This window comes from Streptomyces sp. SID8374 (genome assembly GCF_009865135.1).
Classification (GTDB): Bacteria; Actinomycetota; Actinomycetes; order Streptomycetales; family Streptomycetaceae; genus Streptomyces.
In genome coordinates this window covers 4,003,230-4,118,572 of sequence record NZ_WWGH01000001.1, presented here as the reverse complement: position 1 = coordinate 4,118,572, position 115,343 = coordinate 4,003,230, and the positions used below count along the sequence as shown (strand labels likewise).

Annotated in this window: 99 protein-coding genes, 1 tRNA gene and 1 pseudogene (2 of these 101 cut by a window edge); 41 read left to right on the top strand and 60 right to left on the bottom strand. The window is 71.7% G+C overall.

Going from position 1 to position 115,343, the window contains the following annotated elements; all coding sequences use genetic code 11:
- Positions 1-789, top strand: the 3' end of a protein-coding gene (locus GTY67_RS18055; RefSeq protein ID WP_161279338.1) for an Ig-like domain repeat protein. It extends 1,206 nt beyond the left edge of the window; only the last 789 of its 1,995 coding nucleotides appear in the window; the start codon falls outside the window, past its left edge; the stop codon is at positions 787-789.
- On the opposite strand, the gene GTY67_RS18050 is transcribed toward GTY67_RS18055, so the two are convergent.
- Positions 779-2,401, bottom strand: coding sequence for a helix-turn-helix domain-containing protein (locus GTY67_RS18050; RefSeq protein ID WP_161280149.1), 1,623 nt, complete (start codon positions 2,399-2,401; stop codon positions 779-781). The genes GTY67_RS18055 and GTY67_RS18050 overlap by 11 nt on opposite strands.
- Positions 2,402-2,872: 471 nt before the next feature.
- On the opposite strand from GTY67_RS18050, the gene dnaN reads away from it, so the two are divergent.
- On the top strand, positions 2,873-3,991 hold the full coding sequence (dnaN, locus tag GTY67_RS18045; protein ID WP_161279337.1) for a DNA polymerase III subunit beta: 1,119 nt from the start codon (positions 2,873-2,875) through the stop codon (positions 3,989-3,991).
- 147 nt (positions 3,992-4,138) lie between these two features.
- Here dnaN and GTY67_RS18040 read toward each other — a convergent pair whose 3' ends face one another.
- From GTY67_RS18040 to GTY67_RS18030, 3 genes are all read right to left on the bottom strand, one after another.
- Entirely contained in the window at positions 4,139-5,221 is a 1,083-nt protein-coding gene (locus tag GTY67_RS18040) for a CU044_5270 family protein (protein WP_161279336.1), read from the bottom strand.
- Positions 5,218-5,838 (bottom strand): RNA polymerase sigma factor, encoded by a 621-nt coding sequence (locus GTY67_RS18035; protein WP_161280148.1) that lies wholly within the window; start codon positions 5,836-5,838, stop codon positions 5,218-5,220. Before GTY67_RS18035 ends, GTY67_RS18040 begins: the two co-directional genes overlap by 4 nt.
- A gap of 260 nt (positions 5,839-6,098) precedes the next feature.
- Entirely contained in the window at positions 6,099-6,986 is an 888-nt protein-coding gene (locus tag GTY67_RS18030) for a glycoside hydrolase family 19 protein (protein WP_093690081.1), read from the bottom strand.
- A 463-nt stretch (positions 6,987-7,449) separates the two neighbouring features.
- Between GTY67_RS18030 and GTY67_RS18025 the strand changes: the two genes are divergently transcribed.
- The 4 genes from GTY67_RS18025 to GTY67_RS18010 all read left to right on the top strand — a co-directional run bounded on the left by GTY67_RS18025 (position 7,450) and on the right by GTY67_RS18010 (position 11,725).
- On the top strand, positions 7,450-7,737 hold the full coding sequence (locus tag GTY67_RS18025; protein WP_161279335.1) for a hypothetical protein: 288 nt from the start codon (positions 7,450-7,452) through the stop codon (positions 7,735-7,737).
- Positions 7,730-8,809, top strand: a complete 1,080-nt coding sequence (locus GTY67_RS18020) for a polyprenyl synthetase family protein (RefSeq protein WP_161279334.1) — start codon at positions 7,730-7,732, stop codon at positions 8,807-8,809. Before GTY67_RS18025 ends, GTY67_RS18020 begins: the two co-directional genes overlap by 8 nt.
- 44 nt (positions 8,810-8,853) lie before the next feature.
- The gene (locus GTY67_RS18015) at positions 8,854-10,023 is read left to right on the top strand and encodes an oxygenase MpaB family protein (protein ID WP_161279333.1); all 1,170 of its coding nucleotides are present in this window, start codon (positions 8,854-8,856) and stop codon (positions 10,021-10,023) included.
- Between the two features lie 172 nt (positions 10,024-10,195).
- Positions 10,196-11,725 (top strand): substrate-binding domain-containing protein, encoded by a 1,530-nt coding sequence (locus GTY67_RS18010; protein WP_161279332.1) that lies wholly within the window; start codon positions 10,196-10,198, stop codon positions 11,723-11,725.
- An 81-nt stretch (positions 11,726-11,806) separates the two neighbouring features.
- Here GTY67_RS18010 and GTY67_RS18005 read toward each other — a convergent pair whose 3' ends face one another.
- Entirely contained in the window at positions 11,807-13,090 is a 1,284-nt protein-coding gene (locus tag GTY67_RS18005) for an adenylosuccinate synthase (RefSeq protein ID WP_161279331.1), read from the bottom strand.
- A gap of 186 nt (positions 13,091-13,276) precedes the next feature.
- Here GTY67_RS18005 and GTY67_RS18000 point away from each other — a divergent pair, with 186 nt between their 5' ends.
- Both GTY67_RS18000 and GTY67_RS17995 read left to right on the top strand, forming a co-directional pair.
- Entirely contained in the window at positions 13,277-14,152 is an 876-nt protein-coding gene (locus GTY67_RS18000) for a diacylglycerol kinase (RefSeq protein WP_161279330.1), read from the top strand.
- 77 nt (positions 14,153-14,229) lie between these two features.
- Positions 14,230-14,502 carry a DUF1876 domain-containing protein gene (locus GTY67_RS17995; RefSeq protein WP_093690439.1) on the top strand — a complete coding sequence of 91 codons (273 nt, stop codon included), beginning with the start codon at positions 14,230-14,232 and terminating at the stop codon, positions 14,500-14,502.
- A 68-nt stretch (positions 14,503-14,570) separates the two neighbouring features.
- Here the strand turns inward: GTY67_RS17995 and GTY67_RS17990 are convergent, their stop codons facing one another.
- The 17 genes from GTY67_RS17990 to GTY67_RS17910 all read right to left on the bottom strand — a co-directional run bounded on the left by GTY67_RS17990 (position 14,571) and on the right by GTY67_RS17910 (position 32,214).
- Positions 14,571-15,776, bottom strand: coding sequence for a cytochrome P450 (locus GTY67_RS17990; RefSeq protein WP_161279329.1), 1,206 nt, complete (start codon positions 15,774-15,776; stop codon positions 14,571-14,573).
- 59 nt (positions 15,777-15,835) lie between these two features.
- Positions 15,836-16,498: a response regulator transcription factor gene (locus GTY67_RS17985; RefSeq protein WP_093690065.1), complete on the bottom strand. Its 663-nt coding sequence runs from the start codon at positions 16,496-16,498 to the stop codon at positions 15,836-15,838.
- Positions 16,495-17,847 (bottom strand): histidine kinase, encoded by a 1,353-nt coding sequence (locus GTY67_RS17980; RefSeq protein ID WP_161279328.1) that lies wholly within the window; start codon positions 17,845-17,847, stop codon positions 16,495-16,497. The genes GTY67_RS17985 and GTY67_RS17980 overlap by 4 nt, the downstream gene beginning before the upstream one ends.
- A gap of 138 nt (positions 17,848-17,985) precedes the next feature.
- Positions 17,986-18,807 carry an NAD(P)H-binding protein gene (locus GTY67_RS17975; RefSeq protein WP_161279327.1) on the bottom strand — a complete coding sequence of 274 codons (822 nt, stop codon included), beginning with the start codon at positions 18,805-18,807 and terminating at the stop codon, positions 17,986-17,988.
- 91 nt (positions 18,808-18,898) lie between these two features.
- A complete protein-coding gene (locus tag GTY67_RS17970; protein WP_161279326.1) occupies positions 18,899-19,774 on the bottom strand; it encodes an alpha/beta hydrolase in 876 nt (291 codons plus the stop codon).
- 136 nt (positions 19,775-19,910) lie between these two features.
- Positions 19,911-21,122, bottom strand: a complete 1,212-nt coding sequence (gene kynU, locus GTY67_RS17965) for a kynureninase (RefSeq protein WP_161279325.1) — start codon at positions 21,120-21,122, stop codon at positions 19,911-19,913.
- The gene (locus GTY67_RS17960) at positions 21,115-21,963 is read right to left on the bottom strand and encodes a tryptophan 2,3-dioxygenase family protein (protein ID WP_093690055.1); all 849 of its coding nucleotides are present in this window, start codon (positions 21,961-21,963) and stop codon (positions 21,115-21,117) included. Before GTY67_RS17960 ends, kynU begins: the two co-directional genes overlap by 8 nt.
- A gap of 139 nt (positions 21,964-22,102) precedes the next feature.
- Positions 22,103-22,516: a DUF3151 domain-containing protein gene (locus GTY67_RS17955; RefSeq protein ID WP_093690053.1), complete on the bottom strand. Its 414-nt coding sequence runs from the start codon at positions 22,514-22,516 to the stop codon at positions 22,103-22,105.
- A 138-nt stretch (positions 22,517-22,654) separates the two neighbouring features.
- Positions 22,655-24,175 (bottom strand): DHA2 family efflux MFS transporter permease subunit, encoded by a 1,521-nt coding sequence (locus tag GTY67_RS17950; RefSeq protein WP_161279324.1) that lies wholly within the window; start codon positions 24,173-24,175, stop codon positions 22,655-22,657.
- Positions 24,176-24,249: 74 nt separating this feature from the next.
- Positions 24,250-25,422 carry a MalY/PatB family protein gene (locus tag GTY67_RS17945; protein ID WP_161279323.1) on the bottom strand — a complete coding sequence of 391 codons (1,173 nt, stop codon included), beginning with the start codon at positions 25,420-25,422 and terminating at the stop codon, positions 24,250-24,252.
- A gap of 91 nt (positions 25,423-25,513) precedes the next feature.
- On the bottom strand, positions 25,514-26,545 hold the full coding sequence (gene fbaA, locus GTY67_RS17940; protein WP_093690047.1) for a class II fructose-bisphosphate aldolase: 1,032 nt from the start codon (positions 26,543-26,545) through the stop codon (positions 25,514-25,516).
- Between the two features lie 152 nt (positions 26,546-26,697).
- The gene (gene pyrE, locus GTY67_RS17935) at positions 26,698-27,237 is read right to left on the bottom strand and encodes an orotate phosphoribosyltransferase (RefSeq protein ID WP_161279322.1); all 540 of its coding nucleotides are present in this window, start codon (positions 27,235-27,237) and stop codon (positions 26,698-26,700) included.
- A 45-nt stretch (positions 27,238-27,282) separates the two neighbouring features.
- A complete protein-coding gene (locus GTY67_RS17930) occupies positions 27,283-28,029 on the bottom strand; it encodes an aldose epimerase (protein WP_093690435.1) in 747 nt (248 codons plus the stop codon).
- A 130-nt stretch (positions 28,030-28,159) separates the two neighbouring features.
- Positions 28,160-29,266, bottom strand: coding sequence for an SRPBCC domain-containing protein (locus tag GTY67_RS17925; RefSeq protein WP_161279321.1), 1,107 nt, complete (start codon positions 29,264-29,266; stop codon positions 28,160-28,162).
- Positions 29,267-29,362: 96 nt separating this feature from the next.
- Positions 29,363-30,961: a polyamine aminopropyltransferase gene (locus GTY67_RS17920; protein ID WP_161279320.1), complete on the bottom strand. Its 1,599-nt coding sequence runs from the start codon at positions 30,959-30,961 to the stop codon at positions 29,363-29,365.
- A 93-nt stretch (positions 30,962-31,054) separates the two neighbouring features.
- Positions 31,055-31,576 carry a DUF2617 family protein gene (locus GTY67_RS17915; RefSeq protein WP_093690042.1) on the bottom strand — a complete coding sequence of 174 codons (522 nt, stop codon included), beginning with the start codon at positions 31,574-31,576 and terminating at the stop codon, positions 31,055-31,057.
- A 374-nt stretch (positions 31,577-31,950) separates the two neighbouring features.
- Entirely contained in the window at positions 31,951-32,214 is a 264-nt protein-coding gene (locus GTY67_RS17910) for a hypothetical protein (protein WP_161279319.1), read from the bottom strand.
- A 204-nt stretch (positions 32,215-32,418) separates the two neighbouring features.
- Here GTY67_RS17910 and GTY67_RS17900 point away from each other — a divergent pair, with 204 nt between their 5' ends.
- The gene (locus tag GTY67_RS17900) at positions 32,419-33,582 is read left to right on the top strand and encodes a pyridoxal phosphate-dependent aminotransferase (protein WP_093690038.1); all 1,164 of its coding nucleotides are present in this window, start codon (positions 32,419-32,421) and stop codon (positions 33,580-33,582) included.
- A 108-nt stretch (positions 33,583-33,690) separates the two neighbouring features.
- Here the strand turns inward: GTY67_RS17900 and GTY67_RS17895 are convergent, their stop codons facing one another.
- Positions 33,691-34,242, bottom strand: a complete 552-nt coding sequence (locus tag GTY67_RS17895) for a YbjN domain-containing protein (protein ID WP_093690036.1) — start codon at positions 34,240-34,242, stop codon at positions 33,691-33,693.
- Between the two features lie 235 nt (positions 34,243-34,477).
- On the bottom strand, positions 34,478-37,063 hold the full coding sequence (gene clpB, locus GTY67_RS17890) for an ATP-dependent chaperone ClpB (protein ID WP_093690034.1): 2,586 nt from the start codon (positions 37,061-37,063) through the stop codon (positions 34,478-34,480).
- A 200-nt stretch (positions 37,064-37,263) separates the two neighbouring features.
- On the opposite strand from clpB, the gene GTY67_RS17885 reads away from it, so the two are divergent.
- Positions 37,264-37,665 carry a TIGR03618 family F420-dependent PPOX class oxidoreductase gene (locus GTY67_RS17885; protein ID WP_093690032.1) on the top strand — a complete coding sequence of 134 codons (402 nt, stop codon included), beginning with the start codon at positions 37,264-37,266 and terminating at the stop codon, positions 37,663-37,665.
- Positions 37,666-37,772: 107 nt separating this feature from the next.
- On the opposite strand, the gene GTY67_RS17880 is transcribed toward GTY67_RS17885, so the two are convergent.
- A complete protein-coding gene (locus GTY67_RS17880; protein ID WP_015609572.1) occupies positions 37,773-38,093 on the bottom strand; it encodes a hypothetical protein in 321 nt (106 codons plus the stop codon).
- Positions 38,090-38,350: a hypothetical protein gene (locus GTY67_RS17875; RefSeq protein ID WP_107439766.1), complete on the bottom strand. Its 261-nt coding sequence runs from the start codon at positions 38,348-38,350 to the stop codon at positions 38,090-38,092. Before GTY67_RS17875 ends, GTY67_RS17880 begins: the two co-directional genes overlap by 4 nt.
- Before the next feature lie 101 nt (positions 38,351-38,451).
- Here GTY67_RS17875 and GTY67_RS17870 point away from each other — a divergent pair, with 101 nt between their 5' ends.
- The 3 genes and pseudogenes from GTY67_RS17870 (at position 38,452) to GTY67_RS17860 (ending at position 41,698) form a co-directional block, all read left to right on the top strand.
- A complete protein-coding gene (locus tag GTY67_RS17870; protein WP_093690028.1) occupies positions 38,452-39,462 on the top strand; it encodes a helix-turn-helix transcriptional regulator in 1,011 nt (336 codons plus the stop codon).
- Between the two features lie 183 nt (positions 39,463-39,645).
- A pseudogene (locus GTY67_RS17865) lies at positions 39,646-40,672 on the top strand (helix-turn-helix transcriptional regulator).
- 42 nt (positions 40,673-40,714) lie between these two features.
- Positions 40,715-41,698: a LuxR C-terminal-related transcriptional regulator gene (locus tag GTY67_RS17860; RefSeq protein WP_161279318.1), complete on the top strand. Its 984-nt coding sequence runs from the start codon at positions 40,715-40,717 to the stop codon at positions 41,696-41,698.
- Positions 41,699-41,785: 87 nt separating this feature from the next.
- Here the strand turns inward: GTY67_RS17860 and GTY67_RS17855 are convergent, their stop codons facing one another.
- The 4 genes from GTY67_RS17855 to dnaK all read right to left on the bottom strand — a co-directional run bounded on the left by GTY67_RS17855 (position 41,786) and on the right by dnaK (position 46,036).
- On the bottom strand, positions 41,786-42,244 hold the full coding sequence (locus GTY67_RS17855; protein ID WP_093690022.1) for a helix-turn-helix domain-containing protein: 459 nt from the start codon (positions 42,242-42,244) through the stop codon (positions 41,786-41,788).
- Position 42,245: 1 nt separating this feature from the next.
- The gene (dnaJ, locus tag GTY67_RS17850; RefSeq protein WP_093690020.1) at positions 42,246-43,439 is read right to left on the bottom strand and encodes a molecular chaperone DnaJ; all 1,194 of its coding nucleotides are present in this window, start codon (positions 43,437-43,439) and stop codon (positions 42,246-42,248) included.
- A 96-nt stretch (positions 43,440-43,535) separates the two neighbouring features.
- A complete protein-coding gene (grpE, locus tag GTY67_RS17845) occupies positions 43,536-44,186 on the bottom strand; it encodes a nucleotide exchange factor GrpE (RefSeq protein WP_093690018.1) in 651 nt (216 codons plus the stop codon).
- Complete coding sequence (dnaK, locus tag GTY67_RS17840) at positions 44,183-46,036, bottom strand: molecular chaperone DnaK (protein WP_161279317.1); 1,854 nt, start codon at positions 46,034-46,036, stop codon at positions 44,183-44,185. The genes grpE and dnaK overlap by 4 nt, the downstream gene beginning before the upstream one ends.
- Positions 46,037-46,649: 613 nt before the next feature.
- Here dnaK and GTY67_RS17835 point away from each other — a divergent pair.
- From GTY67_RS17835 to GTY67_RS17820, 4 genes are all read left to right on the top strand, one after another.
- Positions 46,650-47,255, top strand: a complete 606-nt coding sequence (locus GTY67_RS17835) for a sugar transferase (protein WP_161280147.1) — start codon at positions 46,650-46,652, stop codon at positions 47,253-47,255.
- Between the two features lie 95 nt (positions 47,256-47,350).
- The gene (locus GTY67_RS17830; protein ID WP_161279316.1) at positions 47,351-49,633 is read left to right on the top strand and encodes a (Fe-S)-binding protein; all 2,283 of its coding nucleotides are present in this window, start codon (positions 47,351-47,353) and stop codon (positions 49,631-49,633) included.
- A 318-nt stretch (positions 49,634-49,951) separates the two neighbouring features.
- A complete protein-coding gene (locus GTY67_RS17825) occupies positions 49,952-51,085 on the top strand; it encodes a VCBS repeat-containing protein (protein WP_161279315.1) in 1,134 nt (377 codons plus the stop codon).
- 128 nt (positions 51,086-51,213) lie between these two features.
- The gene (locus GTY67_RS17820; RefSeq protein WP_093690010.1) at positions 51,214-52,188 is read left to right on the top strand and encodes a Yip1 family protein; all 975 of its coding nucleotides are present in this window, start codon (positions 51,214-51,216) and stop codon (positions 52,186-52,188) included.
- Positions 52,189-52,340: 152 nt separating this feature from the next.
- On the opposite strand, the gene GTY67_RS17815 is transcribed toward GTY67_RS17820, so the two are convergent.
- Both GTY67_RS17815 and dcd read right to left on the bottom strand, forming a co-directional pair.
- Positions 52,341-52,841, bottom strand: a complete 501-nt coding sequence (locus GTY67_RS17815; RefSeq protein ID WP_093690008.1) for a phosphoribosyltransferase — start codon at positions 52,839-52,841, stop codon at positions 52,341-52,343.
- Positions 52,842-52,847: 6 nt separating this feature from the next.
- Complete coding sequence (dcd, locus tag GTY67_RS17810; RefSeq protein ID WP_093690006.1) at positions 52,848-53,423, bottom strand: dCTP deaminase; 576 nt, start codon at positions 53,421-53,423, stop codon at positions 52,848-52,850.
- 524 nt (positions 53,424-53,947) lie between these two features.
- On the opposite strand from dcd, the gene GTY67_RS17805 reads away from it, so the two are divergent.
- From GTY67_RS17805 to GTY67_RS34600, 4 genes are all read left to right on the top strand, one after another.
- Positions 53,948-54,021: transfer RNA gene (locus tag GTY67_RS17805), tRNA-Gly, on the top strand.
- A gap of 233 nt (positions 54,022-54,254) precedes the next feature.
- Positions 54,255-54,731: a hypothetical protein gene (locus tag GTY67_RS17800; protein WP_161279314.1), complete on the top strand. Its 477-nt coding sequence runs from the start codon at positions 54,255-54,257 to the stop codon at positions 54,729-54,731.
- The gene (locus GTY67_RS17795) at positions 54,728-55,012 is read left to right on the top strand and encodes a hypothetical protein (protein WP_202461480.1); all 285 of its coding nucleotides are present in this window, start codon (positions 54,728-54,730) and stop codon (positions 55,010-55,012) included. Before GTY67_RS17800 ends, GTY67_RS17795 begins: the two co-directional genes overlap by 4 nt.
- The gene (locus GTY67_RS34600) at positions 54,973-55,461 is read left to right on the top strand and encodes a hypothetical protein (protein WP_202461479.1); all 489 of its coding nucleotides are present in this window, start codon (positions 54,973-54,975) and stop codon (positions 55,459-55,461) included. The genes GTY67_RS17795 and GTY67_RS34600 overlap by 40 nt, the downstream gene beginning before the upstream one ends.
- A gap of 278 nt (positions 55,462-55,739) precedes the next feature.
- On the opposite strand, the gene GTY67_RS17790 is transcribed toward GTY67_RS34600, so the two are convergent.
- The 10 genes from GTY67_RS17790 to GTY67_RS35540 all read right to left on the bottom strand — a co-directional run bounded on the left by GTY67_RS17790 (position 55,740) and on the right by GTY67_RS35540 (position 66,398).
- Positions 55,740-56,795: a hypothetical protein gene (locus tag GTY67_RS17790; RefSeq protein ID WP_161279313.1), complete on the bottom strand. Its 1,056-nt coding sequence runs from the start codon at positions 56,793-56,795 to the stop codon at positions 55,740-55,742.
- Positions 56,796-56,878: 83 nt separating this feature from the next.
- Entirely contained in the window at positions 56,879-57,151 is a 273-nt protein-coding gene (locus GTY67_RS17785; protein WP_161279312.1) for a DNA-binding protein, read from the bottom strand.
- Complete coding sequence (locus GTY67_RS17780) at positions 57,148-57,876, bottom strand: hypothetical protein (protein WP_161279311.1); 729 nt, start codon at positions 57,874-57,876, stop codon at positions 57,148-57,150. The genes GTY67_RS17785 and GTY67_RS17780 overlap by 4 nt, the downstream gene beginning before the upstream one ends.
- Positions 57,877-57,888: 12 nt before the next feature.
- The gene (locus tag GTY67_RS17775) at positions 57,889-59,919 is read right to left on the bottom strand and encodes a hypothetical protein (RefSeq protein WP_161279310.1); all 2,031 of its coding nucleotides are present in this window, start codon (positions 59,917-59,919) and stop codon (positions 57,889-57,891) included.
- Entirely contained in the window at positions 59,906-60,151 is a 246-nt protein-coding gene (locus tag GTY67_RS17770) for an S-type pyocin domain-containing protein (protein WP_202461478.1), read from the bottom strand. Before GTY67_RS17770 ends, GTY67_RS17775 begins: the two co-directional genes overlap by 14 nt.
- 229 nt (positions 60,152-60,380) lie before the next feature.
- Positions 60,381-61,268, bottom strand: coding sequence for a hypothetical protein (locus tag GTY67_RS17765; RefSeq protein ID WP_161279309.1), 888 nt, complete (start codon positions 61,266-61,268; stop codon positions 60,381-60,383).
- Positions 61,265-63,442 carry a hypothetical protein gene (locus GTY67_RS17760; protein WP_161279308.1) on the bottom strand — a complete coding sequence of 726 codons (2,178 nt, stop codon included), beginning with the start codon at positions 63,440-63,442 and terminating at the stop codon, positions 61,265-61,267. The genes GTY67_RS17765 and GTY67_RS17760 overlap by 4 nt, the downstream gene beginning before the upstream one ends.
- The gene (locus GTY67_RS17755) at positions 63,439-64,362 is read right to left on the bottom strand and encodes a hypothetical protein (protein WP_161279307.1); all 924 of its coding nucleotides are present in this window, start codon (positions 64,360-64,362) and stop codon (positions 63,439-63,441) included. The genes GTY67_RS17760 and GTY67_RS17755 overlap by 4 nt, the downstream gene beginning before the upstream one ends.
- A 1-nt stretch (position 64,363) precedes the next feature.
- Positions 64,364-65,158, bottom strand: a complete 795-nt coding sequence (locus GTY67_RS17750) for a Crp/Fnr family transcriptional regulator (RefSeq protein WP_161279306.1) — start codon at positions 65,156-65,158, stop codon at positions 64,364-64,366.
- A gap of 622 nt (positions 65,159-65,780) precedes the next feature.
- On the bottom strand, positions 65,781-66,398 hold the full coding sequence (locus tag GTY67_RS35540) for a tetratricopeptide repeat protein (RefSeq protein ID WP_343238699.1): 618 nt from the start codon (positions 66,396-66,398) through the stop codon (positions 65,781-65,783).
- A gap of 40 nt (positions 66,399-66,438) precedes the next feature.
- Here GTY67_RS35540 and GTY67_RS35535 point away from each other — a divergent pair, with 40 nt between their 5' ends.
- Entirely contained in the window at positions 66,439-66,579 is a 141-nt protein-coding gene (locus GTY67_RS35535; protein ID WP_343238698.1) for a hypothetical protein, read from the top strand.
- 1,064 nt (positions 66,580-67,643) lie between these two features.
- Here GTY67_RS35535 and GTY67_RS17740 read toward each other — a convergent pair.
- Positions 67,644-68,054, bottom strand: a complete 411-nt coding sequence (locus GTY67_RS17740) for a hypothetical protein (RefSeq protein WP_161279305.1) — start codon at positions 68,052-68,054, stop codon at positions 67,644-67,646.
- Between the two features lie 290 nt (positions 68,055-68,344).
- A complete protein-coding gene (locus GTY67_RS17735) occupies positions 68,345-69,892 on the bottom strand; it encodes a cryptochrome/photolyase family protein (RefSeq protein ID WP_202461477.1) in 1,548 nt (515 codons plus the stop codon).
- Between the two features lie 214 nt (positions 69,893-70,106).
- On the opposite strand from GTY67_RS17735, the gene GTY67_RS17730 reads away from it, so the two are divergent.
- The gene (locus GTY67_RS17730) at positions 70,107-71,216 is read left to right on the top strand and encodes a spore photoproduct lyase family protein (RefSeq protein WP_202462124.1); all 1,110 of its coding nucleotides are present in this window, start codon (positions 70,107-70,109) and stop codon (positions 71,214-71,216) included.
- A 180-nt stretch (positions 71,217-71,396) separates the two neighbouring features.
- Here the strand turns inward: GTY67_RS17730 and GTY67_RS17725 are convergent, their stop codons facing one another.
- Entirely contained in the window at positions 71,397-71,609 is a 213-nt protein-coding gene (locus tag GTY67_RS17725) for a DUF4287 domain-containing protein (RefSeq protein WP_161279303.1), read from the bottom strand.
- Positions 71,610-71,748: 139 nt separating this feature from the next.
- Positions 71,749-72,192, bottom strand: coding sequence for a GNAT family N-acetyltransferase (locus tag GTY67_RS17720; protein WP_161279302.1), 444 nt, complete (start codon positions 72,190-72,192; stop codon positions 71,749-71,751).
- A gap of 235 nt (positions 72,193-72,427) precedes the next feature.
- On the opposite strand from GTY67_RS17720, the gene GTY67_RS17715 reads away from it, so the two are divergent.
- From GTY67_RS17715 to pcaB, 5 genes are all read left to right on the top strand, one after another.
- Positions 72,428-73,402, top strand: a complete 975-nt coding sequence (locus tag GTY67_RS17715; protein WP_161279301.1) for an NADPH:quinone reductase — start codon at positions 72,428-72,430, stop codon at positions 73,400-73,402.
- A gap of 76 nt (positions 73,403-73,478) precedes the next feature.
- Complete coding sequence (locus tag GTY67_RS17710; RefSeq protein ID WP_161279300.1) at positions 73,479-74,021, top strand: SRPBCC family protein; 543 nt, start codon at positions 73,479-73,481, stop codon at positions 74,019-74,021.
- Between the two features lie 68 nt (positions 74,022-74,089).
- Positions 74,090-75,745: an AMP-binding protein gene (locus GTY67_RS17705; protein ID WP_237502647.1), complete on the top strand. Its 1,656-nt coding sequence runs from the start codon at positions 74,090-74,092 to the stop codon at positions 75,743-75,745.
- Entirely contained in the window at positions 75,742-77,730 is a 1,989-nt protein-coding gene (locus GTY67_RS17700; protein WP_093689948.1) for an FAD/NAD(P)-binding protein, read from the top strand. The genes GTY67_RS17705 and GTY67_RS17700 overlap by 4 nt, the downstream gene beginning before the upstream one ends.
- A gap of 368 nt (positions 77,731-78,098) precedes the next feature.
- Positions 78,099-79,499 (top strand): 3-carboxy-cis,cis-muconate cycloisomerase, encoded by a 1,401-nt coding sequence (gene pcaB / locus GTY67_RS17695; protein ID WP_161280144.1) that lies wholly within the window; start codon positions 78,099-78,101, stop codon positions 79,497-79,499.
- Positions 79,500-79,567: 68 nt separating this feature from the next.
- Here the strand turns inward: pcaB and GTY67_RS17690 are convergent, their stop codons facing one another.
- The 5 genes from GTY67_RS17690 to GTY67_RS17670 all read right to left on the bottom strand — a co-directional run bounded on the left by GTY67_RS17690 (position 79,568) and on the right by GTY67_RS17670 (position 84,913).
- Positions 79,568-80,287 (bottom strand): DsbA family protein, encoded by a 720-nt coding sequence (locus tag GTY67_RS17690; RefSeq protein ID WP_161279299.1) that lies wholly within the window; start codon positions 80,285-80,287, stop codon positions 79,568-79,570.
- The gene (locus tag GTY67_RS17685; RefSeq protein ID WP_093689944.1) at positions 80,284-82,200 is read right to left on the bottom strand and encodes an anthranilate synthase family protein; all 1,917 of its coding nucleotides are present in this window, start codon (positions 82,198-82,200) and stop codon (positions 80,284-80,286) included. Before GTY67_RS17685 ends, GTY67_RS17690 begins: the two co-directional genes overlap by 4 nt.
- Positions 82,200-82,823 carry an isochorismatase family protein gene (locus GTY67_RS17680; protein ID WP_093689942.1) on the bottom strand — a complete coding sequence of 208 codons (624 nt, stop codon included), beginning with the start codon at positions 82,821-82,823 and terminating at the stop codon, positions 82,200-82,202. The genes GTY67_RS17685 and GTY67_RS17680 overlap by 1 nt, the downstream gene beginning before the upstream one ends.
- Before the next feature lie 74 nt (positions 82,824-82,897).
- A complete protein-coding gene (locus GTY67_RS17675; RefSeq protein ID WP_093689940.1) occupies positions 82,898-83,668 on the bottom strand; it encodes a 2,3-dihydro-2,3-dihydroxybenzoate dehydrogenase in 771 nt (256 codons plus the stop codon).
- 66 nt (positions 83,669-83,734) lie between these two features.
- Complete coding sequence (locus tag GTY67_RS17670) at positions 83,735-84,913, bottom strand: 3-deoxy-7-phosphoheptulonate synthase (RefSeq protein WP_093689938.1); 1,179 nt, start codon at positions 84,911-84,913, stop codon at positions 83,735-83,737.
- A gap of 515 nt (positions 84,914-85,428) precedes the next feature.
- Here GTY67_RS17670 and GTY67_RS17665 point away from each other — a divergent pair.
- From GTY67_RS17665 to GTY67_RS17655, 3 genes are all read left to right on the top strand, one after another.
- Positions 85,429-87,117, top strand: coding sequence for a carboxylesterase family protein (locus GTY67_RS17665; RefSeq protein ID WP_161279298.1), 1,689 nt, complete (start codon positions 85,429-85,431; stop codon positions 87,115-87,117).
- A 68-nt stretch (positions 87,118-87,185) separates the two neighbouring features.
- Positions 87,186-89,042, top strand: coding sequence for an asparagine synthase (glutamine-hydrolyzing) (gene asnB / locus GTY67_RS17660; RefSeq protein WP_093689934.1), 1,857 nt, complete (start codon positions 87,186-87,188; stop codon positions 89,040-89,042).
- A gap of 54 nt (positions 89,043-89,096) precedes the next feature.
- Entirely contained in the window at positions 89,097-89,981 is an 885-nt protein-coding gene (locus tag GTY67_RS17655; RefSeq protein ID WP_093689932.1) for an arylamine N-acetyltransferase, read from the top strand.
- Positions 89,982-90,043: 62 nt separating this feature from the next.
- Here the strand turns inward: GTY67_RS17655 and GTY67_RS17650 are convergent, their stop codons facing one another.
- Both GTY67_RS17650 and GTY67_RS17645 read right to left on the bottom strand, forming a co-directional pair.
- Positions 90,044-91,267, bottom strand: coding sequence for an MFS transporter (locus GTY67_RS17650; RefSeq protein WP_161279297.1), 1,224 nt, complete (start codon positions 91,265-91,267; stop codon positions 90,044-90,046).
- Positions 91,268-91,362: 95 nt separating this feature from the next.
- Entirely contained in the window at positions 91,363-92,430 is a 1,068-nt protein-coding gene (locus tag GTY67_RS17645) for an alkene reductase (RefSeq protein ID WP_237502646.1), read from the bottom strand.
- 178 nt (positions 92,431-92,608) lie between these two features.
- Between GTY67_RS17645 and GTY67_RS17640 the strand changes: the two genes are divergently transcribed.
- Positions 92,609-95,311, top strand: coding sequence for a LuxR family transcriptional regulator (locus tag GTY67_RS17640; protein ID WP_161279296.1), 2,703 nt, complete (start codon positions 92,609-92,611; stop codon positions 95,309-95,311).
- Positions 95,312-95,823: 512 nt separating this feature from the next.
- Complete coding sequence (locus GTY67_RS17635) at positions 95,824-97,644, top strand: helix-turn-helix domain-containing protein (RefSeq protein ID WP_237502645.1); 1,821 nt, start codon at positions 95,824-95,826, stop codon at positions 97,642-97,644.
- A 40-nt stretch (positions 97,645-97,684) separates the two neighbouring features.
- On the opposite strand, the gene GTY67_RS17630 is transcribed toward GTY67_RS17635, so the two are convergent.
- The 6 genes from GTY67_RS17630 to GTY67_RS17605 form a co-directional block, all read right to left on the bottom strand.
- Complete coding sequence (locus GTY67_RS17630) at positions 97,685-98,911, bottom strand: transposase (RefSeq protein WP_161279294.1); 1,227 nt, start codon at positions 98,909-98,911, stop codon at positions 97,685-97,687.
- A 427-nt stretch (positions 98,912-99,338) separates the two neighbouring features.
- Positions 99,339-100,559, bottom strand: a complete 1,221-nt coding sequence (locus GTY67_RS17625) for a S8 family peptidase (protein WP_161279293.1) — start codon at positions 100,557-100,559, stop codon at positions 99,339-99,341.
- Positions 100,560-100,797: 238 nt separating this feature from the next.
- Positions 100,798-102,072, bottom strand: coding sequence for a HAMP domain-containing sensor histidine kinase (locus GTY67_RS17620; protein WP_161279292.1), 1,275 nt, complete (start codon positions 102,070-102,072; stop codon positions 100,798-100,800).
- Between the two features lie 47 nt (positions 102,073-102,119).
- Positions 102,120-102,857 (bottom strand): two-component system response regulator CseB, encoded by a 738-nt coding sequence (cseB, locus tag GTY67_RS17615; RefSeq protein WP_161279291.1) that lies wholly within the window; start codon positions 102,855-102,857, stop codon positions 102,120-102,122.
- A 34-nt stretch (positions 102,858-102,891) separates the two neighbouring features.
- Positions 102,892-103,899 carry an endonuclease/exonuclease/phosphatase family protein gene (locus tag GTY67_RS17610; protein WP_161279290.1) on the bottom strand — a complete coding sequence of 336 codons (1,008 nt, stop codon included), beginning with the start codon at positions 103,897-103,899 and terminating at the stop codon, positions 102,892-102,894.
- 118 nt (positions 103,900-104,017) lie between these two features.
- On the bottom strand, positions 104,018-107,317 hold the full coding sequence (locus tag GTY67_RS17605; RefSeq protein WP_161279289.1) for a BTAD domain-containing putative transcriptional regulator: 3,300 nt from the start codon (positions 107,315-107,317) through the stop codon (positions 104,018-104,020).
- Positions 107,318-107,484: 167 nt separating this feature from the next.
- On the opposite strand from GTY67_RS17605, the gene GTY67_RS17600 reads away from it, so the two are divergent.
- From GTY67_RS17600 to GTY67_RS17585, 4 genes are all read left to right on the top strand, one after another.
- Positions 107,485-108,141, top strand: coding sequence for an SDR family oxidoreductase (locus GTY67_RS17600; RefSeq protein ID WP_161279288.1), 657 nt, complete (start codon positions 107,485-107,487; stop codon positions 108,139-108,141).
- Positions 108,142-108,195: 54 nt separating this feature from the next.
- Positions 108,196-109,488 carry an MFS transporter gene (locus tag GTY67_RS17595; RefSeq protein ID WP_161279287.1) on the top strand — a complete coding sequence of 431 codons (1,293 nt, stop codon included), beginning with the start codon at positions 108,196-108,198 and terminating at the stop codon, positions 109,486-109,488.
- A 275-nt stretch (positions 109,489-109,763) separates the two neighbouring features.
- Entirely contained in the window at positions 109,764-111,020 is a 1,257-nt protein-coding gene (locus GTY67_RS17590; RefSeq protein WP_202461476.1) for a transposase, read from the top strand.
- 1 nt (position 111,021) lies between these two features.
- Entirely contained in the window at positions 111,022-111,765 is a 744-nt protein-coding gene (locus GTY67_RS17585; RefSeq protein WP_093689895.1) for a response regulator transcription factor, read from the top strand.
- 141 nt (positions 111,766-111,906) lie between these two features.
- Here the strand turns inward: GTY67_RS17585 and GTY67_RS17580 are convergent, their stop codons facing one another.
- Positions 111,907-112,665, bottom strand: coding sequence for an arylmalonate decarboxylase (locus GTY67_RS17580; protein WP_161279286.1), 759 nt, complete (start codon positions 112,663-112,665; stop codon positions 111,907-111,909).
- 227 nt (positions 112,666-112,892) lie between these two features.
- Between GTY67_RS17580 and GTY67_RS17575 the strand changes: the two genes are divergently transcribed.
- The 4 genes in view from GTY67_RS17575 to argC are tightly spaced (at most 38 nt apart) and all read left to right on the top strand, a layout consistent with a single transcriptional unit that may run on beyond the window.
- Positions 112,893-114,047 (top strand): LeuA family protein, encoded by a 1,155-nt coding sequence (locus GTY67_RS17575; protein ID WP_093689891.1) that lies wholly within the window; start codon positions 112,893-112,895, stop codon positions 114,045-114,047.
- A 38-nt stretch (positions 114,048-114,085) separates the two neighbouring features.
- Positions 114,086-114,271: a lysine biosynthesis protein LysW gene (locus GTY67_RS17570; protein WP_093689889.1), complete on the top strand. Its 186-nt coding sequence runs from the start codon at positions 114,086-114,088 to the stop codon at positions 114,269-114,271.
- A gap of 1 nt (position 114,272) precedes the next feature.
- The gene (locus GTY67_RS17565) at positions 114,273-115,127 is read left to right on the top strand and encodes a RimK family alpha-L-glutamate ligase (RefSeq protein ID WP_161279285.1); all 855 of its coding nucleotides are present in this window, start codon (positions 114,273-114,275) and stop codon (positions 115,125-115,127) included.
- Positions 115,124-115,343, top strand: partial view of an N-acetyl-gamma-glutamyl-phosphate reductase gene (gene argC / locus GTY67_RS17560; protein ID WP_161279284.1) — the start only. The gene runs 836 nt beyond the window's last position; 220 of the gene's 1,056 nt are visible here — the first part of the coding sequence; its start codon is at positions 115,124-115,126; its stop codon lies beyond the right edge, outside the window. Before GTY67_RS17565 ends, argC begins: the two co-directional genes overlap by 4 nt.

Here is a 115,343-nt window from a genome sequence, read left to right as displayed (position 1 = left end):
GCGCTCGGCACCGTGAAGACGGACGCCAAGGGCGCGTTCACCTTCAAGGACACCCCGCCCGCGGGCGGCAAGGTGACGTACAAGGCCACCTACGCGGGCAGCGCCCAGCACACCGCGGCCTCCGGCTCCGCCGCCGTCACCGTCTCGCGCGCCGCGACCTCCCTGAAGCTCAACCGGAACAAGTCGCTCCACGCGTACAACAAGAACGTCTCCTTCACCGCGACCCTCGGCAAGACGTACAAGAACCGCGTCGTCGAGATCTGGGCCGACCCCTTCGGCGCCGACAAGCCGAAGAAGCTGGTCAAGAAGGCGAAGGTCAACGCCAAGGGCAACCTGTCCGTCACGGTCAACATGAAGCGCGACACGACGGTGACCGCCGTGTTCGCCGGGGACGCCCGGTACGCGCCGAAGACGGTGAAGTCGACCGCGTACGCCAAGGTCAAGGTCTCGACCACGCTGTCGAAGCAGTACAAGACGGCGAAGATCGGGAAGACCTCGTACGCGTACTACAGCAAGAAGAAGAACCCCGTCTTCACCACGTCCATGACCTACCACAAGGGCCGTGCGCAGCGGCTGTCCCTGGAGCTCAACTACCAGGGCAAGTGGTACGACGCGGGCCAGGAGTTCTTCGCGCTCGCCCCCAACGGCAAGTCGGTCGTCGAACTCCTGGGGCCGCACGAGACCGGCTACAAGATGCGCGTGCGCGCTTCGTACGTCGACGGCTCGTCCGGCGACAACGTCAACTCCACGACGCACGGCGCCTGGAAATACTTCATCTTCACGAAGTAGCCGTCACCTCCCGCGCCCGCAGCGCCAGCCACAGGTCGTAGCGGGCGCTCGGGGGGCGGAGCAGGGAGCGTTGGAGTGCGGTCTCCAGCCGGGTGAGGCGCTTGCGGGTGCCGGGGACGGAGATGCCCAGCTCGGCCGCCGTCGGGCCGAGGCGGCCCTCGCAGCGCAGCCAGGCCCGCAGGGTCTCCTCGGCCGGTCCTCCGACCGGGCCGGTCAGAGGGGCCAGTTGGCGGGCGGCCCACTCCTGGACGGCGGGGCGGCGCAGGACCTCATCGAGACCGAGGGCCTGCGCCGCCCCGCCGTGTGATGCCCCGCCTTGTGCCGTCCCGCCGTGTGCCCTCCCGCCGTCGCGCTGTCCGGAGGACGCTGTACGTTCCGTCTCTCCGGAGTCCGGGGTGCAGACCGGGGCCGGGGTGGACCGGATGCGGAGGGCCAGGTCGAGGGCCGACTGGTCGGCCAGCCGGTGGAGGTCCAGGCCCAGCAGTTCGCCGATGAGCTTGAGGCGGGCGGCCAGGGTGTTGCGGTGGACCTTGAGGTGGTCGGTCGCGTGCGACGAGAACGCCAGCCAGGACGCCGCCGTGGCCGTCAGCTCCTGGCTCCCCGGGTCCTGCGCCCGGCGCGGGACGTGCGTGAGGAGCGGTGTGAGCAGGGCCTCGGCCCACTGCCGCCCCGCGTGCCCGACGACGAGGGCGGGCTCCGGTGCGAGGCCGAACCGGGCGTGCCGGGTGGGGAGTTCGCGGGCGACCGCCAGGGCGTGGAACGCCTGCCGGTAGCCGGTGGCGGTGTCGGCGAGCGGCACCTGTTCGCTGACGCCCACCACGCAGCCCGCCACCAGCGCGGCCACGGCCTCGTCGGTGGCGGTTCCGCTGCCCCGGCCGTCCTCCGCCGGCATCACGAGGATCAGGTGGCGGGCGTAGACAGGGCACCGCACGATCCAGGATCGCCCGCCGTCCGCCTCGGCGCAGACCCGGGCCACCTCGTCCCGGCTGCCTCCTCGGCACTCCACGACACACACCCGTACGGGGTCGGGGAGCCGGGGCCGCAGCGCACCGGCCACCTGCTGGGCGATGGAGAGCTGGCCCGTCATCAGCAGGTGCAGCACCGCCTCCCGGCCGCGCGACTCGGCGAGGTCCACCCGGCGCCGCTTGCGCTCCACCGCCTCGGCCTCCCAGCACAGGGAGAGCGGCATCAGCGCATCGGCCAGCAGTGTGGCGAGCCCGGCCGCCACCGGGCGGGGCGTGACGACGGCGAGGAGGGGGGCGGTACCGCGCTCCTCGCCGTGCGGGTCGTACCCAGGTAGAGGGAAGAGGAGCAGGGTGTGCGCGCCGGTGTCGTGGGAGAACGCCAGGGCCCCGCGCTCGGTCAACGCCCGTACGCCTTCGGCGACCAGCGCGGTCACATCGGGGATGCCGGAGCCGCCGGCCGCGCTCGCGTCACCGGACACCGTCCCCGGCCCTCTGCCGGTCACCGTCCCCGACGCGCCACCGGACAGCGTCCCCGACGCGCTCAGCGACGTACCGTCGGAGGAGGCTATTCCGGCCCAGCCGTCGGCGCGCCCCGCCAGCCAGCGCAGCAGCTCCGCCGATCCGCCGTTCCTCGCCAGCCGCTGCATCCGCAGCAGGTCGTCGGCCCGTTGACGTGCTCGCACATGATCCCCCGATCATCACTGTGCATCACTGTGCGGAGTGTTACCCCCGTCTGCGCCCCACTGGGCGCATTGAACCTCCCCGTGCCCCTACCCACCGATCTATGGTCCGAACGTGGTGTTCCGGTACCGGTCGCAGCGGCTCACGGGGGTGGTCGCTGGCGCCGGTGCCGGAGCTCTCCCGCCCTGGGCGGGTGCCCGGCCCCGGCTCGTTGTCAGTGGTGGCCTCTAGGGTGTGTCCGGCGGATCAGGACCGGATAGGCCGCGGCGTCTGGTGCGGTGCATCGCAAGGCGCTGGAACGTCCTCATCGCGGAGCGATTCGGGCGTTGCGGCAACGCCGCGAGGTGCCGTGCCAGGCGTCGCGGACCCGGTCCTGATCCGCCGGACACGCCCTGGCGTCGTCCGTGTCCGGACGACCTGTGAGGAGAGGCCCCAGCGTGGAGTTCCGCATCGAGTGCAGTGCCCTGACCGAAGCCGTGGCGTGGGCCGCCCGCGTCCTGCCGGTCCGCTCCCCCGTTCCCGTACTGGGCGGGCTCCTGCTGGACACGGAGGGCGGGCGGCTGCGCGTGAGCGGTCTCGACTACGAGGCGTCCGCGCGCATCGACGTGGAGGCCGCCGAGGTCGTGCGCCCGGGGAAGGTGCTCGTCATGGGGCGGCGGCTGCTGGACATCTGCAAGGTGCTGCCGGACGGGCCGGTGGAGTGCGCGGTCGAGGGGTCCCGATTCACCGTCTCCGGGGACGGCGCCCGCTTCGGCCTCTCCGTGCTGCCGCTGGACGACTACCCGGCGCTGCCGTCGCTCCCGCAGGTGCGGGGCGCGGTGGAGGCGGCGGAGTTCGCGGCGGCTGTCGCCGATGTGGCGGTGGCGGCGGGGCGGGACGACACCCTGCCCACGCTCACCGGGATCCGGCTGGGCCTCGACGGGGAGAGCGGGACGATGACGCTCGCGGCGACCGACCGGTACCGCTTCGCCGTGCGGACCCTTCCGTGGAAGGCGGCGGCGGGCGACGAGAGCGCCGATGTCGTCGTCTCCGCCCGGCGGTTGACGGAGATCGCCCGCTCGCTGGGGCGGTCCGGGCTGGTGAGTGTCGCCCTGGACGCCGGTTCGGCGGGGTTCGAGCACGCGGGGATGCGGACCACCGTGCGGCTGCTGGACGGGCGGCTCCCGCGCCACGACAAGCTGTTCGCCCTGGAGGGCCCGGCCGTGGCGGTGCTGGACCGGGCGCGGCTGGTGGAGGCCGTCAAGCGGGTCTCGGTGGTGGCCGACGGGGACAGCCCGGTGCAGATGACGTTCTCGGCCGCCGACAACTCCGTACATCTGCAAGCCGGTTACGAGGACGACGTGGCGTCCCAGCGGCTACCCGCGACGCTGGAGGGCGCCCCCGAGATGACCGTGGCGTTCCACCCGGGGTATCTCGCGGACGCCCTGGCCTCCTTCGAGGAGCCGACGCTGCGGCTGCTGATGATGGGAGCGGGCCAGCGGGCGATGATCACGGACGAGGCGGGGTCGGAGACCCACCGGCACCTGCTGATGTCGGTACGGCCGCCGTTGGTGTAGGCCGGTGCCGGTGTGGGCCGGTGCCGGTGTGACGCTCGGTGGGCTGGTGTGGGCCAGCGCCGGGGTGTGGCGTCCGGTGGTACGAGGCCGGGCGGGCCGGACTTCCCTGTACGGAGTCCGGCCAGCCCCCTCCCACAGCTCTCCGTACTAGTCCTGCGGCCGGACCCCGCCCTCGTCCACCACGGACCGCTTCTGCACGGCCTGGGCGTCGAGGAGCGCGCCCTTCCCGCCGATCTCGCTGTCCTTGGTCAGGAAGGTGCGCGAGCCGAGGAAGGAGAGCCCCTCCGGGTCGAAGACCCACTCCGAGCGGGTGGCGAAACGGGTGTCCTCGCGGGCGATACCGACCCCGTGGCGGCCGAGCGCGTCCACCGCGTCCGGGGCCTCGGTGACGCCGGGGATCAGGGCCGCGGCCTTGTAGAGCGCGGCGGCGGTCTCCGGCGGCAGCACGGTCTCGCGGATCAGGTCGCCGATCTGGTCGAACACCGCCTGGGCGTGCTCCTGGGTATCGGACTCCGGGGTGAGGGCGGTGAGGTGGTCCAGCAGCCGGCGCGGGTCCGTCGGGAGGGCGGCCAGCCAGCGGTAGGTGGGACGGCTGATGCCCTCGCGGGTGCCGTCCTCGTCCCCGAACTCGGCGTTGATGGGGGAGATTTCGCCGCCCTGGCGGATGTAGCCGAGCTTCTTCTGCGGGCCGGGCTTCTGCGCGTACCAGATCTCGCGCTCCGCCAGCGGGCCCGTCACCAGCTTGCCGCTGGTGAGGTCGCTGTCCTGGACCTGGCTGCGTACGTAGACGAACTGGTCGTCGCCGACCGGCCCGGCCCCGCTCTTCGCCGCCGCGTCCGAGATCCGGTTGAGCACGAGGGCCACCGGCTGCGCGTTCCCGGCGCGCTCCGAGGCCGGGGCGCCGCTGCCCGCCCGCGCCGGGGCCTGTCCGCCGCCCTGCGCGGAGTAGCCCGCCACCAGCGCACCGGCCAGCGCGAGCGCGGTGACCGGGGCCAGGAAGGACGGGCGCAGCAGGCGCGGGCGGGCGGGGGCGCGGTCCTTCGCGGGCGCGGCGGCGGTGTCGAGGTCGATCTGGTTCATCAGGCGTTCCCTGTGGTGCTCGTGGCGGCCCGGCGGAAGGTCGAATGCCGTGGCGGGCGGCAGCAGCCGCGCCAGCTCGGCGCGGTCGTCCAGGCCGCCCCGGCCGTCGCGGTCGTCCCGGCCGGCGCCGGTACCCGTGGTCGCGGTCATCGCGATCCCCCCTCTCCTGGCAGGGCGACGAATGCCGCCCTGCCTCCTACCTCTCCGCGGCCCCGGCGAAGTTCCCGCCCGGACTCGTTCCGTTCCCGCTCCAGGTGTTCGCCCGCCAGTCCGCGCAGCCGCGTACGGGCCCGGGAGAGCCGCGACCGTACGGTGCCGACGGGGACGCCCAGCGCGTCCGCCGCCTGCGCGTAGTCCAGCCCGGCCCAGACGCAGAGCGCCAGCACCTCCCGCTCGGGCTGCCGCAGGCGGTCCAGGACCGCCCGTACGGCGGCCAGCTCCCGCTGGTGGTCCAGCCGCTCGGCGGAGGCCTCCGCGAAGTCCTCGGTCTCCTTGGGCTTGGGCTGCCGGGCCAGGAACGCGAGGCGGCGGCCGACCCCGCGCCGGTGGTTGCGCGCCTTGTTGGTGGCGATGCCGAGCAGCCAGGGCCGCAGGGAGCCGCCCTCGGGGTCGATCTCCTCGCGGGTGCGCCAGGCGGCGAGGAAGGTCTCCGACATCACGTCCTCGGCGGCGGAGAGGTCGCCGGTGAGGCGGCAGGCGTGGCTGTGCACGGACTTCGCGTACCGGTCGTAGAGGGCGCCGAAGGCCTCCCGGTCGCCCGCGCGGATGCGTTCCCGTACGCGTGAGTCGTCGCGGCCGTCGTCGTCCGGGCCGTCGTCGGGCGGGTGTGCCGGGCGGACCGGCTGTTCGTTGTGCTCCACGCCCTGTACCTCTCCGCGGCGGCCACCGGGTTCCCGTGGTCCGCGTCACAGGGTGGTGCTGTACGTCGCCCCGATCCTGCCAACCGGGCCCGGACGCCGAAACGGGGGGGTCCGCCCGGCCGTGGCCGGACGCACCCCCCGTACGGGTGGGGATCACACGGTGGGGATCAGCAGCTCAGGTTCGAGCCGGTGGTGGTGCCGAGGATCTGCGTGAACTGCGTGAACTTGTCGATCCGGCTCTGGACCTGCGCCGGGTTCCCGCCGTTGCACTCGATGGCGCCGTTGATGGAGCGGATCGTCTCACCGAAGCCGGGGCCGTTGACGATGGCGTTGTGACCCGTGATGGTGCCCGGGCCGGTCTGGGTGTTCCAGTACCAGAGGCCGGTCTTCCAGGCGATGGAGGCGTTCTGCTCGACCAGGTAGGGGTTGTTCAGCAGGTCGATGCCGAGCGCGTCACCGGCGGCCTTGTAGTTGAAGTTCCAGCTGAGCTGGATGGGGCCCTTGCCGTAGTACGCGGACTGGCCGGCCGGGCAGCCGTAGGGCTGGCTGGCGTCGCAGTAGTGGGGGTAGTTGGCCTCGTTGACTTCCTTGATGTACACCAGCCCGCCGGTCTCGTGGCTGACGTTGGCGAGGAAGGCCGCTGCCTCGCGCTTCTTGATCTCGTCGCTGCCGCTGTTGGCGAAGGCGGGGTACGCGCCCAGGGCGTCGGTGAGTCCCTGGTAGGTGTAGAAGGAGTTCCGGTTCGGGAACATCTGGTTGAACTGGGCCTCGCTGACGACGAAGCCGTTGTTCTGGCCGCCGTCACCGCCGCCGCTGGTGCCGCAGGCGCCGTTGTCGGCCCAGACGTCGGAGGAGCCGGGACGCTCGTTCTGGGTCCACCACTTGGCGGTGTAGTTGCGGCCGTTGTACGAGGCGGTCTGGCCGCCCGTGTAGACGGCGGAGGAGTTCCAGGCGGCGACACAGGTGGCGGCCTGCGCGGTGGCGGCGGGGAGGACGACGAGCGCCGCGACGACCGCGGCGAGTGCGACCAGCAGGCCGAGGACACGTCTGATCACGTGGACACACTCCTTAGACGCGGCGCGACGTCCGGCCGTGCGCCGCCGTGGGGGTGCCGACACTCAAGCGATGATGGTCTGGACCTGTCAAGGTCTAGACCAGCCTCCGTGAATATGCCGCCCGGCCCGGAGCGGCCCGCCCCCGCCCGTGACAACGATGCCATCAGGCCCCTCAACTGCCGTGATTCCGGAGGGAGTCGGTCCGGATCATGCCGTGAACAGGGCCTGGAGCGGAAGGTAAAAGATTTCGGCGTGTCCAGCATGCGGGACGCGCCCCGGGTCGGCCGGAGGGTCGCAGGCCGGAAGGACCGGGCCGCAGGTTTGAAAGACGCCGATCACTCGTTGGTGAGTTTCCCCGGCACCGGCACACACCCCCCGGCAAAACTCGACAGCGTGGCGCGGACGGACGGTCGGCGCCGACCGGGCCCCTGCGGCTCCGGACACACTGCGGCTGGGGGATGGCGTGGAACGGACGACGGACACCCGCGAGGGCATCGGCGGACCGGGCGAACAGGCGGTGCTCCTGGCGGCGGGCCTCGCGGACCTGGCGGTGACCACGGTGGGCGCCGCCTTCGCCTCCGTACGGGGGCTGCTGCGGCGCTCCGACACGGCCGAGCTGGCGGCCGAGGCCGAGCAGGACCTGATCGCGCGCGGCCGCCTCGCCCTCGACCGGTACGCGACCGCACCCCCGGCCCACCTGGAAGTGCTGGCCCGCCATGTGATCGCCCAGCGCGACGGCGAACGTGTCTGAGGGGTGGGAGCCGGGCGCGTTCAAGGCCCGGGTGGATGAGGTGCTCCACCGCTTCGCCGCCGGGGAGGCCGGTCAACTCACCGCTGTCGACGCCTCCTTGTGCCCGGTGGCCGATGCGGTGGAGACGGCCGTGGCGGACGGCAAACGGCTGCGGGCGGCCTTCTGCTACTGGGGCTGGCGGGCGGCCGGGCAGCCCGACAGCGACGCCCTGGTGCGGGCGGCGGCCTCGATGGAGCTGGTGCACGCGGCGGCCGTGGTCCACGACGACCTGATCGACGACAGCCCGCTGCGGCACGGGCGCCCCACCGCCCACCTGGCCCTGCGCAAGGCGGTGCGGGACCACCCCGAACCAGCCCTGGCCGCACGCTCGTTGGCGATGCTCGCCGGGGACCTGCTGATGTCGATGGCCGGGCAGCTCTTCGTCACCAGCGGCCTGCCCGCCGCCTATCTGGGCCGGGCCCGCCCGCTCTGGGCCCGCCTGGCACGGGAGTTGGTGGCGGGCGAGTGCCTGGAGATCCTGCACACCGGGGCCGCCGCCCCCGATACGGCGACCTCGCTCAAGGTCGTCCGCTACAAGACCGCCAAGTACACCGTGGAGCAGCCCCTGTTGATCGGCGCGCTGCTGGGCGGGGCCGGTGAGCCGCTGCGCGCGGGCTGCTCGGCGTACGGGCTGCCGCTGGGCGAGGCGTTCCAGCTGCGGGACGACCTGCTGGGCCTGTTCGGGGACCCGGCGCTCACGGGGAAGGACGGCTCCGACGACGTACGCGGCCATCGGCCGACGGCCCTGCTCGCGGAGACCTGGCGGCTGGCCGGGGAGGAGGACCGGGACCGCCTCCGCACCCTGCTCGCGGCCGGGGCGGAGACCCGCACGGCCGACACCGCCGACGCAGCTGGCACCGCCGACGACGTACGCGAAGTGATGCTCCGCCTGAAGGCCCCCGACCGCATCGAGTCCATGATCACCGCCCGGGTCGAGGAGGCGCTGCGCGCACTCGACGAGCTGGATCTGCCCGGCCCCGCCGCCACCGCGCTCACCGCCCTGGCGCACTCGGCGGCCGTCCGCCGTTCCTGACGCCTCCCCGCCCCCCCGACGTACGCAGAGAAGGAAGCACCACCATGACCTACACCCAGGCATCGCTGGACGCCCTCCGCCGGAGCGGCGACGAACTCGCCGACGCCACCGTCGCCACCCTCTTCGAACGCGGCGAGGTCGGCACGTTCAACACCCTCATGCGGTACGTCTCCACCGCCGGAGCCCCGCTCCCCGACGGCCTGCCCGACGTGGCCCGCGAGTACCTCAACTCCACCGCCACGCCGCCCTCCTGGGTGGACTGGGGCGAGATGGAGAAGGCCCGGCTCTTCTTCATCGACAACAACGTGCACATCTCCACCGCCCTCTCCTTCGCCTCCATGCCCGCCTGTTACGTCGTCCCGCACGTGGCGAAGCTGCTGTCGGCGACGCACGGGCTGAACTACCCGTCGAAGCGGATGGCGGAGACCGGCCAGTTCACCGTCTACCTGATGCAGCCCGACGCCTTCGAGGCCGGCAGCCGCTTCATCCCGGCAGCGCAGAAGGTCCGCCTCCTGCACGCCTCCATCCGCCACCACCTGCGGCGCGAGGGCGCCTGGGACACGGAGAACGCGGGGGTGCCGATCTGCCAGGAGGACATGATCGGCGGGCAGATGTTCTTCTCGATGCTGGTGCTGGACAGCCTGCACCGGCTCGGCATCCATATGTCCGAGGAGGGCGCGGACGCCTACTACTACGCGTGGCGGGTGGTCGGCGCGATGCTCGGCGTCGACCAGGAGGCAGTGCCCAAGTCCCTTGCCGAGGCACGGGAGTTCCTCGACCTCTACATGATCCGGCACATGGGCCCGTCCCCCGAGGGCGCCCTGCTCACCCGGCAGCTCATCGACCTCTACGAGGAGGTCGTCCCCGGCACCTTCTTCGACCCGATCGTCTCCGCCCTCATCCGCCACCTCGTGGGCGACACGTGCGCGGACTGGCTGGAGGTGCCCCGTACGCCCTGGGACACCGTCGCCAAGGCCGTCCCGCACCTGCTCGGCATCCTGGAGACCGTCGAGGACCGCTCCCCGCTCGGCGCCTGGGCCCTGGACCGGATCGGCCACCTCACCACGGTCCTGGAGCTGTCCTCCCTCACCCGGGGCCGCGTCATGCACTACGCGATCCCCGAACACCTGAAGAAGGAGTACGGCGTCCCGTCCGGCCCCGCCCGCACCGGCCGCTGGAGCCCTCCGGCGGCGACGGTGCCGGGACCTCGGTAGCGATTCACCGGGAGGCCGCGCGACAGGCTCAACCACCGTCTGAACAACGGGAGAACAACGGCCGTCACTCGGCTCCCGCCCCTCCCGCTCCCCTCCCCGCCCGCCTACGGTGACTCGCACCGACGCGCGGGCACGGGGGCCGGGCGCGCGAGCACGGGGACCGGGGGCAGCCGTGGAGTGGTTCAGCGCCGAGAACGTGGTGGCGGTCCTCACCGCCGCGCTGGGCGTTCTCGCCTCGATCGGCGTGCTCTGGTACGAGCGCCGGGTGCCCCGCCGCAAACGCATCGGCTACCGCGTCCAGATGGACACGCCCATCGGCAGCGATGTGAGCCAGGGCCGGGCCAACGTACGCCTCGGGCTCTTCAACCAGACCCCCGACATGTCGGACGCCACGCTCGTCCTGCTGCGCATCGAGAACGACGGCTCGCAGTCCATCGTCGACAGCGACTACACCGGCCGTGAACTGCACGGCCTGACCGTCGAGTTCACCAGGCGCACGGTGCGCGGCATAGCGGTCACCCAGCCCCCCGGCGCCGTCCACCTGATGGAGCACTTCACCCCGGCCGCCGGGATGCGGCACACCGGATCGCTGATCCGGCTGCCCCGCGTCCCGCTGAACCGGGGCGAGCACTTCAAGCTGCTGGTGCTGCTGACCGGCGCGGACGTCGGCAGCGCGATCCGGATCACCGGCGGCATCCGGGACGGTGAGGTGATGGTCAACCGCGCCGCCCGCCCCGACGACAAGCCGCCGCTGTTCGGCCGGGCCGCCCGGCTCATCACCGTGACGCTGACCGTCTGCGTCGTCGTGCTCGCCGCGATCATCCTGGTCCGGGACGACACCCCGCCGCCGCTGGACTGCGCGCGCGGCGAACTCCGGGTGACCGGATCGACCGCCTTCGCCCCCGTCGTACGGGAGTTGGCCGCGACGTACATGAAGGAGTGCGAGGGCTCCCGGATCGAGGTGGACCCGCACGGCAGCAACTCCGGCATCCGCGAGCTGGCGGACGAGGGCGCGCGGGCCGCGAAGTCGGGCTCGCCGGCGCTGGTGGCCCTCTCGGACGGGCCGAAGCCGCCGGGCCACCCGGAGCTGCGCGAGACCCGTGTCGCCGTGTCGCTGTTCTCCCTGGTCGTCAACGACCGGGTGCCGGTGCGGGACCTGGCCCTCGCCGACATCCGGCGCATCTACGCGGGCGAGATCCGCAACTGGCGCGAGCTCGGCGGCCCGGACCTGGAGATCCTGCTCGTCAGCCGGGACGCCAACTCCGGTACCCGGGAGGTGTTCCAGCGCCGCGTGCTGGACCGCAACGAACCCGCCCAGTCCTCCCGCGACTGCGCCACCAAGGACGACCCGCGCGCCCCGGTCGTCCGCTGCGAACTCGACGGCACCGACCAGGTCCTGGCCACCGTCGCCCGGCTGGACGGCGCCCTCGGCTACAGCGAACTGCGCGCCGGCAGCGAGCCGAAGGGTCTCCACCGCATCGCGATCGACGGCGCCCACCCGTCCGTCGACACGATCGGCACCAGCCCCTACCCGTACCGGGAGATCGAGTACGCCTACACCTACGGCCGCCCGCCCGCCGACTCCCTCGCCTCCAGCTTCCTCGGCTATCTGAGCCGGGGGCGCGGCCAGGACGTCATCCACATCCACGGCCACCTGCCGTGCGCGACCCCGAAGGGGCTGCGGGTCTGCGGCGAGGACTGAGGAGCGGCCGCCCACGCGGAAGGGCCCCGGACCGATGAGGATCCGGGGCCCTGCGCGTACCGCCGTACCGCTCCGCGCTGCCTACAGGAACGAGTTGATCTGGATCGTCTCGGTCCGGCCCGGGCCGACGCCGATGGCGGAGATCGGGGCGCCCGACATCTCCTCCAGCGCCTTCACGTACGCCTTCGCGTTCTTGGGCAGGTCGTCGAAGGCCTTGGCCTTGGTGATGTCCTCGGACCAGCCCGGCAGGTTCTCGTAGATCGGCTTCGCGTGGTGGAAGTCCGTCTGGTTGTACGGAAGCTCCTCGACGCGCTTGCCGTCGATCTCGTACGCCACGCAGACCGGGATCTGCTCCCAGCCGGTGAGCACGTCCAGCTTGGTGAGGAAGAAGTCGGTCAGGCCGTTGACCCGGGTCGCGTACCGCGCGATCGGGGCGTCGAACCAGCCGCAGCGGCGGTCACGGCCGGTGGTGACACCGCGCTCGCCGCCGATGCGCCGCAGCGCCTCGCCGTCCTCGTCGTGCAGCTCCGTCGGGAACGGACCGGCGCCGACACGCGTCGTATAGGCCTTGAGGATGCCGATGACGCGGCTGATCTTCGTCGGGCCGACACCGGCACCGGTGCAGGCGCCGCCCGCCGTCGGGTTCGACGAGGTGACGAAGGGATACGTGCCGTGGTCGACGTCGAGGAGCGTGCCCTGACCACCCTCGAAGAGGACGACCTTGCCCTCGTCGATGGCATCGTTCAGGATCAGGGTCGTGTCGGCGACGAACGGCTTGATCTGCTCCGCGTACTGGAGCATGTCCTCGACGACCTTGCCGGCCTCGATGGCCCGGCGGTTGAAGACCTTGGCCAGGAGCTGGTTCTTCTGCTCCAGGGCCGCCTCGACCTTCTGCTCCAGGATCGACTCGTCATAGAGGTCCTGGACGCGGATCCCCACCCGGTTGATCTTGTCGGCGTACGTCGGGCCGATGCCCCGGCCCGTCGTACCGATCTTGCGCTTCCCGAGGAAGCGCTCGCTCACCTTGTCGATCGTGACGTTGTACGGAGTGATCAAATGAGCGTTGCCGCTGATCAGAAGCTTGGACGTGTCGACGCCTCGCTCGTTCAGACCGCTCAGCTCGGAGAGCAGGACCGCCGGGTCGACCACGACACCGTTCCCGATGACCGGGGTACAGCCCGGCGACAGGATTCCGGAGGGGAGGAGATGCAGTGCGTACTTCTGGTCGCCCACGACGACCGTGTGACCGGCGTTGTTACCGCCCTGGTATCGCACGACATAGTCCACGGATCCACCGAGGAGATCGGTGGCCTTCCCCTTGCCCTCGTCACCCCACTGAGCACCGAGCAGCACAAGTGCGGGCACAGGCGTACACCCCTTCCGGGCGGGGCATGTCCAAGGTCAGGGGGCGTACGTAAAGGTCGTACCTGCCGCACGACGATGTACGGCAAAGCCTGAGCCGTCGAACCGGGTGCCCCGGAATAGACGAAGCCCCTGGCGCAATAGCGCAAGGGGCTCTTGCACCAAGATGCTACCCGAGGAAGGACCCAGGTGTCGGCTGCAGAGCCCCCCGGCGACGGCGGCGACCAGCTTCTGGTGGTCATCGACCCGGTCGCCCGCCGGACCGACGGCGAGTCCGTCCGTATCGCGAAGGACGTGCTGAGCGCCGGCTCGCACGCCAAGATCTGCCTTCCGGACACCCCGGAGGAGTTCGCCCGGGCCCTGTCCCGGCGGGGTGCGCGCCGCCCGGTGGTGGTCGGCGACGATCACGCGCTGCTGCGTGCCGTGGCCCACCTCCACCGGGAGCGGGAGCTCGCCGCGGGCGTCCTCTCCCTGATCCCCGTGGGCGCCGCGCACGCCCTGGAGGTGGCCCATGCGCTGGGCGTGCCCCGGGGCGCGGTGGCGGCCGCGCGGACGGCGCTGGACGGGGCGGTGCGGCGGCTGGACCTGCTGGTGGACGACAGCGACGGCGTGGTGCTGGGCCGGCTGCGCATCCCCGCGCCCACGCTGCTCGCCGACGCCCCGCACACGGGGGTCACGGCCGTCTGGGACACCTGCCGCTCCCTGATGACGTCCCTGGTCCGCCCGGCGGCCCCCGGCGGAGCCACCGCGCCCCCGGGGACGTACCGGCTGCGGGTCGAGGCGGACGGGGTGCTGCTGAGCGACCTGGACGCGCCCGTGCGGGGCGTCTCGGTGCTCTCCCAGGGCGACGGGGGCCTGGCCGACGTGGTGGTCCGCACCTCGGACGGCAAGGAGGTCACGGCGGAGGCCAAGGCCGTCACCGTCTCCGGCGCGGACTTCCGCTACCGGGCCGGCATACAGACCGGGGGGCCGGTCCGGACCCGGACGTGGACCGTGCGGGCGGGCGCCTGGGGGCTGATGCTGCCGCTCCCGGCGAGCGCGGACGGGACGACGGGGAGACGCTAGAGGGGTACGTAGGGAAAGACGTACGCGCATACGTACGGGAATCGGCCGCGGAGGTGACCGTCATGACCAGCACCACCATGCCCCGAGTCGCTGTCGGCTGGCACATCGACCTCGAATTCGAGGAGGACTCGCACCGCACCCGCGCGGCGGCCCTCGTCCGTCTCTCCGACGGAACCGAGGTACGCGCCCACGGCTACGCCAGCCGCCACCCCTCGGACGAGGACCAGCAGCGGGTGGGCGAGGAGATCGCGGGAGCACGCGCGTTGAACGAGCTGGCGATGAAGCTGCTGACGAAGGCCCACGAGGAGATAGACGAGGCGTCGGGCAGGTCGTCGTACCCGTTGACGTAGGGCGTACTTCAGCCCCTGCCGGGCGAGCAGATCCGGCCCCTCCGGCGTTCGAGGAGCGCCGACGACGCCTACACCTCCACCACCAGCTCCTTCAGCCCCCGGATCACGAACCCCGGCTGCCACTCCGGCTCCGCCACCATCCGCATCGCGGGCGCCTTCCGCAGCAACTCCCCGAAGGACGAGGCCAGTTCGAGCCGGGCAAGCGGCGCGCCCAGGCAGTAGTGGATGCCCGCACCGAGCGAAACGTGCGGGTTGTCGGCGCGGGTCAGATCCAGCCTCTCCGGGTCCGCGAACCGCTCCGGATCCCGGTTGGCCGAGCCGAACAGCAGCGCCACCTCCGCCCCGCGCCGGATCACCTGCCCGTCGACCTCGATGTCGTCCAGCACCCACCGCTCGAAGAGCTGCAACGGGGTGTCGTAGCGCAGGAGTTCCTCCACGGCCGTCGGCAGCGAGGCCGGGGCGGCCCGGAGCGCGGCCAGCTGCTCCGGGTGGTGGAAGAGGGTCCGCCACCCGTTGACCGTGGTGTTCACCGTGGCCTCGTGGCCCGCGTTCAGCAGCAGCACACAGGTGGAGACCATCTCCTGCTCGGTCAGCCGCTCCCCGTCGTCGTGGGCGGCGATGAGCGCCGAGATCAGGTCGTCGCCGGGATCGGCGCGCCGCTCGGCGATGAGCCCGCGCAGATAGGCGGAGAACTCCTCCGACGCCCGGACCGCCGCCTTCGCCGTCTCCTCCGACGGGTTCAGCTCGTACATCCCGCAGATCGCCGCCGACCAGGGCCGCAGCGGCCCCCGGTCCGCCTCCGGCACCCCCAGCATCTCCGCGATCACGGCGACCGGCAGCGGTTCGGCCACCTCCGCCAGCAGGTCGCCGCCGCCCTCGGCCACGAACGCGTCGACCAGCCCGGCCGCCAGCCGCCGTACGGTCGGGGCCAGGTTCTCGACCGTACGCGGGGTGAACGCCTTGGAGACGAGCCGCCGGATGCGGGGGTGGTCGGGGGCCTCCAGGTCCAGCAGCCCCTGCCCGTTGAGCGTGGTGAAAGGCTCGTGCGCGGCGGGCGGCGGGGTGCGGCCGAACTCCTCGTGGGTGAAGCGGTGCAGATACGTACGGCCCAGGCGCCGGTCCCGCAGCAGGGCCGATACGTCGGAGTGGTGCGGGATCAGCCACTGCCCGGTCGGCTCGAACCAGTGCGCGCGGCCGGCGGCGCGCAGGGCGGCGTAGGCGGGGTAGGGATCGGCGACGAACGCGGGCGACCAGGGGTCGAAGGACACGTGCATGACCCGACGCTACCCGCGCCCGCCACCACCGCAAGGGGCCCGCACACATCCCCGCCGCGCTACCCCGGCGTGACCAGCCTCGCCTCGTACGCGAACACCGCCGCCTGCGTCCGGTCGCGCAGCCCCAGCTTCACCAGGATCCGGCTCACATGCGTCTTGATCGTGGACTCGGCGACGATCAGGTGCGAGGCGATCTCCGCGTTGGAGAGCCCCTGCGCGATCAGGACCAGCACCTCCGTCTCGCGCTCGGTGAGGTCCCCGACCCGGGCGAGGGCGGGCGGTCTCGGGGCCTCCGCGAGCTTGGAGAACTCGGTGATCAGCCGCCGGGTCACGGTCGGCGCGAGCAGCGCCTCGCCCGAGGCCACCACCCGTACACCGTCCGCGAGCTGCCGGGCCGAGGCGTCCTTGAGGAGGAAGCCCGAGGCCCCGGCCCGCAGCGCCTGGTACACGTACTCGTCCAGGTCGAAGGTGGTCAGGACCAGCACCTTGGCGTCCACGGCCTGCGCGACGATCTCGCGGGTGGCGTCGATCCCGTTCATCCCCGGCATCCGGATGTCCATCAGGACGACGTCCGGGAAGAGGGCGGCGACCTTGTCGACGGCGTCCCGGCCGTCCACCGCCTCCCCCACGACGGTGATGCCCGGCATGGCGTTGAGCAGGACGGAGAAGCCCTCGCGGACCATCATCTGGTCGTCCACGATCAGGACGCGGATGTCGCTCATGCCCCGTCCGCCTTCGTGTACGGGACGAGGCCGGCGCCCGGCGCGGCGGCCGGCTCGTCCGGCTCGCTCTCCGCCGGCGGTACGGGCAGGAACACCGCGACCTCGTACCCGCCGTCCTCCGTCGTCGCCGCCGTCATCTCGCCGTTCAGCATCGCGACCCGCTCCCGCATCCCGGTGATCCCGTGCCCGGCCCCCGGCGACGGCTTGACCAGCCCCCTCGGGGGCCCGTTGACGATCCGCAGCCCGAGCCCGCCGAGCACGTAGGCGATCTCGACCCGGGCGGTGGCGCCCGGCGCGTGCCGCAGGGTGTTGCTCAGGGCCTCCTGGATGATCCGGTACGCCGACAGCTCCACGCCCTGGGGCAGCTCGCGGACGGCCCCGGTGACCACCTTCTCCGTCTCCAGGCCGGTCTCGCGGACGTTGTCGAGGAGCCCGTCGAGGACGGCGAGGGTCGGCTGCGGGGCGTCCGGGGCCTCGTAGTCCTCCGCCCGTACGACACCGAGGACGCGGCGCAGCTCGGTGAGCGCGGCCACCGCGTTCTCCCGGATGGTGACGAAGGCCTGCTCCAGCTCGGGCGGCGGGTTCTCCACCCGGTAGGGGGCGGCCTCCGCCTGGATCGCGACGACCGACATGTGGTGGGCGACCACGTCGTGCAGCTCGCGGGCGATGGTGGTGCGCTCCTCCAGCAGCGTGCGCCGGTCGCGCTCCACGGCGGTGACGGTGCGCTGCACGGTGACCTCGCGCTCGGCCTCGCGGACCTCCTGCGCGGCGTCGCGCCGGACCTGGACCATGGCGACGACGAGCAGCGCGAAGGCGGAGAGGACGGCCATGGGCGCGGTGGCGGACGGGTCCCCGCCCTCCAGCAGCAGTCCGAACAGCAGGGTCAGCAGCCACATCCAGGCTCCCGTACGCGGCCGGGTCCTGGCCGCCACGATCACCATGACCACGACCTGCGCGATGAAGGCGCTGGGCCCCCACAGCCCGTCGCTGCCCAGGACCGCGCAGAAGACCGCCGCGGCCATCGACCCCCAGAACGCGGCGACCGGCCTGACCAGGGTCATCGCGACCGCGATCGCGGGCACGAAGCCCATGAGGAACCGGAAGTGCCAGTTGGAGAGCCCCGCCATCAGCACGATCAGGGCGGCGCCCAGCACCAGGGCGTGCGGGGTCCAGACGACGAGCCGCCGCAGCCCCTCGGGCAGGCGGCGTATGAACCGGCCCTCCGGCGAGAGGGGCGGCAGCGGGCGGTAGGCGAACACATGGCGGAAGAGGTCTTCCCGGAGGCCTTCCATCGCGCCTTCGGCTGCCCGGAACTCCGGGCTACTGGTCTTCGTCTGGGTCTCGGTCACGTTTCCACGGTAGGCGGCGGCGGAGTGCGGGTCGTCCCTACCGATGCTGATTCCGGGGCATCCCTCTCAAGGACTACGCGCCCTACTCGCGCCCCGTGGCGGCGCCCCCCGACCGCCGCCACGAGGCCCCTCACCAGCTCACGGGCGGAAGAATTCCGCGTGCTCCCCGGCCCACTGCGCGAACGTCCGGGCCGGCCGCCCGGTGACCTTCTCCACGGTGTCGATCACCGTCCTCCCCTCCGGCGGGGTGTCCCGGTAGACCTCGATCAGGAACCCGATGACGTCCTCGGGCATCCCCTTGGCCCGCCAGCCGACGACCGCCTCCTCCTCGGTGAGCTCCACCAGCCCGATCTCCCGGCCCCGCGCCGCCGCGAGGGCCGCCACCTTGTCGCCGACGGTCAGCGCCTGCGGGCCGGTGATCAGGTACACCTGGCCGCCGTGGCCGTCCTCGGTGAGCGCGGTCGCGGCGACCGCCCCGATGTCGGACTCGTGGACCATCGCGCTCAGCCGGTCCACGAAGGGCTCGCGGACCACGTCCTCGGCCTTGATGCCGGGCGCCCACTCCAGGGCGTTGGCCATGAACTCGACCGGCATGACGACGGTCCACGCCAGCCCGCTCCCCCGTACCGCGGTCTCCATCGGGGTGTCCCCGCCGCCGTTGAGCACCGTCACCCGGCGCACCCCCGCCGCGCGGGCCCGCTCCATGAGCTGCTCGCCGGTGGTCAGCGGGGCGAAGAGGCCGCCGTCGAAGGTGATCAGGTGCAGCCCGGTCACGCCCGCCAGGGCGCTCTCCAGTGAGGCCGGGTCGGCGAGGTCACCGCGGACGACGTCGACACCCGCCGGGAACTCCGCACGCGCCGGGTCGCGCGTCACGGCCCGCACGTGCCCGCCGCGCTCCAGCAGCTGTTCGACCACTCGCCGGCCGACCGTTCCCGTGGCTCCGGTCACCAGGATCGTCATTGCGGGTCTCCCTTCGTTCGGTTCGACGAGAACCAACCTAGGGACCCTTGCGGTCAGCTTCCGTCCGCGATGAACGGGGGGATTTCGGACCTCACCACGCCAGCTGCGTGATCTCCTCCGCCACGATCGCGCACGCGTCGGCCGCCGGGTCGATCAGCGGGAAGTGCCCGACATCGCCGAGGAGCGTGAGCCCGACCATCTCGCCGGACTTCGCCGCCGCGTCGACGTACGCCTCCGAGACGGCCAGCGGGACGACGATGTCCTCCTCACCGTGGACGATCGCGGTGGCGATCCCGGTGGGCAGCAGGGCGGCGGGGTCGGCCTGGGCCGTACGGTCCGCCGACTCCCCCTCCTGACCGAGGAGTTGGTCCACCGCGCCGCCGCACACCCCCAACTCCACCGATGTGGCGAAGTCCGCGATCGGGGCCAGCGCGACGACCCCGCGCAACGGGGGCGGGGCGGGCAGGTGCCACGGCGACCCCTCGGGCAGCACATGGCGCGCCGCCGCCCAGAGCACGAGGTGGCCGCCGGCGGAGTGGCCGGTGACCACGATCCGGCGTACGTCGGCCTCGGGCAACTCGCGGGCGGCGAGGGCCGGTACGGCGTCGAGGGCGGCGGCCACGTCGTCGAAGGTCTCCGGCCAGCGGCCGGCCACCGGGTCGGCACCGGGCACCTGGCCGCCCTCGCCGCCGCGCCGGTACTCCACGTTCGCCACGGCGAACCCCCGCCGGGCCAGGAAGTCCGCGAGCGGGGAGACGTGCGTGCGGTCGTAGGGGGCCCGCCAGGCGCCGCCGTGCAGCAGGACGACGAGGGGGGCGGCGGTGCGGCCGTCGCGCGGGGCGTAGAAGTCGATGACCTGGTCGGGGTGGTCGCCGTAGGCGGCGGTCCGGTCGGGGGCGACCACCGGATGCGCGAGCGCCGACTCGGTCTCGGCGTCGTCCCGATCACGCGCGGCAGAATCCGACATGCTGCTCAACCGTCCTATGCCTGTGTCCTGTGGCTGTGCCCTGTGCCTGTGTCAGGTGCCCAACTGGGTTGACCTGCGGGGACGGTACCAGTGATCGGCACCGTCCCCGCCCGGCCTTACACGCATTGACGGTCCGTCAGGCCTGCCGGGTCTCCTCCAGCACCTCGGCCAGGACCCGCGCCGCCCGTTCCACGTCGGCGAACCCCACGTACAGCGGGGTGAAGCCGAACCGCAGCACGTCCGGCGGCCGCAGGTCGCCCACGACGCCCCTCTCGATGAGGCGCCCCATCACGGTCTCGGCCCCGGCGCAGCGCAGGGCGATCTGGCTGCCGCGTTCGGCGTGCGGGGCCGGGGTGACCGAGGTGACCCGGCCCTCCGGCACGTACGCCTCGACGCACTCCAGGAAGAAGTCCGTCAGCGCCAGCGACTTGGCCCGGACCGCGTCCACGGAGACCCCGTCCCACACGTCCAGCGCCGCTTCCAGCGTCAGCATGGAGACGATGTCGGGCGTGCCGACCCGGCCCCGTACGGAACCGTCCGCAGGCGCGTAGTCGGGGGTCATGCCGAACGGGTCGGCGTGCGAGTTCCACCCCGGCAGCGGGGAGTCGAAGGCGGCCTGGTGGCGCTCGGCGACGTACAGGTACGCGGGTGAACCGGGGCCGCCGTTCAGGTACTTGTAGGTGCAGCCGACCGCCAGGTCCACCCCGTGCTCGTCCAGGCCGACCGGCAGGGCGCCCGCGCTGTGGCAGAGGTCCCAGACGGCGATCGCGCCCGCCGCGTGGACGGCGGCGGTCAGGCCGGGCAGGTCGTGCAGCCGTCCGGTGAGGAAGTCCACCTGGTTGAGGAGGACGGCGGCCGTACGGTCTCCGAGCGCACTTGGTACGTCGGCGGGGGCGACCGGCACGATGCGGTGGCCGGTCAGCCGGGCGGCGGAGGCGGCGATGTACCCGTCCGTGGGAAACGTCGTCGCGTCAACCAGGATCTCGTCCCGTCCCCCGCCCGCGAGAGCGGCGAGGCGGGTGGCCGCGACGACCGCCTTGAAGACGTTCACGCTGGTCGAGTCGGAGACGACGATCTGGCCCGCGGCGGCCCCGACGAGCGGGGCGATCCGGTCGCCGATCCGCTCGGGCGCGGTCCACCAGCCGCTCTCGCCCCAGGACCGGATGCGCAGCTCGCCCCACTGGCGGGTGAGGACGTCCTGCACCCGGGCGGGGACGTGGACGGGCAGCGCGCCGAGCGAGTTGCCGTCGAGGTAGACGCCGTCGTCGAGGGCGAAGAGCTTGCGCTGTGCGGCCAGCGGGTCGGCGGCGTCGAGGGCGAGTGCCCGCTCGCGGAAGGTCTCAGACATGGCTGCGCGCCGTCCACAGTTCGGGGAACACGTTCTTCGTGGCGCGCTTCTCCAGCCAGGCCACCCCGGCGGAGCCGCCGGTGCCGGTCTTGGAGCCCATCGCGCGCCGGGTGGCGACGAGGTGGTCGTTGCGCCAGCGCCAGACGAGCTCGCCGACGTCGGTGAGCAGCTCGCCGAGGCGGACCAGCTCGTCGTTCTGGTCGTCGGAGGCGTAGATCTGTGCCCACACCGCCTCGACCTCGGGCGACGGCTCGTACCGCTTGGTCAGGTCCCGGCCGGTGACGGACTCGGGGATGGCGTACCCGCGCCGGGCCAGCAGGGCGAGCGTCTCGTCGTACAGGCTCGGCTCCCCGAGCGCCTTCTCCAGCTCGGCGTACACGCGGGGCGCGCCCCGGTGCGGCACCAGCATGGAGGCCGACTTGTCGCCGAGCAGGAACTCCATCCGCCGGTACATCGCGGACTGGAACCCGGAGCCCTCGCCGAGCGAGCCCCGGTAGGAGTTGAACTGGGCGGGGGTGAGCCCGGCCAGCGGCCGCCAGGACTCGTTGAGCGCCTCCAGCTCGCGCAGCGAACGCTTCAGGGCGTCGCGCGCGACGGGTATGCGGTCCTCGCGCAGGGCGCGGGTGGCGGTCTCCCACTCATGGACGATGACCGTGAACCACAGCTCCATGACCTGGGTGGTGACCAGGAAGACCATCTCGCCGGGGTCGTCCGAGCGGAGGTGCTGGAGGTGGGTCAGGACATCCGCCTGGACATAGTCCTCGTACGGAGTCGTTCCCGCGAAGTCGAGGTGCGGGGTGTCCGCACCGGTGGCTTCGGGGTCGGGGTGGTTCGTCGACATCGCTGTCTCCTCGACACGAGCTTCCGGGTAGCGGTCCGCCCCTTCCGTGAGGTGATGGAGCTCCGGTCCCCTGCTCGCATACTAAGCCGGACCCGCGCCGTGCGGGCGGCGGGCCCGGCTCAGGAGTACGCGGCCGGGGTCAGCCCAGGATGTCGGCGGCGGTCGGCGAGGAGTCGCGCAGGAACGCCGTGCAGCGCTCGTGCTCCTCGGTCTCCCCGATGGACCCGGCGGCCCGGGCGAGGGCGTGCAGGGCGCGCAGGAAGCCGCGGTTCGGCTCGTGCTCGAACGGTACGGGGCCGTGGCCCTTCCAGCCGGCCCGGCGCAGGGAGTCGAGGCCGCGGTGGTAGCCGGTACGGGCGTACGCGTACGACTCGATGACCCGGCCGCCCTCGTACGCCTCGTCGGCGAGCTGCGCCCAGGCGAGCGAGGAGGTGGGGTACTTCGCCGCGACCTCGGCGGGCGGCGTACCGGCGGCGAGCAGCTCGCGCGGCTCGGGGTCGTCGGGCAGGTGGGTCGGGGCGGGGCCCCCGAGAAGGTTCTCGTGGATGGACATGGATCAAGTGTGCCTGGAGCGGGACGCCCATGACACCTCACCGCCCGCGTTGCCGGGGCCGGGGACGGACTCACCGCCCTCGTCCCCGCACGCGCCCCGGTGACGGCGGACGGGCCCACCCGCCCGCCTGGGGGCACCTCACCGCCCGCGTTCCTCCGCCCGCTCGGGCTCCAGCGGCGGGGCCACGATGCCGCAGTGGACGGTGCACTCGGGCCGCTCCTCCTCCCGTTCCCGCGCCGGGGTGGCCGGCGGGGTGCGGACGGTCCAGCAGGCGATGACCGCGCCCAGCACCAGCAGCCCGGCGCACATCGGCATCGCCCGCCGGAAGGTCGCCGCGAACTCCCCGGCGTCCCGGTACGCCTCGGGCCCCATCCCGGCGAGCAGCGGCAGCGCGGCCACCGCGATCAGCCCGGCCGCCCGCGCGGCCGCGTTGTTGATCCCGCTGGCCAGACCGGCGCGCCCGGTGTCCACGGCCGCCAGGACCGTCGCGGTGAGCGGGGCCACGACCACGACGAGCCCGGCGCCCAGCACCGCGACGGCGGGCAGCACCTCACCGACGTACCCGCCGAAGGACGCGCTGCCCGGCCCCACCCGCAGCATCAGCAGCATCCCGGCGGCGGCCAGCAGCGGCCCCACCGTGAGCGGGATACGCGGCCCGATCCGCCGCCCCAGCTCCCCCGACCAGGCGGAGAACAGCAGCATCAGGACCGTCGTGGGCAGCAGCGCGGTACCGGCCCCGAGCGCCGAGTACCCGGCGACCACCTGGAGCTGGATCGCCGAGAGGAAGAAGAAGCCGCCGAGGGCCGCGTACACGCAGAACGTCACCAGGTTGACCGAGGTGAACAGCCGCGAGCGGAAGATCGACGGCGGCAGCATCGGATCGGCCCGCCGCTGCTCCACCAGCACGAACGCCACCCCGAGCAGCACCCCGCCGAGCGCCGCCCCGATCACGAGCGGCGAGGCGCCCCGCCCCGGCGCCTCGATCAGCGCGTACGTCACCCCGGCCAGGGCGAGGGCCCCGAGCACGGCCCCCACCACGTCGAACCGGCCGTGCGCCGCCGGATCGCGCGACTCCGGTACGTGGCGGAGGGCGACGGGGACGCAGATCGCGGCGAGCGGCAGGTTCAGCAGGAACACCCACCGCCAGCCGGGCCCGTCGACGAGCCACCCGCCCACGAACGGCCCCACGGCCGCCCCGACCCCGCCGAACCCGGACCAGAGCCCCACGGCCCGTGCCCGGTCGTCGGGGTGGAAGCTGGCCTGGATGAGCGCCAGGGACCCCGGCGTGAGCAGCGCCCCGCCGACGCCTTGCAGGGCCCGCGCGGCGATGAGCACCCCCGCGTTCGGCGCGATCCCGCAGAGCAGCGAGGCCAGCGCGAACCACACCACCCCCACCACGAAGACGCGCCGCCGCCCGTACCGGTCCCCGAGCGCCCCGCCCAGCAGGATCAGCCCGGCGAGGGTGAGCATGTACGCGTTGACGGTCCACTGGAGCGCGGCCAGATCGGTGTCGAGGTCGGCGCCGATGCGGGGCAGGGCGACGTTGATGACGGTCGAGTCCAGCATCGCCATGCCGGACCCGAGCACGGTGGTCAGCACGACCCAGCGCCCGACGGGCGAGGCGACCCGGATCTCCCCGGGGGCGGAGGCAGCGGCCATGGGGTCAGCGTGCCCCGAAGCGCCCTTCCCCGCACCCCGCACCGTCACGGGGGCGCTGACCCGGCCCCCGCTCCTCAATCGCCGGAGGGGCTTGATTTCAGGCTCTCCACCGCCCGGACCAACGCCTCCACCCCCGCCTCGGCCTTCCCCCGGGGGCACCCCACGTTCAGCCGCACGAACCCCGGTGCCCCGTAGACCGCCCCGCCCATGATCGCCACCCGCTCCCGCTCCACCAGCACCCGCTGCAACTCCGCGTCGTCCACCCCCGCCGCCCGCAGGTCGATCCACGCCAGGTACCCGGCCTGCGGCGGCTCCCACCCCAGCTCGGGCAGGTCCGCCGCCAGCCGCTCCGCGACGTACGCCAGGTTCCCCGCCACATACGCCCGCACCGCGTCCAGCCACGCGGCCCCCTCCCGGTACGCCGCGATGTGCGCGGTCAGCGACAGCACCGCCGGGGACGCCAGCCCCTCCGCCGTCTCCATCCGCCGCAGATACTCCGCCCGGTCCGCCGGATTCCCGATGAGCCCGTACGAACCGGTCAGCGCCGGAAAGTTGAAGGCCTTCGACCCGGAGGAGACGAGCGCCCAGCGGCCCTCGCCGGCGACCCGGGTCCACGGCACATGGACGTACCCCTCGTGCACGAAGTCCGCGTGGATCTCGTCGCTGATCACGGCCACCCCGTGCCGCCCCGCCAGCTCCGCCGTCCGGGTCAGCTCGGCGGCCGTCCAGACCCGCCCGGTCGGATTGTGCGGCGAACAGAGGACCAGCACCTTGGCGTCCGCCCGGGACAGCTCCCGCTCCAGCGCCTCCCAGTCCCCCACCGGCACCCCGCGCAGCTCCCGCCCGAGCCCGGTGACCGCCTTGCGGAAACCGTCGTACGTGGGGGTGTGGACGACGACCCCGTCCCCCCGCCCCGTCCACATCTGGAGGAGCTGGGAGAGCTGGTTGAGCACGGACGGGCCGTACACGAGCTGCCCGGTGTCGATCTCGGTGCCGTACCGGGTGACGTACCAGTGGGCGATGGCCGAGCGGAAGTCGTCCTGCTGCCAGGTGGTGTAGCCGAAGACGCCGTGGTCCAGCCGGGCCCGCAGCGCGGCCAGCACCTCGGGGGCGGTGGCGAAGTCCATGTCGGAGATGGTGAACGGGAGCAGCCCGTCGACCCCGAACCGGTCCGCGACCCCGTCCCACTGGACGCACCAGGTGCCCCGGCGGTCGACGGCGGTGTCGAAGTCGTACAGCGCGGCCACGGCGGGCTCTCCTTCTCTCGGCACAGCGTCGGGCCCGGCCCCCTGGAAGGAGGACCGGGCCCGAGGCCGTACATCCGTACTCGTGTACTGCTTACTTCAGCTTCGTGCCCGTGGAGCGCAGGTTCGCGCACGCCTCGGTGACGCGCACGGCCATGCCCGCCTCGGCGGCCTTGCCCCAGGTGCGGGGGTCGTAGGTCTTCTTGTTGCCGACCTCGCCGTCGACCTTCAGGACACCGTCGTAGTTGCGGAACATGTGGTCCGCGACCGGGCGGGTGAAGGCGTACTGGGTGTCGGTGTCGAGGTTCATCTTCACGACGCCGTTCTCCAGCGCGGTGGCGATCTCCTCGGCGGTGGAGCCCGAGCCGCCGTGGAAGACGAAGTCGAACGGCTGCGAGCCGGCCGGCTTGCCGTACTTCTCGGAGACGCCCGCCTGGAGGTCCTTGAGCAGCTCGGGGCGGAGCACGACGTTGCCCGGCTTGTAGACGCCGTGGACGTTGCCGAAGGAGGCGGCCAGCAGGTAGCGGCCCTTCTCGCCCAGGCCGAGCGCCTCGGCGGTGCGCAGCGCGTCGTCGACGGTCGTGTACAGCTCGTCGTTGATCTCGTGCGTGACGCCGTCCTCCTCGCCGCCGGTCGGGGTGATCTCGACCTCAAGGATGATCTTGGCGGCGGCGGCCTGGGCCAGCAGCTCCTGGCCGATGGCCAGGTTGTCGGCGAGGGTCTCGGCCGAGCCGTCCCACATGTGGGACTGGAACAGCGGGTTCAGACCCTTGGCGACGCGCTCGGCGGAGACGGCGAGCAGCGGACGTACGTACCCGTCCAGCTTGTCCTTGGGGCAGTGGTCCGTGTGCAGCGCGACGGTGACGTCGTACTTGGCGGCGACGATGTGCGCGAACTCGGCCAGGGCGACCGCGCCCGTGACCATGTCCTTGTTGTACTGACCGCCCAGGAACTCCGCACCGCCCGTGGAGATCTGGACGATGCCGTCGCTCTCGGCCTCCGCGAAGCCGCGCAGAGCCGCGTGCAGGGTCTGCGTCGAGGTGACATTGATGGCCGGGTAGGCGAACTTGCCCGCCTTGGCCCGGTCGAGCATCTCGGCGTAAGCCTCGGGGGTTGCGATGGGCATCTGACCGCTCCTTGGGATGTGCGGGTGTACAGGCGTGTAAGTCCCTGACCTGGGGGCGACGTCATCGTCGACCCCATCTTCCCAGACTCCTCATCCGGCTCCACCCGGCGGACCCTGTTTCACGTGAAACGTCCGCCGGGTCCGCTTTCGGCTCAGACGAGGCCGAGATCGGCCACCGAGTAGACCTGGATGTACGGGAGCCCGGCCTCGGCGATGGCCGCGGCGGCACCCCGCTCCACGATCACGGCGACGGCGACGACCTCGCCGCCCGCCTCCCGTACGGCCTCGACGGCGGTCAGCGGCGAACCGCCGGTGGTGGAGGTGTCCTCGACGACCAGGCAGCGGCGGCCCTTCACGTCGGTGCCCTCGATCCGGCGCTGCATCCCGTGCGCCTTCTGCGCCTTGCGGACGACGAACGCGTCCAGGCTCCTACCGCGCGCGGCGGAGGCGTGGAGCATCGAGGTGGCGACCGGGTCGGCGCCGAGCGTCAGCCCGCCGACGCAGTCGTAGTCCAGCTCGGCGGTGGCGTCCAGCATCGCCTGGCCGACCAGCGGCGCGGCCTTGCCGTCCAGCGTGATCCGGCGCAGGTCGATGTACCAGTCGGCTTCCAGCCCCGAGGAGAGGGTCACCTTGCCGTGCACCACGGCCTTGTCCTTGATCTGCTGGAGCAGGTCAGCGCGTACGTCAGTCATGGACACGAGGGTAAGCGGTTCCGGCCCCCGCCTCGGAGCCCGGCCTCAGAGCCGCGCCCAGCTCCAGGTGGTGGTGATCTCCAGCGGGTCGATCGGGGTGACCAGCCGGGGCGCGGTGTTCAGCCCGTTCGGCGGCCCGGACTGCGGCTCCACACAGACCGCCTCGTCCTGCTCGTCGTAGATCACGACCCACTCGCTGCGGCTCTTGACCGTCAGCTCCAGCTGCTCCGGCCAGGTGAGCTTCACGTCCACGCCGTCGGGCATCCCGAAGCAGTCGTCCCACGGTCCCGGTACGGGGTCGATGCGGCGGCCGGTCGGCAGGTGGTCCTCACCGCGCTCCTCCTGCCAAGCGGCGTCGAAGGAGAGCTCGGCATCCCGGCCCCCGAGGTTGCGGTGGAACCAGGGGTGCCAGCCCGCCTGGGCCGGAAAGGAGGTGCCGTACGTCTCCACGGCGAGGCCCAGCGTCAGGGTGTCCTCGGTCAGCTCGAAGGTCTGGGTCACCCGGCCCTCGTACGGCCAGGGCTCGGCGAGGTCGTAGTAGAAGGCCGCCTGCGCCTTGTCCGCGCGGGCGGTCCGCCAGGCGGTGTCCCGGCCGGTGCCGTGGATGGCGTGCGGCGGGGAGTTCAGGGGCAGTTGGTGGGCGGTGTCGCCGTTGCGGAACTGCCCGTACCCGGTACGCCCGCACCAGGGCACCATCGGGAAGCAGCCGTACCGCCCGCCCTGGCGCAGCAGTTCGGTGGAGCCGATCCGCAGGCTGCTGATCCGGCAGCCGTGGGCGGGGTCGACGGTCAACTCGGCGTCGTCGGCGCTCAGCCTGACGTTCTCTTCGCTACGGGTGCTCTCTTCGCTGCTGCTCACCCGACGACCCTACTGGCGGCCCGCGGGAGTGTCCTGCCGGTCGGGCCGGATCCGGCCGCTCCCCCTACCTCCGGCGCCGCAACGCCCTGCCCAGCACCACGGCGGAGGCCAGCGCGAGGGCGGCCGCCGGGGCGACCCAGCGCAGGGTGGTGCTCGCCCCGCCCGCTTCCGGCGAGGGCACGGGGGCGTACCGGCCGCGCGGCGGCGCGTGGTCGACCTCCTCCGCGCTGCGGCCGATCATGGTGCGGCGGGCGTGCGCGGCCTCGGCGGGCGGCTCGTCGGGGACGGTGAACTCCACTCCGGCGACGGGGTCGAGGGCGGGCGGGGGGACGGGCGAGTCGAATACGGAGGCGGGTTCGGCGGATTCAGCGGGCTCGGCGGCGGGTTCGGCGGCGGGTTCGGCGGGTCCGTCTGCGGCGCCCGTACCGGCAGGGGCCGCCTCGCCGACGGCGCCCGTACCGGCAGAGGCCGCGTCACCGGACGTCGCGTCACCGGGCGGTCCGTCACCGGACACCGCGTCACCCGTCGGCGCGTCCCCCGGCAGCTGGCCGCCCGTCGGCTCGCTACCCGGCGCACCGTCACCCGCTGCCTCGACGTCCCCCTCCAGCCCCTCGGCCGACACGTCCTCCGCGCCGTCCTTCACCGCACCGCCCTCTCGCGCACCGGCCTCCCCGTGCGCACCGCCCTTCCCTCGCGCACCGGCCTCCCCCCGCGCACCGTCCTCCTCATGCGCGGCCAGGGTCTCCGTGACCAGCTGCTGGGTGAAGCGGTCCAGGAGGCGCTGGGCCGCCGCGAGCGCCGCGCCCTCCTCCAGCTCGGCCAGGCGGCCGTCGCCGCTCGCCGTGCCGCTGTACGCGAGGGTCGTCCCGCCGTCCGTCTCCGTGAGGCCGATGGCCAGGGCCAGCTTCACCGCACCGGTCCCCCGGGCCTCCACGCCCTCCCCGGTGACCGAGAAGCGGCCGTCCTCGGGGCCGGGGCCGGAGAGCTTCAGCTCGCCCCGGTACGTGATGGTGTGGCCGCCGGCCCGGAACTTCAGCCGGCCCGCCAGCGGCGCGGCCGCCGCGTCGGCGTCCTGCTGGATCCCCGGTACGCAGCGGGCGACCCGGACGGGGTCACCCAGCGTGCGCCGCAGGGCCGGGACCGGGACCGGAACGAACACCTGATGCTCCATACCTACCGAGCCTAATCGCCCCCGGCCCGCACGTCAGGGCTTCCCCCCGCCCGACCCGCCCGCCTCCGCCACGTAGCGAGGCCCCGCCCCCCGCCCTCACGCCTCCTCCCAGTAGCGCGGGTGGATCAGCGTGGACGGCACCTGCCCCGGCAGCCGCAGCCGGTCCGCCGCCCGGGCCCCCTCCCGTATCTCCGCCTCCCCGAGCGAGCGCAGTGCGGGCGCCCCGGCCGCCAGCCCCGGCTCCCCCACCGGCCCGGCCGCCGCGAGGAGGAAGCCCCAGTCCTCCGGGGGCCGCTCCCCGGAGGAGAGCCGGTCGGGGCTCGCGGTGAAGCCGGAGGGGCGGCCCGGGATGCGGTACGGGCGGGTCGCGAGGCCCCCCGCCCGTACCGAGGCCTCCACCGTCCAGAAGGTGTGCGGCCGGACCACCGGCGGGCCCGCGTGGACCACGAGGCGCCCACGGGGGGCCAGGGCCTCGGCGATCAGCCCGTAGAACTCGGCGGAGTACAGCTTCGTACTGGCCGTGACGCCCGGGTCCGGCAGGTCGGAGATCACCACGTCGTACCGCTGGTGGTCGGCCCGCAGCCAGGTGAAGGCGTCCGCGCCGATGGCGGTGAGGCGCGGGTCGCGGTAGGCGTGGTCGTTGAGCCCGGAGAGGGCGGGGTCGGTGCGGGCCAGCCGGGTGACGGCGGGGTCGATCTCGACGACGGTGACCGAGCGGACGTCCCCGTAGCGGAGGACCTCCCGGGCGGCGAGCCCGTCGCCGCCGCCCAGGATGAGGACGCGGGCGCGGGGGCCGTCCATCGCGGGGTGGACCAGCGCCTCGTGGTAGCGGTGCTCGTCGCGGGCGCTGACCCGGAGCCGGCCGTCCAGGTAGAGGCCGAGGGAGTCGCGGTCGGTGCCGGTCAGGACGACCTCCTGCACCCCGGTCTGCACGGCGACCCGCACCTGGTCCCCGTAGACGGCCCGCCGCGCCGCCTGCTCGAAGTCGTCGACCAGGACCGTGGCGGTGGCCAGGACGGCGATCACCGAGACGTTGACCACGACGAGGAGCCGGCGGGAGCGGGAGGTGAGGTCGCGCCGGAACACCCACAGGACCAGCGCCCCGCCGGCCGCCGCGTTGACCGCGCCGGTGAGGAGCGCGCCGGTGAGCTGGCCCAGCATCGGCAGCAGGAGGAAGGGGAAGGCCAGGCCGCCGACGAGCGCGCCCACGTAGTCGGCGGCGAAGAGGTCGGCCACCGCCCCGCCCGCGTCCTGCCGGTCGACGCGCTGGATCAGCGTCATCAGCAGCGGGATCTCCGCCCCGATCAGCACCCCGATCGCCAGCGAGAACCCGACCAGGGCGTACCGCGACTCCCCGAGCCAGGCGAACGAGGCGTACAGCACGAGCGCCGATGAGCCGCCGATCAGCGCGAGGGCCGCCTCGATCAGCCCGAAACCGACGGCGGCGTGGCAGCGTAAACGTTTCGCGAGGAGGGAGCCGATGCCCATCGCGAAGACCATCACCGAGAGCACGACGGAGGCCTGGGTGACCGAGTCGCCGATCAAGTAGGAGGCGAGCGCGACCAGTTCCAGCTCGTAGACGAGGCCGCAGGCCGCGCAGACGAAGACGGCGGCCAGCACGAGGAACCGGCCGGTCCTGGGCCGTACGGGAAGCCGCGCCGCGCCCCCTCGCAGCGACACCTGCTGGTCGATCATGTGGCGAACGCTACGTCACTGCCCCGTCGCCGCTTGTCACCCACAAGGGTGCAAGTGGAGGGGCCGGGGGCGCCCGGCCCCCGGCCGCACCCCTCAGGCCGCGGTCGCGGGGATGCGCACCCCCACCCTGGTCCGGGTGACCACCAACTGCCCTTCCTGCGGGTACGCGTGCCAGGTGCGCCACCGCACCTGGCCCTCGATGCGCTGGGCGAGCATGGCGGTGAAGGCGTACGGGGAGCCGGGGAAGGTGCCCGCCAGGCCGTGCGGGTGGTCGCTCACGAGCGCGAGCAGCTCCTGCGCCCGGCCCGCGAACTGGCCCTGCGTCAGGGTCTCGACGCGGGCGGCGAATTCGTACTCCCAGTCGCCGAGCCGCTTGGCGACGCCGAGGGGGAGGGGGGTGCTGCTGCCCGGCATGCAGGCAACGGTCTCGGAGCAGACCCCGCGGTCCTCCTGGAGGAGGACCTGGTGGGAGGCGCCGAGAAGCCTCAACTGGAGTTCGGCGCCACCGAGCTGGAGGTCGAGGACGGCGAGGGCGGGGAGCGGCTCCCGGCCCAGGGTCCAGGCCAGGTCGGCGGCGCGGGTATCGGAATAGGCCGTCTGGAGGGTGGTGAGCATGGGTCGGCTCCGCAAACACACATGGACACATGGACAGCGGGCGTCCCCTGGGCATGCGCGTGGGAGGAGGGGCGCCCGATCTGGTCCAACTGGGGTCCGAGGGCTGAATGTTCTCTTCAACGAGGGAATCACGAAGTACGCCGCACTCGCAGCGTTTTTACCCAACTTGACGTGGTTTCCATCCCCCCGGGGGCAGCCCGGTTCAACTGTTCAACCAGTTTCGCCTGCGTGGCTCAACGACAGGGCGCCCGAAGGGAGTTCACCTTCGGGCGCCCGGCGCCGGAGTCACTGTCGGTGACGGCGGCGGTGACGGTCACGGTGACAGTTGCGGCACCGGATACGACGACGCATACGGCGACGGCCTCACGGCCCGCTCAGCTGCCTCCGCCGCAGCCGCCCCCGCCACCACCGCACGACGAGCCGCCGCACGAGTGGCCGGAGGAGGAGCCGCAGGAGCCACCGCCGCTGTCACCGCCCGCCCACCAGCCACCGCCGCCCGCCGCCGCACCGCCCGTGGCGGACCGGCGCCGCGCACGCGCCGCGTACGGTCCGCTCCTGACCCGGGTCACCCGCGCCAGGACCACCATCAGCACGAAGAGGATCCCCACACCGACCAGCACCGTGATGAAGACAGTCATGCCCCTCACCCGCCTTTCTCTCCCCCGAAGCGCGGTTCCCCCGTCGCTTCCCGGTTTCCCCTGTGTTCCTCTGTTCCTTCGTGTCCTTCGTGTCCTTCGTGTCCTTCGTGTCCTTCGTGTCCTTCGTGACAGGGGGATCCCCCCGGCGCACGCGGCCCAAAGCAGACTTGAGCAACTCCAGAGCTTGGGCACAGGATGGCGCCCATGACACAGGGACGACCGCTGCTCAACCGCCGCCTCGCCGGGTTCGGCACGACGATCTTCGCCGAGATGTCCGCGCTGGCGGCGCGGACCGGGTCGATCAACCTCGGCCAGGGCTTTCCCGACACCGACGGCCCCGAGGAGATCCGGGAGGCGGCGGTGCGGGCGCTGCGCGCCGGGCACGGCAACCAGTACCCGCCGGGCCCCGGCATCCCGGAGCTGCGGACCGCCGTGGCCGACCACCAGAAGCGCTTCTACGGCCTGGACTGGTCCCCCGACACCGAGGTCCTGGTCACCACCGGGGCCACCGAGGCGATCGCCGCCGCCCTGCTCGCCCTGGTGGAGCCGGGCGACGAGGTCATCGCGTTCGAGCCGTACTACGACTCGTACGCCGCGTGCATCGCCATGGCGGGCGGCGTCCGCGTCCCCCTCACCCTGCGCGCCCCGTCCTTCCGCCCGGACCTGGACGAGCTGCGCGCCAAGATCACCCCGCGCACCCGCCTCCTGCTCCTCAACTCGCCGCACAACCCGACCGGCGCGGTCCTCACCCCCGAGGAGCTGAGCGGTATCGCGGCCCTCGCGGTGGAGCACGACCTGCTGGTGGTGACCGACGAGGTGTACGAACACCTCGTGTTCGAGGGCGCCCACCACCCGATCGCGGCGCTGCCCGGGATGCGCGAGCGGACGGTCTCCGTCTCGTCGGCCGGCAAGACGTTCTCGTACACCGGCTGGAAGATCGGCTGGGTGACGGCCGACGCGCCCTTGGTGACGGCGGTGCGCTCGGCGAAGCAGTACCTGACGTTCGTGAGCGGCGGCCCGTTCCAGTACGCGATCGCGGAGGCGCTGAACCTGCCCGACACGTTCTTCACGGAGTTCCGCGAGGGGATGCGCCGGAGGCGGGACCTGCTCGCGGAGGGCCTGCGGAGCGCGGGCTTCCGGGTCCACGAACCGCAGGGGACGTACTTCATCACCACCGACATCTCCCCGTTCGGCGAGGAGGACGCCTACGCCTTCTGCCGCGCCCTCCCGGAACGCTGCGGGGTCGCCGCCGTCCCGGTCTCGGTCTTCTACGACGACCCGGAGGCGGGCCGCAGCCAGGTCCGCTTCACCTTCTGCAAGCGCGAGGACGTGCTGGAGGAGGCGGTGGAGCGGCTGCGGCGGCTCTGACACGGCAGCGGGCGCCTCTGACGCTGCACCGGCACCTCTGACGCGACAGCGGCCCGGGAGGGCGGTCGTGGTGACCGTTCTCCCGGGCCGCTGCCGTGGATCGAGGGGTCAGGCGCCCGCGGACTCCGTGCCCTCGGCGTCCGTCTTGCCCTCGGCCGGGGTGAGGCCGAGGCGCTCCACGAGCCACTTGTCGAACTCGATGGAGGCGCGCACCCAGCTCACCGTCGAGGAGACGAAGTGCTCCAGGCTGACGCCGGTGCCGATGAGCATCTGCGCCTCACCGATCAGCCGGACGGAACCCGCCTCGCCCTCCTCGCCCTCGTGGGCGTGGGTGTAGACCTTGGGCCACAGGGTGCGGCGGTTCCAGTCGTCGATGGCGTCCAGGAGGACGGGACGCAGATCGAGGGCGTGCGGGCGGTCGTAGAACGTACGGACCGAGAAGACCTGCTGCTCGTCCTCGCCCCGGAACATGAAGTACGTCCGGAACTCTTCCCACGGCGCGGCGAGGTCGCCCTCGTCGTCGACGACGTACTTGAGCTCCATCTGGTCGAGGAGCTGCTTGACGAGGTCCTGGTCAGGGACGACGGGGCCCTCCGGTCCTGCCGCCTGCGGTTCGGGCTGGCCCCCGAAATTAGGAATCGAGGACGGATCGATGCTCACCGTTATTTCCCTTCGTGCGGTTGGCGGCCATCCTCTCCCATGGCGGGCGGGGCATGGCAAGCCCGCACGGCCCCTATCCGCCAGAAGCTGACACGCGGCGGGTGCGGAGAGGGGCCGTACGGGCGGTCTCCCAGGCTGCCGGGCCGCTGCCTTACGCGGCCGGGCCGGTGCTTTACGCGGCCGGGCCGGTGCTTTACGCGGCCGGGCCGGTGCTTTACGCGGCCGGGCCGGTGCTTTACGCGGCCGGGCCGACGATCAGGCCGTCCTCCGCCCGGTCCACCCGGACCGTGTCACCGTCCGTGACCTCGCCCGACAGGATCTCCTTGGCGAGCCGGTCGCCGATCGCCGTCTGGATGAGGCGGCGCAGCGGGCGTGCCCCGTACGCCGGGTCGTTGCCCTCCTGCGCGAGCCAGGCCAGCGCCTCGGGGGTGACGTCCAGGGTGAGGCGGCGGTCGGCGAGCCGGGCCGCCAGGCGGTCGACCTGGAGCTTGGCGATGTGGGCCAGCTCGTCGCCGGAGAGCGCCGAGAAGACCACCAGGTCGTCCAGCCGGTTGACGAACTCCGGCTTGAAGGAGGCCCGCACCACCTCCAGCACCTGCTCCTTTTTCACCTCGGGCTTGACCAGCGGGTCCATCAGGAACTGGCTGCCGAGGTTGGAGGTGAGGACGAGGATGGTGTTGCGGAAGTCGACCGTGCGGCCCTGGCCGTCGGTGAGCCGGCCGTCGTCGAGGACCTGGAGCAGGATGTCGAAGACCTCGGGGTGGGCCTTCTCCACCTCGTCCAGGAGGACGACGCTGTACGGGCGGCGGCGGACGGCCTCGGTGAGCTGGCCGCCCTCCTCGTAGCCGACGTAACCGGGCGGGGCACCGACCAGGCGGGCGACGCTGTGCTTCTCGCCGTACTCGCTCATGTCGATGCGGATCATGGCCCGCTCGTCGTCGAAGAGGAAGTCCGCCAGCGCCTTGGCCAGCTCGGTCTTGCCGACGCCGGTGGGGCCGAGGAAGAGGAAGGACCCGGTGGGCCGGTCGGGGTCGGCGATCCCGGCGCGCGTACGGCGTACGGCGTCGGAGACGGCCTGCACCGCCTCGCTCTGCCCGATCAGCCGCTTGCCGAGTTCGCCCTCCATCCGCAGCAGCTTCTGGGTCTCGCCCTCAAGCAGCCGCCCGGCCGGGATGCCGGTCCAGGCGCCGACGACGTCCGCGATGTCGTCCGGGCCGACCTCCTCCTTGACCATGGTGTCCTTGGAGGCTTCCTGCTCCGCCTCGGCGGCCTCCTCCAACTCCCGCTCCAGGCCCGGGATCTCCCCGTACAGCAGCTTGGAGGCGGCGTCGAAGTCGCCGTCGCGTTGCGCTCGTTCGGCTTGGCCGCGCAGCTCGTCCAGGCGCTCCTTGAGCTCACCGACCCGGTTGAGGCCCTGCTTCTCCTTCTCCCAGCGGGCGTTGAGGCCGCGCAGCTCCTCCTCCTTGTCGGCGAGGTCGCGGCGCAGCTTCTCCAGGCGCTGCTTGGAGGCGGCGTCCGACTCGTTCTTCAGCGCCAGCTCCTCCATGCGCAACCGGTCGACGGAGCGCTGGAGTTCGTCGATCTCGAGCGGCGAGGAGTCGATCTCCATACGGAGCCGGGAGGCGGCCTCGTCGACCAGGTCGATGGCCTTGTCGGGGAGGAAGCGGGAGGTGATGTAGCGGTCGGAGAGGGTGGCCGCGGCGACGAGCGCCGAGTCCGCGATCTGCACCTTGTGGTGGGCCTCGTAACGGCCCTTGAGGCCACGGAGGATCGCGATGGTGTCCTCGACGGACGGCTCGGCGACCAGCACCTGCTGGAAGCGGCGCTCCAGGGCCGGGTCCTTCTCGATGCGCTCGCGGTACTCGTCCAGCGTGGTCGCGCCGACCATGCGCAGCTCGCCGCGGGCCAGCATCGGCTTGAGCATGTTGCCCGCGTCCATGGCGGAGTCGCCGCCCGCGCCGGCGCCGACGACGGTGTGCAGCTCGTCGATGAAGGTGATGATCTGGCCGTCGCTCTCCTTGATCTCGGACAGGACGGTCTTCAGGCGCTCCTCGAACTCGCCGCGGTACTTCGCGCCCGCGACCATCGCGCCGAGGTCGAGGGAGACCAGCCGCTTGTTCTTCAGGCTCTCGGGGACGTCGCCCTTGACGATGCGCTGGGCGAGCCCTTCGACGACGGCGGTCTTGCCGACGCCGGGCTCACCGATGAGCACGGGGTTGTTCTTCGTCCGGCGCGACAGCACCTGCACGACGCGGCGGATCTCCTGGTCGCGGCCGATGACCGGGTCCAGCTTGCCTTCGCGCGCGGCGGCCGTGAAGTCGGTGCCGAACTTCTCCAGGGCCTTGTACTGGCCCTCCGGGTCGGGTGTGGTCACGCGGCGCCCTCCCCTGCTCGTCTCGAATGCGGCCAGCAGCTTCTTGGCACTGGCACCCTGCCCGTCGAGGATCTCACCGGCGCGCCCGCCCTTCGCGGCGATCCCGATCAGCAGGTGCTCGGTGGAGAGGTATTCGTCGCCCAGCTCCTTGGCTCGCTGCGCCGCGTCCTGGATGACGGCCAGCAGCTCGCGGTTGGGCTGCGGCGGGGCGACGGTGGAACCGGTGACGCTGGGCAGGGCCCCGAGCAGCCGCTCGGTCTCGCCCCGTACGACGGCCTGGTCGGCCTCGACGGCGGCGAGCAGGTCGGTGATGTTCTCGTTGTCCTCGCCGCTCAGCAGCGCGAGGAGCAGGTGTGCGGGGGTGAGATCGGGGTGCCCGTCCTTCACGGCCCTGTCGGTGGCCGCGTTGATGGCGTCCCGGCTCTTGTTGGTCAGCTCGGCGTCCACGTGTGCTTACTCCTCCTCGCAGCTGGAACTCGTCCCTTGACGGAAACAACGTGCACAAAGTTGAGTCTATTCCACTCAAGGCAAGAATACGGCACGCCGGCCCTCCGATCCGAGTGCACGCCGGCCCTCCGCTCCGAGTGAACGGGCCGCCGAGTCCGCCCGCCACCGCACCGGCACTCCCCCACGCCTACGCTTCAGCCATGGCAGACGTACGGAACCCCACCCCCGAGTACCTCGCGTTCTGGCGCGAGCGGCACGTGTGCACGCTGACGACGCTCCGCCCCGACGGCACACCGCACGTGGTGCCGGTGGGCGTGACGTACGACCCGGAGGCCGGGGTGGCACGGGTGATCACCGGCAGGAACACCCGCAAGGTCGCCAACATCCTGGCCGCTGGCCCGGAAGGGGCACGGGTCGCCGTCTGCCAGATGCACAAGGCCCGCTGGGCGACGCTGGAGGGCCGCGCGACCATCCGCAGCGAGCCGGAGGTGGTCGCGGACGCGGAGAGCCGCTACGCGGAGCGCTACGAGCGCACGCCGAGGCCCAACCCGGAGCGCATCGTCATCGAGATCGCCCTCGACCGGGCGCTCGGAAACGCCTGATCCCCTCCCGTACGGGAACAGCACAACGGCGCCACCGTGTTCAGGTCACGGTGGCGCCGCTGTGTGGGGGAAGCGCCTGGAGCGACAGGTGACGACGGGGGAATCGCTCAGGCACTGCGGGGGGTGGCGGAAAGGGGTTCTGACGCGATCAGCTCATGGTCCCGCTGATCGAGGTTCACAAAGATCATCCCGTACCTGACGGCGCAGCGGACGGGCTGCGGCGCGCCACGGGGGCGTCGGAGACAGCGATAGGCGCGGACGTCCTCGTCCTCTTCCATCACGACGACGATCGGCTCTCCGAACAGGGTGACCATCAACGAGTCGCCACGGCGGGGGAGTGCCGTGAGCAGATCGATGAAATGCCACCCTGAGCGATAGGCGGTTGCCATCTCGCGCCGGAAGGTGCGATCGTCCGGCGGCGTGGTCATGCGACCGTGTCGGACGGAGCGGACCAGCTGATCTCGCCGGGCGCCGACGTCTTGGGCGCAAACCAGCTGATCTCGTCAGCTGCTGCGGCCTGCACGGACCAGCTGATCTCACCGCCGGCCACCGAGGCATCGGCGGACCAGCTGATCTCGTCGGCCCGGGGTGCCGCCGAGCTCCCTGCCGCGCCGCCTGCCACGCCAAAGCCCAGGGCCGCGACAAAAGCGGCGGCAAGCACCGAGCGAAGCATTCGCTTTTCCATAGTCGGCTTCGTCCTCACTTGTGGATTCCTCTCCCCCGCATTCACGACGATGTCTCAACCGGGTAGGGGAACGCCACCGGGACGATGCATCATGTTCCTGCATGTTCAGGAACCTGGGGGGTGGAGATATGGCCACAAGAGAGACAAAGCCGACACATCCTCACGGCGTCACAGAGCTGTGTGACGAGGGAAAGCGGCTCTACGCCAGCGCACTGCGATCCGGACGAATCTCCCGATCGGAAGTCGAGCCCGCTCCCTGTCTGATGGATTTCGCGCTACTGCACCCCGACCCGGACGACACCACATGGCTCCGGCCCATCGCCCCGTCCGCGGCACTGGCCCAGCGCCTGCACCCCATCGAGCGGGAGATCCAGGAACGCAGACGGCGTTCCGTGGAACTGGCGGACTCCTTCGAGCCGTTCATGGACATCAGCGCCCAGGACCCGCCCACCACCCACGCCATCACGGTCCTGGAAGGCAGCCACCGAATCAATGCCGCCCTCGACCTCGCCACCGCCGAGTGCCGCACCGAGGTCCTCACCGTCCAACCCGGCGGCGACCGCGGTGAGGACCGCCTCAGCGAAGGTCTCGAACGCGCCCTCTCCGTGGTGGACCGGGGCGTCGCCATGCGCACCCTCTACCAGCACACCGTGCGGCACAGCCAGGGCACCCTCGCCTATGCCGCCCGTCTGGCCGAGAGCAAGGTGGAGATACGCACGCTCGAAGAACTCATCGAGCGGCTGCTGGTCTTCGACCGCACCGTTGCCTTCATACCCGCACGCAACGACGACCAAGTCGCTCTCGAACTCCGCCATCCCGGGCTGATCGACTACCTCGTCAAGGTCTTCGAGCAGCTCTGGAGCCGGGCCTCGCCCCTCCTCGGCGAGCTTCAGTACGACCCACCCCCCAAGGGGATCAGCGGCGTTCAGCGGTCCATCGCGCAGCTGCTGGTGGAAGGTCATGTGGACGACTCGATCGCCCGGCGCCTCGGCATGAACGTACGCACGTGTCGCGCCCACGTCGCCAAACTCTCCGCCATCCTGGGCAGCACCAGTCGGGCTCAACTCGGTTACCTCATAGCGCGGTCGGGAATTCTGGACGCGGATTCCTGACCGCCCGGCCCAGCCTTTCCGCCTCGATCACCTGAAGCGTGACTGCGCAATGGGGGAGAGCACCGCCACGCCCCAGGCCGCACCGAGAGAGTTCCCGGCTCCCCCGACGGGTCCAGACTCTCCCGGTAACTAGGCTGACGCCACCGTCCACTTGTTGCACTGCATAAAGCAGGGGGATCCCAAATGGGCACAGAAGAAGGCAGAACGGATCACCGCCCGCACGGAAGTACCGAGCTGTGCGATGCGGCACTCCGCCTCTACGAACGTGCTCTGCGCCGGACGGGTGGCCCGCCCCGACCTCACGGCCGCACCCTGCCTCATCGAACTCGGCCTGCTCCACCCGGATCCCTGGGACGACGCGTGGATGCATCCCGTGCCTCCGTCCGCCGCTCTGGCCAACCTCCTGCAACCGGTCTCCCGGGAGATCGACGAACGCCTGCGCCTCGCGACCGCCCTGAGCCGGACCCTCTTCCCGCTGACCGCCGTCGCCCATGACGACCCCAACCTCGCCATCACCGTGCTGGAGGGGGTCCCGGCCATCCAGGCGTCCCTGAACGAAGCCACCGCCACGGCCACGGACGAGATCCTCACGGCCCAGCCCGGCAGCGACCGCCCGGCCAGCACCCTGCGGGAGGCGCTGGCCAACGCCCACACGGCGATCCGGCGCGGCGCCAGGATCCGGCACATCTACCAGCACCCGGCCCGCTACAGCAGCGCCGTCCGGGACTACCTGGCCCAGGTCCCGGCCCAGCACCTCCAGGTGCGCACAACGGAGTTGACCGTTGAGCGGCTGATCATCGTCGACCGGACCGTGGCGTACATCCCGGCCTCCGCCGACCGCAACACCGCCCTGCGGATCAGCCACCCCGCCCTGGTCTCCTACCTGATCCAGGTGTACGAGGTCCTCTGGGCCCAGGCCGTCCCCCTGGCCGAGAACCACCAGGCGACCGCACCGGGCGCCCCGGTCACCGCCGTCCAGCACAGCATCGCCCGCCTCCTCGCCGAAGGCCACGTCGACGACGTGGTGGCCCGCAAGATGGGCATCAGCGTCCGCACCTGCCGCTCCCACATAGCCAAACTCATGCAGAGCCTCGGAGCCACCAGCCGCACCCACCTGGGCACCCTCCTCGTCGAGTCGGGCATCGTCGAAGCGACGGGCGCCGAACAGACGTCACGGCAGGCTCCGACGCGTCCGGCGAACGGCAACTAGCCTCGTCCGAGGGGCATACCGAAACCTGCGGGGGGCCGAGGCATGTGCACGACGGCGGAAAGCACGGACGGAGCGGGGACCGTCCACGGCCTCTGCGAGTCCGCCATGAGCCTCTACGCGACGGCTCTGCGGGAAGGGCACCTGCCCCGGACGGACCTCGCCGAGGCGCCCTGCCTGATCCAGCGCGGCCTGGTCCACCCGGACCCGGACGACGAGCGGTGGGTACGCCCCGTACCGCCGTCGGCCGCGCTCACGCGCCTGCTCAGGCCCTTCGCCCAGGAGGTCTTCGAGCGCCTCGACACCACGGCCGCGCTCGTCGACGCCCTCCTGCCGCTGACCTCGATCGCCGGTCGCGAGCCGCACCCCGAGATCACCGTCGTCAGCGGGAAACCGGCGATCCAGGAGTCCCTCGAAGAAGCCGGCCGCAGAACCCGGGAGCACATCCTGACCCTCCACCCGGGCAGCAAGCGCCCCGCCGAACTCCTCGAACGCGCCCGGAAGAACGCCTTGCCGCCCCTTCGGCGCGGGGTGTCCGTGCGCCACATCTACCAGCACTCCGCGCGCTACAACCTGCCCCTGAACCACTACGTGGACCGGTTGCCGTACGACGGACTCCAGATCCGCACCATGGAGCAGACCCCCGAACGCCTCTTCATCTTCGACCGGATCGCCTACCTCCCGACCTCGTCCCGACGCGACGTGGCCCTGCGCATCACGCACCCCGCCCTCGTCCGCTACCTCATCCACGTCTACGACGTCCTGTGGGCCGCGGCGACCCCCTTCGACGAACCCCTGCCGACGGCGCTCCCCAACACCCCCCTCACCGCCGTCCAGCACAGCATCGCCCGCCTCCTCGCCGAAGGCCACGTCGACGACGTGGTGGCCCGCAAGATGGGCATCAGCGTCCGGACCTGCCGCTCCCACATCGCCAAACTCATGCAGAGCCTCGGAGCCACCAGCCGCACCCATCTCGGCGCCCTCCTCGCCCGCTCCGGCATCGCGAGGGCCGGTCACGGCGGTGCGTGAGGCGCCCGGGCGACCGCCGCACGCACGACAGCGGGGCCGGGAAGGCGTCATGAACGCCCTCCCGGCCCCGCAGGTCCCCGCGGTCTTCTACTGCTCGGTCGGCGACCGCTTCGGCTTCGGCCGCCACACCACCAGCGCGCTGGTCTGCTGCACGTCCTGGTACGGCACGAGATCGCGCCGGTACGAGGCGTGCACCTGGGCCTCGCGCTGCTGCATGGCCACCGCCGCGCCGTCCACCGCCGCCGAGAGCTCGGCGACGCGCTGCTGGAGCGCGGCCACCTGGTTCTCCAACTCGATGATGCGCTTGATGCCCGCCAGGTTGATGCCCTCGTCCTGCGACAGCTGCTGCACGGTGCGCAGCAACTCGATGTCGCGGGCCGAATAGCGCCGGCCGCGCCCGGCCGTACGGTCCGGGGAGACCAGGCCGAGACGGTCGTACTGGCGCAGCGTCTGCGGGTGCAGGCCCGAGAGCTGGGCCGCGATCGAGATCACGTACACCGGTGAGTCATCGGTCAGCTGGTACGGATTGCGTCGACGGCCGTCCATCTCAAGCTCCCTTCGCGGCCTGGAACAGTTCCGCCCGCGGGTCCTCGTCCGCGGTCGCCTTGCGGTAGGTCTCCAGCGCGTCCCTGGCCTCCTGGCCGAGGTCCTTGGGGACCGCCACCTCCACGGTGACCAGCAGGTCGCCGCGGGTGCCGTCCTTGCGCACCGCGCCCTTGCCCCGGGCGCGCATCGTACGCCCGTTGGGGGTGCCTGCGGGCAGTTTCAGGGTGACCGGCGGACCGCCGAGGGTGGGGACCTTCACCTCGCCGCCGAGCGTCGCCTCCGGGTAGGTGACGGGCACGGTGACCGTGAGGTTGTCGCCCTTGCGGCCGAAGACCGGGTGGGCGCCGACGTGGACGACGACGTACAGATCGCCGGCCGGTCCGCCGCGCTCGCCCGGGCCGCCCTTGCCGCGCAGCCGGATGCGCTGGCCGTCGGAGACGCCCGCCGGGATCCTGACCTGCATGGTGCGGGCCGACTTCGCCCGGCCGCTGCCGTGGCAGACGTCGCAGGGGTCCTGGGCGATGAGACCCCGGCCCTTGCAGTCCACGCACGGGTCGGTGAGCGAGAAGCCTCCGCCGGTGCCGCGCGAGACCTGGCCGGTGCCGACACAGGTCGGGCAGACCCTGGGGGTGCCGTTCTTGTCGCCGGTGCCCGAACACGCCTTGCAGGGCGCCTGGCTGGACATCCGCAGCGGGACCGTGGCCCCGTCGACCGCCTCGGTGAAGCTGAGCGTCACCTCGGACTCGATGTCCTGGCCGCGCCGCGGCTGGACCCGGGCGCCGGTGCCACCGCGGTTGAACAGCCCGCCGAAGACGTCGCCGAGACCGCCCCCGCCGCCGCCGAACCCGCCGCCCGCACCGCCCTGGCCGCCGCCCGGGGCGCCTCCGCCGAAGAGGTCGCCCAGGTCGAAGTTGAAGTTTCCGCCCGCACCACCGGGGCCGGCGCGGAAGCCACCGTTGCCGAAGAGGGCGCGCGCCTCGTCGTACTCCTTGCGCCGCTTGGAGTCGCCGAGGACGTCGTTCGCCTCGGAGATCTCCTTGAACCGCTCCTCCGCCTTGGCGTCACCCTTGTTGGCGTCGGGGTGGAACTCGCGGGCGAGCTTGCGGTACGCCTTCTTGATCTCGGCGTCGGTGGCGTCCTTGGGGACGCCGAGGACCTTGTAGTAGTCCTTCTCGACGAAGTCCTTCGTGCTCATCGACGTCCCTCCTTCCGGACGATCGGCGCGGCGGCCGGCCCGTGGGCCGACCGCCGGACCGGTCGGTGTGCACCCCGGTGGTCGAACGGATTCCCGTCAGACCTCCTCGGTGCCACCGCTCTCCTCGTCGTCTGTCTTCTCTTCCTTGGCCGCGGCGGGCGTGGCGCCCGGCTGCGGCTCGGCGACGGCCACCCGCGCGGGGCGGATGGTGCGCTCGCCGATGCGATACCCCGGCTGGAGGATCGCCACGCAGGTCGTCTCGGTGACGTCCGGCGCGTAGCTGTGCATCAGGGCCTCGTGGATCGTCGGGTCGAAGGGCTCGCCCTCCTTGCCGAACTGCTGGAGGCCCAGCTTCGCGACGACCGTCTCCAGCGATTCGGCGACCGACTTGAAGCCGCCGAGCAGCTCGCCGTGCTCCCGTGCGCGGCCGACGTCGTCGAGTACGGGCAGGAGCTCGGACAGGAGGTTCGCGACGGCGATCTCCTTGACCGTGACCCGGTCCCGCTCCACGCGGCGGCGGTAGTTCTGGTACTCGGCCTGGAGCCGCTGGAGGTCCGCGGTGCGCTCGCTCAGCGCCGTACGGACCTGATCCAGCTGGGCCGTCAGGCCGGCGGTCTGGTCGGTGTCCCCGGCCGGGGCCGCCGCCTCCTCCTCGGAGGGTGCGGCAGCCTTCGGCTCGGCGTCATCAGGGGTGGCGCCGGAGGGGACGTCGGGCTTCTCCTCGAAGCCCGGAGTCTCCTCGGTCACGCCGCACCGCCCTTGGTGTCCTTCTCGTCGTCCACGATCTCGGCGTCGACGACATCGTCATCGGCCTTGCCCTGGGCGTCGCCCGGAGCCTCGGCACCCGGCGCCGCACCCTCGGCCTGGGCGTTGGCGTACATCGCCTGGCCCAGCTTCTGGGAGACGGCGGCGACCTTCTCGGTGGCCGTACGGATCTCGGCGGTGTCCTCGCCCTTGAGCTTCTCCTTCAGCTCGCCGACAGCGGTCTCCACCTCCGTCTTGACGTCCGCGGGGACCTTGTCCTCGTTGTCCTTGAGGAACTTCTCCGTCTGGTAGACGAGCTGCTCGCCCTGGTTGCGCGACTCGGCGGCCTCGCGGCGGGCGTGGTCCTCCTCCGCGTACTTCTCGGCCTCTTCGCGCATCCGGTTGACCTCGTCCTTCGGCAGCGAGGAGCCGCCGGTGACGGTCATCTTCTGCTCCTTGCCGGTGCCGAGGTCCTTGGCGGCGACGTGCATGATGCCGTTGGCGTCGATGTCGAAGGCGACCTCGATCTGCGGGACACCGCGCGGGGCCGGCGGCAGGCCGGTCAGCTCGAACATCCCGAGCTTCTTGTTGTACGCCGCGATCTCGCGCTCGCCCTGGTAGACCTGGATCTGCACGGAGGGCTGGTTGTCCTCGGCCGTCGTGAAGATCTCGGAGCGCTTGGTCGGGATCGTGGTGTTGCGCTCGATGAGCTTGGTCATGATCCCTCCCTTGGTCTCGATGCCGAGGGAGAGCGGGGTGACGTCGAGGAGCAGGACGTCCTTGACCTCGCCCTTGAGGACACCGGCCTGGAGCGAGGCGCCGATGGCGACGACCTCGTCCGGGTTCACACCCTTGTTGGCCTCCTGGCCACCGGTCAGCTCCTTGACGAGCTCGGCGACGGCCGGCATACGGGTGGAGCCACCGACGAGAACGACGTGGTCGATCTCGGAGAGCTGGATGCCCGCGTCCTTGATGACGTTGTGGAACGGGGTCTTGCAGCGGTCCAGGAGGTCCGCGGTCAGCTGCTGGAACTGCGAGCGCGTGAGCTTCTCGTCCAGGTGCAGCGGGCCCTCGGCGGACGCCGTGATGTAGGGCAGGTTGATCGTGGTCTCGGTCGAGGACGACAGCTCGATCTTCGCCTTCTCCGCGGCCTCGCGGAGACGCTGGAGAGCCATCTTGTCCTTGGACAGGTCCACGCCGTGCCCGTTGGCGAACTGCTTCACCAGGTAGTCGACGACGCGCTGGTCCCAGTCGTCACCACCGAGGTGGTTGTCACCGTTGGTGGCCTTCACCTCGACGACGCCGTCACCGATCTCCAGGAGCGACACGTCGAAGGTGCCGCCACCGAGGTCGAAGACGAGGATCGTCTGGTCGTCCTTGTCCAGGCCGTACGCCAGCGCGGCGGCGGTCGGCTCGTTGACGATGCGCAGGACGTTGAGGCCCGCGATCTCACCGGCCTCCTTGGTCGCCTGACGCTCGGAGTCGTTGAAGTACGCCGGGACGGTGATGACCGCGTCGGTCACCTTCTCGCCCAGGTAGGACTCGGCGTCGCGCTTCAGCTTCTGCAGGATGAAGGCGCTCATCTGCTGCGGGTTGAAGCTCTTGCCGTCGAGGTCGATCTTCCAGTCCGTGCCCATGTGGCGCTTGACGGAGCGGATGGTCCTGTCGACGTTGGTGACCGCCTGGCGCTTGGCCACCTCGCCGACGAGCACCTCGCCGTTCTTGGCGAAGGCGACGACGGACGGCGTGGTCCTGGCGCCTTCGGCGTTGGTGATGACGGTGGGCTCGCCGCCTTCGAGAACGCTGACGACGGAGTTAGTCGTGCCCAGGTCGATGCCGACCGCACGTGCCATTTCAATTCCTCCAACTGACTACTTGAGTGGATCTGACTCAAGAATGCACGACACCGGTCCCGGAGTCAACAGACCTGAGTCGGTCAGACTCAACTTAGGTGCACGCGCACGCCGCCATCACCCCCTCTTCTCCACCCCACGCCCCCACCCGCGCACGCCACACCCCTCGCGCACCGCCCGACCCACCATCCCACCGTGGGATCGTTCTGTCACAAAATGCCGCGAGACGGTCAGAAACGTCATCGATCGGCTGGTACGGGCACACACTCCATCGGACTCCGAACCCCGGGCGGGCGCGATGCGGAACGCGAGACAGCGGCGCGTGCGACAGAAGAACCAGAGGAAGAAGCAGCAGAGGCGGCAGGGACAGCAAGGGCAGCAAGGGCAGAGGAAGCGAGCGCAGTCACAGGCCCGGGCGCAAACGCCGGACACACAGGCCCAGACCCAGGTACGGGCGGAGGCGCAGGCGGAGTCACAACCGCAGGCGCAGCCGCAGGCAGCCCTTCACCCCCAGCCCCACCCCACGGCTCACCCACCCCCACCCAGGCGCCCCCCGCACCCCCACCCCACCGGCACCGCCCGAGGCCACTTCCCCTCCCGACCCGCCGCACGCCTGGCGGGCCTCAGCGACCGGGCCGAGCACCTCGCGGCCCGCCTCGCCCCCCGCGCATCGGCCGAACGGGTGCTGGACCTGACCCTCGGCACCGCCCTCCTCGTCGCGACCGCCCCCGCCGTCGCCGCCGGGGCCCTCGCCCTGGCGCTCCGGCGGGGCCCCGGCAACGTATGGAAGCGCAGCACCCGTACGGGTCTGGGCGGCCAGGTCTTCACCCTCCGCACCCTGCGCACCCGCCGGCTCCGGCTGGACCTGTTCTCCCGGCTCCCCCATGTCGTCCGGGGCGAGCTCTCCCTCGTAGGGCCGGCCCCGCTGGCCCCGGGTGACCCCCGCGCGGCGTGGCCGGGTGCCCGGCAGTGGCGGCAGGAGCTGCGGCCGGGGCTGACCGGGCTGGCGCAGGTGCGGGCCCGGTCCGGCATGCCGTGGGACGACCCCGCCCTGCTGGACCAGCACTACGCAGAGCACCATGGAGTGGTACTCGACCTGGCGATCCTGGCGGAAGCCGTACGCGACTCCCTGCGGGCGGCGCTCGGGAAGGCACGGTCAACCAAGGCACACCTGAGCGACACAGATCACCGCTCGCCCGGCTACAGCCGGGTGGACTAAGTGGATAGTGTCAGCACAGACTAATTAAGTTACTGCTTAGTAGTAGTGGGCAGTCGTAACTGGATCCCGCTCTCGCAGGCCCGAGGAGCCCCGAAATGCAACTCGCCGCGATCATCGTGTCGCTGGTGCTGACGGTCGTCGGCGTTGCGCTCATCACCCGAGCCGTCGCGCAGATCTACCGCTTCGTCCGTCTCGGACAGCCGGTACCAGCAGGCAGCCGCACCGACGACCCCAAGCAGCGGACGATCACCCTGGTCAAGGAGTTCCTCGGCCACACCCGGATGAACCGGTGGGGGATCGTCGGCTTCGCCCACTGGTTCGTCGCGATCGGCTTCCTGACCCTGCCGCCGACGCTGCTCCAGGCATACGGGCAGCTCTTCCAGGCGGACTGGGTGCTGCCGGTCATCGGCAGCTTCCTGCCGTTCGAGATGTACATCGAGTTCATCGGCCTGATGACGGTCGTCGGCATCGTCGCCCTGATGGTGATCCGGCTGCTGAACCTGCCCTCCCGGGCCGGCCGCAAGTCGCGCTTCGCGGGATCCAAGGCCTGGCAGGCGTACTTCGTCGAGTACATCATCCTGATCATCGGCCTCGCGATCCTCACGCTGCGCGGTCTTGAGGGCGCGATCCACCACGTCGACAGCTACGGCCCCGCCTACTTCGTGTCGTACCCCCTGGTGCTCGCCTTCAAGGGGCTGAGCGTCAGCACGCTCCAGACGCTCATCTACTTCACCGCGATGATCAAGATCGGCACCTCGCTGATCTGGATGATCACGGTCTCGCTCAACACCAACATGGGTGTCGCCTGGCACCGCTTCCTCGGCTTCCCGAACATCTGGTTCAAGCGGAACGCCGACGGCGACGTCGCGCTCGGCGCGCTGCTGCCGATGACGACGGGCGGCAAGGAGATCGACTGGGAGGACCCGGCCGAGGACGCCGTCTTCGGTGTCTCCCAGGTCGAGCAGTTCTCCTGGAAGGGCATCCTCGACTTCTCCACCTGCACCGAGTGCGGCCGCTGCCAGTCCCAGTGCCCCGCCTGGAACACCGGCAAGCCGCTCTCCCCGAAGCTCCTGATCATGTCGCTGCGCGACCACGCGCACGCCAAGGCCCCCTACCTCCTGGCCGGCGGCGGCAAGGACATGGAGGGCAACGAGAAGGCCACCGAGGAGCAGCTCAAGGACGTCCCGGCGTCCGCCCTGGCCGAGGCCGAGCGCCCACTGATCGGCACCGCCGAGGAGAACGGCGTCATCGACCCGGACGTGCTCTGGTCCTGCACCACCTGCGGTGCGTGCGTGGAGCAGTGCCCGGTCGACATCGAACACATCGACCACATCGTCGACATGCGCCGCTACCAGGTGATGATCGAGTCCGCGTTCCCGTCCGAGGCGGGCACGATGCTCAAGAACCTGGAGAAGAAGGGCAACCCCTGGGGGCTGGCCAAGAAGCAGCGCGTGGAGTGGACGAAGGAGGTCGACTTCGAGGTCCCGATCGTCGGCAAGGACGTCGAGGACCTCACCGAGGTCGACTACCTGTACTGGGTCGGCTGCGCGGGCGCCCTGGAGGACCGGGCCAAGAAGACCACCAAGGCCTTCGCGGAGCTGCTGCACATCGCGGGCGTCAAGTTCGCGATCATGGGCGGCGACGAGAAGTGCACCGGTGACTCCGCCCGCCGCCTGGGCAACGAGCCGCTGTTCCAGCAGCTCGGCCAGGAGAACGTCGCGATGCTGAACATGGCGTTCGGCGAGGATTCCGCCGAAGGTGAGGAAAGCGCGCCGGAGACGAAGAAGCCCAAGTCGTCGAAGAAGATCGTCGCGACCTGCCCGCACTGCTTCAACACGATCGCGAACGAGTACCCGCAGCTCGGCGGCGAGTACGAGGTCATCCACCACACCCAGCTGCTCCAGCACCTCATCGACGAAGGCAAGCTGATCCCGGTGACCCCGGTCGAGGGCCTGATCACGTACCACGACCCGTGCTACCTGGGCCGGCACAACAAGATCTACACCCCGCCGCGCGAGATCATCGCGAAGGTCCCGGGCCTGCGGAACGAGGAGATGCACCGCCACAAGGAGCGCGGCTTCTGCTGCGGCGCCGGTGGTGCCCGGATGTGGATGGAGGAGCGGATCGGCAAGCGCGTCAACAACGAGCGCGTCGACGAGGCCCTCGCCCTCAACCCGGACATCGTCTCGACGGCCTGCCCGTTCTGCCTCGTCATGCTGACCGACTCGGTCAACGGCAAGAAGAACGACGGCCAGGCCAAGGAGTCCATCCAGGTCGTGGACGTCTCGCAGCTCCTGCTGGAGTCCGTGAAGGCGCCCGTCGACCCGACCGGCGAGCCGGAGCAGGTGGACGCACCGGAGCCGGAACCGGCAAAGTGACGTAACGCATCAGCGCGATGAGCGGCCGGACCTGCCTCGGGGGCAGGACCGGCCGCTTTTCCGTGCGTACGGGAACGGGTGGGTGACGCGGTTCCTCCGTGCGTACGGGAACGGGGGTGACGCGGTTCCTCCGTGCGTACGGGAACGGGGGTGACGCGGTCCGCATGTGATCCCCGACATGTACGCGCCGGGCCATCTGAAGCATCATGTGCCCCGGAGCCCGCCGCCCGGAGACCCACCCCGACAGCGGACACCACACAACAACACCGCACGACGAACACCGCACACAGAGCGACGAACGACGACGAACGAGGGCCCGTGCGCACAAGCAACACGCACCCGAAGGCAAGGGCGACGGCGCCGACGGCCACCACCAGGGCCGCGGCAGCTCTCGCTGCGGGCTGTGCCGGTCTGCTGCTGGTGCTCACGGCGTGCGACAGCTCCTCGGCCTCCGGCCCCTCCCCCTCCGCCGGCGACGCGAAGAACGGCGACACCGCGCCCGTCCCCCTCATCCCCGTCCCGCGCGGCGAGGGAAGCCGGGTCCCGTACGACTTCAACGGCGACGGCCACCAGGACCTGGTCATCAACGACCTGGTGAAGGCCCCCGAGGACCCGTACGGCGACGACGCGGGGATAGGCATCGTGTACGGCACCGAGGACAGCCCCCTGGACCCGGGCGCCCGCCAGCTGCTGAACGCCCGTGCCAACGCGGCGAAGTCCGGCGACACCCTGCCGGCCGCGTTCGAGGCCGAGGCCGCCTGCGACCTGGACCGGGACGGCTTCACGGACCTGGTCGTCTCCACCGACCCCCCGTACAACGGCGTCGGCGCCCCGCCCATCCCGCTCCAGATCCTGTTCGGCTCGCCGGAGGGCCTGACCGGCAGGGCGGTGACCGTACGGATCCCGGCGCAGGCCCGGTTCGGCAAGGAGTGGCCCGAGCACCCGGTCTGCGGCGACTTCGACGGAGACGGCGGCACCGACCTGGCGGTCACCGCCAGCGACGGCCGGATCTCCTTCCTGCGCGGCCCCTTCACCCGCACCGGGGCCCCGGCCGGCGCGGAGCTGCTGCCGGACGGCGGCCCGTACCTGTACGCCCCCGAGCCCCGGGCCGACACCGACGGCGACGGCTACGACGACCTCGTCGCCACCACCCGCCCGCGCACCCCCGGCAAGGCGGCCGAGGGCACGCTGCTGCTGGGCTCGGCGGACGGCCCGGCGCGCCCCGGCGGCGCGTACACCTTCACGGCGGAGAAGCTCCCCGAGGCCCCCCTGCGCACCAAGGGCACCACCCGCACCGCGCTCCTGTCCCACGGCGACTTCGACGGCGACAAGAGGCCGGACACGGTGGTAAGGACGTACCGCGGCGGACGCGAGGACCTGATCGCGCTGTACGCGGCGGGGAAGACGGACGACCCGGTCCTGACGTTCTCCACGGCCCTGTTCCTCCCCTGAACTCCCCCTCGTACGCCCCTGAACTCCCGTCCCTACGCCCCCTAGGGGATGTCACAGCTCGGCCGCAATGGCGGGCGGGTTCCCCCGGCCCCCACTCCCCGCCACCGGGGACCAGGTACGTTCGATGGGTGGCTGGATTCAGGATCGGACGCGGCCGGGACAACCGCACCCCGCAACAACCGCAGCAGCAGCGGCAGCAGCCGTACGGAGGGCAGGCACCACAGCCGCCGTACGGAGCTCAGCCGTGGCCGACGGCAGGAGGCGGCGGCCACGGCAACGGCGCGGCGCCCCCACCGTACGGAGCCCCGCAGGGCGCCCCGTACACCGGCGGCGGCTACGCGGCCAACGGGTACGACGGCAGACACGGGCAGGGCCACCAGGGACACGCCCAGGGCCCGCACGGGCACGGCGAGCCGGAGTATTTCGGCGACCCCTACGCCGACCCCGCGCCCCACGACCCGTACGCCAACAACCCGGGTCACACGCAGGCGTTCAGCGTCGACGACCCGTACGGCGACGGCAACACCTACCGCGCCGGCTCCGCCCCCGCCCAGCCCGCAGGCCCGCGCCTGCCCTGGAAGGCGCTGCTGACCGGCATCGTGACGCGCCCGGGCCCCACGTTCTGGCAGATGCGGGACTACGCGGTCTGGGGCCCGGCGCTGATCGTCACGTTCCTCTACGGCCTGCTGGCGCTGTTCGGCTTCGATCAGGCCCGCGAGGAGGCGATCAAGGCCCCGGTCGCGACGGCCGTCCCGTACGTCCTGTTCACCGGCGTCGGCTTCGTCATCGGCGGCCTGGTCCTCGGCGCGGTGACCCACACCCTGGCCCGCCAGCTGGGCGGCACAGGCTCCTGGCAGCCGACGGTGGGCCTGTCGATGCTGATCATGTCGATCACCGACGCCCCTCGGCTGCTCTTCGCCCTCTTCCTGGGCGGCGAGAACTCCCTGGTGCAGATCCTGGGCTGGCTGACCTGGCTGGCGGCCGGCGCACTGTTCACGTCGATGGTGAGCAAGTCGCACGACCTGCCGTGGCCGAAGGCGCTGGGAGCGTCGGCGATCCAGCTGCTGGCGCTGCTGTCGATCATCAAGCTGGGCACGATCTGAGGCGGATCTGCCGCGAGAAGGCCCCGGAGCGCAGGACGCACTCCGGGGCCTTCCACGTACTAAGCGCATACGGGCACTACACGTCCGTACGGGTACTACACGTCCGTACGGGAACTACGCATCCATACGGGGACCACGCGTCCGTACGGGGACTACGCGTCGAGGACCTGCCCGTCCCGCCGCACGACGGGCTTCTCCACGCTCCACGGGAAGTTGATCCACTGATCGGTCTTCTTCCACACGTACTCGCACTTCACGAGGGAGTGGGACTTCTCGTAGATGACGGCGCTGCGGACCTCGGCGACGTGGTCGACGCAGAAGTCGTGGACGAGCTTGAGGGTCTTGCCGGTGTCGGCGACATCGTCGGCGATCAGAACCTTCTTCTCCGAGAAGTCGATCGCGTTGGGGACGGGCGCCAGCATCACGGGCATCTCCAGGGTCGTCCCGACCCCGGTGTAGAACTCGACGTTGACGAGGTGGATGTTCTTGCAGTCGAGGGCATAGGCGAGCCCACCGGCAACAAAGACCCCACCCCGGGCGATGCTGAGCACGACATCGGGCTCGTACCCGTCGTCGGCAACGGTCTGGGCGAGCTCGCGCACGGCCCGCCCGAAGCCCTCGTAGGTAAGGTTTTCCCGCACGTCACTGGCCACGATTGATCACACCTGGGTCCGATGGAAGTTCTGGAACGACCGTGAGGCCGTGGGCCCCCGCTGCCCCTGGTACCGCGACTCGTACCGCTCGGAGCCGTAGGGGAACTCGGCGGACGAGGTCAGCTTGAACAGACACAGCTGCCCGATCTTCATGCCCGGCCAGAGCTTTATGGGCAGGGTCGCGAGGTTCGACAGCTCCAGGGTCACGTGCCCGGAGAACCCGGGGTCGATGAATCCGGCCGTCGAGTGCGTCACCAGCCCGAGCCGCCCGAGCGAACTCTTCCCCTCCAGCCGCGAGGCCAGGTCGTCGGGGAGCGAGATCACCTCGTACGTGGACGCCAGCACGAACTCGCCCGGGTGCAGGATGAAGGCGTCATCCCCCTCCGGCTCGACGGTCCGCGTCAGATCGGGCTGCTCCACCGCCGGGTCGATGTGCGGGTACCGGTGGTTCTCGAACACCCGGAAGTAGCGGTCCAGCCGCACGTCGATGCTCGACGGCTGCACCATCGAAGGGTCGTACGGATCGATACGGACTCGCCCGGCGTCGATCTCGGCCCGGATGTCCTTGTCTGAGAGAAGCACGTCCCGAGGATACGCAGAAGGCACGACCCCACCCCAACCGGACCACCGGGGAGGGGCCCCCAGGGGCGACGGCGACGAACACCACCCGCCGCGCGCCCCTCCCCGCCCCTACTCCTACCGCTTCTCGAACCCCACAGGAACGGCCTGCCGCAACCGGGCACACCGGGGACACCGGATCAACCGCCCCGGCCCGATCCGGTCGGCCCCGAGCTGCTGCATCGGGAACGACGAGGTAGCGAAAACATGCCCTTCGGCACAGCGGACGACGGTGCGCTCCATCGACTCCATCAAGTCCCTTCCCCAACCACATACGGACGAGAACGCCACATTAGGGGATGAACAGGACGCCACCGCAAGCGGCACTCCGACCACTCACGCTACGCCCCCAACTCCCGCCCACCACAACCGCGTCCACCCCACCCAGCCACCGGGGCACAGCACGAGGAGACCCCACGGCTCATCCACCGGGGGCCTGACATGGGGTACAGTGTGTGACGATGCAACGCCGGTCATCGGCATGCTTCGCGGGTGTAGTTTAATGGTAGAACATGAGCTTCCCAAGCTCAGAGCGCGAGTTCGATTCTCGTCACCCGCTCCACAGAAAAGCCCCAGGTCAGAGATCTGGGGCTTCCTTTGTTGTCTAGACCTTTTTGGCCTCGCGTGCCATTCTCGTGCCATATTTGCCCTGATGGCGCATCAGGTTCGGCGTCCCAGGCATTCGACCGCCATCCGAACGATTCGACCCCCTCCTCCAGAGACCGAGAACGTCACCTGACAAGTCCTGTCCACAGAGGCTGCGGAAGCGCGGCAGACTGAGAGGAGGAGGGCTGCATGGCGATCGGATCATCGCGCTGGGAACAAGTGGCGCAACAGGCGGATGCCTACGAGACAGCGGTGGCCGTTCTGCTGAACCTGCTCGACCGCGACATACTCCGGGTCGACGGCGCGGGGGGCGATGGCGGGCGGGACGCGCAATTCCGTCGAGATGACGGCACGCTGGCGATCTACGAGATGAAGTCGTTCACTGGGAGGCTGGACCGCTCCCGTCGGCGGAAAGTTGAGCGGTCTCTGGCCCGTGCTGCTGAGCACGGGCCAACAAGCTGGACCCTTGTCGTACCGATCGACCCGAACCCTGCGGAGCTCGACTGGTTCGAAGGGCTGCGCTCCCAGTATCCGTTCCCCCTGTCTGGGTACGGCTTGAACTGGCTGAGGGGCAGCCGGCCTTCGCGCACCACTACCTCCACGAGGGTTTCCAGATCTCACCCGACACCTTGGGGAAAATCGCTGAGGGCCAGCTTGTTGCCGTGACGAACGGGCTGTACCGGATCGACGTGGAAAACCCCGACCCCGGCGGACGAGCGGGGCAGCTCCACTTCCAGGACCAGAGCAACAAGGGCACGAAGTACCAGTACGACTTCGAAACAGGAAAGTTCGAAGGGCTTCCACGTAGCGTCGAGAAAGCCGTCGGAAGCAGTCCGGGCTTCATCGCAGGGATCAGAAAGGGGCTCGCCGCACTCGGCGAGGGATGGGCATGCGAAGCAATCTTCGGATGCGGGAGATCCTGCGGACGACAGATATCACCGACCTGAGCGATCGGGACATTCCCCCCATGTTCCTTGAGGTCGTGGAGCGCGGATGGTCCCTCACAGCCGCCGGTGGGCGCGTGCTGACCGACCTCTGTCCGGAGGCGCCCGGCACCTATGTCGACCAACTCACGGAGGAGACGACGATCAACGGGAGGGGGATGACCGACTACGACCTCCCGGCCGCACCGGACGAACGTAGACCCCTTCTCGTCCGGAGGTGCCTGGCATATGTGTGCGCCTGCCTTCGGAAAGCGCAGGAGGAGTTCGGTGACACTCAGGTGAAGGCGTACGTCTCCCTCTCCTTCGCCGATACCGAGGAGGCCCTCCTCACCTCCAACGTCACCTTCTGCACGCCGCTTCCCGACGTCCGTCCCTGCATCCCGGGCCTGGAGGCTGTTACGGACGCGGCCGTCGCGGAGATCTCTCTGGAGGAATGCTCGGCGCAGCTGTGAGCCAGCTCTCCGGTCGGGCCTCGGAGAGCCTTTCAGGAATCGGAACGAGATGGCGCTCCAGTTGACGAGACTCACATATCCTGATGCAGGGCAACTGGCCATCTGCGATGAGGGCCATGGATCGGCTTGGTCAGGATCCGACCGTCCACTGATCGGCACACGGGGCAGAGTGCTCTTACACCTGGCCCGTCCGGTGCCGCAAGGCCGGTCCGGCCTTGCGGCACCGGACGGGGAAGTGAGTGGTGCTCCACATGTCGCGGGGCGCGTCCCGAGGAGACTCAGCGCTCCCTCAGCGTCATGGCCAGGCCCCTCAGTTCGTCAAGCACGGCCACACTCCGGAAAATGGCCTGAAGGGATGTGTTGATCTGCTGGGAGGGACGGCGCAGCTGACGGCTGGAGGAGCCGAACAGGCTGATCACTGCCATCACCTCCTGAAAGGTGCCCGCTGCATCCTGTACTTCCCCGGTGGCCGTGACCACCTGCTCCAGCATCTCCCCCACGCCCTCCGGCCAATCGCGGCGCGGCGTGCTCGCCGCCCATTCCAGGAATGCCCGGAGCGCGCCGACACTGGCCCCCATGCGCTCGACGAAGCGCCCCGCGGCCGCCGCCAGGTCTTCTGCCGGCCCTTCGATGGCTTTGGCCAGGCGGTTGATCACGGTCATCCGCATGTTCATCGGAGCGCCGGCATGGTCGACGCGGGCCATGTCCTCGCCGATCAGCTCCATCATCTCCCCGAGGTCCGTCAGGGCGGACTCCACGTCGGCCATGTCGCCGGAGATGGCCTCCAGCTGCGCTTCCGCCTCGACGACCAGATCGAACAGGCCGGGGGCGTCCTCGTCGCCCTCGGTGGTCGGCTCCGCGACGGACCCAGGGGTCGCGCCCCTGGGGAGCGACAGGGCGCTGCCACCACCTAGCGCCTCCGCCAATAAGCTCGTCAGTTGCTGCCGGACGGTGGGGGTTTCGGCGGGGTGTGACGGGAACGCGATCCGAAGGGCCGTTCCGGGGCCCGGGAGCTGTTCGGTTCCCTCCGTGACATGAATGGTGTACCGGCCGAGACCGTGCCGCACCCCGAGCCCGAAGGACAGCTCCTCCCCGGATCCGCAGAGGTCGGCGACGACAACGTCTACTTCGGTGAGTAGACGGTTCAGTTGGTCCATGGGCAGGCCTGCCTCCGTGAGCCTGTCCGCTCGCAGGAAGGTGAGGCCGAGCTCTGCACACGCGGGACTCACGATGTCCTCGCACAGGACGGTGGACCGCTGCCGCTCCCCCGGCGGGGATTGGCCAGGAGGGGCGAGGACGGGGATGGTCCCGCAGATGGCAAGGCAGGTGGGCATGACAGGCTCCTTCAGAGTAGGTCCAGGGCCCTGTCGGTGGCCGGGCAGCCGGGCACCGACAGGGCGGAGGGCGGGGGTGGCGGTCAGTCGAAGAGAGTGAGTGCCACCCCGTCGGCGACCTCGTCGGCGAAGACGGGGCGTTCCTCGATGCCCAGTGCGCTCAGAAGGTCCACTGTGAGCACGCGGTGGCGTCGGCCGACGCGCACGGTGGGGCAGGGGAAGGCGTCCCGTGCCACCAGCCGGTAGGCCGTACCCAGGCACATTCCGTAAGCCCTGGCCGCCGTTTGCAGGTTGACACTGACCGGAAGATTGAAAATCTCGCGGAAGGTGAGGGGCGTCTCGACGCGGTAGGTCATCCGTTCCTCCGTACGCACCGCAGAGAGACCGTGGCGACCTGGTGTCCCCGGCCCGAGATTCCGACGCTCGTGGCGGTGTCGGCCACTCCCCAGGTCCGGGCCAGGGCACCGAGGCGTACGCCCTCGACACGGTGAGCGGGAACGGTGATCCGCACCGGGGCCGAGAGCCCGGGGCGGCGCGGGGCCGGGTCGTAATCCGCCTGCCAGTAGTCCGCCGCCTCCGCTTCGACGGGGGCGCCGCCGACCCGCTCCACGTCGTCCGAGGCCGTCTCGAGGCGAGCGTTGCGCCACACGTCATACCCGCGTGTGCAGGCTGAACGCAGCACTGTTCCGCCAGGGTCAGGGTCATTCGCCGCGAGACCGGCCAGCGCTTCGAGGTAGCAGGTGATCAGCTCGGCCTCGACATCGCCTCGTTCGGCGCCGAAACGCCAGGTGATCTTGTAGGCGGTACGGCGGAGCCCCGGGAGTCCCAGCCATACGACGGCCTCCGGCCAGTCGGGCCCGGCGGCGTCGGCGTGTACGTGTTCCGCGATCTGATGCCACAGGCTCGCACGTACCTCAGCGCCGACGGAGCGGTCGTAGAGCAGTTGTCGGGCCCGTACCAGGGCCAGCGGTACGCCGGCCCGTTCCGATCCGTCGTAGAGACGTAACGGGGGCGTCGGCTCGCCGTCGGCGCAGTGCCGCTCGACGGCGACGAAGATACCGGGGTGAGGGGGAAGTGACATCGGTCCTCCTGATCAATCGGAGTGCGAGACAGGTGATTCGCCGCGCCACGCGGCCAGTGCACGGGCTGCCGGCTCCTTGCCCGGCATCGAGTCCGGGCCCCTCTCGACGGCCAGAAGCCAGCGAAGAGAGCCGGGTCGGCGGGCGGACACCAAACCATCGAGGAGTTCGCTCAGAGCCCGGGCCCGGTGCTCCACGTCGACCGCCTCGGCACACCAGACGAGGAGGGCGTCGCGCATGGCCGCGAAGGTGGCCGACTCGTCCAGGGCATGTGCTGCCAGCTGGACCGTGCTGAATGCCAACTCGGGCTCATTGAGGACCTGTTCGCTCCACCACGCGAGGTCTGCGTCCACCATCATGGGAAAGCAGAGGGCTGTCAGCAGACTGGGAACGCCCTCCGACCGCGTCCAGTCGCACATGCCGCGCAGAACTGCTGTCCTGGTGCCGGAGTCCCCGACTTCGAAACGCCGAACCATCGTCTCCGCGACGACGAGGACGACGGACAGGGCATCCGTGTCGTCGTCCAGGGTTGTCATGAGCCGTCGCAGCAACCACAGGGCTTGCTCTTCCGTGACCTGGCCGCGGTCCGGGTGGCAGGCGTGGACCACTGCCTCGCGCAGCGGAGCCTCAACTGTGACACTCCACTGTTCGAGCAGCTCAGTGGCTACCTGTCCCGTTGCCGGGTCCTGAACCAGCGTCCCAAGACACCACCCCGCCACCTGAGAAGCAGGGAGTGACGGAGACAGCGCCAGGTCGCGTAGGTGTTCCAAGGACCGGCCGCCTGTCGCCACCGCCATGGCGGCGACCGCCCGCCCGGCCCGTTCAACCTGCTCCGCCTCGGGGCCGGTACCGGCGAGCCAAGAGTGCAACAGGGGTACGAGATCAGTGTGGTCACGGCACAGGGCCTCCCATACGGCCTCGCCCACGGCGGGCCAGAGGAAGGACACCGTGTCCGTGGTTCCGTCCGCGGCGCACGGCGCACGGTGGGCCCCGAGGAGCCTCAATATCTCAGGCCCAAGCCGTCGGCGGGTACCGGCCGCCGCGTCGCCGTGCGAACTTCGGATGTCGGGATCCTGCTCCCTTCCCGGCCCCGCCAGTCGGAGCAGCTCCCCGGCTCGCTCGGTCACTACGCTGCGGGGCAGCCCTCCGTAGACGGTGACGGCGAGCAGGTCGGCGCGGAGGGCCGGCTCCGTCTGGGCCCGGGCCACGATTTCGGCGGCCTCGGCCCGGGCCACATGACGCAACACCTCGGCGCCGGTCACTCCACCCGCCACACCTAACTGGAGTACGGCCTCCGCCGCCCGCGCCGCATAGCGCGGTGGAAGTCCTTCGGGCAGCAAGTCGCCGAGTTGGCCCCGCTCCAGGGCGCGCATCCACCCGGCGCAGGCTCCCTCGTCGGTAGAGCCGTCGGAGAGATGGGCGCTGAAGACCTTTCGCGCGTCCGGTGGGCGGTGGTGCACCACCGGCATGCCCAGGTGGTCCTCCAGGGCACCGGCCAGCCCGGGGACATCCGCCAGCACGATGATCAGACGCGCGCCGGCCTCGGCCAGGGGTGTCTCCAGGCGTGACAGATCCCATACCCGGAGCGCGAACGGGTCCGGGGGCTCCATCACCAGGTATCCGTGCACCCCCTGAGCCCGTGGCCCCCAACGGGAGAAGTTCACGGCCCCGTCCACCTGGACGAGCACGGGCTCCTCACCGCCATGGGCCAGCAGGTTGAGGGCGTGTGTCTCACGTCCTGTCCCCGGCTCCCCGAGAAGCACGATGATGCCGGAGTCGAGTGCGGCGAGTGCGTCCTCGAAGCCGGGCGGTGGCACAAAGCGGCGTCTCGCGGTCTCCAAATGCTTGGCACGTACGGGGCCCTGCCGCATCGGCCCCGCTGCCGTGCCGCCTTCCGCCGGGTGGGACGCGGTGTGCCGCTGGCCACCAGTCACCAAACCGGTGTTGACGGTGCCGTGCGGCGCTACGACCACCATCTCCCGCCCGGCCAGGGCTGCTACGAGGGCGTCGAGGTCGCCGCCTTGAGGAAGCTCAGATGCCTTCATCGGCCCCGCCGTCGACGTGGCCGGAGAGCGCGATGGCGGTGACGTGCTGGCCGCCGTGGACGGTGCCGGTGTTGATGATCCCGCGTTCAGCGTTCAGGACCGTCGCCGGAGAGACCTCCGTCTCGGGCCCGGCGTCCGGCAGCGCGCGGCGGGCGTACACCGATTCGGCGATCTCCTGCGATCGGGGGAACGCGATGATGCCGTCCGTACTTCGATTCTGTTCTGCTCGCATGTCACCCTTCAATGCTCTGGATACCCGGACAGTGGATCGGGCACCCGTCTCCTGGACGAATCGAGAATCCCGCGTATCGGCGCTCGTATCTGCTCCCGAGGCCCAGAAATCGGGTGACCGCAGTCACAGCGAAGGGCTCGCGTAGCCTCGCGCAAAAGAAAAGGCGAGTGCGCTGCCCGAAGCCAGCGCACTCGCCCAATTATTCGATTTTTGAACGCAACTCCTGACGTCAGATGACCCCACTGGGAACTGGGCGCCCGAGCGCAGAGATCCGATCTCGCAGAATGTAGGAAATCTCTTTGCGCTCCTGATCGGTCAGCGTGCCCAGCAGTGCGGCCAATTCCTCCTGCCAGTCGCTGCGCGGAGGGTTCAGCAGACTCTGGTGGTCGACCGACCAGTCCAGCACTTGGCGCACCTGGTCGGGGTGTCTGAGGAGCCAGAGGGCGGCGAGGGACGCCGGCCCCGCTTGCAGCGCCTGGAGGCAGAATTCGTACTCCCCACGACGGCTGGTCGTCCAGGAGTAGCGGACCCCCTCGCCCTCCTCCTGGCCGATCAGCAGTTCCTCGCCGCTTTCCCGGAGCCGTACGTCGAACACCCGGTAGCTCAGACCCGTTTCATCCAGGCGCTGCGGCACGCCGAGGTACTGCATGATCTCCGGGGCCCCCAGCCCACTGCCCGCCACCGCCTGCGCCTCGGCCAGGTGGTGCAGGGCGCCGGTGAGCCGAGTCCGCACGACATGCCAGCCGTGCGTGGTCCTCGTACGCACGACGCGTACGGGATCGTGGACCCACCACGAGACCCACAGATCCACCGATTCCGTTCCGTACACGGTGGGAAGGCCGACCGCCCGCGTGTCCACGTGCTCGGTCGTGTCGACCCGGAAGACGTCGGTGTACTGTCCGCCAAGGCCGGGCGGAGCCGCCTCGTCCATCGGCGCGGGTCCATAGACTCCGACGTCGTCCGGATCCCCGCCACAGCCGAGGAAGCGGTAGTCCCCAGCCTCGTCCCTCAGCACCAGGGACCAGTCTCCGGTCTTGGACCAGCGCTTACGGAGGATTTCCCGCCAGGGCGGGCCGGCGACCCGGAAGTAGAGCGGCTCGGTCGACTCGTCGCTCATGCTGCCTCCCCTTGTTCACCGGCGCGCCACCTGCTGAGTGCGGCCCGCGCCGTGTTCAGTCCTGCCCACCCGTCCGCAGCCGTCTCATCCATCTCGACGAACAACCGAAATTCGCCGAATCGCATGGCACGAGCCAGTGCGGCAAACAAGTTCTCCACCGCGCGGAAATGCGTTTCGTCCCACCGGGACCAGTCGGCCCACCGCAGTAATGCCGCACAGGTCACGTCGAAAGAACTCTCCGCATTCAACGCTCGGCGGATTATCTCCACTATCGATCCCGCTTCCGGGGTGCCGTCCGCGAGTCCCCGCATGAACCACCCCGGGGACTGAAGCAGTTGCCCGAACAGCAAAAGCACCTGTTCCGTTTCGCATTGCTCTGCGTCCAGCCACTCGGTAATCCGGCCGAACACCTTCGCCTCGTTACCGCCCTGGAAAAGGCTCAGGATCGCCACCCGCACGGCTAGTAGGACTTGGCCGTCGTCATCCTGACCCCTCCCTCCGGGGCGGCCCCGGACTCCGAGGAGGAGATCGTGGAGAAGCCGCAGGGCGAGGTCCGGGCGGGAGAGCCCGAACTCCGCACCGCAGGTGTACGCCACCGTCGTCCTCAGATGGACGTCGGCCGCCAGGCTCCAGCGCTGGAGCCGATAGCGCACCTCTGCGACGAGCACCGGGTCCTCGGCCGCGATGCCCAGCGCGTTCGCCGCGATGAGACGGCTGGTCGTGCGGTCCGACTCGGCGAGAGCCTGGATGTGCCGCAGTGCGCGTCGTCCACCTCCCCACCTCGCCGCTCTGCCCATGAACTGGCCCACCGGCCGGGTCAGCTCGGTGGTGCGTCCCACTTCCCGCAGCCACTCGACGAGGAGATCCGACAACTGTCCGTACTCGCGCCACACATGCCTGAGCACTGCTTCGGCCTGCCGGTGCCTGACGAATACAACCCCTTGCACACTGTGCGCGTAGGCCCCCTCCAGGCTGATCGTGCGCTCCTGGCGGACGGCGCGGACAGTGTGCAGCAGATCAGTCAAAGGCCGTCGGAAGACGAAGTCCGGGTTGGGCCGCCCGGCCTTCTCGATTCCTGACGAGTCCGTCGGTGGCAGCTCCGCCGTCAGACGGCCTTCGGACAGTTTCAGCAAGCGGACGGCTTCCTCCACGACGAGTCGGTGGTCCAGGCCCTCGTAGACGGATGCGGCCAGCAGGAAGGCCAGAGCATCCGGGTCACCGCGCAACTTCTGCATGAGTTCGGGAACTTCCTGTTCGGCCTGGTAACTCAACCGGCTCCCCAGGTCACCGAGCGCGTCCGGGTCACCGTCAGCGGTCACGATGGCCGTCACCAGCTCCACCACTTCGGCCGGCACCAGTTCGGGGACCAGCAGGTCGCTCAACTCGTGGCGCTGGTTCAGCGCCGACAGCAGGCGCTCCCGCTCCCGCTGGTCCGGAACCATGTCCTCGAAGCAGCTGCCGAAGACCATGGCGGGCAGCGGCGGCACGCACCGGACGGGCCTGACGTGCAGGTCCTGTTCGAGGCGACGCAGCAGCGCCGGGTCATCGGGCAGCGTGATCACCATGTGCGCGGTTGCCTTCTCGAGGAGGGAGCGCACATGTCCCAGAACACCGGGGCCGAGGGGCCGGGACGGGAACAGGCCGTCCATCAGGTAACCCCGCACCGACGGATCGGTGGGCTGCCAGCGGTCCAGCTCGGTAACGCTGTCCAAGGCCCGCAGTAGGGCCCCCTCCCCACAGCTCTCGCGCAGGAGGTTGAGCGCCGCGGTACGACGCCCCGAACCCGGCCGCCCGGCCAGGAGGAGCGGCCCTTCCTTCAACTCCGCGAGGGCTCCTTCGAACCAGTCGGGTCGCGCGAATCCGAAGGCGGCGGCCCGCACTTCCGACTCGGGAACGGGCCCTTCGCGCACCCTTCCTTCCCGGAGCCCCAGCCCTTCGTTCGCGGAGCCGTTGTGCACACGCTGGCCCCCGTGGACAGTCCCGGAGTTGAAGTTTCCTCGTGGGGCGTACACGAACGAGAGCGAATCCTTCGCGGCCGCGCCGATGGCGTCGAGCAGCTCAGGGACCTCGTGCTCGGCCTCCTGACGCGACGGCCCGTCTTCGGGTGGCGGCTGTGGCGCGGCCGGCACCGACCGGAGCGGCTCCGTCGGCTGTGGCTCCTCGTCCGGGGTCACTGCCACCCCTGGTACTTGTTGCCGCGGACCTGATCTCCTTGAAAGCCGCGGACACGGCCGGCCTTGTTGCCCTCGATGTGATCCCCGGCGACATGGTGGTTGGCCACGCTCTGTCCACCGTGGACCGTGCCGGTGTTGATGTTTCCGCTGGGGGCGCTGTTCCTCACCCTATGAGTGGGTGTGTCGTCATGCGGCCGGGCACGGCCCGCCTCCGGCGCGAGCTCCTCGATGGTGTCGACGTCCGGGGTCTCTTCGTAGAGCGGCCCGCTCGGCTGGGGTACGTAGATCCAGGCGCGCTGGGAGAACGGCTTGCCCTCGACCGTCGCTGCCACCTCCACGAAGTGGTCGGGATGGCGCCCGGTGTACCCGCCGGCAACAGCGTCCTCGTAGCAACGGTCGGAGAGGATCGACGCGACGTGGGTGATGTTCTCCTTGTGAGAGGCGAGCACGGCCTTGACGGGCCGTGAGTCGAGCAGACGGTGCGTGTCGTTGCGCGCCGTGCCGTTGCCGCTGAACTCGTCGCCGGTGTCAGGCAGCGGGCCGACGTGCACACTGGCTCGGAGCCTGATCGGCACCGCCCCGTAGGACAGGACGTTGTAGTCGGTCAGTACTTCCTGAAGCGTGAGGAGCAGCGGATGGATCACGAAGGGCATCCGTGCGGGGGCGAACCCGAAGACGTAGCCGTCGCCGGTCGAGCCGGGGAAGACGCGGTCCTCCCAGAGGTCCCCAAGTTCCGCCCTGGACAGCGCGGTCTTGAGAAGCTCGGGTACGGCCCGGCTGACGGCTTCGTGCTCGATCGCCGGGCGTCCCGTGAAGTCCTTGGTGTCCACGGCCAGGATGCCCCGGTAGTCGGGCAACGGTCGGCTGTGGGTGTAGGGGCGGACGATCCGCCGGGGCAGTTCGCTGGTGAACTCGCGCATATCACTCCTCTGTGAAGCCCACCCGACCCCTCGGAGATCGGGCCGGGGCACTCGTGCGTGCGATGGCTCGCGCTTCGAGCTTCCCGGTGAGCGCGGAAACGTTCCGCGCCCCAGGACCGGACGAGGAGTGACGTGGAACACGCCGCGCTCCTGGGTCGGCGAACATCTCGCGCAGCCCCTCCACGCAGGTCACTTCGATCCGGCGCTTCCCGGCCTCCACCCGGTCCGGCCCGAGCCGTTCCAATGCCTTAGTGACGGCCTTGCGGCCCACCCCGATGTGCTGTGCCAGGTCTTCCCTCGTGAGGTCGAAGGACCGCTGTCCACCGGACATCTCGACCAGACGGAGCAAGGCCATGGCGAGCCGCTCGTGCACAGCACCGTCATGGATCTCGGTCTGCTCTAGCAGACGGCGGGAGGCCATGACGGCGAGCGGATAGGCGAGCTTGTGATGGTCCACGAAGCGTCGGAAATCCTCTCCAGGTATGAGGGCAGCTTTGCATCTGCTCATGGCCCACACGCTGGCCATCCGCGTGCCCGAACCCTGGATCGCCATCTCCCCCAGGATCTCGCCAGGACCGCGGAAGGCGAGCAGGCGCTGCTGCCCGTCACGGTCACTGCGGACGATTTTCACCATCCCACTGACCAGTGCCAGTACCTGAGTTCCCTTATCGCCCTGGCGTAGTAACGCTCGACCGGCCAGGTAGGTCTGGGGCGGATACCTCGTCAGCTTCACCCACTCCTCATGCGGCACCAGAGCACGAAGAGGCGACACCGAAAAGGGAATACCTTCTCTCATGCGATCACAGTAGGGGCGGGTCCCTCAGGGTGTGTGCCGAATTTCGCCTTCCGCGCAGCGCCGCAGGAAAAAGGCCAGAAATCTTCCATTTGGCGAAACTTCCGCTGGAACCGACCGAGCTCACACCACAGCACGCTCCCCGTCCTGGCAGCAGCCTCTCGACGCGCTGCCCCCTGCTCGCACGCGGGCATTACACAGCTCGACAGCCTCCGTCGGGCTGCGATACCCGAGCCCGGATGGTGCTGGGAAGGCGGTGGTGTGACGGACCCTGGAGCCGTACGGCTGGAGCTCCTCGAAGGCATCCCAAGCAGGCCTGACAGGCGATCCGCTTTCGCAACAGGCCATGATCGTCAATCAGTGGATCGGCCAGCCGCCTTGTCCCTCAGTTCCTCCAAAAGTTCATAGCTCTTGACCGTGTAGGGGTGCTGAGCGCCGAAGCTTTGTTCGTGCCTGTGGGCCACGACCGCCATCAGTTCGACCGCCGAGGCCAGATCGCCGAGGCCGGCCTGGGCTCGCGCATACAGCAGCTGCGTCGAGACTGTGAGCGCGTAGTCGGGGCCGTGGCAGCGTTCGTAGTCCTCGGCAACCCGACGTGCGTCATCAACGGCCGCTTCGAAGCGGCTCAGCCGGACCAGGGCGAGGGCATAGCTGAGCCGTGACCCCAGAGTGACAGCGTGGTCAGGTCCCAAGTGCCGGGCGCGCTCTTCTGGTAGTGGCATCGCCGCGCCATCGACCTCATCAGCAAGATCGGCGACGGTAGGGACTCGGGCAGGTGAGCTCGGGACTGCAGCGTGAGCGGGTGTTCTTTCCCGAGTACGCGTTCTCGCCCGTCCGTAGTGTGCTGGAACAGCATGAGGCCCTCCGCTACGCGTCCGAGCTGCTGCAACGGATGGTTGATCCCGAAATAGCTGTCCAGAGTGTCGGGGTGGTCGGGTCCGAGGAGTCGTTCTCGATCCGTGAGCACTCGCCGGAGAACGGGCTCGGACTCCTCGAACCGGCCGAGGCGGAAGAGCGCCCGGCCGGCCCGTGAGTGCGCGGACAGCACGAGCCTGTGTTCCGGACCGAGTTTGGGTCCACTGGTGGCCGCCGCGGCGGACGGCAGCTTCCGGGCCGACAGGTAGTCGCCGGTGCGGTAGAGCGCGCAGACGATCCGCACCGCGACGTCGAGAGCCGCAGCCACCACGGACGCGTCGGTTGCATGCTGCAGCAGCGCGAGAACATGTGGCGCGAGCAGGCTCATCCGTAGGTCCTGCGGCCCCCGCTCGGGGATGGTCGGCACCATGGCGTCGAGCAACCGCGCTGGTGAGCTGTGCGACCTGGTCGCGCGGGATGCCGGCCATCACACTGGCAAGCAGCACGGCGTGGGTCTGCACGCATCGTACGCCGGTATCGACCACCGCCGTCAGGGACTGGTCGAGTAGTCCGCGCAGTGCCACTTCGGCCCGCGCGCGAGGGACGAGGCCATTGATCTCCGGGCTGTTCAGGAGTGTGAGCGGCAGCGGGTCGGAACCGTAGCAGGCCAGCAGCCGAAGCAGCGCCGTCGACTCCTCCACCCCTTGCGCCGCCAGCGCGTTGAGGGACAACTGCCAGGTCCGAGGGATGAGGTGCCTGGCGTCCTCCCGGGCCAGTGCGCTCGTCCCTTGATCAATGAGATCCACGTGCCCCTGGCCCTCGAGGTGGCGACCGTATTTCGCCATCGTCCACGGATCGATGACCTGGTGGGACAGGAATTCTCCCGCGAGAGTGAGCGCCAGGGGGAGCCGCCCCAGCCGTTCCGCAACCTCCACGGCGTCTTCCATCGTCCCTGTATCCGGAGCCAGGTCGCACAGCACCTGCGCCACCGCCGCGCGTGGCAGTGCGCCGGCGTAGTGCAGCTCGGCGTGTGGCCACCACTGCACCGCGGCCCGGCGGGTGGTGACCAGGACCGTGCTGCGCGCGCTGGCACGCAGCCAGCCGCCGTCCTGCAGAATCTCTGGGTCGTCGGCGTTGTCAAGTACCAGCAGCCAGGGGCGCTCGGACTCGCCGAGTCGCTCCCACACCAGGTCCGCAGGCGCCCGAAGACCGTTCCGGGCCGCGCTCAGCTCGCCGTCCGTCGCCCCCCCTGTCGGCAGCCATGGCAAGCATGCCGCTGCGCAGACTCGTACGGTCGGCCGCATTGACCCAGAGGCCTACCCGGTCGCCCTCGGTCGTGGCGTACTGGAAAGGGTGCGAGCGACCGCGGTCTTACCGCATCCGCCCATGCCGTGAAGCACATAGACCTGGTTGCTGGCCCCCGGTGCCATGGCCGTCCTAAGACGTTCCATCAGCTCGGTACGGTCGCGGAACACCATCGGCGCCCTACCGCCCGTCGGCTGGCGTACCGACTCGACACCCGCCCAGCCGACCGGGGCCGCCGCACCGCGATGGTGGTGCTCGGTGATGTGCTGATCTCCGGAAGCCTGATAGACCCGACCGCTGCTGTCGGCGTGGCCGTCCATCGCACCGCTCATCGCTCGTGGATGTGCCGGTCGCGGCCTGCCTGGTAGATCCTGGCGTGATCGGAGGCGGTGGCGTGTTGTATCGCGCCTGGGGCGGTCGCTGTAGGCGGGCCGAACTCGGCCAGGAGCCTCCGCAGGTGCTCGGCCACCTCAGGGCGGGCCATGAGGAAGCGTCGGATCCGGCCCTGCCACTCCGCTTGAAGTTCGCCCTCGACCTCCTGGTCACCGGTGGCCAAAGCGGCGAGGAGATCTTCACGCGTGGCTTCGAGTTCGGCCGTGACGGCTTCGGCACGCTCTGCGTGCTCACGGCGCCAGAGGAAAACGATCCCCTCGCGAATGCGCTGCCAGGCATCAGTGGCCATCAAGGCGACGACAGTGGTCCCCGCGCTGGTCGCCAATGCGGCAATCTCCGGCTCCACAGCTCACCTGACCAGTGCTCGACGTCAACTCCCTCCCCTATGACGTGCAGGTCCTTGCGCAAGGGCAGTTTGATGCACGAGGCCGGTTCTCGTCCTCCGGGCGATTGAACGGCGGGCGAGGCCGTGCGCCCGCACCGAAGGCTGTGGCCGCCTCCCTGACCGCTCCTGGGGCGGTGGCCGCATGACCGCGCCCCAGAACCATGCGCACCGCTCTGCCTGCGGGCCACCATCGGTACCGATGCCTCCTGGGTGCCGGCGCACCCGGACTTGTCGCATCGACTAGGCGTTGATCACGGCGCCGCATCACCCCGCTGCGCCGCCGTGTCCAGGAGTTCCTGCAGGTCCTTCAGCCGGTCCAGGCCCTTCACCGCGCGGGCCGTGCGGTGGTTGGCGGCGAGGCGGGTGCGGTGGCGGTGGAGGAAGGACCAGTAGCCGGTGGTGTAGGGGCAGGCCTCGTCGCCGGTGCGGTGGGTGGGGCGGTAGGCGCAGGGGGCGCAGAGGTCGCTCATGCGGTTGATGTAGGCGCCGCCCGAGGTGTACGGCTTCGTCGTCATCATGCCGCCGTCGGCGTACTGGGACATGCCGACCACGTTCGGGAGCATCACCCAGTCGTAGCCGTCCACGAAGCAGCGGTGGAACCAGTCGGTGACGGCCGCCGGGTCCCAGCCGTCCTGGAGGGCGCGGCTGCCCAGCACCATCAGGCGGGGGATGTGGTGGGTCCAGCCGGTGTCCCGGACCTGGGCCAGCACCGTGGACAGGCAGTTGGCGGTGACCGCGTCGGCGTCCAGGTCGAGGAACCAGTCCGGCAGCGGGGCCGTGTGGCGCAGGGCGTTGCGGTGGCGGTACTCCTCGCCGAAGTGCCAGTACAGGTGCCACACGTACTCGCGCCAGCCCGCGATCTGCCGGACGAACCCCTCGACGCTGTTGAGCGGCGCGTCGCCCGAGCGGTACGCCTCCTCGGCCAGCTCCACGCACTCCGCCGGGTCCAGAAGACCGAGGTTCAGCGGTACGGAGAGAAGGCTGTGGCTCATCACCGGGTCGGCCGCCAGCATCGCGTCCTCGTGGCTGCCGAACCCTGCCAGGCGGTGGGCCACGAAGTGCCGCAGCGCGGAACGTGCCTCGCGCCGGGTGGCGGGGAAGCGCCTCGGGCCGTCCCGGCCGACGAAGGAGACCTCGCCGTCGCGCTCCCAGCGGTCGAGGTCCCGGCGCACCTCGTCGTCGATCTCGTCCTCGCTCGGCCGCCACGGGCCCCGGACGTCCAGGGTGTCCTGGCCTCGGGGCGGAGGTTCGCGGTTGTCGTGGTCCAGGTTCCACCGGCCGCCGGCCGGGTCGTCGCCGTCCATCAGCAGCTCGTGCCGCTCCCGCACCCAGCGGTAGAAGCCCTCCAGGCGGAGGGAGCCCCCCGTGCCCTTGTCCGCTCCCTTGCTCGCTCCCTTGTTCCTGGCCGCCCATTCAGCGAAGTCCTCCTGGCTCACCAGGAAGCCCTTCGGCGGCAGGATCTCCACTCCCTCCTGCGCGCTCACGAAGTCCAGTGCCCTGCGTGACGTCGGGTGGCGGACCGTCAAGGGGGCCGGTTCACGACGCCCCCGTACCTGCTCCAAGCCCTCCGCGTACGTCTCCGTCCGGACATACGTGACCCGGTCGCCCAGTTCGGCGGCGCGGTGCCGCATCGCCGAGAGGATCAGGTGCGCCTTGGCCCGGTGGAAGCGGCGGCGGCGCAGCACCGAACGCGCCTCGATCATGATCACCGGCGCCCGGTCGTCCGGGCCGCCGTGGCGCGGGTCCAGGAAGTGCGGGCCCAACTGGTCCCCGAACAGCCAGTGGGGGCGTGGTGCCATGGAGATCCTCCGCCTCGCATCCCGAGCCCGATGGTCGGTGGTCGGTGGTCTGGTCGGTTCGGATGATGCTGGCAGCCTTCTGTCCTTCTTGTACGGCGACACTCCGTGACCGGCCTGCCGCGCCCCTCCCCTCCGCCGCCCCCGTAGGGTCGACGCCGTGAACCAGACCCCCGAAGAGCCCGAGCAGCAAGCGCTCTTCGGCTGGGAGGACACCCTGCCCGCCGACCCGCCGTACCGTGGCGGCGGGTTCCGGGACAGCCCCCGGGCCCGGCGGATGCTGGACGTACGGGAGGTCTACGCCGAGCCCGCCGCGCTCGCCTCACCGCGTGGGCAACAGATCCTGGCCCGGCTGCCCGGCGTTCCCGTCACCGAGGTGGCCGGGCACTGGCGCATCCCCTCTCTCCACGGCAACGAGGGCAACATCGCCCGCTGGACCCGGATCAAGACCGAGATCCTGGTCCTGGGCGTCCGGCAGTCCCTCACCACCCGGCCCAACGGCAGGTCGGCCGACTGGATCGCCCCCGGCGCCTCCAACGGCTGCGCCATGGCGTGCGCGTACTGCTACGTCCCGCGCCGCAAGGGGTACGCCAACCCGATCACGCTCTTCACCAACATCGAGGCCATCACCGCCCACGTACGGCGTCATGTACGGGCCCAGGGGCCCAAGTCCCAGCCCAATCAGTGCGATCCGTACGCCTGGGTGTACGACATCGGCGAGAACGGCGACTGCTCCGTCGACGCCCTGATCTGCGACAACACGGCCGACCTCATCGCCGCATTTCGCGAACTGCCCTCCGCCAAAGCCTCGTTCGCCACCAAGTTCGTCAATCCCGATCTGCTCGCGCTGGATCCGCGCGGCCGCACCCGGGTGCGGTTCTCCGTGATGCCCTCGGACGACTCCCGCCTGCTGGACCTCCGTACCAGCCCGGTCGCCGAGCGCATCGCGGCCGCCGCCGACTTCCTGGACGCGGGGTACGAGGTCCACTTCAACCTCTCGCCCGTGGTGCTCCGGCCCGGCTGGCAGCGGGACTGGGCCGAGCTCCTCGACCAGCTGGACGACGTGCTGCCCGGGCGGGTCAAGGCGCAGGCGGCCGCCGAGATCATCATCCTCACCCACAACCAGCAGCTCCACGAGGTCAACCTCGGCTGGCACCCCCGGGCCGAGGAGGTCCTGTGGCAGCCGGGAGCGCAGGAGACGAAGCGGTCGGAGAACGGCGCCCTCAACGTCCGCTACGCCCTTGAGGTCAAGCGCGACGCCCTCGCCCGGCTGCGGGAGCTGATCGCGGAGCACGCGCCGTGGCTGCGGATTCGATACGCCTTCTGAGCCTCAGGTGCTCCCGCTCTCCAACGTTCTGCTCTACGTCAACGTTCTGCTGTACGTCGGCGAGAACCGGGCGCTGGTCCGGGGCCCTCGCCTCCCTCCACGGCCTGGCCCCAGACCTTCATGATGCGGGCCCGGTCCCGGCGCCCGCAGACCCTGTGCGGCGAAGTGACACAGCTGCGGTCAGCGGGCCTTGTCCTCCGCCAGGGTGTGGGCCACCAGGGCGTTGGCGTGGCCGTGGCCCAGGCCGTGCTCCGTCTTGAGCCAGGTGACCAGCTCCATGTGCTCGGTCAGCGGGGAGGCGCGGATGAGGTCCTTCCACTCGGAGACCGGGCGGCCGTACTTCTTCTCGATCGAGGGGAAGTAGCTGGCAGGGCCCTTCACGGCGTCGGTCATGGAGTGTGTCCCGTCTGTCTCGTAGGGGCTGTTGCGCGTGCTGTTGCGCGTGCTGTGGTGCGTGCTGTGGTGCGTTTCTTGCTGTCCGTATGACTGGGGGTGGGCGAGAAAGTCATCGGTTCAGCTCGTGTGGTCCGCGTCACAAGTCCCTGCCGAAGTGCAGCGCCCCGATCGTCATGCGTTGCGCGTGGTAGAACCGGTGCGCCTGGACGTTGGTGGTGCCGGAGTCCAGCTCCACCCGCAGGCAGCCCGCCGTCCGGGCGCGACGTTCCAACTCCGCCAGCAGGTACGCGCCGACGCCCCGGCCCCGTGACTCGGGTGCCGTCACCAGGTCGTCGACGAAGAGCACCCGGCCCCGGCTGGTCGCCAGCAGGCGGTGCGTGGCCGCCCCCAGGGCGCGGGCGGTGGCGGTGTCGTACGCGATCGTGAAGCGGAGCCCCTGGCCGTACGCCTCCCGCGCGAAGGCGGTGAAGGCCTCGGCGGTCAACTCCGGTCGCAGGGTGCGGATCAGGGGTGCGGCGTCGGCGGTCATGCGGGGGTCGTCGGGGGTGAGGTCGGTGAGTGTCAGGTCCACGGCGCTCATGCTAGGAGCGGCCTGGGTGGGCTGGGCGAGATGGGCGAACCGTGCAGGCCTGGCCAGCCTGGCGACCCGGGCGGGCCGGGCCAGCCGGGGCCGGGCCAGCCTGGCGACCCGGGCGGGCCGGGCCAGCCGGGGCCGGGCCAGCCGGGGCCGGGCCAGCCGGGCCGCCCGCGCGACCTGACAGAGAATCCCTCCAGGTGGCGACGGCACGCCGGTGCCGCTGCCAGAATCCGGCACCATGCTCGCCGCTTACATCGAACAGCTCGGTACCCCCGACACCATCCGGTACGGCGAACTCCCCCCGCCTGTGGCGCAGGCGGGCGAGGTTCTGGTCGACGTGAGTGTCGCCTCCGTCAACCACGTCGACACGTTCGTCCGGTCCGGGGCCTGGCGTACGCCCCTGACCTTCCCCTTCGTCATCGGCCGCGACCTGGCCGGGACCGTCGCCGTCTCCGCGCCCGGGACCGGTTTCGAGGCCGGCGACCGGGTCTGGTGCAACAGCATGGGGCACGCCGGGCGGCAGGGCGCCGCGGCCGAGCGGGTGGCCGTCCCGGCCGACCGGCTCTACCGGCTGCCCGACGGGGTGAACCCGGAGGACGCCGTCGCCCTGGCCCACCCCGCCGCCACCGCCTACCTCGCCCTCCATCCGCACGGCCGGGTCCGGGCCGGGGAGACCGTCGTCGTCCTGGGCGGCGGCGGCAACGTGGGCAGCGCCCTCATCGTGCTGGCCGTCCACGCGGGTGCCCGGGTCGTCGCCACCGCGTCGGCGCGGGACATCGAACGCTGCCGGGGGCTCGGGGCCGCCGAGGTGATCGACTACCGCGATCCGGACGTGGCGGGGCGGCTGAGAGCCGCCTGTCCGGGGGGAGTTGACGTGTACGTCGACACCTCGGCCGCCAACGACCTGGAGACCGCCGTGGGGCTGCTCGCCCGGCGCGGTCGGATCGTCGTCCTGGCCGGGATGGCCACCCGGCCGGTGCTGCCCGCCGGTCCGCTGTACCTCAAGGACTGCTCCGTCGTCGGCTTCGCCATCTCGCAGGCCACCGCCGCCGAACTCGCCGCCGCCGCGGAGACCATCGGCACGTTGCTGGCGGCAGGGAAGCTGCGCCCCCCGGCGACGGTCCCGATGCCGCTGAGCGCCGCCGCCGACGCGCACGGCCGCCTCGAACGCGGCGAGGTGCGCGGAAAAATCCTGCTCAGGGTTCATTCCTGAGCTCCGGCCGGAAGAACTTGACGGACCATACGGGGATTGGTTGACCCGCGTTCCGCGCGCAACCAGAGTTCTCCTCATGAGTAAATCAGTCATCGACAACACGCCGCTTTTCGAACTGCGCGCGGACATCGCCGTATCCGCCACCCCGAAAGAGGTCTACGCGGTCGTCAGCGATTTGCCGCGCAGCGCGGAATGGAGCCCCGAGTGCCAGGGCGGTGAATGGATCGGCGGCGAGCCCTCGGCCGTGGGAACCATCTTCCGCGGGGAGAACCTGCGCAGCGAGGAGGTCGTCGCCTGGGCCCCGCTCGTGCGCGGGACCTGGTACACCGAGGCCCGCATCACCGCCGCCGAGCCGGGCGTGACCTTCCGCTGGATGATGCTCTCGCACGCCCAGGACGACCAGGAATCGGTCTGGGGCTTCGACATCGAGGAGCTTCCCGAGGGCAGCCGGCTGGTCCACCACTTCCGCATGGGGAAAGCGACCGCCGGAATTCACAAGATTGTCTCCGAACTCGACGAGGACGCCCGCAGGCGATTCATCGACGAGTGGACCGCAAAGCTGGAACGGGACCTCGACGACACCCTCAAGCGCATCAAGGACGTCATCGAATCCGCATGACGGGTCCCTTCGGGTTCCCACGGGTTCCTTCCCGCGTACGTGAACGTTCGTGAAACGGAGTGGGCGAGATGTTTCTGCAACGAATAGGGAACAAGGGCATCCGGCTCGGAACGCTCTTCGACCGGGCGGCCGCCCGGCACCCCGGCAACATGGTGATCCTGGACCACGACCTGGACGTCGCGCCCGAGCTGGGCCGGCGCCTGGCGCTGCCCGAGGTGGCCGAGCTGGTCGCCGAGCTGGCGTCACGGCTGTGGGCGGCCGGGGTCCGTACCGGTGAGCGGATCGTCGTCCACAAGACCGACGGCTTCGACATCTCGCTGCTGGCCTGCGCGGCGGCCCGGATCGGCGCCGTACCGGTGCTGCTCTCCCCCAAGCTGGACGGCGCCACCGTCGTGGAGCTGGTGCGCCGGGCACAGGAGCCGTACCTGGTCACCGACGAGGCCAAGCTCACCGACAGCCTCCCGGCGGAGGTCTTCGAGGCGGCGCGCAAGGTGCTCCTGACCTCCGGCACCTTCGAGGGCGCGACCCCGCTGGCCTCGTACGCCGGTGCCGTACGGGTCGATCCGATCACGATGCCGCCGGACCACCCGACCCTGATCACCCACACATCGGGCACCACCGGCACACCCAAACTGGCCGTGCACACCGGGCACACCTTCCAGGCCCGCTACCGCCCCCAGGCCACCGTGGTCTCGGCGGTCCGCAGCCGCGAACCGGTCGCCATCCACGTCTCGTTCGTGCACTCGCGGATGTTCACCGCCATGCCGATCGCGATCCTCCAGGGCCACCCGCTGATCATCCTCAAGGACGACGAGCCGGAGTCGGTGGCCACGCTCTTCTCGCAGGTCCCGCCGGGGCTGATCGAGGCCCACCCCAACACCTTCCTGCGGTGGGAGGTGCTGGCGAAGGACCCGCGCGGCCCGCTGAGCAACGTCAAATACTTCAGCTCCACCTTCGACGCCATCCACCCCCGTACCGTGCACACCCTGCTGGGCGCCTCGCGCCGTCGGCTGCCGCTGTTCGCCCAGGCGTACGGCCAGAGCGAGGTCGGTCCGATCGCGGCCCGCACCTACTCCCGCAAGCGCGGCGCCGAGGCGGACGGCCGGTGCGTCGGCTCGCCGTTCCACGGGATGACCAACGTCCGCGTGGTCAGCCGCGACGGGCGGCCGCCCACCAAGTCCTCGCCCGGCTTCATCGAGGTGCGCAGCGACGGCCGCATCGTCACCTACCTCGGCGAGCACCAGCGGTGGGAGAAGCAGGTCAACGACGGCTGGTGGCGCATGGGCGACGTCGGCTACCGCACCAAGTGGGGCTGTCTGCACCTGCTGGACCGCGAGGTCGACGAGATCCCCGGTGTGGAGTCCACCCTGGAGATCGAGGACAAGCTCTTCGCCCGGGTCGAGGACCTGATCGAGGTCATCATCATCCCCGGCCCCGACGGCCGGCCCGTCCCCGTGGTCTCCACCCGCGACGACAAGCCGCTGGACGAGCGGGTGTGGCGGGACGCGGTCGTCGGTCTGCCCCCGATGGCCGACCCGGTCCGGTGGAAGCTGGAGGATCTGCCGCAGACGGCGACCACCAAGATCAAGCGGCTGGAGCTGGCCCGGCTGCTGGCGAGCGGTTCCGACGGGACCGCCGGCTCCAACGGGGCCTCCGCCTCCAACGGGACGGCCAGCGCCAACGGAGCGGCAGGCTCCAACGGCTCAGCGGGCGGGCTGTCATGAGCGACGCCCCTCTCGAAGTCTGTGTGGTGGGCGCCGGGCCCCGCGGGCTCTCCGTGCTGGAACGGCTCTGCGCCAACGAGCGGGCCACCCCGCGCCACTCCGCCATCACCATCCACGTGGTGGACCCCTCGCCGCCGGGCGCGGGGACGGTCTGGCGGCCCGAGCAGTCCCGCCATCTGCTGATGAACACCGTGGCCTCGCAGATCACCGTCTTCACCGACGACAGCGCCCGGCTGGAGGGCCCGATCGAGTCCGGGCCCAGCCTGTACGAGTGGGCCCGCGCGGTGGTCGCGCGGACCGAGGCGGGCCACGGCGAGGCCGAGGAGGAGATGCTGGCGGAGGCCCGGGCCCTGGGGCCTGACACGTACCCCACCCGGTCCTTCTACGGCCGCTACCTGCGCAGCTGCTTCCAGCAGGTGGTGGACCGGGCGCCGGAGCATGTGACCGTCACCGTCCACCGCTCCCGCGCGGTGGCCATCGCCGATGTGCACGGGGTCACCGACGGCACCCAGGGCGTACGGCTGGAGGACGGCACCCGGCTCAACGAACTCGACGTGATCGTCCTCGCCCAGGGCCACCTGCCCACCCGGCTCACCCCGCGCGAGGCGCGTACGGCCGGACTCGCCCGCATCCACCACCTCACCTATGTGGCCCCGGCCAACCCGGCCGACCTCGACCTCAGCTCCATCCAGCCGGGGCAGCCGGTCCTGCTGCGCGGCCTCGGGCTCAACTTCTTCGACCACATGGCCCTGTTCAGCGCGGGCCGGGGCGGGACGTACGAGCGCGGCGAGGACGGCAAGCTCGTCTACCGGCCCTCGGGGCGCGAGCCGCGGATGTACGCGTTCTCGCGGCGCGGGGTGCCGTACCACTCGCGCGGCGAGAACCAGAAGGGCGCCTACGGGCGGTACTTCCCCCGGCTCCTCACCGTCGAGTACATCGCCAAGCTGCGCGCCCGCTCCGCCGAGGGGCAGCGGATCCGGTTCTCCACCGACCTGTGGCCGCTGATCTCGCGGGAGGTGGAGAGCGTCTACTACGAGACCCTGCTCACCGCCCAGGGACGCGCGGACGACGGCGCACAGCTGGCGGAGCGGTACCTGAAGCGGCCCGCCGACGACGACGGGGTGCGGCTGCTCACGGAGTTCGGTATCCAGCCGGACGAGCACTGGTCCTGGGAACGGCTCTCCCGGCCGTACGAGGACCGGGAGTTCACCAGCCGGGACAGCTTCCGGGCCTGGCTGCTGGAGTATCTGGCCGCCGATGTCGTCGCGGCCCGCAGCGGCAACGTCAGCGGACCGGTCAAGGCCGCGCTGGACGTGCTGCGCGATCTGCGCAACGAGATCCGGCTCGCGGTGGACCACGGCGGTCTGGAGGGCGACTCCTACCGGGACGAGCTGGAGGGCTGGTACACACCGCTCAACGCGTTCCTCTCCATCGGCCCCCCGGCCTCGCGGATCGAGGAGATGATCGCGCTCATCGAGTGCGGTCTGCTGGAGGTGACCGGGCCGGGCACGAAGATCGCGGTGGACACCGCCGTACCGCAGTTCGTCGCGGTCTCCACCGACGTACCCGGGCCGCCGATCCACTCCACGGTGCTGATCGAGGCCCGGCTGCCCGAGCCCGATCTGCGGCGCACCGACGACCCGCTGATGCGCCACCTCCTCGACACCGGGCAGGCGCGTCCGTACTCCATCGCCGGTTCGCGGGGCGGGAGTTACCAGACCGGCGGGCTGGCCGTCACCGAACGCCCGTACCGGCTGCTGGACGGGAACGGGCAGGCGCACCCCCGGCGCTTCGCCTACGGCGTGCCGACGGAGTCGGTGCACTGGGTCACCGCCGCGGGCATCCGCCCCGGGGTCGACTCGGTGACGCTCGGCGACTCGGACGCCATCGCGCGGGCCGCCCTGGCCGTGCCGCCGGTCGCCCACAAGCCGTGGTCCGCACGGCCCCACGCCTCGGAAGAGGGCTTCGTCGGGGTGATCGTGTGACCGCCGAGGCCAACGGCCCCCGCGCCGCCGCCCCTGGTGCCACGGCACCGGGGGCGGCGGCGCGCCCGGCCGCCACCGTTCCCGCCCCCGGACCGGCGTCACCGGTCCGTCCCGGCGCCGATACGGGGGTACAGTCACCCGCTCCGACCGGCACCGATGCCGCAGTGCCTCCTGACAACGGCCCCCGGCCCCCGTCGCCCGTCCGTACCGGCACCGATACGGAGGCACGGTCACCGGCTCCGACCGGCACCGATGCCGCAGTGCCTCCTGGCAACGGCTCCCAACCCCCGTCGCCCGTCCGTACCGGCACCGATACGGGAGTACGGTCACCCGCTCCGACCGGCACCGGTACAGAACCGCCCCCCGGCATCGACTCCGGCCTCCTCTCCCCCGTCCGCGCCGGCACGCCCGGTGAGGCGGCGACCGGTGACGAGGCGTGGCTCCAGGCCATGCTGGACGCCGAGGCGGCGCTGACCCGGGCCCAGGCCGGGATCGGCACCGTACCGAAGGAGGCCGCCGAGACCGTCACCCGTACAGTGCGGGCGCGGGCCCTGGATCTGCGGGCCGTCGCGCTCGCCTCCCGGGAGACGGCCAACCCGGTGGTCTCCCTGGTCGCGGCGCTGACCCGGGCCGTCGCGGAGGTGTCGCCGGAGGCCGCCGAGTACGTCCACCGGGGCTCCACCAGCCAGGACATCCTGGACACCGGGGCCATGCTGGTCGCCGCCCGGACCCTGGGGCTGATCGCGGCGGACCTGGAAGCGGCCGCCGAGTCGCTGGCCGGGCTGGCGCGGGAGCACCGGGACACCGTCATGCCCGGCCGCACCCTCGCCCTCCAGGCCGTACCGACCACCTTCGGGCTCAAGGCGGCCGGGTGGCGGCGGCTGCTGCTGGACGCCCACCGGCGGATCACCGCGGTCCTCGACGGCGGGCTGCCCGTCTCGCTCGGCGGGGCGGCCGGGACGCTCGCCGGGTACCTGGAGTACGCCCGGGTCGACGGCGACGAACGGGCCGAGGACGTCGACGGCTACCTCGGGCTGCTGCTGGACGGGTTCGCCGCCGAGACCGGGCTCGCCAGGCCCCCGCTGCCCTGGCACACCCTGCGGGCGCCCGTCGCGGACCTGGGCGCCGCCCTCGCCTTCACCACCGGCGCGCTCGGCAAGATCGCGATCGACGTGCAGTCGATGGCCCGGACCGAGGTCGCCGAGGTCGCGGAGCCCTCCGTCGCGGGGCGCGGCGCCTCCTCCGCGATGCCGCACAAACGCAACCCGGTCCTCGCCACGCTGATCCGCAGCGCCGCCCTCCAAGTGCCGCTGCTGGCAGCCGGTTTGACCCAGTGCCTGGTGTCGGAGGACGAACGGTCGGCGGGCGTCTGGCACGCCGAGTGGTCTCCGTTACGGGAGTGCCTGCGGCTGACCGCCGGGGCCGCGCACACGGCGGTGGAGCTCTGCGCGGGCCTTGAGGTGCACCCGGACCGGATGCGCGACAACCTGGCGCTCACCGGCGACCAGGTGGTGACCGAGCGGATCGCGGCGCATCTGGCCCCGCATCTCGGCCGTACGGCGGCGAAGCGGCTGCTCGGCGAGATCGCCGACGAGGTACGGACGAGCGGCCGGCCGCTGGCGCAGGTACTGGCGGACCGCCCCGAGGCCGCGGGGCTCCCGGCCGGTGCGGAGCTGGACCGGCTCTGCGACCCGGCGCACTACACGGGAGCGGCGGGCGCCCTGGTCGACCGGGAGGTGGGGCGAGAGGGCCGGCCCCCTCGGCGCTGATCACACACGTGCGCGGTGGCACCCCCCGAAAGGGAGGCCACCGCGCACACCTGTGTGTACCTACGTGCTCAGCCGTGCAGCCGCCGCAGCAGCTCCTCCGCCCACCCGTCCTCGTACGCCTCGAACAGCGGGAAGCCCCCGTTCTCCGGCGCGTCCGTCCAGCGGCACCGCACCCCCGGGTTGTGCACCGCGTACCCGCCCGGCGCGAACAGGTGCGGGCTCCCCTGCACCTGCGGCCCCTGGGCGATGTCCCACTGGCCGTACACCTCCGCCCGGCCCTCCCCCGCGCGCAGCGCCTTCGCCAGCGCCTCCGCGTCCACGGGCTCGCACGCCTCGGCCAGCTCCAGGATCACCGCGTGCACGCCGATGGACCGGCTCTGCACGTAGAAGGCGTGGCGCAGCGCGGTGTCCAACTCGTCGGAGGCCCGCAGCCCGCCCACGGCCGGGGACTTCGCCGCCTGTACGGCCTCCAGGGCGGGCAGGATGCTGGACGGGTAGGTCCACTCCGGGGCCGTCCAGCGCCGCCACCCCACCTCGGGGCGGCGGGCGGCGATGGCGGCGACCTCCACGTCCACGATGAACTTCGGGGTGGGCTCCCGGTTGAACAGCTCCAGCGGGAAGGCCCGGTGGTCGACCAGGACCGGCAGCTCCAGCCGCTCGGAGGCCGCCCGCAAAGTGTGCAGGGCCAGCGCCGCCCAGGGGCAGCCGATGTCCGACCAGACGGTCAGGATCGGCGAACCACCCTCCGTGCGTTCGGTGTTGACCAGGGCCGGGTCGTCGCTCGTCATCGGGCCGCTCCTTCGGTGCGCCGCAGCAGTTCGGTCAGCAGGTTGCGGGTGATGTGTACCCCGTCGCGGGTGAGCACCGACTCGGCGTGGAACTGGGTGGAGGCGAACCAGGGTCCGCGCAGCCCGTGCACCTCGCCGGTCCGGGGGGAGCGGCTCACCTCGACGGGGCCGACACCCGGGGAATCGAACTTCTCCTCCTCCGACACCGCGGCGAAGGTGTTGTAGAAGCCCACCCGTTCGCGCCGGCCGAAGAGGTCGATCTCCCGCTGGACGCCCTGGTTGGGCACCTCCCGGCGGATCAGCGGGAGCCCCAGCCGCCGGCTCAGCACCTGGTGGCTGAGGCAGACGGCGAGGAACGGCGTACGGGTCTCCAGCAACTTCCCTACGGCCGCGTCGAGATGGGCGATCTTCGGGTCGGTGAGGTCGCGCGGGTCGCCGGGGCCCGGGCCCATCACCGTGAGGTCGTGGTCGGCCGGGTCGTACGGCTCGTCGAACCGACGCACCGTCACCGACAGTCCCACCGCGCTGAGTTGCTGGGCGATCATCGACGTGAAGGTGTCCTCGGCGTCGACCACCAGCACCCGCCGCCCGGCGAGGTACGGGTCCGGGGCGTGCCGGTCCCCCGCGTGGGCGAGCCAGAAGTCCGCCAGGGAGGAGTTGCGTTCGGCGAGCGCGGCCCGGACCTCGGGGTTGGCGGAGAGCCGAACCTGCCCGCCGGCCTCCAGCGCCGCCAGCAGCCCGGCCGCCTTGGCGCGGGTCTCGGCCGCCTCGGACATCGGGTCGGAGTGGCGTACGAGGGTGGCGCCGACGCCGATCCGCAGCCGGCCGGTGGCATCGATGTCGGCGGTGCGGATGAGGATCGAGGAGTCCAGGGCGTGGCCGCCGTCGCGGTCGCGGCCGAGGAGGGCCACCACCCCGCTGTAGTAGCCGCGGCCCTCGGGCTCGTACTGGTTGATGACGCGGCAGGCGCTCTCCAGCGGGCTGCCGGTGACGGTCGGCGCGAACATCGTCTCGCGCAGGATGTCGCGCGGGTCGCGGTCGCTGTGCCCCTCGATGAAGTATTCGGTGTGGGCGAGGCGGGCCATCTCCTTGAGGAACGGTCCGATGACCCGTCCGCCGTCCGGGCAGATCCGGGACATCATCTTCAGTTCCTCGTCGACGACCATGTACAGCTCGTCGATCTCCTTGCGGTCCGCGAGGAACTCCATCATGGCGGGCAGGCTCGGGCCGGAGGCCGCGTACCGGTAGGTGCCGCTGATCGGGTTCATCACGGCGAGGCCGCCGGAGAGGCTGACATGGCGCTCGGGGGTGGCGCCGACGAAGGTGCGCTCGCCGGTGTGGACGACGAACGTCCAGTACGCGCCGGACTCGCGCTCCAGCAGCCGCCGGAAGAAGGTCAGCGCGGCGCCCGGCCCGTAATCCGTGATGTCCGCCGAGTAGGAGCGCTTGATGACGAAGTTGGCGCCTTTGCCGGTTCCGATCTCCTCGGTGACGACCCGGCGTACGGTCTCGGCGTACGTCTCGTCGTCGGTGTCGAACCCGCCGTCGGTAAGGGCGATCGGGAGGTCCGGGATGCGGCGCAGCGCCTCGGCGACCGTCCGGGTCTCCTGGCCGGTGACGGTCATCGCCAGGAGCGGCGAGCCGTCCTCGGTGCCGATGAAGCCGCGCTCGGCGATCTGGCGGTACGGGACGAGGACGAGCGCGTCGTGGCGTTCCCGGCCCACGCCACCGGGGGCGTCGTGCCGGGCCTCGCCCCCGGGGCCCGGGGGGAGCGGGATGTCGGCCAGGGTCTCGTACGCGTGCACGTCCCCGACCAGCACGTCGAGGGTGCCCTCGCCGGTGGACTCGGGGCGGTACAGCAGGGCGAAGGGCGGCGGGTGGGGGGCGAGCACCTGCCCGAGCAGATCGGTCATCAGCCCACCGCCTCCTTGGTCGTGAGCACCACGGCGCAGCGGTGCGCGGCGTACTCCACGGTCATCCGGTGCCGCTCCAGGGAGAAGTCGGCGACGGCGTCGGCGACCAGGAAGGTCTCGATGTCCTGGGTGAAGGACTCGACGGCGGTCATCAGCACGCCGACGTGCCCGTAAACCCCGCTGATCACGAGCTGGTCCCGGCCGGCCGCGCGCATCCGCTCCAGCAGGTCGGTGCGGAAGAAGGCGCTGTAGCGCCATTTCGTCAGCAGCCAGTCGCCGGGGGCGGGGGCCAGCTCGTCGACCACCTCGCGGTCGGCGGGCTCGGCGCGCATGCCGGGGCCCCAGAAGTCCTTGAGCAGGCCGCGCTGTTCGGGGGTCATGGAGCCGGGCTGGGCGGTGTACGCCACCGGCATCCCGGCCGCGACGGCGAAGGCCCGCAGCCGGGACGCGTTCGCCAGCAGCGGTTCGCGCAGCTCGGGGGCGAACGGCTGGAGGAAGTAGCGCTGCATGTCGTGGAAGAGCAGGACGGCCCGGTCGGGGTCGATGCTCCAGTGGGCGGTGTTGTCGGGGAGGTCGCCGCGGTCCGGGAGCGGGTACGGCGGGATGGGGGCGATGCCGGCCATGGGTGGTCCTGGTCCTTTCGGGAGTGGTGCTGTTCCGGTCGCCGGACACCACCCGGGGGGCGGTGTCCGGCCGGTCAGGCCCCCAGCGAGGCGCCGCCGTCCACGGTCAGGTCGTGCAGGGTGATCTGGGCGGCCCGGTCGGAGAGCAGGAACGCCACCGCCTCCGCCACATCGGTGGGCCTGCCGATCCGGCGCAGCGGGATACCGACGCGGTACGCGGCCGGGGAGCCGTCGAGGGTGTGCTGCTCGGCCGCCCGGTCGTGCCACATCGACCGGAGCATCGGGGTGTCGGTGGAGCCGGGGGCCACGGTGTTGCAGCGGATGCCGTACTCGGCGACCTCCAGGCCGAGCGACTTGATGAGGAGGGTCGCCGCCGCCTTGGAGGCGGCGTAGGCGGCCATCCCCGCCCGGGGGGTGACGGCCGCGTTGGAGGTGACGGTGACGATGGCGCCCCGCCTGCGCGGGATCATCCGGTTCACGACCGCCCGGGACACGTTCAGGACGCCGGTGATGTTGACGTCCAGCATGGCTCGCCAGTCCTGGTCGGTGATCTCGCTGACCGGGCCCAGGCGCAGCACCCCGGCGGCGTTGACCAGCTGGTCCACCGGCCCGACCCGCTCCTCGACGGCCTCGACCACGGCGTTCACCGCCGCGCTGTCGGACACGTCGACCGGGAAGGCCGTCACCGGCAGGGACTCCGCGCGGAGCTTGTCGACCTCCTCGGCCAGCCGGTCGGCGTCGCGGTCGACCGCGGCCACGGCCGTGCCCTGCTCGGCGAGCAGCCGGACCACGGCCGCGCCGATGCCGCCGGCGGCCCCGGTGACCAGTGCTGTCTGCTCTTCCACCTGAACTCTCCTTCGTACGAGGGTTGTACGGGTGCCTGAAAAGGGGGCTGCGGTACGCGGTCCCGCTCAGTCGCGCCAGGCGGCGATGACCGAGACCGCCTGGGAGGCGGTCAGCCGGGGGTCGCAGAAGCTCGTGTACTTCTCGCCGACCTGGTGGGCCCGGGTCTCGTTGCGCACGCACTCGGTGACGTCGTCGGGGGTGGTCTCCAGGTGGATGCCGCCGGGGGTGCCGTCGGCCGAGCGGACGGCGGCGAGGAAGCCGCGCACCTCCCGCTCCACGTGCTCCAGGTAGCGGGTCTTGAGCCCTTCGCCGGTGGTGACGGTGTTGCCGTGCATCGGGTCGCAGAGCCAGCTCACCGGGTGCCCGGCCGCCCGGACCGCCGCGACCAGGGCGGGCAGCCGCTCGCCCACGGTCTCCGCGCCCATCCGGGAGATCAGGGTGAGCCGTCCGGCCTCGCGGGAGGGGTCGAGGCGCTCGCAGAGGGCGAGCAGGTCCGGGACGGTCATCGAGGGGCCGACCTTGCAGGCCACCGGGTTGGCGATGGAGGCGAACAGCTCCACATGCGCCCCGTCCAGCGCCCGGGTGCGCTCGCCGATCCACGGCAGGTGGGTGGAGGCGAGCCAGAGGGCGCCCGACTCGTCCCGGCGGAGCATCGGCAGCTCGTAGTCGAGGAGCAGCGCCTCGTGGCTCGTCCACACCAGCGGGTCGATGCCCCTGGTGCGCTCGCGCGGGGTGGCGAGCCAGCCGAGGTGGCCCATCATCTCGCCCGCCGCGTCGTAGCCGGTGAGCAGCCGTGCCGGGTCGGGGATGCGGCCCTTGGGGGCGGGTTCGGGGCTGTTGACCATATGGCCCCGGTAGACGGGGAGTTCGACCCCGCCGATCCGCTCCAGCGGCTTGGAACGCGGCTTGGCGAACTGGCCGGCGATCCGGCCGATCCGCACGATCGGCTTGTGCGAGGCCATCTTCATGGCCCCGGCCAGTAAGTCGAGTACGGCGGCCTTGCGGGCGACGTACCCGGCGCTGGACTCCATGGGGTCCTCGGCGCAGTCGCCCGCCTGGACCACCTGCGCCTCGCCCCGGGCCACCTGCGCGAGGATCTGCCGGAGGGCCTGGGTGTCCTCGTACCGGACGAGGGCCCGGCGGCCGGAGAGCGTTCTGCGCACGTCTTCCAGGTGTTCGGCATCGGGCCAGTCAGGCTGCTGGAGTGCGGGCCTGAGCCGGATCTCGGACACGACGTTGTCCACTGGTGCCTCCACGGTCGCATGGCGCGAGCGGGGAACGCTCGCTGTCGGGTGTGAGTCGGTGCGGCGTCGGCAAACCCGTCGCGGGCGTCGTCCGTGACGAGGCGGCGTCCCGGGGGTCCCGCGCCGCTCGGTCCATGGACGACCCGAGCCCGCGGGTCAGGAGGGGGCGGCCGTCCCGCCCTGGTCCGGCTGCCGATCCTGGGCCGGATCGGGGCGGCTGCCAACCGGCGGGGAAGCAGTTCGTCAGGTGACGCGGATTCCATCAGGTCTACCCGCGTCCAGCGGCCTGGACCTGACGGACTAGCCGGGCGCCCCTGGGCGGACATCACGGACGCGTTGCACCATGAGGCCGCTCCCGACCCCTGCTCCGCGTCCGTACCGGTGGCTTCCGTACCGGTCGCGTCCCTACCGGGCCACACCCGTACCGGCTGCGTCCATACCGGCTGCGCCCCGTACCGGCCGCGTCCGTACCGGCTGCTTCCGTATCGGCGCCAGGCCCCTGGAGACCTCTCCTCATGACATCACGCACCAGTTCCGGCCTTCCCAGGCGTACGTTCGTGGTCACCGCCGCCGCTGCCGCGGCCGCCGCGGCGACCGCCGGCCCGGCCGTTCCAGCGGCGGCCGCGACCGCCGCCCACCGGCCCTCCGGGCCCCGTACCGGACCGGTGGTCGTCCGGACGACCGCCGGCCGCATCGCCGGTCAGCGACTCGACGACGTCACCGTCTTCCGCGGTGTCCCCTACGCGGCCCCGCCCGTGGGACCGCTGCGCTTCGCCTCCCCCCGGCCGCCCGAACCGTGGAACGGGATACGGGACGCCACCGCCTTCGGCGCCCCCGCGCTCCAGACCGACTACCTGCCGGACAGCAGCGAGGACTGCCTGTACGCCAACGTCTGGACGCCGAGCACCACGGGCCGCCGGCCGGTAGTGGTCTACATCCACGGCGGCGGCTGGTTCCTCGGGGCGGGCAGCGAGCCCGACTACGACGGCGCCAAGCCCGCCGTGCGCGGCGACATGGTCGTCATCAACTTCAACTACCGCCTGGGGCTGCTGGGTTGGGGGCTCCACGAGGAGTTCACCGACCGGCGGACCTCGTCCTTCGCCAACTGGGGCCTCCAGGACCAGGCGGCGCTGCTGCGCTGGGTCCAGGCCAACGCCGCTGCCTTCGGCGGCGATCCGGGCAACATCACGCTGGCCGGCACCTCGGCCGGCGGGTCCAGCACCTGGCAGCTCAGCCTCCTGCCGCAGCTGCGCGGGGTGATCAGGCGGGCTATACCGATCAGCGCCAAGCACGTCTGGAATCCCGCGAGTTCGACCACTCCGCGCGAGTCCCGCGAGGTCTACGCGCTGCTCGCGTCCCGGCTCGGCACGACGGTCGCCGGGCTGCGCGGCGTATCGGGCCCGGAGCTGAAGGCCGCCTGGGAGGAGCTGTACTCCGGCGACCCCTCCGACCGCCCGGTGGCCGGGTGGCGCGAGTACCGGGGGCCGGTGCCCGACGGGCAGTGGATGCGCGGGTACGACCATGAGCTGCCCACCCCGCAGATACCGATCATGCCGGTGTACGCCCGTACCGAGGGCTCCTTCTTCACCGGCGGACCCGGCTACCCCTACCCGGGCCCGCACCCCACCGACGACGCCGAGCTGCGCGAAGCCGTCTTCATGGTGCTGCGCAAGGGCAGCGCCCGGGTCGGCCTCCGCGACGCGGACCAGGCCATCGCCTTCTACCGCAAGGCGGCCGTGGCGGACGGGCTGCCGCAGGACCCGATGTCGCTCTGGTCGGAGATCTGGGGCGACGGCCTGTTCCGCTACCAGATCGTCCGGCTGGCCGAGCGGCACGCCCGCGAGGGCCGCTCGCCGCAGTACCTCCTGGAGTTCGCGCACCCGGTGCGCGCCCCCTACTCCGGCACCCCGCACGAGGCGACATCGAAGTTCCTCTTCGGCTCGCACGCGCTGCCCGCCAACGCGCCCGCGTACGGCGACGGCCCGCTGGAGCGCCAGGTCTCCGACACCCTGATCGACCTGGTCGCCTCCTTCGCCCGCGACGGGCGGCCGGTGAGCCCGCACGCCCCCGTCTGGCCGGAGTTCGCGCCCCGTACCCCCAGCACGCTGGTGGTCGGCGGCCCGGACATCGCCCGCGTCTCCGCCACCTTCAAGGAGCGCCAGCTCCGCTACTGGGACCGGGCCGGCTGGGTGCCCCGTACCTAGGCCCTGCCGTCCGGATTTTCGTACAGCGCTGTTGACACGGCTGAACACGAGGAAAGGAACGAGACACTATGTGTGGACTCGCAGGCTGGGTCGGCTACGACCGCGACCTCTCCCAACTGGGCGCCACGGCCGAGGCGATGACCGCGACGATGGCGTGCCGGGGCCCGGACGACGACGGGGTGTGGACGGCACCCCATGTGGCGCTCGGCCACTGCCGGCTCTCGGTCATCGACCTGGAGGGCGGCCGGCAGCCGATGCACGTCACCGCGCCCGACGACGGCCTGCCGACCGTCGTCTACACCGGCGAGGTCTACAACTTCCTTGAGCTGAAAGAGGAGTTGAGCGGGCTCGGCCATGAGTTCCGCACCTCCAGCGACACCGAGGTGGTGCTGCACGCCTACCTCCGGTGGGGCGAGGACTTCGCCCGGCGGCTCAACGGGATGTACGCGCTGGCCATCTGGGACCCGCGCACCGAGGAACTCCTGCTGGTCCGGGACCGGATGGGCGTGAAGCCGCTCTTCTACTACCCGACCCGCGACGGGGTCCTCTTCGGCTCCGAGGCGAAGGCGATCCTGGCCCACCCGGAGGCCGAGGCGGTCGTGGACCGCGAGGGCCTGGCGGAGATCTTCGCCATCATCAACACCCCCGGGCACGCCGTCTTCAAGGGCATGCACGAGGTGGTCCCCGGCACGGTCGTCCGCTTCACCAAGGACGGCCACACCGCCCGCACCTACTGGGAGTTGACCGCGCAGCCGCACGGCGACGACCTCGACACCACCATCGCCCAGGTCCGCGAACTCCTGGACGACATCGTCCGGCGCCAGCTCATCGCGGACGTGCCCGTGGGCACCCTGCTCTCCGGCGGACTGGACTCCAGCGCCCTGACCGCGCTGGCCGCCAAGGCCTTCCGGGACCAGGGGCGCGCCGAGCGCGTCAAGGCGTTCTCCATCGACTTCAAGGGCAACGACGAGGCCTTCGCCGGCAACGGGATCTGGCAGGACCCCGACACCCCGTACGCCGTCGAGGTCGCCGAGCACTGCGGCGCCGAGCACATCGTCGTGGAGCTGGAGAACGCCGACGTCCTGGACAAGTCCATCCGCGCCCGCGTGCTGCGCTGCCAGGACCTCCCCATCTCCACCGGCGACATGGAGCACTCGCTGCTCCACCTGTGCACCGCGCTCAAGCGCCAGGTGACCGTCGCCCTCTCCGGGGAGACCGCCGACGAACTCTTCGGCGGCTACAACTGGTTCTTCGACAAGGAGGCCGTCGACGGGGACACCTTCCCCTGGTACGACGCCTGGCGGCGGCTCGGCGGTCTGGACACCATGAAGGAGATCGGGCTGTGGGACCGGCTCGGTCTGGAGGAGTACGTCAAGACGCGGTACGCCGAGGCGCTGGCGGAGGTCCCCCGGCTGCCGGGCGAGTCCGCCCGTGAGGAGCGGATGCGGGAGCTGACGTACCTCAACATCTCCCGCTGGGAGAACTTCCTGCTGGACCGGAAGGACCGGATCAGCATGGCGGCCAGCCTGGAGGTCCGGGTCCCGTTCACCGACCACCGGCTCGTCGAGTACGTCTTCAACGTTCCGTGGGAGATGAAGAACTTCGACGGGCGCGAGAAGAGCCTGCTGCGCGCGGCCGTCGCAGACGTGCTCCCCGAGTCGGTGCTGACCCGCAAGAAGAGCCCGTACCCCTCCACCCAGGACCTGGAGTACGTCCGGGCCCTGCGCGACCAGGTCGCCGCCCTGCTCCACGAGGGCTCCCCCGTGCTCGAACTGGTCCCGGCCGAGGGCATCCAGCGGCTGCTGGACAAGCCGCTGGAGTCGTACGCCGGGCTCGGCGGGCTCTGGGGCACCCGCGCGGTGATGGAGCGGCTGGTCGAGTTCAACACCTGGGTCACCGAGTACGGGGTCCGGGTCGAGGCGTGAGACGGCACCGGCACCCCGAGCTGTCCGCGACCCCTACGAAGGAGTGATGTCCCGATGTACGCCACCGGGCTGCCCGTCGACGTCGACCGCTCGCCCGAGTGGGGAGCGGACCGACTCGACCTCGACGCCTACCTGCTGCGGATCGGCTACGAAGGCGCCCGGGACGACTCGCTGAAGACCCTTCAGCAGCTGCACCGGGCGCACATGAGCACCATCTGTTTCGAGAACGTCGACATCGCGGTGGGCCGCACGGTCTCCCTCGACATGGCGGAGCTGGAGCGGAAACTGGTCCGCTCCGGCCGCGGCGGCTACTGCTACGAGAACAACCTGCTGTTCGCCGCCGTACTCGACCGCTTCGGCTTCCCCGTGATCCGGATGCTCTCGCGCATCCGGGAGGGCGACACCAGGCGCCGCTTCCGCTCGCACACCTCCCTGCTGGTCAGGGCGGCGGACGAGCCGGAGACGGTGTGGCTGGCCGACCCCGGCTACGGCTACGCCGGGCTCATCGAACCGATCCCGCTGCGCGAGGGCGCCCGGTCCACCGTGGCGGGCTGGGCCTGGGAGCTGGGCGTCGACGACGACCACTGGATCCTGCGCTCCCGGACCCGGGAGGGCGGCTGGACGGACCTGTACGCCTTCCGGCCGGAGCGCCAGTACGAGGTCGACTACCAGGCGGCCCACTACGTCAGCTCCACCCGGCCCGGCTCCCCGTTCGTCAACCGGCTGGTGGCGCAGCGGGGTTCGGAGACCGTACGGCACCGGCTGCGCAACGACGTCCTGGTCACCGACCACCCCGACGGCCGCACCGAACGCGCGGTGCTCGGCCCGGAGGAGGTGGTGGCCGCGCTGCGGGAGAAGTTCGGCCTCACGCTGACCGACGAGGACGTCTCGCTGCTCCTGGGCTTCCTGCGCCGGGGGGACGACGGCCCCGCCTCGTAAGGAGCGACACGGCGAGAGCCCCGGCACCTGGTGCCGGGGCTCTCGCCGTACCTCTCCACGGTCTACAGCAGCGAGACGATCGCCGGCCCGAAGGCCGCGCCGAGCAGGTAGCAGAGGTTGAACAGCCCGATCGCCGCCGGGCGTTCCTCGTCGGGCACCGCCTTCGTGGAGTGCACCGCGAAGACGCCCTGGCCGGAGGCGGCCGCGATCGAGGCGAGGGCCTGCGCGAGCAGCAGCAGGATCGCGACGGTGCTCACCGAGGCCAGCACCACCCCGGCGGCGCTCAGGGCGACCAGGGTGATGATCACCGGCTGGCGGCCCACCTTCGCCGACAGGGCGACCACCACCCAGGAGAGCGCACCGCCCAGCAGCAGCGGCCACACCATCGCCACGCCGATCTTCCCGCTCGACCACGGGGTGTGGTCCGACAGCGCGTCCGGCACCGCGAACATCAGCCCGAAGTTGACCGCCGCCAGCAGGAACGCCAGCACCGAGGAGATCAGGAAGACGGGGCTGCGGACCACCACCGCCGGGACGAACCCCTGCGGCCTGCGCCGCAGATGCCACACCAGGGCCGCGATCGTGAGGACGGAGAGGACCCCGGCGACCGGCGGGTAGTGCGGCACGAAGACCAGGGCCGTGACCACGGCGGTGAGCAGCACCGCGCCGAGCCCGTCGAAGACGGCGGTCGAGGTGGGCCGGGTGGAGACCCGCCCGATGATGACGAGCAGCGCGATCAGGCTGAGCGCGGGCAGGGCGAGCGTCGCCTGCCAGTTGAGCGCGTCGTTGACCAGCGAGCCGACCAGCGGCGCGGTGGAGCCGACCACCGCGAGGGAGGCCGTGACGAAGCCCATGGAGCGGGCCGAGTTCGTCAGGCTCATCGCGATGGAGGTGAGGCCCGCGGTGCCGAGCGCCTGGAGCGCGCAGCCGATGATGACGGCGGGCAGCGCCGGGACGGTCAGCACCAGGAGCGCGCCGAGCAGGACCAGCGCCCCGCAGGCGCTGAGCGCGGCCCGGGCGCCGCGGTGCCGCAGCAGCCCGGTCATCAGGGGGGTGCCCACCGCGATGCCCCAGCCGAAGGCGGTGACGCCCCAGGTGACGGTTCCGGTGGTGGTGGACAGGTCGCGGGCGATGTCGTCCAGGACCAGCGCGGGCCCGGCGATGCCGAACGAGAGCGGTCCGGCCATCAGCCCCAGCCAGTAGGTGGGGATGCGCGGGGTGTCGGGTCCGGGCGGGTCCGCGTCGGCGGGGCGCGCGGTGCCCGGGCCCGCGAGGGATTCACTCATCGGTCCTCCAGAGGTGTGGGATGGGCCGGGCGGGCTCCGCGTGGACGGGCCCGGCCCGGCACCGCCCGGTGTGCCGGGCCGTCACGCGGTCGGGGTCAGAGCGTCGGGTAGTCGGTGTAGCCCTTGTGGTCGCCGCCGTAGAAGGTGGACGGGTCCGGCGAGTTGTACGGGCCGCCGGCCCGGATGCGGCGGGGCAGGTCGGGGTTGGCGAGCCAGAGCGAGGCGAGGGAGACCGCGTCGGCGAGGTCGTCCTGGAGGACCTCCTGCGCCGCCTCGGGGGTCACCGAGGCCTCCGTGCCCGTCTTGTGCGGGTTGAGGATGAGCGTGCCCGGCCACTCGGCCCGGATCAGCTCGGTGACCGCGCGGTGGCCGAACTCCATGATGTGGACGTAGGCCAGGTTGTACGGGGCCAGGGTGCGGATCAGCGTGCGGTACAGCTCGGCCGGGTCGCTCTCGCTGACACCCTCGCTGGTGGAGCCGGGCGAGATGCGGATGCCGACGCGCTCGGGGCCGATCGCGTCGCTGACGGCCCGCGCGACCTCGTCGGCGAACCGGACCCGGTTCTCCACCGAGCCGCCGTAGACGTCGGTGCGGTGGTTGGAGCCGTCGGCGAGGAACTGCTGGATCAGATAGCCGTTGGCCCCGTGCAGCTCCACCCCGTCGAACCCGGCGTCCACCGCGTGCTTGGCGGCGGAGACGAAGTCCTCCACGGTCCGCGCGATGTCCTCCAGGGTCATCTCACGCGGCACCGGGTGGTCCACCATGCCGTCGGGGGTGTACATCTGCCCGCCGGTGGCGATGGCCGAGGGCGCGACCGGAAGAGCGCCGTCCGGGTAGAGGCTGGGGTGGCCGACCCGGCCGGAGTGCATGAGCTGGACGAAGATCCGGCCGCCGGCGGCGTGCACCGCGTCGGTCACGCCCCGCCACGCCTCGGCCTGCTCCGGGGAGTGCAGACCGGGGGTGTCGATGTAGCCCTGGCCGATCACGCTCGGCTGGGTGCCCTCGGTGATGATCAGCCCGGCCCCGGCGCGCTGGGCGTAGTACTCGGCGGTGAGCGCGTTGACGGAGCGGTCTGCGGAGCGGCTGCGGGTCATCGGGGCCATCACCAGGCGGTTCGGCAGGGTCATCTTGCCCACTCGCAGCGGCGTGAACAGCTCGTCCATGGCGTCCTCCATCGGGTTGTGATCATCGGCGGATGTCCTGATCACAACGGTAGGAAGGGCGCTCTCGCCTCGAATCCGTAGTCTCTACTGCTCCCGGTACGTATTCACGGGTAAGTAACATGGGACCGTATACCGATGGCATGCGGACGGATCTTGGAGCGGGTGGAGGGGGACGTCGGTGCTGTACGGGCGAACCACCGAACAGGAGCGGCTGGCGAAGCTGGTGGCCGGGGCCCGTGCCGGGTGCAGCGGGGCTCTCCTGGTGCGCGGCGAGGCGGGCATCGGCAAGACGGCACTGCTGGACTGGCTCGCCGAGACCGAGACCCGGGCCGACGCGGACAGCGGGACCGACGGCACCGACGGCCGCGGGCTGCGCATCTTACGGGTCACCGGCGTGGAGCCGGAAGCGGATCTGGCCTTCGGCGGCCTCGTCCAGCTGCTGTGGCCGGTGCAGGACCGGCTGAGCGCCCTGCCCGAGCCGCAGGCCGCGGCGTTACGGGCGGTCCTCGGCACCGGCGGTGAGCAGCGGGGACCCGACCGCTTCCTCACCGGGCTCGCCGTCCTCACCGTCCTGGCCGATCTCGCCGAGGACGGTCCTCTTCTCTGTCTGGTCGACGACGCCCAGTGGCTGGACCAGGCCACCGCCGAGGCCCTGCTGTTCGCCGCGCGACGGCTCGCCGCCGAGGGCGTGGCAATCGTGCTGGCCGGCCGGGACGACGGCTTCACCGCCCCCGGCATCCCCGAACTCCAGCTCTCCCGGCTGAACTTCGAGGACTCCTCACGGCTGCTGGCCGACCGGGGCCGCGCCCCCGCCCTGCGCTCCCAGATCATCACCGAGTCCGCGGGGAACCCGCTGGCCCTCATCGAGTTCGACGCCGCACGGCGGGACCGGCCGCACCAGCACGCCCCCCTGCCGGTCGCGGACCGCGTGTTCTCGGCCTTTCGGTCACAGATCGGCAAACTGCCCGAGCGCACCCGGCTGATGATGCTCATCGCGGCCGCCGAGGGGCGGGGCGATCTGCCGCTGCTGCTGCGGGCCTCGGAGCTGCTGGGGGTGGGCATCGGCGATCTGGAGGAGGCCGAGCGGACGGGCCTGATGTACGTCATGGACGGCACCGTCACCTTCCGGCATCCGCTGATCGCCTCGGCGACGTACCAGGGGTCGGTGCTCGCCCGCCGGATCGCGGTGCACCGGGCGCTGGCCGAGGCCGCCGCGGACCCCGACTGCCGCGCCCGCCATCTGCTGGCCGTGGCCACCGGACCCGACCCGGAGGTGGCCCAGGAGCTGGCCGCCGCCGCCGGACGCGCCCGGGGCCGTACGGCGTACGCGGCCGCCTCCGGTCTCTACGGCCACGCCGCCCGGATCACCACCGACCACCACCAGCGCGCTTCCTGGCTGGCCGACGCGGCGGCCTTGGCCCTCGCCGCCGGTCATGCCGCCCAGGCGGACCGGCTCGCCCAGGAGGCCGACGAGCTGACGGACGACCCGGCCGTCGGGGCCCAGGTCGCCTCGGTGCGCGCGGCCGTCGTCTTCGAGCTGGGCGACCAGAGCGAGGCGGCCCACGGACTGCTGGCCCGCGTCGGGGACGCGGCCACTCCGGAGACGGCCGGCCTGCTCCGTACGGCCGCTGCCTACGGCTGGCTGGCCGGAGACGCGGACGCGGTGCGCGCGGCGGCGGGGCGGCTCGCGGCGGGCGGGTGCGCCGATGCGCTGGTCGAGGGGCTGGACCGGCTCTGCGAGGACGACGCCGAGCACGGGCTGCCGCTCCTCGCCCGGTTCCTGGCCGGACGCCTCGACGGACCCGACACCCGCGACGCCGACGAGCAGGCCGTCCGGATGCTGGCGCTGACCTGCGGCATGATCCTCGGCGACGACGAGGCGGCCCTCGACCTGGCCTCGGCGGAGGTGCGCTGGTGCCGGTCCCAGGCCCTCATCGGTGAACTCCCGTACGCCCTCGACGTCCTGGCGCAGAACCAGGTCCTGGCCGGACGCCACCGGGACGCCGAGGCGGCGGTGACGGAGGCGGAGGAGATCGCCCGGGACACCGGGATGCGCCAGCGCCTGGTCCGGCTCGGCGCGGTCCACGCACGGATCGCCGCCATCAAGGGCGACGCACAGCGCGTACGGGAACTGGCCGACGCCACACCCGCCGCGCTGCGCACCGGAGTCGACTGCGCACGCGTCCTCCTCGACCTGGGCCTCGGCGACTTCGACGCGGCCCTCACCCGGCTGGACCCGCCGCCGCCCGGCCCCGACCGCTACACCTGGCTCTCCCTCTCCACCGCCGCCGACCAGGTCGAGGCCGCCGTCCGGCTCGGCAGGCCGGAGCGCGCTGAGGAGGCCCTGCGCCACTTCGAGAACTGGGCCCAGGCCGGAACAGGCGCGGCCGCCGCTCCCTGGGCGCAGGCGGTGGTCCTCAGATGCCGGGCGCTCCTCAGCGACCGCCCGGAGGAGTTCACGAGGGCGCTGCACCTGCACGAGAAGGGCGGCCGCCCCTTCGAACGCGCCCGGACCGAGCTGCTGTACGGGGAGTGGCTGCGGCGGGCCCGGCGGCGCAACGAGGCCCGTGGCGTGCTGCGTTCCGCGCTGGCCACCTTCGAACGGCTCCAGGCGGAGCCGTGGATGCGGCGGGCCGGGGCCGAACTCCAGGCGGCCGGGGAGCACTTGGTGACGGCCCGGATGCTGGCCGACAACCTGATCGACCGGCTGACCCCGCAGGAGCTCCAGGTGGTGCGGCTCGCCAAGGACGGCAGCAGCAGCCGGGAGATCGCCGCGCAGCTCTTCCTCAGCCCGCGCACGGTGGAGCACCACCTCTACAAGGCGTACCCGAAGCTCGGGGTGGGCTCGCGGCAGGAACTCGTCCTCCTCGACCTGACCTGAGCACCGGCGCCGGTACCCGTAAAACCGGCACCGGCACCGTAAAGGCGTACGCCCGCGACGGCTTTTCCGACGGCGGTCGTTCACGCCCCGGCCCGCTGCGGGTTCACGCCCTGTTCCCCTTCCGTCGCAGGCCGCTGATGCGCCCCCCGATGCGCGCTCCGGAAGGGTGCCCGGCCACCGCGTACCGCTCCTGCGAACAAGGCGAAAAGTGCGCTGCCTACCGCTCGGGGCCGTTCTACGGTGCCCGGACCACCTCCCTCTGACGATCAGGGCATATTACGCTTCTGACCGGTGCGGGAGGCCGAAAGGCGACGCTGCCGCACGGGCCGCGCCGAGGCCGCTGACCAGAGATGCCGCCAGGCCGCACAACGGGGGATCACGTGTTAAGACACGAAGCCGAGGCGAACATCGACGCTGTCGCCATACTGGAGCTGTTGGCCTCCGACGCACCACCGGACCGATTCGAATCGCTCCTTACGCGCGCCCGTTCCGCGGGAATGCCGGGGCCGCAATTGGACCGATTGGAAAACGCGCGGAAACTTGGGCTGCACATCTATTCCCAGCTCGACCGCCGGCAGCAGCGCGAGGCCAGTCTGTCGGCGCTGGTGGACATCGCCCGTGAGCTGTCCGCCCCTTACGACCTCAAGACCCTGCTCAAGGTGACCACCCGCCGGGCCCGGATGCTGCTCGGCGCGGACATCTCGTACATCACGCTGCTCACCTCGGAGAAGGGCACGGCCCGGGTCGAGGCCAGTGACGGCCATGTGTCGTCGTTCCATGTGGGGATGCAGATCCCGCACGGAGCCGGGAGCAGCGACGTCCTCACCACCTCCGCCCCCTTCTGGAGCGCGGACTACCTCAGCGACGCCCGCTTCCCCCACCACGAGCGCCTCGACGAGATGGTGCGGGCCGAGGAGCTGCGCGGCATCATGGCGGTCCCCCTGAGCCACGGCAGCGGGCCGTTCGGGGTGCTGCACGTCGCCGACCGGGAGCCGCGCCACTTCTCCGCGGACGAGGTGTCCCTGATGAGTTCGCTGGGCGATCTCGCGGGTGCCGTCATCGAGAAGGCGTGGCTGATGGACCGGACCACCGCCGAGGTGGAGATGCTCCAGCGGCGCACCGAGGAGGCGGAGGCCGGCTACCGGCAGTGGCAGGAGGTCGGCGACATCCACGAGTTCCTGATGTCGCAGGTGCTCTCCGGGTGCGACCTCCAGAGCCTGGCGGACGAGGCGGCCGACGGGCTCGGCGGGGTGCTGACCGTCTGCGCGGGCGACGGCACCGTACTGGCCAGCACCGCCGGGGCGCAGCCCGACGAGGACCTGATGATCTCCCGGGCGATGATGGACGCCCACGCCGCGGGCAAGGCGGTCCGGGTGAAGAACACGGTGTGGGCGGCGCCGGTGATGATGGGTGACGAGAACCTGGGCGCGGTGCTGCTGCGCACCGAGCGCCCGCTGTGGGAGTCCGGGGTCCGGCTGCTGGGCCTGGTGGCGCAGGCCACCGCCGTACTGCTGCTCATGCAGAACCGCCACGGCATCGTGATGGAGAGCCAGGCCCGCGACGGCTTCCTGGACGACCTCGTCAACCGCACCCGCTCCACCCGGGAGCTGGACCGGCGGGCCCGGAAGCTGGGCGTCGCGCTGGAGGAGTCGTACGTCATCGTGGTCGCCAGCCCGGTCGGCGACGCCCGGCGCAAGGCGATGATCTGGGCCTCCTCCTACGCGCACCGCAACGACGGGCTGAAGTCGGAGCAGTCGGGCCGGGTGGTCTTCCTGCTGCCCGGCACCGACGCGGCCGAGGTCGCCCGCGAGGTGCACAACGACCTCTCGCCGCTGCTCAGGCATCTGGTGACGGTCAGCGCCGCCGGGCCGGTCTCCGGCGCGGGCCCGATCCACCGCAGCTATCTGGAGGCGCTGCGCTGTCTGGAGGTGATGTCCGCCCTGGGCCTCTCCGGCCGTTCGGCCGCCGCCTCCGAGCTGGGCTTCCTCGGGCTGCTCGTCTCCGACGACCACGATGTCGACGGGTTCATCGACTCGGTGATCGGCCCGGTGGCCCGCTACGACGACCAGCGGCTCACCCAGCTCACCGACACCCTGGAGGCCTTCTTCAACGCCTGCGGCTCCCCCACCCACGCCGCGAAGAAGCTTCATGTGCACCCCAACACGGTCGCCCGCCGCCTGGAGCGCGTCAACGAGCTGCTGGGCGAGGGATGGCAGCACCCCGACCGCGCGCTGGAAGTACAACTCGCCCTGAAACTCCGCCGGATGAGGTCCGCCCTGATGGGGCGGGAACTGCACGCCGGCAGCGCCCGCCCCGGCGGGGACGTGGAGTGAACCACCCGGCGGGGCCCGGCCCCGCCCGCCCGTCTTCGTCTCACCACAGGGGGCGGGCCTCCCCGCCCAGCCGACTGAGGGCGACCACGGTGTGCGCGGCCGAGGCGAGGGTGACATGGCGGTGCCAGCCCGCGAAGGAGCGCCCCGTGTAGTCGCGGATGCCCACCCGCTCGGCGATCTCCCGGAAGTCGTGGTCCACCCGGTCCACGAGCCGGGTGAGCCGCAGGAGTTCGGAGGGCGCGGCGTCCGTCATGTTGGTCAGCCACAGTTCGCCGGGCCAGGCCCGCCCGTGCTCACCGACCCCGAGCAGCACCAGCTCACCGCCGTGGCGGCGCTCCATCCGCGCCGGGCTCGGAATCCGGGTCCGTACCGCCGCGACCAGGCTCCGGCGGGCCGGGCGCCCCGGCCCGTGGGCCCGCCAGGCCACCGGCCGGCGCAGGTCGCGGGCGGCGGCCATGACCTGGTGCGCGGTCGACGCCCCGGTCCGGCCGCGGAGCAGCGGGTCGGTGACGTCCAGCCGGGTGCTGCCCGGCACCCGCGCCAGGACCTGGACGCCCGCCGCGTGGTACGACCGCACGGTGGCCGCCGCCTCCGCCGCGTCGGCGCCGTGGCCGTCGAGGATCACCGGGCAGTCCGGCAGCCCCCACTTCCGCATCATCCCCAGGTACGCCTCGTGGGCGCAGTCGGCGGGCGACTCCGAGGCGACGGCATCCGGTATGGAGGCCTGGGTCCGGCGGGCCCCGTCCTCCAGCCAGGCGTCGGAGAGGTGCAGCCGCCAGTTGACGGGGAAGCTGCCGGCCTCGGAGGCGGCCCAGACCCCCACCGCGTACTGGGCGTTGAGCACCTGGCCCGTGTACGGCAGGAACTGGCGCTCCACCCCGACCGAGTTCTCCCCGGCCTTCGGGATGACCATGGACCGGGCCACCCACGCCTGGGGCGGTGCCACCCGCACCACATGCTCGGCCAGTGCCCGGCGGACCGGCGTCCACCCCCAGGTGGAGCTGGCGACGAAGTGGTGCAGGCTCTGTTCGGTGGCGCTGCCGCCCAGGACGGCGGCGATGTTCCGTATCGACTTGCGGCCCTCCGCCGCGATCAGCGCCTGGAGGTAGTGCATGCCCCGGCGGCGCTGGTCGCTGCGCGGCAGGGAGAGGAACAGGCGTGATCCGAGTTCGCCGAGCACGATGTCTTCGACTCCGGATGCGTCGAGTGGCAGGCGGTGCTGCTCGCCCGATAATCGGTTGTCTGTGTAAAGAGCAGCGGCACTCATCCCTGTACCTTCCCTCTAGGCGGCGCTTCTGGGACCTTCGTTCCCTACGGTGCGGGCCGGGCGGGTGGCATGCCTAGGTGCTCCGGACACCGGTTTGCCCGGCGATGCGGTGCCCGTTCCACCGCCGCCCTAATTCGGGTGGGACGACTGCGACCTGCGTCACGTGGGCGATGGTGGCGAGGCACCACGCAACCGGTCTGTTACACCCCGACAACACAGGGGGACCACGGCGGCGGGCCGCATCACCGCACGACAAACCGCATGGCCCACCGGGTGTGCCCGGACCCCTTGCACGGAGCGTGACCCGCGCCGGGACTCCGCTCACCTTGCGTGCACCGGCCCTGGAGAACGCGGACGGCCGTGGCCGGTGAGGGGATCACCCCGCACCGACCACGGCCTGAAAGCGCCGTCTTACCGGACCACCGCGTTACGGGACCAGCCGGAGCAGCTTGTTCGGGGAGCCGGTCCCGATGCCGGTGAGGACGTTGTTGGTCGCACCGTTCACGAGGGCGGCGCCCACGGCGGCCGGGGAGGCGCCGGGGTGGTTGGTCAGGTGGACGGCGGCCGCGCCGGCGACGTGCGGCGCGGCGAAGGAGGTGCCGTTGCCGGTGTAGGTGGCGGTGTCCGAGGTGGCCCACCCGGCCGTGATGTCGGAGCCCGGCGCGAAGAGGTCCACGCGGGGCCCGTAGTTGGAGTAGCTCGCCCGTGCGTCGGTCCGGGTCGTGGCACCGACGGTGAGCGCGGTCTCCACGCGGGCGGGCGAGTAGTTGGAGGCGAGGGCGTTGGAATTGCCGGCCGCGATGGAGTACGTCACCCCGGCCGCGATCGACCGGCGTACCGCGTCGTCGAGGGCGGTGCTGGCGCCGCCGCCGAGCGAGACGTTGGCGACGGACGAGGAGGTGCGGTTGGCGGTGATCCAGTCGACGCCCGCGATGACCCCGGCGGTGGTGCCGGAGCCGCTGTTGTTGAGAACCCGCACGGCGACGATCTTCGCCTTCTTGGCGACGCCGTAGGTGGTTCCGGCGGCGGTCGTGGCGACGTGCGTGCCGTGGCCGTTGCCGTCCTGGGCGGTGGCGTCGTTGTCGACGAAGTCCCAGCCGTACGAGGCCCGGCCCGCGATGTCCTGGTGGGTGATGCGGACACCGGTGTCCAGGACGAAGACGGTGGTGTCGCCCCCGCCGGAATCCGGGTAGGTGTACGTGCCGTTCAGCGGCAGATTGGCCTGATCGATCCGGTCGAGGCCCCAGGGTGCGTTGGTCTGGGTGGCGGTCGAGTGGACCTTCTGGTCCTGCTCCACCGAGGCCACCGCCGGGTCGGCGGCGAGCCGCTTCGCCTGGGCGCCGCTGAGCTGGGCGGCGTACCCGTTCAGCGCGGTGGTGTAGGTCCGCTTGATCTGGCCGCCGTAGCCCGCTATCAGCTTCCGGCCCTGCGTCGCGGAGGCGCTGAACCCGGCCTTCTCCTTCAGCGTGACGATGTAGCTCCCGGGAACCGCCTCGGCCGCCCCGGCGTGCAGGACTCTGCCCTCGGGCGCGGGGGCGGGGGCCGCCTGTGCCGGTAAGGCCGCTCCGGCTCCGACGGCGAGCGCCAGTGTCGTGGCCGCGGCGATCGCTCCGGCGATCCTTCGCTTGGTGGTGCGCACTGCTGCCATGAAGAACTCTCCTCGAACGGTGGCGCGCCAGGGGTTCACGCGCCGGGGGGGATGCGGCGTACGGGGTCTCGTCCGCCGCATCCGACGATGGCGGGGTGCGCCGGAGCGCGACAAGGACGCCCGGGGAGATGTCATGACCGCGCCACATACGTGACCGCGCGTCAACTCCCCTTACACGCACGGCAATACAGCCGTCGTGTGGAGTGCACGAAGCGCCGCTGTCGGCCGTGTGGCGCCCTCAGCCCTCCCCCGGCGCCCCCGCCCCCGCCCCCGCCCCCAGGTCAAGAGTCGCGATCGCCCCGCCCCCGTCCGGGTCGTTCGCGAAGGTCAGGCGGGCGCCGAGGACCGCGGCCTGGCCCTGGGCAACGGTCAGGCCGAGCCCGTGGCCCCGGCCGCGCTCGCCGGCCCCCGTGCGGAAGCGCTGCGGGCCCTGCACGAGCAGGGCGGCGGGGAAGCCGGGGCCGTGGTCGCGTACGGAGATCCGGGCGCCGACGACGGTGACCTCGACGGGGGCAGCGCCGTGGCGGTGCGCGTTGGTGACGAGGTTGACCACGATCCGCTCCACCCGGCGCGGGTCGGTCTCCACCGTCCCGGCCTCCCCGGTGGTGACGGCCGTCTCCGTCCCCGTACGCCGCACCACATCCGCCACCATCTCCCCCAGTGGCACCGCGTCCGGCCGGGCCCGCTCGGCGCCCGCGTCCAGGCGGGAGATCTCCAGCAGGTCCTCGATCAGGGCGTGCAGGGCGCGCACCCGGTCCCGTACGAGATGGGTCGCCTCGTCGCTCTCCGGGAGCAGCCCGGCGGCGGTGACCAGGCCCATCAGCGGGGTGCGCAGCTCATGGGCGACGTCGGCGGTGAAGCGCCGCTCGTTCTCCAGCTTGCGCTGGAGGGCGGTGGCCATGTCGTCGACGGCGACCGACATCTCGGTGATCTCGTCGCGGGCCCGCCCGGCCGACCCGATCCGCGCGTCCAGCTCCCCGTCCGCGATCCGCCGGGCCGTACGGGCTCCGTGGCGCAGCCGCCGGTTGATCGGCTCGGTGGCGAGGGCGGCGAGCGGGACGACGAAGACGAGGGCCGTGAGGACGGACTTCACGATGGAGCGGTCCAGGAGCTGGAGGCTGCGGACCTCGGTGCTCATGTCGTCGCGTACGACGAGGACTTGACCGTCACCGAGGGCCACGGCGCCCCACATCCAGTACCAGTTGGGCGGATCGGCGTCGTACCAGGTGGCGTAGCCGCCGGTGTCCGGCTGGCGGGCCAGGTCGCGCGCCAGCGGCTCGGGCAGCTCCTGACGGGTCCGTACGTCGGCATCGGGCGGCGCCTTCCCCGTACGGCTCAGCTCGCGCTCGGCCGCGACGAGCCGGGTGATCGTGCGGTCGTGGCCCACGCGCAGCCCGCGCTCACGGGTCGCGTCGTGGACCAGGAAGCCGATGACCGCCGCCACCGCACAGCAAGCCGTGGCGGTGAGGGCGGCGATCTTCCAGCGCAGGGCGCGGGGGTTGAGGGGGCCCATGGTGATCCGTCGGTCGGTAGGTCGGATGGTCCGTCGTCGGTCGGTCGTCAGGTGCGGACGAGTTTGTAGCCGAAGCCGCGTACGGTCTCGATCCTGCCCCTGCCGATCTTCTTGCGCAGCCGCAGCACGCACAGGTCGACGACCCGGGTGTCGCCCTCCCAGCCGTAGTCCCACACCTCGCGCAGCAGCCGGCGGCGGTCGAGGACCGAACCGGGCGCGGCGGCGAACTCCAGCAGCAGGCGTAGTTCGGTGGGGGTCAGCGGTACGGGCTTCCCGGCCCGGTGCACCTCCATGCCCAGGGTGTCGACGGTCAGGTCGCCGAAGACCAGCACATGGCCGGGGGCCTCGGGCGGCGGGCTCTGGGACGGTTCGAAGGTGACGCGGCGCAGCAGGGCGCGGATGCGGGCCACCAGGACGCCGGTGTCGACGGGCTTGACCACATAGTCGTCGGCGCCCGCCTCCAGGCCCGCGACCACGTCCAGCGCGTCGCCGCGCGCGGACATCATCAGGACCGGCACCAGGCTCTCCTCGCGGATGCGGTGGCAGAGGCCGATGCCGTCCAGTTCGGGCAGCATCACATCCAGGATCAGCAGGTCGTACGCGCCCGCGCGGAACGTCTCCAGGCCGCTGAGCCCGTCGGCCGCCACGTCGACGCGGTAGCCGTAACGCTCCAGGGCCAGTTGGACGGCGCGCCGGATCGTGGCGTCGTCCTCGACGACGAGCACGCTGACGGGGTCGGGGACCCGGGGTTCCGGCACGGTTCCTGCCTGGTCGTGGGGGAGCAATGGGGTGCTTCGCGCATCGTAGGCCGCCCGCGGCTCAGAACCTCAGCGTCGCCGCCACCGGGCGGTGGTCGCTACCCGTGGCGGGCAGGGTCCAGGACGCGAGCGGGGTCAGGCCCTTGACGAGTACGTCGTCGATCCGCACGACCGGGAACCGGGCCGGGTAGGTGAACCCGAAGCCGCTCCCCGCCTCCCGCTGGGCCGAGCGCAGCTGCGAGGTGACCGGGGCCAGGGCGCGGTCCTGGTATGTGCCGTTGAAGTCGCCCAGCACCACGACGCGGGGCGCGGTCTCGGCCCGTACGGCTGCGGCCAGCGCGCGGGCCGCCTCGTTGCGGCGGCCGGTGGTGAAGCCTGCTGCCGATACGCGTACGGAGGCGAGGTGGGCCGCGTAGACGGCTACGGGCCCCTCGGGGGTGGCCGCCGTGGCCCGCATCGCCCGGGTCCACGGCATGATCTCCACCTCGGCCACCGCCGAGAGCCGGTATCTGCTCCAGAGGCCGACGCCGCCGAGCACCGTGTGGTGCGGATAGGCGGCGGCCAGCTCTCGCTCGTAGACCGGTGCGGACTCCTGGGACAGCTCCACCAGCGCCAGGACGTCTGCCTTCGCCCCGGCCAGGGCGCGCGCGGTTCCGGCCGGGTCGGGGTTGGCCTCGTCGACGTTGTGGCTGAGGACGGTGAGGCCATGTCCGGTGGACCGCTTGTCGATGAGGGTGGGGCCGAGGAGCGATGCCCAGACCAGGGCGGGGGCGAGTACGGCGACGGCGGCGAGCCTGGAGCGGCGTACGGCTGCCAGGGCGAGGAGGACGGGGACGGCGAGGCCGGTCCAGGGCAGCAGGGTCTGGAAGAGGCTGCCCAGGTTGAGGGCGGTGTCGGGGAGCCGCGCGTGCAGGGCCATGAGGGCGGCGGAGAGCAGCGCGGCGAGAGCGAGGCGGCGGCCGGCAGACTTCTTGGTGGGGATGGGGTCCTCGGCCCGGGGGCTCCGGGTCTGCGGGGGAATCGGGCTGGGGACGGCGCCCCTCCCCGGGTCCTCCTCTGTGGTCAGCACGGATCAGGGCTCCCTACGGTCACGGGCGCGTACACCGGAGGTCGGGTACGACCCCAGCGTCCGGGAACCGCGCTTCCGGGTGGTCAGGAACGTGCTTCGGGGACCGCGCGGGTCTGTTTCAGCCGCGTATCGGCCGGACACCCTCCAGCGCCGTACGGGCCCGGCGGCCCGCCTCCTCCGGGTCCAGCCGGGCGCCCCTCTCGTACGCCTCCGTGAACGCCGCCACCCCCAGCGCGCCCCGCACCGCCGCCGTGACGCGGTCCACGTCGGCGCGTTCGGCGGGTGGCAGCGGGGCCCCGGCCCGGCGGCGGGCGGCCGCCGCCGCGCCCAGGAGGGCGGCCGCGCGGGTGGCGGCGGGGGCGTGGCCGGGGAGGGCGGCCGCGCCCGCCAGGCCCTCCAGGGAAAGGGCCAGGGCGCGGGGCTCGGCGAGGGCGCGGGCGATCTCCAGGCCCTCCAGGTGGTGGGCAGCCGCCCCCTCCGCGTCGCCGCGCAGCTCGGCGATGAAGCCGAGCTCGGCCAGGAGGAGGTGGTCGCCCGCCTGGGAGGAGACGTCGGCGTAGCCGTCGCGGATGTGGCGGAGGTGGGCCTCGGCCCCGTCGAGGTCGCCCGAGCGGCGGGCGCCGAGGGCGAGGCCCATCTCGGAGTGGATCTCGCCGTACTTGTAGCCCTGTTCGGCGGCGATCCGGCGCGCCTGTTCGTGGAGGTCGCGGGCGCGGTCGAAGTCGCGGGCCAGCAGCGCCAGCCGGCCGAGTCCGGAGAGCCGCGCGGACACCTCCGCCTCAAGGCCCAACTCCCGGGCCATGAGCAGCCCTTCGTGCTGGCGGCGCTCGGCGTCCTCGTATGCGCCCTTGATCTCGGCGAGCGCGGCGAGCGGCGAGACGGTCTGCAACTCGCCCCAGCGGTCGCCCAGTTCGCGGAAGATCAGGGCGCTGCGCGTGCCGTCGCGGCCGAGTCCGGCGAGGTCGCCGCAGACCAGCGCGAGCGTCGCGCGCAGGCCGAGAGCGGCGGCCGTTCCCCACCGGTCCCCGGCCGCGGTGAACAGGGTGAGGGCGCGGGCGTTCAGCTCGCCGCTCCCGGCCGTGTGACCCGCGCTGAACAGGCCGTACGCGCAGAGCCAGAGCGCGCGGGCCCGGCGTACGGGGTCGGGGATGGCCTCGGACGCGGGGGCGGGGCCGTGGCCGTCCGCCGTGGTGGCGGCTGCGGCCGGGTCCCCGGTGAGGAGGGCGAAGGCGGAGTGGAGCAAGGCCAGTTCGGGCGGTCCGTCGGTCGCCGCGAGCACCGCACCCAGGCTGCGGCGGGCCTCGGTCAGGCGGCCGCGCAGCAGCCACCACCAGGCCAGCGCGGTGGCCAGCCGGACCGCCTCCTCCGGCTCCCCCGCGCCCGCCCGGCGCACCGCCTCGTCCAGTGCCGTACGCAGGTTCCCGGCCTCCGCGTCCAGCCGGGCCAGCCAGGGCCGCTGCCCGGCGGAGCGCAGCTGGGGCTCGGCCTGTTCGGCCAGGGCCCGGTAGTGGAGGAGGTGGCGGTCGCGTACGGCGGTGAGGTCCTCCATCTCGTGGAGCCGCTCGGTGGCGTACGCGGCGACGGACTCCAGGAGCCGGTAGCGGGGGCCGGTGGGCCCGGCCACCACGACCACCAGCGACCGGTCGACCAGCCGGGTCACCAGGTCCAGCACCTCGTCCCGGGCCACGCCGTCCCCCGCGCAGACCGCTTCGGCGGCGGCCAGGTCGCAGCCGTCGGTGTGGGCGGCGAGGCGGCGCAGGACGATGCGTTCGGGCGCGCTGAGCAGCTCCCAGCTCCAGTCGATCACCGCCCGCAGCGTCTGCTGGCGGGCCGGGGCGCCGCGCTGCCCGAAGGTCAGCACCCGGAACCGGTCGTTGAGGCGCGACGCCAACTCCTGTACCCCCAGGGCCCGTACGCGCGTGGCGGCCAGCTCCAGCGCCAGCGGGATGCCGTCGAGGCGGCGGCAGATCTCGGCGACCGCCCGGCGCTCCGGCTCGTCCGGGGCCTCCGGGTCGCGCGGGAAGCCGGGGGCAGCGGCGGCGGCGCGCTCCATGAACATCCGGACCGCGTCGGCGGGCTCCAGCGGTTCCACCAGGAACGTCGCCTCGCCCGCCAGGCCGAGCGGCTCCTGCCCGGTGGCGAGGACCCGCAGGCCGGGGGCGGTGCGCAGGAGGAGGTCGGTGAGTTCGGCGGCGGCGTCGACGACGTGCTCGCAGTTGTCCAGGACGAGCAGGGTGCGGCGGTCGCGCAGGGCGGCGGCGAGGCGGTGCGGCAGGGAGGGCGTGGCGGGGCCGGTGCCGGGCAGGGAGCGGGGGGCGTCGTCGCGGATGCCGAGGGTGGCGGCGACGACCTGGGCGAGGTCGGCGGGGGTGCCGGAGCGGATACCGGCGAACTCCACCAGCCAGGTGCCGTCGGCCAGTTCGCCCGCCCGCGCCCTGTCCCGCTCGGCGGTGGCCGCCGCCACGGCCAGCCGGGTCTTGCCCACGCCGCCGGGCCCGGTGAGCGTCACCAGCCGCGCCCTGGCGAGGAGTTGGGAGAGGTCGGCGAGGGCCTCACGGCGGCCCACGAGGGGGGTGAGGGGGACGGGGAGGTTGGAGTGGTGCGGCGGGGCGGGGGTGGGTGCGGCCGGGCCGGGGGGCGGGGTGCCGGTCGCCTGGGCCACGGCTTCGGGGGTCGCCGCACTCAGCCCCGGCTCCTGCCGCAGCACCGCCCGGTGCAGCGCGGCCAGTTCGGGGCTCGGGTCGACCCCCAGCTCCCCCACCAGCCGGGCGCGGAGGTCCTCGTACGACGCGAGCGCCTCGCTCTGGCGGCCCGCCGCGTACAGGGCCCTCATCTGGACGGCGCGCAGGCGCTCCCGCAGCGGGTGGAGCGCGACGAGGTCGGCCAGCTCCCCGGCGAGGAGCGCGTGGTCCCCCGCCTCCAGGCGCGCCTGGGCCTGCTCCTCCAGTACGGAGAGCCGCTGCTCAGCGAGGCGCTGGGCGGCCGCCCGTACGAAGGGGCCGTCCGCGAAGTCCGCGTACGCCGGTCCGCGCCACAGCTCCAGGGCCTCGGTGAGCAGCGCGGCCCGGGCGCGCGGGTCCTGGACGGGGCGGGCCCGCGCCACCAGGGCCCGGAAGCGTACGGCGTCCACCTCGTCGCCGCCGTCGTCGAACCGCAGCCGGTAGCCCGGGGGTTGGCGCACCACCCGGTCGCGGCCGATGACCCGGCGCAGCTGGGAGACCTTGGCCTGGAGCGCGCCCGCGGGCCGGCCCGGAGGCGCGTCGCCCCACAGGTCGTGGATGAGGCGGTCGGCGGAGACCGGCCCCCCGTCGTTCGCGAGCAGATCCGCCAGCAGGGCCCGGACCTTGGCCTCGGGGACCCTGACTTCCCGTCCCTCGCCGTCCCACACCGCCAGTGGCCCGAGCACCCCAAACCGCATAGGCGCCACCGTACAGGCCCGGGGCACCGGCCCCCGGGGCTCCGGGCACCCCCTGCCCCCGCCCGAAGGTTTTCCGAAGGTTCTCCGAAGCGGCCGGGCGCAGAGTCGTCCTCGCGGGCGGTTTCGCGATGCGTCCCCGCGGGCGGCGCCTGGAGGGAGCGGCAACCATGACCAAGTACGCGCGCAGAAAGGCCCTGGTCGTCGGCGAGGCCACCGATATCGGCCTGGCCATCGCCAAGCGGCTGGTGGAGGGCGGGGCGAGCGTCCTGCTGACCGCCCGCACGGAGGCCGAGCGCGCCCACGCGGTCGCCGAACTCGGCTCCGCCGCGCGCGTCGTCACGCCGTCCGCCGTGGAGGCCGCCCTCACCGGGGAACCCGCCCCCGCAGGTGACGGCACCACCGGCACGACCGGCCTCGGGAACAGCCCCACCGGCCTCGCAGAAGGCCCCACCGGCTCGGGGGACGGCCCCACAAGCCCCACAGCCCCCACCCGCGTCGGGCTCCTCTTCGCCGACGCCATTCCCACCGCGCGCCCCCTCCTCCCGTACGTCGAGGACGGCGGTGCGGTCGTCCTGACCGCACCCACCCCGTGTCCCGACGCCGTACGGGCGCTCGCCGGCGAACTCGCCGCGCGGGGCATCCGCGTCAACGCGGTGGCCCCGGGCTGTATCGAGGCGCCGGGCTCCGGCGCCGTACCCCTGCCTCCGCTGGGGCGTCTCGGCGCCGCCGAGGAGGTGGCCCGCGCCGCGCTCTTCCTGGCCACGGAGGCGACGTTCACCACCGGCGCCCGGCTCCCCGTCGACGGCGGCCTCGGCCGCCCCTGAACCCCTCCGTCCCCGCATCCCGCACCTCCCATCCGGAAACCTGGAGCACACCCCATGAGCACCGCACCCGACACGGCGCCCGCCGCTGCGGCACCGGACCCCAAGGGCGGGGGCGAGGACCAGCAGAAGCTTCCGCTCTTCGCCCTGCTGGCCCTGGCCACCGCCGTCTTCATCACCTGCCTCACCGAGACCCTCCCGGCCGGTCTGCTGCCCGCGATGAGCGAGGACCTGCGGGTGAGCCAGTCCGCGACCGGCCAGACCGTCACCGTCTACGCCATCGGCACCGCCCTCACCGCGATCCCGCTCACCGCCGCCACCGCGGGCTGGCAGCGGAAGAAGCTGCTGCTCACGGCCATGGCCGGGTTCGCCCTTGCCAACACCGTGACGGCCCTGTCGTCGGTCTACGAGCTGACGATGGTGGCGCGGTTCGTCGCCGGTGTCGCCGCCGGCCTCGCCTGGGCCCTGCTCGCCGGGTACGCCCGCCGCCTGGCCCCCGTACACCTCCAGGGCAAGGCGATGGCCATCGCCATGGCCGGTATCCCCGTCGCGCTCTCCCTCGGCGTACCCGCCGGAACGTTCCTCGGCGAGTGGCTCGGCTGGCGCGTGGCGTTCCTGTCGATGACCGTGCTCACGGTCGTCCTGCTGGTGTGGATCTTCGTGGGCGTACCGGACTTCCCCGGCCAGGAGCGCGGCGAGCGGCCGAAGCTGCTGCGGACCCTGACCATCCCGGGCGTCACCCCGGTCCTCTTCGTCACGCTGGTCTTCGTGCTGGCGCACACCATCCTGTACGCGTACATCGCCACGTACCTCAAGGACCTGGGCCTCGGCAGCTCCACCGGCCTGGTGCTCCTCGTCTTCGGCGCCGCCTCGCTGGCGAGCATCTGGATCGTCGGCGCGCAGATCAACCGGCGGCTGCGCGGTCTCACCGTCGGCGGCGCGCTGCTGGTCGCCGTGGCCTCGCTGCTGCTGGCCGTCCTCTCCGACACCACCGCCCTCGTCTATGTGGCGGCGGTGCTCTGGGGCCTTGGCTGGGGTGGTGTGCCCACCCTCCTCCAGACCGCCGTCGGTGACGCGGGCGGCGAGTCGGCCGATGCCGCGCAGGCGATGCTCGTCACGCTCTGGAACGTCGCGATGGCGGGCGGCGGCATCGTCGGCGGCATCCTGCTGGACACCCTGGGCAGCGAGTCCTTCCCGTGGACGGTCCTGCTGCTCCTGCTGCCGGTGATCGCGGTCGTGCTCTACGCCCGCAAGGCCGGATTCCCCGCCCACCGGCCGGTGGTGGAGGCCGAGGAGGCGCCGGCCCCGGCCACCGTCCCGGCTCCCACCGGCGCCGATCCGGCGGCCTGAGGAAGCGTGCCCGGGCCATGTTCATGATTTGTTGACACTTCACCGGTCGGCTGCGGGACCCGGCTCCACCAGTGGTGGAGCCGGGTCCTTCCGCTCCCCGCGCCCCTCGCCCATGCCGCTCCGAGGGGCGTTTTCGCAGGTCAGGCCCCGAACTCGCAAAATAGACGGCCGACCCGGGCAAACTCCGTTCCGGGCGGTACTTTCACCTCGTACTGATGTGCCATGTATCCACTCGGGTGCGAGCGGTGACAAGTATCGAGGGGGCGTAGCGTTACATGTCGTCAAGTGAGGTGCGCGCGGCGGTGCCGGGCGACGGCGCATACATGCAGACGTTCATGGACGAGATCTTCCGGGCCTTCCAGCGGCCGGAGCAGCGCCGCTGGGCGCAGGCATATCTCTGGGCCCTGATCCATGTATCGGGCAAGAAGACGCCCCGCCGCATGGCCCTGGCGAAGCCCTTACCCCCGGCCGCGGCACACGGTCTGCACCAGTTCATCAACGCCAGCCCGTGGGAGTGGACGCCGGTACGCCGCCGGCTCGCCCGCCGGGTCGCCGCGCGGACGACCCCGCACTCCTGGACCGTCGCCGAACTCATCATCCCCAAGCGCGGCGAGCACTCGGTGGGCGTGCACCGGCGCCTCGACCCCGTCACCGGACGCACCGTCAACTGCCAGCGGGCGCTGGTCTTCTTCCTCGTCTCGGGGACCCAGTGCTACCCGGTGGACTGGAGCCTCGTGCTCGGCGGGGCGTGGGACTCGGACCGGGAGCGCAGACGCCGGGCCCGCATCCCGGGCTCCGAGGCCGGACGCACCCCTGCCGACCATGTCGTCGGGTACGCCGCCGAGGCGGCCGCACAGCCCCAACTCGCCCATCTGCCCTGGGTGCTGGACCTGACCCGGTGCGACGAAGCGGCGGGGGTCCTCGCGGGCCTCACCCGGCAGCGGGCCGATGTGGTGTGCGAGGTGGCCCCGGACCACCTGGTGCTCCTCACCGGGCAGCACACGCCCGTCGTGACCACGGTGAGCGCGCTCATGGAGGTCCGGCACGCCCGGCAGACCCATGTCCTGCTCCGGCAGACCCCGGACGGCCGGGTCCGGCCCGTACCGGTCCACACCTACGCGGGCACGGTGGGGGCGCCCCGGCCCGGCCTCGGGGACGACGTGGGCGCACGCCCGTACCGCATCCTGGAACGGCCCGACCCGGACGGCCGGCAACCCGCCCGGTACTGGCTCACCACCCTCACCGACCGGCGGGTGGAGGAGGTCCTCCGGCTGGCGCGCGGCCACGCCGCCGCCCTCTCGGCCGTCACCACGCTCGGCCGAAGATTCGGCGTCCTCGACTTCGAGGGCCGCTCCTTCCCCGGCTGGCACCACCACATGACCATGGCCTCGGCCGCGTACGTCTACCAGCGCCTGCCCGGCGCCGCCGGGGGCGCGTCCGGGGGGACCGCCGCCCCGCCGGACGCGCCGCCCCGCCTCCGTAACCCGCCCGCCCCACCCCCCGCCGTCGCGCTCACCGGCGCCTCCAGCTGACATGGCGGCGCCCCGGATCGACGTGAAGCCGAGGAGAGAGGGTGGGTGGGGCAACGTGAGACAGGTACTCGTGGTGGAGCAGGACGCGGCCGCAGCGGCGGCCATGGTGGGCGATCTGCGGCGGCAGGGATTCACCGCCCGCAGCGTCTCCACCGGAGAGCGGGCGCTGCGCGTGTACGGCGACGCGGATCTGGTGCTGTTCTCCCTGGAACTGCCCGATATCGACGGGCTGGAATTGTGCCGTTCCCTGCGCGGCGGCGGGGACACGGCCCTGATAGCGGTCACCGATGCCGACGCCGAACTGGAACGCGTCCTCGTCCTGCACGCGGGCGCCGACGACTGTGTGGTGAAAAGCTGGGGATTCCGGGAAATCGGGGCCCGTATCGAAGCGGTGCTACGCCGTTCCCGGCCCCGGCAGAACCTTCCGGGCACCATTTCCCTGCGCGATCTGCATATCGATCCGCGTCGGCAGGAAGTACGGCTCGGGGGACGGCTCGTCGGCGTCACGTCGAAGGAATTCGAGCTGCTCTACACACTGGCCGCCACCCCGGAGACGGTCGTGACCCGGAAAGAGCTGATGGCCCGGGTCTGGGGCAGCAACTGGGGGCACACCAGCCGCACGATCGACACCCATGTGAGCAGCCTCCGGGCGAAGCTCGGCTCCGGCGGCTGGATCATCACGGTCCGGGGCGTGGGGTACCGGATGGGGTACGCCTGGCAGATGCCGGAGACGACGGCGGGCTGAGCGGACGGAGGCCTGACCGGGCCGCGGCCGAGCGGACCGGGGCCGAGCGGACGAGCGGTGGTACGGCCCCGGGGCGCGCGTTCCCGGGGCCGTCGCCGTCACCCCGTCGCCCCGGAGCACGCACGCCCCGCCGTCACCCCCTCACACCACCGCCCCCTCCAGCCGCCGCAGCAGCGGGTGGTGCGCCTCACCCTTCTCCCCCACCACCCGCCGCGCCCACCAGGCCGACGCCAGGTTCGAGGTCAGCAGGGTGCGGTGCGGGTCGCTGCGGGCCAGCTCGGTCAGCGCGGCGAGCGTGCCCATGCCCGTGCCCGTGAAGAGCAGGGCCGTGTCGGCGGGCAGCTCCCGCTCCCGTATCCGCCGCAGGATGGCCCCGGTCGTCACCGCGTACGGGTCGAAGTGCGCGTCCCCGCCCGGGCGCGCGGCCTCCTCCGCCGGGACGAGCACCACCCCGTCGACGGTGAGGCCGGCCCGCTCCCAGAAGGCCCGGGAGGTGTCGGTCAGCCACGGCTCGTACGGGGAGACGAGCGTCAGCCGGGTCACCCCCAGCGCCTCGCAGGCCGCGAGGATCGCCTGCGTGGAGGAGTGCACGGGCGAGTCGGCCCGCTCGGACAGCTCCTCGCAGAACGCCCGGTCGCCGTCCGGCTCCAGCAGGTAGTGCGAGGCGCTGCACGCCACCACCGTGGCGTCCAGGCGCAGGGCGCCGAAGCTGCCGATCAGGTCGGGAAGCACCTCGTTGTACGTCTCCAGCATGGCCCGGAGCCCGGCCCCCGGAGTCACCGGGAAACGGGAGGTGTACACATTCATTCCGGCGCCGAGCAGATGGTTGAACTCAGGTTCCGCCGTGGGGTTTTCCGGCGGTACGACGACCCCCAGCCGGGGCAGCGAGAAGAGATCCATGCCCAGCACCGTAGGGCGTGCGTCACATCAACGGGTGTTCTTCGTCCGCTATTTGGCACGCCCGGACACCACCCTTGCACGGCCTTTCCTTCCTGACATTCCTTGACACTCCGCAACACAGCTCTGACACGGCAGACATTGCTCTTTTCAGCCAGGCGCCGAAGGATATGGATCAGCGAATACAGCCCTGATCGCCAACCCCTTTCACGGAAAGAGGAGCAGAGGAAATGGCAGCAGAAGGCCCCGAGAAACTGGAGAGGCCGCCCCGTATATCGGACGCGACGCTGCGCGATTCCGCACACATGGCGGGGGTGGAATTCGGCCCCGAGGACGCCGCCGCCATCGCGGACCTGCTGGTGCGGACGGGCGTCGAGCTCGTCGAGGTGGGCATGGTCTCCGGACCGGACTCCAAGGACGCCGACCTCGTCCTCGCCACCCACGAGGCGGTCACCCCCGAGCGCAGCATGACGCTCGTCGTCGTACGCGACCGCCGCCAGGTCGCCCGTGCGCTGGACGAGGCCGAGCGGCTGGGCGTGCGCCACATCATGTACTCGATCCCCACCTCCGAGCAGCACGCGCAGCTGAAACTCGACTCGGCGAGCCCCAAGTTCCTTCAAGCGCTGGCACGTTCGGCTATCCAGCAGGCGAAGGAGCGCGGCTTCCACGTCACGTTCAGCGGTGAGGACGGCGCCCGTACGCCCCGGGAGCGGCTCGTCCCCTATGTGGAGGCGGGGTTCGCGGCGGGCGCCGACCGGTTCCGGCTGGCGGAGACCGTCGCCTACCTCTCGCCCTGGCAGATGGAGGAGGTCATCGCGGACATCACCGCGATCGACGGCTCCGAGATCGAGATCCACTCGCACAACATGCTGGGCATGGCCGTCGCCAACTCCCTGGCCGCCGTACGGGCCGGTGCCCGGTGGATCTCCGCGACCGTCGGCGGGATCGGGGAGCGCGGCGGCAACGCCCCGCTGGCCGAGCTGCTCACCTCGCTGCGCGTCATCCACGGCGACACCCGCTTCGACCTCACCCATCTCACCGAGCTGTCCCGGATCGCCCTGCGCGGCGCGGGCCTCGGGGAGGCCTTCCAGTCCGGGCCGACCACCCCGCACGCGTTCGCGTACGAGCTGCCGGGCCAGCTGAGCCATCCGCACGCGTACGAGACGCTGCCCGCCGAACTCGTCGGCAACAGCCGCGAGTTGCGCGTCCGCAGCCGCCTCACCCCCGCCCTCGTCCGCTGGGCCCTGGCCGATTCGGGCCTGGAGGTCGACGTCGACGCCTTCACGCCGTGGCTGGCCGAACGGCAGGAGCGGGACGGCCGCCCGCTGCTGGACCGGGACACGATCCGCAAGGCCGCCATCGACTTCCGCCCGGTGCCCGCGTAACCCACCCCGACCCTCCCGACCGATCTACGGAGTTCACGATGTCCACCGCCACCCTGACCGGCGTATGCCCCGAGTGCGAGACCGACCTGACCGTCCCCCCGGTCGCCCTGGGCGAGACGCTCTCCTGCCCCGAGTGCATCCTGACCCTCCGCGTCGAGGCCGTCGAGGACGGCCGGCTGACGCTGGAGATGGTCGAGGTGCAGCTGCGCGACTGGGGCCAGTGACATGGGCGCTCCCCGTCCCGTCGCCCTCGTCGCGGACCGGGTCGCCTGGGAGGAACGCCTGCTCATCGAGGCGGCCCCGGCGTTCGGCCTCCACATCGACTGGGTCAACGACGAGTCGCTCTCCCTGGGCCACCCGGACGCCCCGTCGGTCAAGGGGTACGACACCCTCCTCATCCGCAGCCGCAGCTACACGCGCGGCGGCCTGATCGCCACCCTCGCCGAGGCGGCCGGCGTCCCCACGCTGAACACCGCCCGGGCCATCCACGCCTGCGAGAACAAGGCCGCCCTGCGCGCCCTCCTCCGGACCGCCGGTGTGCCGGTCCCCGACCACCGGCTCGTGCTCTCCCGCAAGGACTTCGACAAGGCCCTGGCCGACCTGCCGCTCCCCCTCGTCCTCAAGCCCGTCTTCGGCGGGATGGGCAAGCGGGTCACCCTGATCCGGCACGCCGACACCGCGCACTCCGTGTACGACTACATCGAGGACCTGGCCCACGCCTTCGAGCAGGCCAGCGTGGTGGAGCCGTACCTCGGCGGCAGCTCGGTGCGGTGCCTGGTCGTCGGGCGGGAGCTGATCGGGGCGGCGGAGTTCGAGAGCGGCGGCAGCGACTGGCGCAACAACGCGGCCCTCGGCAACAAGAACCGCGCCATCGCCCACGACCCCGACGTCGTCAAGATCGTCGACGGTGTGGTCGACGTCCTCGGCCCCGGCATCTACGGGGTCGACCTCTTCGCCACCCCCGACGGCTATGTCGTCAACGAGGTCAACCACGCCCCCGGCTTCCGGGCCGTGGCCTCGGCCACCGGAGCGGACATCCCCTCGGCCATCGGCCGTCATGTGCAGGAGCTACTCGCATGATCCGTGCAGGAGTCGTCGGCGCCTCCGGGCTCGCCGGCGGCGAACTCATCCGCCTCATCACCCAGCACCCCGACCTCGAACTCACCTTCCTGGGCGGCTCCTCCAACATCGGCCGCCGCCCCTCCGAGCTCCACCCCGGCCTCCGCAACGACCGGGGCCTGACCATCCAGCCGGTCACCGAGGAGGTCGCGGAGAAGGCCGACGTCCTCTTCCTGG

Bases quoted from the DNA above. Each gene is read 5' to 3' on its own strand.
- GTY67_RS17590 (WP_202461476.1), top strand. From the start codon at position 109,764: ATGTCGTCAAGTGAGGTGCGCGCGGCGGTGCCGGGCGACGGCGCATAC.
- GTY67_RS17990 (WP_161279329.1), bottom strand. From the start codon at position 15,776: ATGCACGTGTCCTTCGACCCCTGGTCGCCCGCGTTCGTCGCCGATCCC.
- GTY67_RS17585 (WP_093689895.1), top strand. From the start codon at position 111,022: ATGGCGGCGCCCCGGATCGACGTGAAGCCGAGGAGAGAGGGTGGGTGG.
- pyrE (WP_161279322.1), bottom strand. From the start codon at position 27,237: ATGACTGACGTACGCGCTGACCTGCTCCAGCAGATCAAGGACAAGGCC.
- GTY67_RS17605 (WP_161279289.1), bottom strand. From the start codon at position 107,317: ATGCGGTTTGGGGTGCTCGGGCCACTGGCGGTGTGGGACGGCGAGGGA.
- GTY67_RS17630 (WP_161279294.1), bottom strand. From the start codon at position 98,911: ATGAGTGCCGCTGCTCTTTACACAGACAACCGATTATCGGGCGAGCAG.
- GTY67_RS17950 (WP_161279324.1), bottom strand. From the start codon at position 24,175: ATGGCCGCTGCCTCCGCCCCCGGGGAGATCCGGGTCGCCTCGCCCGTC.
- kynU (WP_161279325.1), bottom strand. From the start codon at position 21,122: ATGTCTGAGACCTTCCGCGAGCGGGCACTCGCCCTCGACGCCGCCGAC.
- GTY67_RS17860 (WP_161279318.1), top strand. From the start codon at position 40,715: ATGTGCACGACGGCGGAAAGCACGGACGGAGCGGGGACCGTCCACGGC.
- GTY67_RS17830 (WP_161279316.1), top strand. From the start codon at position 47,351: ATGCAACTCGCCGCGATCATCGTGTCGCTGGTGCTGACGGTCGTCGGC.
- GTY67_RS17705 (WP_237502647.1), top strand. From the start codon at position 74,090: ATGTTTCTGCAACGAATAGGGAACAAGGGCATCCGGCTCGGAACGCTC.
- GTY67_RS17725 (WP_161279303.1), bottom strand. From the start codon at position 71,609: ATGACCGACGCCGTGAAGGGCCCTGCCAGCTACTTCCCCTCGATCGAG.
- GTY67_RS17925 (WP_161279321.1), bottom strand. From the start codon at position 29,266: ATGGAGCATCAGGTGTTCGTTCCGGTCCCGGTCCCGGCCCTGCGGCGC.
- GTY67_RS17735 (WP_202461477.1), bottom strand. From the start codon at position 69,892: ATGGCACCACGCCCCCACTGGCTGTTCGGGGACCAGTTGGGCCCGCAC.
- GTY67_RS17995 (WP_093690439.1), top strand. From the start codon at position 14,230: ATGCCCCGAGTCGCTGTCGGCTGGCACATCGACCTCGAATTCGAGGAG.
- GTY67_RS17680 (WP_093689942.1), bottom strand. From the start codon at position 82,823: ATGGCCGGCATCGCCCCCATCCCGCCGTACCCGCTCCCGGACCGCGGC.
- GTY67_RS17715 (WP_161279301.1), top strand. From the start codon at position 72,428: ATGCTCGCCGCTTACATCGAACAGCTCGGTACCCCCGACACCATCCGG.
- GTY67_RS17700 (WP_093689948.1), top strand. From the start codon at position 75,742: ATGAGCGACGCCCCTCTCGAAGTCTGTGTGGTGGGCGCCGGGCCCCGC.
- GTY67_RS18050 (WP_161280149.1), bottom strand. From the start codon at position 2,401: ATGCAGCGGCTGGCGAGGAACGGCGGATCGGCGGAGCTGCTGCGCTGG.
- GTY67_RS35535 (WP_343238698.1), top strand. From the start codon at position 66,439: ATGGCGTCGAGCAACCGCGCTGGTGAGCTGTGCGACCTGGTCGCGCGG.
- GTY67_RS17920 (WP_161279320.1), bottom strand. From the start codon at position 30,961: ATGATCGACCAGCAGGTGTCGCTGCGAGGGGGCGCGGCGCGGCTTCCC.
- GTY67_RS17600 (WP_161279288.1), top strand. From the start codon at position 107,485: ATGACCAAGTACGCGCGCAGAAAGGCCCTGGTCGTCGGCGAGGCCACC.
- GTY67_RS17885 (WP_093690032.1), top strand. From the start codon at position 37,264: ATGGCAGACGTACGGAACCCCACCCCCGAGTACCTCGCGTTCTGGCGC.
- GTY67_RS17955 (WP_093690053.1), bottom strand. From the start codon at position 22,516: ATGTCCATCCACGAGAACCTTCTCGGGGGCCCCGCCCCGACCCACCTG.
- GTY67_RS17770 (WP_202461478.1), bottom strand. From the start codon at position 60,151: ATGCGAGCAGAACAGAATCGAAGTACGGACGGCATCATCGCGTTCCCC.
- GTY67_RS17720 (WP_161279302.1), bottom strand. From the start codon at position 72,192: ATGAGCGCCGTGGACCTGACACTCACCGACCTCACCCCCGACGACCCC.
- GTY67_RS17960 (WP_093690055.1), bottom strand. From the start codon at position 21,963: ATGTCGACGAACCACCCCGACCCCGAAGCCACCGGTGCGGACACCCCG.
- fbaA (WP_093690047.1), bottom strand. From the start codon at position 26,545: ATGCCCATCGCAACCCCCGAGGCTTACGCCGAGATGCTCGACCGGGCC.
- GTY67_RS17915 (WP_093690042.1), bottom strand. From the start codon at position 31,576: ATGCTCACCACCCTCCAGACGGCCTATTCCGATACCCGCGCCGCCGAC.
- GTY67_RS17755 (WP_161279307.1), bottom strand. From the start codon at position 64,362: ATGCGCGAGTTCACCAGCGAACTGCCCCGGCGGATCGTCCGCCCCTAC.
- GTY67_RS17580 (WP_161279286.1), bottom strand. From the start codon at position 112,665: ATGGATCTCTTCTCGCTGCCCCGGCTGGGGGTCGTCGTACCGCCGGAA.
- GTY67_RS17970 (WP_161279326.1), bottom strand. From the start codon at position 19,774: ATGTCGGATTCTGCCGCGCGTGATCGGGACGACGCCGAGACCGAGTCG.
- GTY67_RS17900 (WP_093690038.1), top strand. From the start codon at position 32,419: ATGACACAGGGACGACCGCTGCTCAACCGCCGCCTCGCCGGGTTCGGC.
- GTY67_RS17875 (WP_107439766.1), bottom strand. From the start codon at position 38,350: ATGGAAAAGCGAATGCTTCGCTCGGTGCTTGCCGCCGCTTTTGTCGCG.
- GTY67_RS17690 (WP_161279299.1), bottom strand. From the start codon at position 80,287: ATGACGAGCGACGACCCGGCCCTGGTCAACACCGAACGCACGGAGGGT.
- GTY67_RS17975 (WP_161279327.1), bottom strand. From the start codon at position 18,807: ATGACGATCCTGGTGACCGGAGCCACGGGAACGGTCGGCCGGCGAGTG.
- dnaK (WP_161279317.1), bottom strand. From the start codon at position 46,036: ATGGCACGTGCGGTCGGCATCGACCTGGGCACGACTAACTCCGTCGTC.
- GTY67_RS17765 (WP_161279309.1), bottom strand. From the start codon at position 61,268: ATGAGCGACGAGTCGACCGAGCCGCTCTACTTCCGGGTCGCCGGCCCG.
- GTY67_RS17650 (WP_161279297.1), bottom strand. From the start codon at position 91,267: ATGAGTGAATCCCTCGCGGGCCCGGGCACCGCGCGCCCCGCCGACGCG.
- GTY67_RS17565 (WP_161279285.1), top strand. From the start codon at position 114,273: ATGGGCGCTCCCCGTCCCGTCGCCCTCGTCGCGGACCGGGTCGCCTGG.
- GTY67_RS17665 (WP_161279298.1), top strand. From the start codon at position 85,429: ATGACATCACGCACCAGTTCCGGCCTTCCCAGGCGTACGTTCGTGGTC.
- GTY67_RS17775 (WP_161279310.1), bottom strand. From the start codon at position 59,919: ATGAAGGCATCTGAGCTTCCTCAAGGCGGCGACCTCGACGCCCTCGTA.
- GTY67_RS17655 (WP_093689932.1), top strand. From the start codon at position 89,097: ATGTACGCCACCGGGCTGCCCGTCGACGTCGACCGCTCGCCCGAGTGG.
- GTY67_RS17625 (WP_161279293.1), bottom strand. From the start codon at position 100,559: ATGGCAGCAGTGCGCACCACCAAGCGAAGGATCGCCGGAGCGATCGCC.
- GTY67_RS17710 (WP_161279300.1), top strand. From the start codon at position 73,479: ATGAGTAAATCAGTCATCGACAACACGCCGCTTTTCGAACTGCGCGCG.
- GTY67_RS17595 (WP_161279287.1), top strand. From the start codon at position 108,196: ATGAGCACCGCACCCGACACGGCGCCCGCCGCTGCGGCACCGGACCCC.
- GTY67_RS17800 (WP_161279314.1), top strand. From the start codon at position 54,255: ATGGCGATCGGATCATCGCGCTGGGAACAAGTGGCGCAACAGGCGGAT.
- GTY67_RS17910 (WP_161279319.1), bottom strand. From the start codon at position 32,214: ATGACTGTCTTCATCACGGTGCTGGTCGGTGTGGGGATCCTCTTCGTG.
- GTY67_RS17855 (WP_093690022.1), bottom strand. From the start codon at position 42,244: ATGGACGGCCGTCGACGCAATCCGTACCAGCTGACCGATGACTCACCG.
- GTY67_RS17750 (WP_161279306.1), bottom strand. From the start codon at position 65,158: ATGAGAGAAGGTATTCCCTTTTCGGTGTCGCCTCTTCGTGCTCTGGTG.
- GTY67_RS17620 (WP_161279292.1), bottom strand. From the start codon at position 102,072: ATGGGCCCCCTCAACCCCCGCGCCCTGCGCTGGAAGATCGCCGCCCTC.
- GTY67_RS18015 (WP_161279333.1), top strand. From the start codon at position 8,854: ATGACCTACACCCAGGCATCGCTGGACGCCCTCCGCCGGAGCGGCGAC.
- GTY67_RS17780 (WP_161279311.1), bottom strand. From the start codon at position 57,876: ATGTCACTTCCCCCTCACCCCGGTATCTTCGTCGCCGTCGAGCGGCAC.
- GTY67_RS17985 (WP_093690065.1), bottom strand. From the start codon at position 16,498: ATGAGCGACATCCGCGTCCTGATCGTGGACGACCAGATGATGGTCCGC.
- GTY67_RS17685 (WP_093689944.1), bottom strand. From the start codon at position 82,200: ATGACCGATCTGCTCGGGCAGGTGCTCGCCCCCCACCCGCCGCCCTTC.
- GTY67_RS34600 (WP_202461479.1), top strand. From the start codon at position 54,973: ATGCGGGAGATCCTGCGGACGACAGATATCACCGACCTGAGCGATCGG.
- GTY67_RS17880 (WP_015609572.1), bottom strand. From the start codon at position 38,093: ATGACCACGCCGCCGGACGATCGCACCTTCCGGCGCGAGATGGCAACC.
- GTY67_RS17870 (WP_093690028.1), top strand. From the start codon at position 38,452: ATGTTCAGGAACCTGGGGGGTGGAGATATGGCCACAAGAGAGACAAAG.
- GTY67_RS35540 (WP_343238699.1), bottom strand. From the start codon at position 66,398: ATGAGCCTGCTCGCGCCACATGTTCTCGCGCTGCTGCAGCATGCAACC.
- GTY67_RS17570 (WP_093689889.1), top strand. From the start codon at position 114,086: ATGTCCACCGCCACCCTGACCGGCGTATGCCCCGAGTGCGAGACCGAC.
- GTY67_RS17645 (WP_237502646.1), bottom strand. From the start codon at position 92,430: ATGGACGAGCTGTTCACGCCGCTGCGAGTGGGCAAGATGACCCTGCCG.
- GTY67_RS17575 (WP_093689891.1), top strand. From the start codon at position 112,893: ATGGCAGCAGAAGGCCCCGAGAAACTGGAGAGGCCGCCCCGTATATCG.
- GTY67_RS17790 (WP_161279313.1), bottom strand. From the start codon at position 56,795: ATGCCCACCTGCCTTGCCATCTGCGGGACCATCCCCGTCCTCGCCCCT.
- GTY67_RS18040 (WP_161279336.1), bottom strand. From the start codon at position 5,221: ATGACCGCGACCACGGGTACCGGCGCCGGCCGGGACGACCGCGACGGC.
- dnaJ (WP_093690020.1), bottom strand. From the start codon at position 43,439: ATGAGCACGAAGGACTTCGTCGAGAAGGACTACTACAAGGTCCTCGGC.
- asnB (WP_093689934.1), top strand. From the start codon at position 87,186: ATGTGTGGACTCGCAGGCTGGGTCGGCTACGACCGCGACCTCTCCCAA.
- GTY67_RS17785 (WP_161279312.1), bottom strand. From the start codon at position 57,151: ATGACCTACCGCGTCGAGACGCCCCTCACCTTCCGCGAGATTTTCAAT.